The organism is Pseudomonas sp. MOIL14HWK12:I1, assembly GCF_000510705.1.
Classification (GTDB): Bacteria; Pseudomonadota; Gammaproteobacteria; order Pseudomonadales; family Pseudomonadaceae; genus Chryseomonas; species Chryseomonas oryzihabitans.
The window spans coordinates 1-111210 of sequence record NZ_KI783307.1 but is presented as its reverse complement, the minus strand read 5'-3'; the positions used below and the strand labels follow the sequence as shown (position 1 = coordinate 111210).

The following is a 111210-nucleotide window of genomic DNA, read 5'->3' as shown; positions in this document are numbered from 1 at the left end:
CCTCGACGCGCTCGGCGGCCGACAGGGCTTCCTTGGCGGCGCAGGCGCTCTGCAGCAGGCGGCGCTGGGTGCCCGGATCCAGATCGCTGGACAACCCGGCCTGCTGGACGATCCAGCCGGCGATGGCGTGATCGAAGTCGTCACCGCCCAGGGCACTGTCGCCACCGGTGGCCATGACTTCGAAGACGCCGCGAGTCAGGCGCAGGATGGAGATGTCGAAGGTGCCGCCCCCCAGGTCGTAGATGGCGACCACGCCCTCCTCGCCCCGGTCCAAGCCATAGGCCACGGCCGCCGCGGTGGGTTCGTTGAGCAGGCGCAGGACATTCAGGCCGGCGAAGCGGGCCGCGTCCTTGGTCGCCTGGCGCTGGGCATCGTCGAAGTAGGCCGGCACGGTGATGACGGCGCCGACCAGCTCGCCACCCAAGGTGGCTTCGGCGCGCTCGCGCAGCACCCGCAGGATGTCGGCGGAGACCTCTACCGGACTCTTGCGCCCGGCAGCGGTATCGATGAAGGGCATTTCCGATTCACCGGCGACGAAGCGATAGGGCAACTGCTCGCCCAGCTGCTTGACGTCGGCGATGCCACGCCCCATGAGGCGCTTGACGGAAAGAATGGTATTGAAGGGGTCCTGGGCGGCAGCGGCCTTGGCGCCCGCCCCCACCTCCACGCCAGCGGCGGCGTAGCGCACGGCGGACGGCAGGATCACCTCGCCCTGCAGATCGGGCAGGGTCTCGGCCACGCCACTGCGGACGGCGGCCACGAGGGAATTGGTGGTGCCCAGATCGATGCCCACCGCCAGCTTGCGCTGGTGCGGCTTGGGCGCCATTCCGGGTTCGGCTATCTGCAATAGAGCCATTGGCTAGTCGGCTTATGGTTGTCGGTGCCGGAGCGACACCTGTGATTAATCGTCCAGACGCTCTTCGAGCTGGCGGATCTCGCTGGCCAGCTTGTCGAGAAACTGCATGCGACGGACCAAGCGCTCGGCAGACTCGCGTTGGGCGGGATCCTGCCAGATCGCGGCGAAGGCCTGCTCGATGTCACGCTGCGCATCCTTGAGGCGCTGGCGGAAGGCGGGAATGCCCGCGCTGTCGCCGGCGTCCTGCAGGTCTTCCAACTCCTCGCGCCACTGCAATTGCTGCATGAGGAAGTCGGTGTCCTGGATGGTCGCCTCGAGCGGCATCTCGTGCCCTTCGAGCTCCAGCAGATAGCGCGCGCGGCGCGACGGAGCGCGCAGCACGTGATAGGCCTCGTTGAGCTCGGCCGACCGCTCCAGCGCCTGGCGTCTTTCGCGCTCCGGCGCATCGGCGAAGCGATCCGGATGGACCGTGCGGGCCAGATCGCGATAGCGCGAGGCCAGACCCGCCTGATCGATCTCGAAGGCGGGCCTGATCTCGAACAGGGCGAAGTGACAGGGCTTACCCATGGCGGGCCTCAGATGTTGAAGCTTTCGCCGCAGCCACACTCGCCACGCACGTTGGGATTGTTGAACTTGAAGCCCTCGTTGAGGCCTTCACGCACGAAATCCAGCTCGGTGCCGTCCAGGTAGACCAGGCTCTTGGGGTCGATGATGACCTTGACGCCATGGCTTTCGAACACCTGATCCTCGGCCGCGAATTCATCGACGAACTCGAGTACGTAGGCCAGTCCCGAGCAGCCCGTGGTACGAACGCCCAGGCGGATGCCCTCACCCTTGCCGCGTCCGTCGAGGGAACGCTGCACGTGGCGGGCGGCGGACTCGGTCATGCTGATCGCCATGGTTCCTCCTCAGAGCAGGCCTTTCTTCTGCTTGTAGTCGCTGACCGCCGCCTTGATGGCGTCTTCGGCGAGTACCGAGCAGTGGATCTTCACCGGCGGCAGGGCCAGTTCTTCGGCGATCATGCTGTTCTTGATCGACGCCGCTTCCTCGATGCTCTTGCCCTTCATCCACTCGGTGGCCAGGGAGCTGGAGGCGATGGCGGAGCCGCAGCCATAGGTCTTGAACTTGGCATCTTCGATGATGCCCTGCTCGTTGACCTTGATCTGCAGGCGCATCACGTCGCCGCACGCGGGAGCGCCGACCATGCCGGTGCCGACATCCGGATCGGCCGCGTCGAACTTGCCGACGTTGCGCGGATTTTCGTAGTGGTCGATGACCTTTTCACTGTATGCCATGGTTCAATCCTCACTCATCAGGGGGTGGGTCAGTGGGCTTGCCACTCGACCTGACTCAGGTCTACGCCTTCTTTGAACATGTCCCACAGCGGAGACAATTCACGCAACTTGTTGACGGCTTCGGTGACCTTGCTCGCGGCATAGTCGACGTCTTCTTCGGTGGTGAAGCGACCGAAGGTGAAGCGGATGGAGCTGTGCGCCAGCTCGTCGTTGCGGCCCAGGGCGCGCAGGACGTAGGACGGCTCCAGGGAGGCCGAGGTACAGGCCGAACCGGACGAAACCGCCAGGTCCTTGAGCGCCATGATCAGCGACTCGCCTTCGACGTAGTTGAAGCTCAGGTTCAGGTTGTGCGGCACACGGTGGATCAGGCTGCCATTCAGGTAGACCTCTTCCAGGCCTTCGAACTGCCGGTAGAAGCGATCGCTCAGGGCCTTGATGCGGGCATTTTCCTGGACCATCTCTTCCTTCGCGATGCGGAAGGCTTCGCCCATGCCGACGATCTGGTGGGTCGCCAGGGTACCCGAACGCATGCCACGCTCATGACCGCCACCATGGGTCTGGGCCTCGATACGCACGCGCGGCTTGCGGCGGACGTAGAGAGCGCCGATGCCCTTGGGACCGTAGGTCTTGTGCGCCGAGAAGGACATCATGTCGACCTTGAGCTTTTCCAGATCGATCTCGACCTTGCCGGTGGACTGGGCGGCATCGACGTGGAAGAGCACGCCACGGGAGCGGGTCAGCTCGCCGATGGCGGCGATGTCGTTGACGGTACCGATCTCGTTGTTGACGTGCATGATGGACACCAGGGTGGTGTCGTCACGCAGGGCCGCCTCGACCATCTCGGGGGTGATCAGGCCGTCTTCGCCCGGCTCGAGGTAGGTGACCTCGAAGCCTTCGCGCTCGAGCTGGCGGGTGGTGTCCAGCACCGCCTTGTGCTCGATCTTGGAGGTGATCAGGTGCTTGCCCTTGTTCTGGTAGAAGTGCGCGGCGCCCTTGATGGCCAGGTTGTCGGACTCGGTGGCACCGGAGGTCCAGACGATCTCGCGCGGGTCGGCGTTGACCAGTTCGGCCACCTGACGACGGGCGTTTTCCACGGCTTCCTCGGCCTTCCAGCCGAACAGGTGGGAGCGCGATGCGGGGTTGCCAAAGTTGCCGTCCACCAGCAGGCACTCGCTCATCTTCTGAGCGACGCGCGGATCGACGGGCGTGGTGGCGGAATAGTCTAGGTAGATCGGCAATTTCATCGGTTACTCCTAATCAGACGGGCGTCTCTGCTCAGTCGATGGTGGACGCTTCGATTTTTTCGACCGCTAAAGGCGATTGCTTGCTGGCACAGACCTTGGTGTCCTGACGCTTGGCAACCTGCTGGATCTCGTTGCGGGCGACCAGGTCGGCCAGGGTGATGCCACTGAGGAAGGTGTGGATCTGATCGCTCAGGTCGCACCAGAGGTGGTGGGTCAGGCAGGTATCACCCTGGTGACACCCCCCGCTGCCCTGGCAGCGGGTGGCATCCACGGATTCGTTGACGGCATCGATCACCTGGGCGACATGGATACCGCCCATGTCGCGCGCCAGCTGATAGCCGCCGCCGGGACCGCGTACGCTGTTGACCAGCGAGCCGCGGCGCAGCCGGGCAAACAGCTGCTCCAGATAGGACAGCGAAATGCCCTGCCGCTCGGAAATGTCGGCCAGCGACACCGGGCCCCGCTGGGCATGCAGCGCCAGGTCGAGCATGGCGGTTACGGCATAGCGGCCTTTGGTGGTCAGTCTCATGACGAACTCGAGCGGGTTGCATCGGATGACCCCGATTATCGGATTCCCGACAAAAAAGGTCAACTTTAAAACCGACCAAATCACTCAGGCATTATCTATCGGGGGGATAGTCCGCGGATGAGATTCGCCCCGGGCGGCCTTCTGGGTTTCGGTGAGGATGCCGCGCAGGATGTTCATCTCCAGCTTGCTGATGCCGGCCCGGCCATAGAGGCGGCGGAGGCGACTCATCAGGTGACGCGGCTTGGCCGGATCGAGGAAGCCGATCTCCACCAGGGTCTGCTCCAGGTGCTCGTAATAGAGCTCCAGCTCCTCCACCGTCACCGGCTGGGTGTTGAGCATGGCGGTGGCCTCGACCTTGTTCATCTTGGTCGGCTGGTTCTGCGCCGCGAGCCAGGCCATGCGCACCTCGTACACCAGCACCTGGACCGCTGCGGCGAGGTTGAGCGAGCCGAAGGCCGGGTCCGAGGGGATGTGCACATGGTAGTGGCAGCGCTGCAGCTCCTCGTTGGTGAGGCCGGCGTATTCGCGACCGAACACCAGGGCCACCTCGCCGCCCTGCTCCACCTGGGCCAGGGAGGTGGTGGCGCATTCGCGCGGATCCAGCAGCGGCCAGGGGATGCGGCGATCGCGGGCGCTGGTGCCCAGCACCAGACTGCAGCCGGCCAGGGCCTCTTCCAGGGTGTCGACGACGAGGGCGGCGTCGAGCACGTCGTTGGCCCCGGAGGCGCGGGCATTGGCCTCGCCACTGGGAAAATCCTCGGGATCGACCAGATAGAGGCGCGACAGGCCCATGTTCTTCATTGCCCGGGCGGCACCGCCGATGTTGCCGGGATGGCTGGTATTGACCAGAACGACGCGGATGTTGTTCAGCACGTGGCTATCCTCGAGCGGACGCGGGAAATCGGCGCCGTATACTACGCCCACACGCGCCCGCTTGCCACGAATACCCCTTCCAGCGCCGCGAAGTCTGCTATCATTGCCGGCTTTCCTTATACAACCCAGGTGATTTATCCATGCAGCCCATGCTGAACATCGCACTGCGCGCGGCCCGCAGCGCCGGTGAACTGATTTTCCGTTCGATTGAGCGCCTGGACGTGATCGCCGTCGACGAAAAAGGCGCCAACGACTTCGTCTCCGAAGTCGACCGGGCCGCCGAGCAGACCATCCTCGCCACCCTGCGCAAGGCCTACCCCACCCACGGTTTCTACGGTGAGGAATCCGGCTACCTGGCGGGCGAAGGCGAAGGCGCCGACTACGTCTGGATCGTCGACCCGCTGGACGGCACCACCAACTTCCTCCGTGGCGTCCCGCACTTCTCGGTGAGCATCGCCTGCAAGTACAAGGGCCGCCTGGAGCACGCCGTGGTCCTGGATCCGGTGCGTCAGGAAGAATTCACCGCCAGCCGTGGCCGTGGTGCCGCCCTGAACGGTCGCCGCATCCGCGTCACCAACCGGCGCAGCCTGGAAGGCGCGCTGCTGGGTACCGGCTTCCCCTTCCGTGCCAATGACGTCGATCACCTGGACAACTACCTGGGCATGTTCCGCAGCCTGATCGGCCAGACCGCCGGCATCCGCCGCGCCGGCTCCGCCGCCCTGGACCTGGCCTATGTCGCCGCCGGTCGTTTCGACGCTTTCTGGGAAATGGGGCTGTCGGAATGGGACATGGCCGCAGGCGCCCTGCTGGTGCAGGAAGCCGGTGGCCTGATCGGTGACTTCAACGGTGGCCACGACTTCCTCGAGAAGGGCCACATCGTCGCCGGCAACCCCAAGTGCTTCCGCGGCCTGCTGACCCAGATCCAGCCGCACCTGCCGGCCTCGCTCAAGCGCTGAGTTCGCCTGGCTTACGAAAAAGCCCCTGCCGGCCATGCCGACAGGGGCTTTTTCTTGCCTGCCGCAAAGAGACTTCGCGGCAGGCCGGCAGGATCACTTGACCACTTTCAGACTCGGCCGCGCCGGTGCCGGCTTGGGCGCCTCGGGCTTGCTGCCGCCAGTGTCGGGGCCCTGGTCATCCGGCGGGCTGGGCTCGCTGTCGAAGACCATGCCCTGGCCGTTCTCCCGGGCATAGATGGCCAGGATGGCGCCGATCGGGACGTAGAGGTTGTAGGCCACGCCGCCGAAGCGGCCATTGAAGCTCACCGCCTCGTTGTCCATGTGCAGGTCGCGCACGGCACTGGGCGAGGCGTTCAGCACGATCTGGCCGTCGTTGGCATAGCCCGGCGGCACGCGCACCTCGGCGTAGTCGGCATTGACCAGCAGATGGGGCGTGCAGTCGTTGTCCACGATCCACTCGTAGAGCGCGCGGACCAGGTAGGGGCGACTGGAATTCATGGGGTTCTCCTCTAGCGCATCTCACGCTCGGTGACCGAAAGACTGGATCGGAAACTGTCGCGCGCGAACATGCGATCCATGTAGTCCTGTAGCGGCTTGGCGGCCCGGGGCAATTCGACGCCCAGGCGCGGCAGGCGCCACAGGAGGGGGAGCAGGCAACAGTCCACCAGGGAAAAGTCGTCGCTCAGGAAAAAGGGTTTTTCCGCGAAGATCGGCGCCACGCCGGTCAGGCTCTCCCGCAATTCCTTGCGCGCGGTGGCGAGGTCGGCGCCCGGCGCGGCCTGCAGGATGGCGTCCACCAGGCTGCACCAGTCACGGCCGATGCGGTGCATCAGCAGTCGCGACTGGCCACGGGTGACCGGATAGGCCGGCAGCAGCGGCGGATGCGGATAGCGTTCCTCGAGGTACTCCATGAGCACCTCGGTGCCATAGAGCACCAGGTCGCGATCCATCAGCGTCGGCACGGTGCCATAGGGATTGTGCTCGGCCAGCTGCCGTGGACACTCGCCCCGACGCACGGCGATCAGCTCGCACTCGACGTTCTTTTCCGCCAGGATCAGACGGATCCGGTGGCTGTAGTGATCCTCGGGATCATGGAAACATGTCAGGCGGGTTATGGCGCCCATGGGTCCCTCCCCCGTTGGGGGCGAAGCTGCAAAGAAGGGATTATCTCGCACCTTGCCGCCCGCCACCTAGTCTCATCGCTCACTGTCGGGCAATCGCCGCCAGAATTCGCGCTTGAGCCAGAAGGCCAGGACGGCGAACAGCAGCAGATAGCCCAGCACCCAGGGCGCGAGGCGCCAGGCCAGGCTGCGCTCGGGCGCGGCGGAATAAGCGAGGTAGGCGACCAGATCGTCGACGGTGCGCGCGAACTGCTCGGGCGTCTGGGTGCCGCTGCCGGGTTCCAGGCGCAGCACGCAACGTCCCGCGCTGCAGTCGCGCACCTGGCGGCCGCGCAGGGCGGCCAGGACGTCGGGCATGCGCGTGCCGGGTGCCCTGAGGTTGTCGACCCCGAGCGGCCGCCCGGGCGCCACATAGAATTCCTGCAGGAAGGCGCGCAGCCAGGCCTCGCCGCGCACCGCGGCGATCAGGGTGAGATCCGGCGGCACGCTGCCAAAGGCACGCTGGGCGTCCTCGGGCTTGAGCAGCCCGAGCATGGGCGCGCTGGGGGTGCGTCCGGGCGCCCAGCTGGCGAGGTCGAGGTGAAGATCTGCGGCGACCCGGTCGAAGCGCTGGTACTCCTGGCCATGGCAGGCCAGGCAATAGCGGCCGAAGCTGATGGCACCGGCCCGGGGATCGCCTTCGGTGCCCATGGCCAGACCACTGCACAGCAGCAGGACCAGCAGCAGAACGCGACTCATGACCGGGACTCCGCTGGCGTACGCGGACGACCCAGCCTGCTGTACCAGGGCATGCCCAGCAGGCCGATGAAATAGACACCCGCCGCCAGACGCGCCAGCAGCAGGCGCCCATCGGTCAGGGCGACCACGCCCAGCACGCCCAGGGCGACAAAGGCCAGGCAGGCCAGGTACAGCCCCAGTCGCGCCGGCCAGGCCTTGCGGCGGACCGAGCGGACCGGACTGCGATCCAGCCAGGGCAAGACGAACAGCAGGGCGATGGCCAGGGCCGCCAGGCCGAGACCGCCGGCCTTGCTCGGCACCGCGCGCAGCAGCGCATAGAAGGGGGCCAGGTACCAGGGCGGCGCGATGTGCGCGGGGGTCACCAGCGGATCGGCCGGTTGCTGGTTGGCCGGTTCCAGCACCAGTCCGCCCAGGTCCGGCGCCAGCAGCACCACGGCGAGAAAGACCAGCAGGAAGACCGCCAGGCCGCAGAGGTCCTTGAGCGTCAGATAGGGATGGAAAGGCACCCCGGCGGCACCGCTTACCTCGCGCTCGTCACCCTCGGGATTGTTCGAGCCGGTCTGGCGCAGGGCGACGACGTGCGGGCTCACCAGTGCAAGGATCAGCAGTGGCAGCCCGACCACATGCAGGGCCTGGAAGCGGCGCAGGCTGGCATCGGACAGCACTATCCCGCCGCGCAGCAGGTCGGCCAGGGTCGGGCCGATCAGGGGCACGGCCTCGACGGCACTGAGGGACACCTGGGCGCCCCAGTAGGAAAGTTGTCCCCAGGGCAGCAGATAGCCGAAGAAGGCCTGGGCCAGCAGGAGCAGATAGAGCAGCACGCCAAAGCTCCAGACCAGCTCTCGTGGCGCGCGATAGGAGCCATAGAGCAGGCCGCGCAGCATGTGCAGATAGAGGCAGACGAACAGCGCCGAGGCGCCCACCGCATGCAGATAGCGGATCAGCCAGCCGAAGGGCACCTCGCGCATGAACAGCTGGACCGAGGCGAAGGCACCCTTCACGGTGGGCTCATAGCCGAACAGCAGCCAGAGTCCGGTCAGCACCTGCAGCGCCAGGATGAAGAGCAGCAGCGAGCCGAACAGATAGAAGACGTTGAGATTGCGCGGCACCCGGTAGTCGCCGAGGTGCCGGCGCCAGAAGGCGCCGATCGGCAGCCGTCGCTCCAGCCAGCCGGGCTCCCTGTCCCTCATACCGCGCCCTCCCCGTCGCTGCCGATCACCAGCAGGCTCTCGCCTTTGAAGTGATAGGGAGGCACGGCCAGATTCAGGGGTGCCGGCTGGTCGCGATAGACCCGCCCAGCGAGATCGAAATGGGAGCCATGGCAGGGACAGAGATAGCCCTTGTTCGTCGCGGCCGCCGTGTCCAGGGACGGAATGCAGCCGAGGTGGGTGCAGATAGCGGTGACCACGAAGATGTCCGGCCGCCGTGATCTCAGCCGTGGATCCACATAGGGTGGCTGGCTGGATTCCCGGGAATCCGGGTCGGCGAGGCCGGCCTGGTCGGCCAACAGCCGGGCCTGGTCGGCCGCGCTGCGGCGCAGCACGCAGACCGGCTGGCCGCGCCACTGCACCGTGAGTTGCTCGCCTTCGCGCAGCGTTTTGAGATCCACCTCGACCGGCGCCGCCGCCACCTCCGCCGAACGACTGGGCCGCAGGGCGCAGACGAAGGGCACGCTACCCGCCACCAGCCCCAGGCCGCCGACGGCGGAGGTGGTGGCGATCAACAGGCGGCGGCGTTGGGCATCGGGGGCGTCGTCGGTCACGTCAGGCTTCCCGGCTCCATCTCCAGCGTCACGCCGAAGCGCTCGCGCACCGAGGCGCGGATGCGCTCGGCCAGGGCCAGGACGTCGCGACTGCGGGCGCCGCCGAAGTTGACCAGCACCAGCGCCTGGGCGGCATGCACCCCCACGGCGCCATCGCGATGACCGCGCCAGCCGGCCTGGTCGATCAGCCAGCCGGCGGCCAGCTTGACGCTGCCATCGGCCTGCGGATAGGTCGGCAGACCTGGATAGCGGCCCTGCAGCGCGGCGGCTTCGGCAGCGGTCACCACCGGATTCTTGAAGAAGCTGCCGGCATTGCCCAGCACCGCCGGGTCGGGCAGTTTGCTCTGGCGGATGCTGCAGATGGCCGCGCTGACGGCCTCGGGGGTCGGCTGCGTGACGCCCGCCTCGGTCAGGGCCTGGCGCACCGGACCGTAGTCCAGCACCAGCTGCGGGCGCCGACTGAGATGGAAGCGCACCCGCAGCACGATCCAGCGTCCGGCCTCGGCCTTGAAGCGACTCTCGCGGTAGGCGAAGGCGCAATCGGCCAGACTGAGGTCATGGAGTTCGCCGCTGTGGCGATCGAGCGCCGTGACGCCCGCACATCTGTCCTTCAATTCGACGCCATAGGCGCCGATGTTCTGGATCGGCGAGGCGCCCACGGTGCCCGGGATCAGGCTGAGATTTTCCAGGCCGTACCAGCCGTTGGCCAGGGTGGCCATGACGAAGGGGTGCCAGGGCTCGCCGGCTTCGGCTTCCACCAGCAGGGCATCGCCCTCCTCCGCCAGCAGACGGATACCGCGCGAGGTCAGCCGCAGCACCAGGCCCTCGACCCGTTCGGGCAGGACCAGGTTGCTGCCACCGCCCAGCACCCGCAGGGGCACGCCCAGCTGTCGGGCCAGCGCCAGGGCTGCGCGGACCTCGACGTCACTGGCGGCTTCCAGATAGCGGTCGGCTTCTGCCACCAGGCCAAAGGTATTGAGGCCCTGCAGCGGGACCTGCTGTTGCAGCTCAGCGACCATGACGGGCAGCCACCTCGGCGACCAGGCCATCGCAGGCGCTTTCCAGCAGGTCGAGGACCCGCTCGAAGCCGGCTGCGCCGCCGTAATAGGGATCGGGCACCTCGTCCACCGCCAGGCCCTGGCGCGCCAGGAAGAGTTCGGGCACGGCGCCCTCGTCCGGACGCAACTGTTCCAGCCAGGCGAGGTTGTCCTGGTCCATGGCCAGGATCAGGTCGAAGCGCTGGAAATCGTCCTCAGCGACCTGGCGCGCGCGCAGGTCGCCGATGTCATAGCCGCGACCGGCCGCGGCCTGGATGGCGCGGGGATCCGGTGCCTTGCCGACATGCCAGTCGCCGGTGCCGGCCGAGTCCAGCTCCACCGCCTCGGCAAGGCCGGCGGTGTCCAGCTTGGCCCTGAGGATGCCTTCGGCGGTGGGCGAGCGGCAGATGTTGCCCATGCAGACGAACAGGATGCGCAGGGTCATCTAGGCTCCCAGCAGGCGACGGACGCGCTCGAGGTCTTCCAGGGTATCCACGCCGGCCTGGGGCGCTTCCAGGGCATCGGCGACATGGATGCGCACGCCGTGCCAGAGGGCGCGCAATTGCTCCAGGGCTTCGGTCTCTTCCAGGGCGCAGGGACCCCAGCTGACGAAATCGGCGAGGAAGCCGGCGCGGTAGGCGTAGATGCCGATGTGGCGACGATAGGGAAAGCCCAGGGGCAGCTGCGCGCGATCGCTGGCGAAGGCGTTGCGCGCCCAAGGCAGCGGTGCCCGGCTGAAGGTCAGTGCCAGGCCGTTCACGTCGGTGCTCACCTTGACCACATTGGGATTGAACAGGCTATCGACGTCACTGATCGGCTCGGCCAGGGTGGCTACCCCGGCTTCGGGATGGGCGGCGAGGTTGGCCGCCACCTGGTCGATCACCGCCGGCGGAATCAGCGGCTCGTCGCCCTGGACGTTGACCACCAGGGCGTCGCTGGCCAGGCCGAGCAGCTCGGCCACCTCGGCCAGGCGATCGGTGCCCGAGGCATGGTCGGCGCGGGTCAGCAGGACCCGGGCGCCAAAGCCTTCGCAGGCACGCTGGATGTCGTCGTGGTCGGTCGCCACCACCACCTGCGCGGCGCCGCTGCGGCGGGCCTGCTCCCAGACGTGCTGGATCATCGGCTTGCCGGCGATGTCGAGCAGCGGCTTGTTGGGCAGCCGGGTGCTGGCCAGTCGCGCCGGAATGACGACGGTGAAGGCGGTGCTCATTTATCCAGACGCTCGTCCGTGGTGATGATGCGCGCCTCGCTTTCCAGCATCACCGGGATGCCGTCGCGAATCGGGAAGGCCAGGCCGGCGGCCTTGCTGATGAGCTCGGTCTTGTCGTCGCTCAAGATCAGCGGGCTCTTGGTCAGGGGGCAGGCGAGGATGTCCAGCAGCTTGAGATCCATGGGCAGAGGTTCCGTCAGTGAGAGTGTTCGGGCAGGAGTCGGTCGAGACGCCCGTCCAGCCAGGCGACGAAGGCGGCCGAGGGCTGGGCGTCCACCGCCAGGTACCACCAGTCGGCGGCGGCGAAGGACCGGCACTTGACCGCGTCCTTCTCGGTCATCACCAGCGGCAGCGCGGGGGTGAAGGTCAGGTCCGCGGCGCTGTAGGTGGCGTGATCGGCGAAGGCATGGGGCAACGGCTGCCAGTGTAGTCCTTCGAGGGTGGCGAAGAAACGCCCGGGGTTGCCGATGCCGGCCAGGGCGTGCAGGCGCTGCCCCGGCGGAAAGAAATCCAGCGGTCGCGTCTCGCCGCTGCGCAGATTGACCAGGGCACTGGGCTGCAGGGTCAGGCCGAAGCCGTCGGCCGGATCGACCGCGGCGCCGTTGTGGATCACGGCGTCCACCTCGGCCAGGCGTTCCAGGGGTTCGCGCAGGGGGCCTGCCGGCAGGCAGCGACCGTTGCCGAAGCCGCGCGCCGCATCGACCATCACCAGCTCCAGGTCGCGGGCCAGGCGATAGTGCTGCAGGCCGTCGTCGCTGAGGATGACGTCGAGCGACTCTTCGGCGAGCAGGCGTTCGACGGCGCGACCGCGGTCGGGATCCGTCACCAGCGCCACCCCGGTGCGCTGCACGATCAGCAGCGGCTCGTCGCCGGCGACGGCGGCGGTGTCGCTGGCCCGGACCCGCCAGGGCAGACTCGGCGGCGTGGCGCCATAGCCGCGGCTGACCACCCCGACCTTGAGCCCACGGGCGCGCAGATGGCCGATCAGCCAGAGGATCATGGGCGTCTTGCCGGTACCGCCCACGGTGAGATTGCCCACCACGATGACCGGCACCGGCGCGCGATGGATGCTGCCCTGCCCCGCCAGGAAACGCTGGCGCTTGCGCCGGGCGACCCGGCGATAGAGGGCTTCGAGCGGCGCCAGCAGGCCCAGGGCCGGATACCCCTGGTACCAGGCGCGGACCAGGCGCTCGCCCAGGCTCACGGCCGTTTCGCCTGGGCCTCGAGGGTGGTGATGCGCAACTGGCTGAAACCCAGCTTGCCGGCGGCGTCCATGGCCATGACCACCGCCTGGTGGGTGGCGCGGCCATCGGCGGTGATCACCAGCGGCAGGCTGTTGTCGCCGCCGGATTCCCGCTGCAGCGCGGTGGTCAGGCCGGTCAGGTCGTTGCGCGCCAGGGTCTGGCCGTTGAGCGCCATCTGGCCTTCGGCGGTGATGCTGATTTCCAGGATCCTGCCCTGGTTGGCGGCCGCGGCGGCGCTATCGGCCTCGGGCAATTCGATCTTCAGCTGGCTGGGCTTGCTGAAGGTGGCGGTCACCACGAAGAACAGCAGCAGGACGAAGATGACGTCGATGAAGGACGCCAGGTTGATATAGACCTCTTCGCGAGCGGCGCCCCCGGCGCGGCGACGGAATTTCACGCCGGGGCTCCTTCGCGGACGTCCACCTCGCGATCGCCGTGAAGGATGTCCACCAGCTTGACCGCTTCCTGCTCCATGCCCACCACCAGCTCATCGACCCGGCGCAGCAGGTAGCGATGGAAGAACACCGCGGGAATCGCCACCAGCAGGCCGGTGGCGGTGGTGACCAGGGCCTTGGAGATACCGCCGGCGAGGATGGGCGCATTGGCCATGCCGTCGTTCATGAAGGCGCTGAAGATGTCGATCATGCCGAACACCGTACCCAGCAGACCCATCAGGGGCGCCAGGGCGGCGATGCTGCCGAGGGTGTTGAGGTAGCGCTCGAGGTCGTGCACCACGCGGCTGCCGGCTTCCTCGATGGCTTCCTTCATGATGTCGCGGCCGTGGCGGGAATTGGCCAGGCCCGCGGCGAGGATGTCGCCCAAAGGCGATCCGGCGCGCAATTCGCGCAGCCGCTCGGCATTGAGCTGCTTGTCCTGGATCCAGCGCCAGACCTGGGCGAGCAGCGTCGGCGGTGCGACCCGGCTGCGCCTGAGGGTCCACAGCCGCTCGGCGATGATGGCCGTGGCCAGGATGGAACTGAGAATGATCGGCAGCATCATCCAGCCGCCCGCTTTGACCATTTCGAACACGAGACCGTTACCCCTGCCGCAAAATGCGGCCACTCTAGCACGAACGCCTCAGGGTGTCGGCGGGCTGATCCGCCACCAGTGACGCGCCTGGCGCTGCCCCTGCGGTGCCTCCCAGCGGCCGAGGGTCCAGGTCAGGGCGCCGAGCGCCGCGGTGTCATAGGGCAGCACGCCGTATTCGCGATAGCGCGCCAGCACCTGGGGATGGGGATGGCCATAGCGATTGTTCAGCCCCCGGGAGATGAGCACGCCGCGCGGCTGGACGGCGTCGATGAAGGCGGCGCTGGAGCCGCTGCGACTGCCGTGGTGCGGCGCGACCAGCCATTCCGCCGCCACGGGCACACCGCTGGCCAGCAGTTCGGCTTCACGGCGGGCGTCGATGTCGCCGGTCAGCAGCAGGCGTTCGCCCCTGGCCACGACGCTGAGCACGCAGGAGGACGCGTTGGAATCCGCCGCGGGATGCCACCAGGTGGTGAAGGCGACCTCGTTCCAGCGCCACTCGGCCCCATCCGTGCAGTCCCGGGCGTGCAGTTCCGGCGTGAGGCGTCCCGCCTCGCCACTGAGCACCTGTCCTGGCGGCAGTCCCCTGGCCACGGCCGGCGCACCACCGGCGTGGTCGGCATCGGCATGACTGAGCAGCATGACGTCCAGGCTGCCGATGCCGAAGGCCTTCAGGTTGGGCAGGACGACCCGGGCGCCGCTGTCGTAGCTGTCCTGGCGCGGACCGGCATCATAGAGCAGCGCATGGTCACGGGTGCGCACCAGCACCGCCAGGCCCTGCCCCACGTCCAGCACGGTGATCCGTGCCAGGCCCTCCGCGGGTAGCGGTGGCGGGGGAAACAGCCCCGGCAGCATCAGCAGCGCGCCGAAGACTCGCAGCGGCACCCCCGCGGGCAGCAGGGCCAGCAGCGCGCCCAGCCCCGCCAGCCATAGCGCCCAGGTCGGTGCCAATACCGGTTGCCAGGCCGCCCCCAGGTGCGCCAAGCCGCCCAGCAGCCAAAGCAGTCCCTGCAGCAGGCCACCCGCCAGCAGCAAGGCCGGAGTTCCCAGCGGCGACCAGAGCAGGGACAGCAGCGTCCCCACCAGGGCCAGGGGCACGACGGCCAGGTCCATCAGCGGCACGGCCAGGGCATTGGCCAGCGGGCCGCTCAGACTCAGGGGCAGGCCCAGCGCCAGCAGCAGCGGCGCCAGGCCCACGGCCATGCACCACTGGGCGCGTCCGAGGGTGAGCCACCAGGGCAGGCGGCCCAGGCGGCCAGCAAAGCTCCACAGCAGCAACAGTACGGCGCCAAAGGACAGCCAGAATCCAGGCAGCAGACTGACCAGCGGATTGGCGGCCAGCACCAGCACCAAGGCCAGCAGCACGGCATCCGCCAGCCGCACCTGCTGGCGCCCGAGTTGCCAGACCAGGCCCAGGGTGACCATGACGCAGGCCCGCTGCACCGGCACCTCGAAGCCGGCCAGCAGTCCGTAGCCCAGCGCGGTGGCGATGGTCAGCACCGCCGCGGACAGGCGCCAGGGCAGCCGGCGCGGCCAGCAGCCATGCCGCGCCAGGAGGACCACTCCGGCGTAGACGCCCAGGGCGATCAGGCCGATGTGCTGCCCGGAGATGACCATCAGGTGCACGGTGCCGGTGTCCTGGAACAGCTGCCACTGGGCATCGGTGATGCCCGAGCCGTCGCCCACCACCAGGGCGGCGAGCAGCCCGCCCTGCCCGGCCGGATCGCGCCTCTGCAGGTATTGCCGGATGCCGTCGCGCCAGGTCGCCAGGCCACTGGCGGCGGCCAGGCGCTGGCCATCCTTGACGCTGCCGGTGGCGCCTATGCCCTGGGCCAGCAGCCAGGCTTCGCGATCCTGGCCGAGGGGGTTGACCAGACCGGCGGGGCCGCGCAATTCCGCAGCCAGGCGCCAGCGTTCGCCGGCCAGCGGGCGCGGCCCGCCGTGCCAGCTCAGGCGGATCCGCGCCGGCAGCTCAAGCGCGCGGCGGCTGGTCGCCCCGGCGAGCACGAAACTCACCGAATCGGCGTCCACCGTGGGCAGCCCGCTGATCTGGCCGTCGATCCACAGCACCCGCTGTTCCAGCGCCGGATCCAGGCGATCGTCCAGCGCCCAGTGGCCATTGAGCAGCGCCCAGGCCAGACCCAGCCCAAGGGCACCGAGCGCCAGGAAGCGGGTGAACAGCAGCACCAGGGCCACGGCCGCGAGGGCCGCCAGCAGCGGTAGCGACGGCAGCGTGGCGAAGGCGCGCAGGAGCAGCACGCCCAGGGCAAAGGACAGCAGAGCGGCGCGCATCAGGACTCCATCCATGGAGAGCCGAAAGGGCTTCAGAAGCGCGGATTAGAGAAGTTTGGACGCCACAGGACCAGGGGCATGGCGCCCCCTGGCCCGGCAGGAGATCAGTCGTAGCGCAGGGCTTCGGCCGGTGAGGTGCGCGAGGCGCGCCAGGCGGGATAGAGGGTCGCCAGGAAACTCATGCTCAGGGCGGCCACGGCGATGAGCACCACGTCTTCCAGCTCCAGCCGCGACGGCAGGTTGCTGATGAAGTACATGTCGCCGCCAAACAGCTTGTGGCCGACCAGGCGCTCCAGGGCGGCGATCCAGCTGCTGACGTTGAGCGCCGCGATGACGCCCAGCACGCCGCCGATCAGGGTACCGACCAGGCCGATCACCGTGCCCTGCACCATGAACACCGCCATGATCTGCCCGGGCGTGGCGCCCAGGGTGCGCAGGATGGCGATGTCGGCCTTCTTGTCGGCCACCACCATGATCAGGGTGGCGATGATGTTGAAGGCGGCCACGGCGACGATCAGCAAGAGCAGCAGGCCGATCATGGTCTTTTCCATCTGCATGGCCTGGAACAGGCTGCCCTGGGAGATCGTCCAGTCGCGCGCCTGGTAGCCGTCGCCGAGGGCCTTGGCCACGTCGCGGGAAATGCGCGGCGCCTGGAACAGATCGTCCAGCGCCAGGCGGATGCTTTCCACCTGGCCCGGCTGCCAGCCCTTGAGCGGCGCGGCATCGGCGACGTTGATCAGCGCCAGGGAGGCATCCAGTTCGGCGCCGACCTTGAAGGTGCCGACCACGGTGAAGCGCCGCAGCCGCGGGGTGATGCTGCCGGTGGCGCCGACCTCGGGGATGATCACCGTGACCTGGCTGCCCAGCTCCAGCTGGAAGCGCCGCGCGGCGATCTCGCCCAGCACGATGCCGAATTCGCCAGGCTTGAGGGCGTCGAGACTGCCCTGGGTCATGCGCTCGCCGACGATGGACACGCGTTTTTCCTGGGCGGGATCGATGCCGTCCACCAGCAGCGGCTGCATGCGCCCCCGTACCGAGAGCATGCCCTGCAACTGGGTATAGGGCACCGCCGCCAGCACATGGGGCTGCTGCTCGGCCTTGGTTGCCAGCGGGCGCCAGTCGTCCAGCGGCTGGGCCGCGCTGATGAAGGCATGGGGCACCATGCCGAGGATGCGGCCACGCATTTCCTCCTGGAAGCCGTTCATCACCGACAGCACCAGGATCATGGCCAGCACGCCCAGCGCCAGGCCGAACATGGAGACCAGCGAGAAGAAGGAGATGAACGACTTGCGCCGCTTGGCGCGGGTGTATCTCAGGCCGATGAACAGCGAAAGCGGTCTGAACATGGCGACCTCAGACCTGCCGGGCCGGCGTGGCGTCGACCAGATGGCCTTCGTCCAGGCGCAGCATCCGGTCCATCTGGCCGGCCAGCACCTGGTCGTGGGTCACCACCAGGAAGGCGGTGCGCAGCGAGGTGGACAGCTCCAGCATCAGATCCTGGATGCCGTGGGCGGTGTGCTGGTCGAGGTTGCCGGTGGGTTCGTCGAGCAGCACCAGCTTGGGCTGGTTGACAAGCGCCCGGGCGATGGCCACGCGCTGGCGCTCGCCACCGGACAGCTCGGCCGGCTTGTGGCCCAGGCGATGGCCGAGACCGACCCGCTCCAGCAGCTTGGCGGCGCGCTCGCGGGCCTCGCCGATGGAGGCCTTGCCGATCAGCAGAGGCATGCAGACGTTTTCCAGGGCGCTGAATTCGGGCAGCAGGTGGTGGAACTGGTAGACGAAGCCCATGGCGCGATTGCGCAGGAGGCCGCGGGCCTTCTCGTTGAGCGCCGACAGCTCCTCGCCGTCGAGCCAGACACTGCCGCTGCTGGGGGTATCCAGGCCGCCGAGCAGGTTCAGCAGGGTGGTCTTGCCCGACCCCGAACTGCCGACGATGGACACCCGCTCGCCCGGTTGCAGGGTCAGCTGGACGTTGCTCAGCACCTCGACGGTCTGGGGGCCTTCCTCGTAGCGCTTGCCCAGGTCCTGGCAACGCAAAACGGCTCGATCATTCATAACGCAGGGCCTCGGCGGGTTGGGTACGGGCGGCGCTCCAGGAGGGATAGAGCGTGGCCAGGAAGCTCAGGGCAAAGGACGCGCCGCAGACCAGCAGGACGTCGTGCAGCTGCAGCTGCGCCGGCAGGTAGTCGATGAAGTACACCTCGGCGTTGAGGAACTGGTGCCCGGTGACCCGCTGCACCCAGGCCAGGGCGGTGCTGACGTTGAGCGCGGCGAGCACGCCCAGCAGGCAGCCGATGGCGGTGCCGATAACGCCGATGAAGGTCCCCTGGACCATGAACACCGCCATGATCTGCCGGGGCGTGGCGCCCAGGGTGCGCAGGATGGCGATGTCGGATTTCTTGTCGGTCACCACCATCACCAGGGTGGAGACGATGTTGAAGGCGGCCACGGCGACGATCAGCAGCAGGAGCAGGCCGATCATGGTCTTTTCCATGCCGATGGCCTGGTAGAGATTGCCGTGGGTGCGGGTCCAGTCGCGGGCGTACCAGTCGTTGCCCGGCAGCTGGCGAGCGATGTTCCAGGACACGTCCGGCGCCTGGAACAGGTCGTGCAGCTTGAGGCGCACGCCCTGCACCGCGTTCGCCGGCCAGCGCTGCAGCCGCGCGGCGTCCTCGATGTCGATCAGGCCCACCGAGCCGTCCAGCTCGCCGGCGCCGACGCTGAAGATGCCCACCACGGTGAATCTCTTCATGCGCGGAAACATGCCGGCCGGGGTCACGGCCACTTCCGGGGCGATATAGGTGAGCTTGTCGCCGACCTTGACGCCCAGTTTCTCGGCGGCCAGAGAGCCGATGATGATGCCGAATTCGCCCGGCTTGAGGTCGTCGAGCCGGCCCTCGCGCATGAAGCTGGGGATGATCGAGACCTTGGGCTCCTCGGCCGGATCGATGGCGTTGAGCAATACCGTCTGCACCGCCTTGTCGTGGGCCAGCATGCCCTGCAACTGGGTGAAGGGCGCCACCGCGGCCACCTGGCTGTTCTGCAGCGCCAATTCGCGCACGCTGCGCCAGTCGTTGACCGGCTGGTAGGACTCCACCGTCGCATGGGGAATCATGCCGAGGACGCGATCGCGCATCTCGCGGTCGAAGCCGTTCATGACCGACAGCACCACGATCATCACGACCACGCCGAGGGCCAGGCCGATCATGGAGGTGAGCGAGATGAAGGAGACGAAATGGTTGCGGCGCTTGGCGCGGACGTAACGCAGGCCAAGGTAGATCGGCAGGGGTCTGAACATAGGCTCGCTTGCACGGCGGAAAGACGTAGGCGCCCTGCGGGTTGGACGGCGACACCGTGCCGGCTCGCCGGCTACACTCGGGGCCATCACCCACGGAGCGGCCCGACATGACCACCCCAGACGCGCGTGAACGGCGGGAATACTATCGCATCACCGACCGTATCGCACTGCAAATCAGCCCTGCCGACGGGGTCCCCGGCGAGACCGCGCCGCTGTTCGCACTCCTGAGCGAACTGCATCAGCTGGAATTCGAATCCCGTCACCTGCTGCGCAATCTGGACGAGCGCGACCGCGCCGTCACCGCCTGCCTGCGCCTGGTGCACAAGCGCCTGGACCTGCTCGGCCAGGCCTTTACCTGGAATCTCCTGCACGACAGCGGCGCCACCCGCGACGTGGTGCTGTCCGAAGGCGGCCTGGCCTTCGTCGATGCCGAGCCCTATGCCCTGGGCACCCGCCTCGACCTGCGCATGGCACTGCCGCCCCAGGGCCTGGGCCTGCAGGTGCTGGCCGAGGTGACCGGTTGCCAGGCCGTCAAGGGCGGGTACGAGATCGGCACCAGTTTCATCGACCTGGAAGATGCCCAGCGCCAGCTGCTGGCGCGCCACGTCCTGCGCCAGCAGGCCCGGGTGCGCCGCGCCGACCGCGGAGACGAGGCGTGAAACGCCCCTGGCTGGCGCTCCTGCTGCTCGGCGCCGCCCTGCCCGGCTGGGCCGAGACCCTGCAGATCCCGCTGGGCCAGCAGGGCGATGGCAGTATCCCGCTACCACTGCGCGGCGACAGCCGCAGCCAGGTCCTGGAACGCTTCGGCCTGCCCGATCAGGAGCACCCGCCGGTCGGTCGGCCGCCCATCCGCCGCTGGGACTACAGAGATTTCAGCGTCTATTTCGAAAACGACCGGGTGCTGGACGCGGTACGCGAACCGCGGCGCCCGGTCCCCTCACCCTAGCGCCAAGGAGCCCTCATGACCCTTATTTACGGACACCGCGGCGCCCGCGGCGAAGCCCCAGAAAACACCCTGGCTGGTTTCGAGCTGTGCCTGGAACTGGGCGTCACGCGCTGCGAGCTGGACCTGCACCTCTCCCGGGACGGCGAGCTGGTGGTGATCCACGACCCGACCCTGAAACGCACCACCGGGCGTGGCGGCAAGGTCAGCGAAAAGGCGGTCGCCGATCTGGTCGCCCTGGATGCCCGCCAGGGCGGACCGGTGTGGCCGCGCCCCTGCCCCATCCCGACCCTGCGCGAGCTGTTCGAGAAGTGTTCCTTCGAACACTGGCAGCTGGAGGTGAAGAGCGCCTCGCGAGTGCGGGCGGCGCAGACCGTGAGAGCCATCGCCCAGCTGGTCGAGGAATTCGGCCTGCAGGACAAGGTGACCGTCACCAGTTCCTCGCGCGAGGTCCTGCGCGCCCTGCAGCGCGACACCCCACAGCTGGCGCGTGGACTGGTGGCGGAATACGCCTGGCTGGATCCGCTCAAGGTGGCCGCTCACTACGACTGCCACCTGCTGGCGCTGAACTGGACGCTGTGCACCCCGGAACGGCTGCTCAAGGCTCAGCGCCAGGGCCTGCACGTCTCGGTCTGGACGGTGAACGACGCCAGCCTGATGCGCCGCCTGGCCGACTTCGGCGCGGACAGTCTGATCACCGATTTTCCGAGCCTGGCGCGGCGAACGCTGGGGTAGGCTCCTGCCTGCCCCAGCAGTCGCGGCCATGGGGTCCGTCGCTGCGGCCGCCTCTGCGGGACTCTGATGCTTCACTGATCGCGGCCATGGGCCGCTCCTACAGGCTCGATGTAACCGTAGGAGCGGCCCATGGCCGCGATAAAGACCGCGCTCCTACCTATAGGCAAACACCCGTAGGAGCGGCCGCAGCGGTGGACCGCCATGGCCGTGATACGAGCCGACTCCGTAGCGTGAAAAACGGCGCAGCCTTTTCCACTGGAGACTGCTACGGGGAGCACCCTCACCCCAGCCCTCTCCCGAGGGGAGAGGGGGGCTAGCCGAGCGGACATTCGCCTCCGCCCAGTCAACCTAGGCCGCCTCAGAACAACCGATTCAAGCCATCGAAAGCCGCTACCCGGTAGGCCTCGGCCATGGTCGGGTAGTTGAAGGTGGTGTTGACGAAATAGCGGATGCTGTTCGCCTCGCCTTCCTGGTTCATGATCGCCTGGCCGATGTGCAGGATCTCCGAGGCCTGGTCGCCGAAGCAGTGCACGCCCAGCACCTGCAGGGTCTCGCGGTGGAAGAGGATCTTCAGCATGCCCACCGGTTCGCCGGAGATCTGCGCCCGCGCCATGCTCTTGAAGAACGCCTTGCCGACCTCGTAGGGCACCCGCTCCTGGGTCAGCTCGCGCTCGGTCTTGCCCAGCGAACTGATCTCGGGAATGGTGTAGATGCCGGTGGGGATGTCGTTGACCACCCGCCCGTTGTTGTCGTGCAGGATATTGTCCGAGGCCGAACGCCCCTGGTCGTAGGCGGCACTGGCCAGACTCGGCCAGCCGATGACGTCGCCCGCCGCGTAGATGTTGGCGACCGAGGTCCGGTAGTTCTCGTCGACGGTGACCTGGCCCCGGCTGTTGACCGAGATGCCCACGTTCTGCAGGCCCAGCTGATCGGTGTTGCCGGTCCGGCCGTTACACCACAGCAGGGCATCGGCGCGCAGCTTCTTGCCGGACTTCAGGTGCAGGACGACGCCGTTTTCCTGGCCTTCGATGCGCTCGTATTCCTCGTTGTGACGAATGAGCACATTGTTGTTCTGCAGGTGATAGCTCAGGGCGTCCGAGATCTCGTCGTCAAGGAAGCTGAGCAGCTGGTCGCGGTTGTCGATAAGGTCCACCAGCACGCCGAGGCCGCTGAAGATGGAGGCGTACTCGCTGCCGATCACCCCGGCGCCATAGATGATCAGCCGGCGCGGGGTATGGGTCAGCGACAGGATGGTGTCGCTGTCGTAGATGCGCGGATGGCTGAAGTCCACGTCCACCGGGCGATAGGGTCGCGAGCCGGTGGCGATGACGACCTGCTTGGCCACCAGGCGCTCCAGGTCGCCACGCAGGTTGACGATCTCGATGGTGTTCTCGTCGGCGAAGCTGGCGGTACCGAAGAACAGGTCGACGCGATTGCGCGCGTAGTAGCTGGTGCGGGACGACACCTGGCGGGCGATCACCCGCTCGGCGCTGCGCAGCACGTCGGGAAAGGAGAACCAGCGCGGCTCGCCGATGGAGCGGAACATCTCGTTGGTGTTGAACTGGATGATCTGCTTGACCGAATGGCGCAGCGCCTTGGAGGGAATGGTGCCCAGGTGGGTGCAGTTGCCGCCGACCACCTGGCGATTGTCCACCACCGCCACGCGACGGCCATTCTTGGCGGCGTTCATCGCCGCGCCCTCGCCTGCCGGTCCCGAACCCAGTACCACCACGTCGTAGCTATAGACCGCCATGCTTTCTCCTCAGAAGGTTAGCCGTCCGCAGGCGACGGCTGGAGCCGGACCGCCTCGCGAGAGGCCGGATCCGGCGCGAGATCGCCCCAGGGGGCTGCGACCTCTTGTCACGGGTCGCTATTGTGGCGCAAAACCCGGTCAAAACGAAAACGGGAGCCACGCGGGCTCCCGTTTTTTCTTGCAAGTCAGCCTTGCCTAGGACGCAAGACTCAGGCCGGGAAGGCCGGCGGATTGACACCCGCCATCTCTTCCAGCACCCGCACGACCTGGCAGCTGTAGCCGAACTCGTTGTCGTACCAGACATAGAGGACGACACGGTTATCGCTGACGATGGTGGCACCGGCATCGACCACACCCGCATGGCGGGAGCCGACGAAGTCGCTGGACACCACTTCCGGCGAGTTCACGAAGTCGATCTGCTTGTGCAGCGGCGAGTGCAGCGCCATCTCGCGCAGGTACTCGTTGATCTCGTCCTTGCTGGTGGCGTTTTCCAGGTTCAGGTTGAGGATCGCCATGGAGACGTTGGGCGTCGGCACGCGGATGGCGTTGCCGGTCAGCTTGCCAGCCAGTTCCGGCAGTGCCTTGGCCACGGCCTTGGCGGCGCCGGTCTCGGTGATGACCATGTTCAGTGCGGCGCTGCGGCCACGGCGATCGCCCTTGTGGAAGTTGTCGATCAGGTTCTGGTCGTTGGTGTACGAATGCACGGTCTCGACGTGACCGTTGACGATGCCGTACTTGTCGTTGACCGCCTTCAGGATCGGCACGATGGCGTTGGTGGTGCAGGAGGCCGCGGTGACGATGGTGTCTTCGGCGGTAATGGTGTCATGGTTGATGCCATGCACGATGTTCTTCAGGCTGCCCTTGCCGGGTGCGGTCAGCACCACGCGGGAGACGCCCTTGCACTTGAGGTGCTGGCCCAGGCCTTCGGCATCGCGCCACTTGCCGGTGTTGTCGACCACGATGGCATCCTGGATGCCGTACTGGGTGTAGTCGACGGTGGTGGGATCGTTAGAGTAGATCACCTTGATCAGGGTGCCGTTGGCACACAGGGTGCTGTTGGCTTCGTCGACGGTGATGGTGCCGTCGAAGGAACCGTGCACGGAGTCGCGACGCAGCAGGCTGGCACGCTTGACCAGATCGTTGTCGGCGCCCTTGCGCACGACGATGGCGCGCAGGCGCAGACCGTCGCCGCTACCCTGGTGCTCGATGAGGATGCGCGCCAGCAGACGACCGATGCGACCGAAGCCGTAGAGGACCACGTCCTTGCCCTTGCGCTGCTCGACGCCCTGCTTGCCGACCACGGCGGACAGCTCGCTGCGCAGGAAGTCCTTGAGGTCGCGACCGGCGCCTTCGGCCTTGAATTTCAGGCTCAGACGGGCGAGGTCGATGGAGGCGGCGCCCAGTTCCAGCTCGCTCAGGGCCTTGACCAGCGGGTAGGTGTCCTGCACGGACAGCTCGACGTTGTCGATCTGGCGAGCGAACCGGTGGGCCTTGAGAATGGAGATCACCGAACGGTTGACCAAACCGCGACCGTAAATGGAGGTCACAACATTGTTGTTACGGTACAGCTGACCAATCAGGGGAATCATGGCCTCGGCGAGCGCTTCGCGATCGATCCATTCTTCAAGGCACTGCTCAGGCTTCTGACTCACGACAAATCCTTCCCTATGTAGGAGCTGAAAAAAGGAACTACATTATGACCGCGCTGCCTGTCCCAGGCAATCTACGCGCGTCGCTGCACTGACAGCGTGAAAGCCCGGTCGTTACAATCCCAACCCTCCCGAAATCCACCGGAGTTCCGCCCGCGTGTCAGTTTTGCGTACCCCGTCAATTCCTGAAACCGCCGGCCGCCAGCAGTGGGGCAATCTGCCCGGCGCCGCGCTAGCCCTCGCCATCGCTGAAGCCGCCAAGGCCGCGACCCGCCGCTTCACCCTGCTGATCACCCAGGACAGCCAGACCGCTGATCGCCTGGAGCAGGAACTGCGCTTCTTCGCCCCTGAACTTCCGGTACTGAATTTTCCCGATTGGGAGACGCTGCCCTACGATGTCTTCTCGCCCCACCAGGACATCATCTCCCAGCGTGTCGCCACCCTTTATCGGCTGCCGGAGCTGTCCCACGGCATTTTGGTAGTCCCTCTGGCGACTGCCCTACACCGCCTGGCGCCCACGCGCTTCCTGCTCGGCAGCAGCCTGGTGCTGGACGTCGGCCAGCGGCTGGACGTGGAAGCCACCCGCGCGCGCCTGGAAGCGGCCGGCTATAGATATGTGGATACGGTGTACGAACACGGCGAATTCGCCGTGCGCGGGGCCCTGATCGACCTCTTTCCCATGGGCAGCAACCTGCCCTACCGGATCGACCTGTTCGACGACGAGATCGAGACGCTGCGCACCTTCGATCCGGAGACGCAGAGATCCATCGACAAGGTCGACAGCATCCGCCTCCTGCCGGCGCGGGAATTCCCGCTGCATAAGGAGGCGGTGACCGGTTTTCGTGCGCGGTTCCGCGAAAGATTCGACGTGGACTATCGCCGCTGCCCCATCTATCAGGATCTGGCCAGCGGCATCACCCCGGCAGGCATCGAGTATTACCTGCCGCTGTTCTTCGACGAGACCTCGACCCTCTTCGACTATCTGCCGGCCAACACCCAGGTGTTTTCCCTGCCGGGTATCGAACAGGCCGCCGAGCAATTCTGGATCGATGTCCGTAATCGCTACGAAGACCGCCGGGTCGATCCGGAGCGGCCGCTGCTGCCGCCGGCCGATGTCTTCCTGCCGGTGGAAGACTGCTTCGCCCGGCTGAAGGCCTGGCCGCGGGTGGTCATCGGCGCGGACGACCTGGAAGCCGGCGTGGGCCGCGAGCGCTTCGCCGCACGCGCCCTGCCGGACCTGGCCATCGACGCCAAGGCCAGCCAGCCGCTGGCGGCCCTAGAGCACTTCATCACCGATTTCCCCGGTCGCGTGCTGTTCACCGCGGAAAGCGCCGGTCGCCGCGAGGTGCTGCTGGAGCTGCTCGCCCGACTGAACCTGCGCCCTGGCCAGGTCGACGGCTGGGCGGCCTTCCAGGCCAGCGCCGAGCGCATCGCCATCGCCCTGGCGCCGCTGGACGAAGGCCTGGTGCTGGATGACGCCGGGGTCGCCCTGATTCCGGAGAATCCGCTGTTCGGCCAGCGCATCATGCAGCGCCGCCGGCGCGAGAAAGGCCGTGACGCCGGCGAGAACGTCATCAAGAACCTCACCGAGCTGCGCGAAGGCGCGCCGGTGGTGCACATCGACCATGGCGTCGGCCGCTACATGGGCCTGATCACCCTGGAGCTGGACGACCAGCCCCAGGAATTCCTGCTGCTCGAATACGCCGACGACGCCAAGCTCTATGTGCCGGTGGCCAACCTGCACCTGATCGCCCGCTACTCGGGCACCGACGACGCCCTGGCGCCGCTGCACAAGCTGGGTTCCGAGACCTGGCAGAAGGCCAAGCGCAAGGCCGCCGAACAGGTCCGCGACGTGGCTGCCGAGCTGCTCGACATCTATGCCCGGCGTGCCGCGCGCAAGGGCTATGCCTTCAAGGACCCGGCGGCGGACTACGCCACCTTCTCCGCCGGCTTCCCCTTCGAGGAGACGCCGGACCAGCAGGCCGCCATCGAGGCGGTGCACAAGGACATGCTGGCGGGCACGCCCATGGATCGCCTGGTCTGCGGCGACGTGGGCTTCGGCAAGACCGAGGTGGCCATGCGCGCGGCCTTCATCGCCGTGCACGGTGGCCGCCAGGTGGCGGTGCTGGTACCCACTACCCTCCTCGCCCAGCAGCACTACAACAGCTTCCGCGATCGCTTCGCCGACTGGCCGGTACGTGTCGAGGTGATGAGCCGCTTCAAGTCGGCCCAGGAAGTCGCCGCCGCCGCACGCGAGCTGGCCGAGGGCAAGATCGACATCATCATCGGCACCCACAAGCTGTTGCAGGGCGACGTGAAGTTCAAGGACCTGGGCCTGGCCATCATCGACGAAGAGCACCGCTTCGGGGTGCGCCAGAAGGAGCAGCTCAAGTCGCTGCGCAGCGAGGTGGACATCCTCACCCTCACCGCCACGCCGATCCCGCGCACCCTGAACATGGCCGTGGCCGGCATGCGTGACCTGTCCATCATCGCCACCCCGCCCGCGCGGCGCCTCTCGGTGCGCACCTTCGTCATGGAGGAGCAGAACGCGGTGATCAAGGAAGCCCTGCTGCGCGAACTGCTGCGCGGCGGCCAGGTGTACTTCCTACACAACGAGGTCAAGACCATCGAGAAGCGGGCCCGCGAACTGGCCGAACTGGTGCCGGAGGCCCGCGTCGGCATCGGCCACGGACAGATGCGCGAACGCGATCTCGAACAGGTGATGAGCGATTTCTACCACAAGAGATTCAACGTGCTGGTGGCCTCGACCATCATCGAGACCGGCATCGACGTGCCCAATGCCAACACCATCATCATCGAGCGCGCCGACAAGTTCGGCCTGGCCCAGCTGCACCAGCTGCGCGGCCGGGTCGGCCGTAGTCACCACCAGGCCTATGCCTATCTGCTCACCCCGCCGCGCAAGGGCATGACGCCGGACGCCGAGAAGCGCCTGGAAGCCATCGCCGGTGCCCAGGACCTGGGGGCCGGCTTCATCCTGGCGACCCACGACCTGGAGATCCGCGGCGCCGGCGAACTGCTCGGCGAAGGCCAGAGCGGCCAGATCCAGGCGGTCGGCTTCACCCTCTACATGGAAATGCTGGAGCGCGCGGTCAAGGCCATCCGCAAGGGCGAGCAGCCCAACCTGGAGCAACCCCTGGGCGGCGGTCCGGACATCAACATGCGCGTGCCCGCGCTGATCCCGGAAGACTACCTGCCCGACGTCCATGCGCGGCTGATCCTCTACAAGCGCATCGCCTCGGCGGCGGACGAAGACGCCCTCAAGGAATTGCAGGTGGAGATGATCGACCGCTTCGGGCTCCTGCCGGAACCGACCAAGAACCTCGTGCGCCTGACGCTGCTCAAGCTGCGTGCGGAAGGCCTGGGCATCGTCAAGGTGGATGCCGGGCCCCAGGGCGGACGGCTGGAATTCGCCGCCGACACCCAGGTGGATCCGCTGGTGCTGGTGAAGATGATCCAGGCGCAGCCGAAGAAGTACCGGCTGGAAGGCGCGACCCTGTTCAAGTTCCAGGTACCCATGGAGCGGGCGGAAGAGCGCTTCAACGTCCTGGAAGCCCTGTTCGACCGCCTGACGCCCGCCGCCAGCTGATCGAAGAGCCGCTCCCGGTCGATCCCGGGAGCGGCTTGAGCGCTATCAGTCCGCCAGCACCTCGGCCAGCACCTGCCGCACCTCGTCGATGCCGCTGGCCAGGACGGCTTCGATCTCGGCCATGGTGATTTCCCGCTGCACCTTGCCGGCCGCCGGATTCACCACCAGCGCCAGGCAGGCGTAGGGCAGGCCCAATTCGCGGGCCAGGGCCGCCTCCGGCATCCCGGTCATGCCGACGATGTCGCAGCCGTCGCGCTCCAGCCGGACGATCTCCCCCGCCGTCTCCAGGCGCGGCCCCTGAGTCGCGGCATAGACGCCATGGTCGCTGTGCGGCAGCTGCAGCCTGCGCAGTGCGCCGAGCAGACGCTGCCGCAGGGGCTCATCGTAGGGAAAGCTGAAGTCGATGTGGGTGACGTGCTCGAGGTCCGCGCCTTCGAAGAAGGTATGGCCGCGCCCCCAGGTGTAGTCCACCAGTTGATGGGGCACGCACAGATGACCGCTGCCCATGGCGGCATGGATACCGCCCACGGCGTTCACAGCGACGATGGCCTCGGCACCGGCCTCCTTGAGCGCCCAGAGATTGGCGCGGTAGTTGACCTGATGCGGCGGAATGCGATGGGGATGGCCATGGCGCGCCAGGAACAGCACCGGGCGCCCGGCATAGTGGCCGCGCTGCACGGGCGCCGAGGGCGCGCCCCAGGGCGTCTCGAAGGTCTGAGCCTGGTCCAGCTCCAGACCCGCGAGCGCGGTGAGGCCGGTACCGCCGATGATGGCGTAGGTAGTCATGGGAATGTCCTTTAGATGAGGTCAGCCTGGCGCAACCGCCGCATGGCAAAACTCCACTGCGATTGCTGCCGGTAATCGAGATCGACGTGACGGCGGGCCCTCATGCTGGCCAGCCGCGGCGCGGGCGAGACGCCCAGTTGCTGCACCCGCGTCAGGGCCAGCTCGGCCGCTGCGCGGTCATTGCACACCAGCCCCATGTCGCAGCCGGCGCTGAGCGCGGCCTCGACGCGCTGGCCGGCATCGCCCGCCACGTGGGCGCCCGCCATCGACAGGTCGTCGCTGAAGATCACGCCCTGGTAATCCAGTTCGCCGCGCAGGATGTCCTGCAGCCAGCGCCGGGAAAAGCCGGCCGGCTGGGGATCCACCGCGGGATAGATGACATGAGCGGGCATCACCGCACCCAGGGTCGGCAACAGGGCATGGAAAGGGCGCAGGTCGGTGCGCAGCAGGGTGTCCAGATCGCGCTCGTCGGTGGGAATGGCATAGTGGGAATCGGCTTCGGCCCAGCCGTGGCCGGGGAAATGCTTCCCGGTCGCGGCCATACCGGCGTCGCCCATGCCGGCGATGAAGGCACCACCCAGTTCGATCACCTGCTCGGCCTTGCCGAAGGAGCGTGCGCCTATGACCTGACTGCGTCCATGGTCGACGTCCAGCACCGGGGCGAAGCTGAAGTCCAGCCCCACCGCCAGGATCTCGGTCGCCATCAGCCAGCCGCAGAGGCGGGCCAGTTCCGTGCTGTCCGCGCGACCGCCCAGTTGCCCCATGGCCGGCAGCCGCACCACGTCACGACGCAGACGCTGTACGCGGCCCCCTTCCTGGTCCACGGCCAGCAGCAGTTCCGGCCGCAGGGCGCGGATGGCACGGCACAGCTCGCGAACCTGGCCCGGGGTTTCGATGTTGCGGGCGAACAGGATCAGTCCGCCCACCTCCGGCTGACGCAGCAGCTGGCGATCCTCGGCGGTGAGCCAGGTGCCAGCGATATCGACCATCAGGGAGCCTTGCATGGGTACCTCGTCCGAATGCTCCGGCGCACGGCGCCGTGAAAGGGACGCAAGCTTACCCCAGCCACCCTCGGCACCGCAGCCTAGTAGGTCTCGGCCGTCTCCACGGCGACCGGCCGCCGCGGCCGATACTGGGCCTGGGCCAGTTCCGGTGCGTGCATCGCCGTGGGCGCCCGCATGCCGGTGGCAAGAAAGGGCACCATCAGCCGTAGCACCTGGTCGGTGTGGGTATCGACGCCGAAGTCATTCTCGCCGATCGCCCGCAGCGCCTTGATGCCGGACATGCTGAACACCGCAGCCCCCAGCATGAAGTGGGCGCGCCAGAACAGCTCCAGGGGCGGAATCTCGGGAACAGCCCGATTCACCAGCAGCAGGAAGCGACGGAAGGCGCGGCCATAGGTCTGCTCCAGGTATTTGCGCAGGTGGCCCTGGCTCTGGCTGAACGCCAGTCCCAGCAGCCGCATGAACACCGAGAGGTCATTGCCATGCCGCGGCTTGATGGCCAGGGAGTGATCCACCAGCAGATTCAGCAGCGCCTCCAGGCTCACCTCCTCGCCATTCCTGGGCTGCCACTGATCCAGATCCCGCTCCAGGTTGAAGCAGAAGGGATCGAGAAAGCGCGAGAACACCGCCTGGATCAGGGCCTTCTTGGAACCGAAGTGATAGTTGACCGCCGCCAGGTTGACCCCGGCTCTGGTGGTGATGAGTCGCAGCGAGGTCTCGGCAAAGCCGCGCTCGGCGAACAGTTGCTCGGCCGCATCCAGAATGCGCTCCACGGTATCCGACTGCGCCATGACCTTCCCCGGTAGATGAATTCCGTTTGAAACATATGTTTCAAACGCTATCGAAGTCAATCGCGGTTCGGCCGGCGAGCGGCCAGCTGATGGCCTGGAAGCCGCGTCTTTCCACCCTCTGCGGGCTTTTGGTCACGATCGCGGCCTGTCGTCCGAAGTCGAGGTCGGCGGCCTTGCCTACCACCCGGACTTACTGTATATAATCACAGCATCATTAGACGACGCGACGTGCATCATGCTGAAACTGACACCGCGACAAGCCGAGATCCTGGCCTTCATCAAGCGTTGCCTCGAAGCCAATGGCTTTCCGCCTACCCGCGCGGAGATCGCGCAGGAGCTTGGTTTCAAATCGCCGAATGCGGCCGAGGAGCACCTCAAGGCGCTGGCCCGCAAGGGTGCCATCGAGATGACGCCGGGCGCCTCCCGGGGCATCCGCATCCCGGGTCTGGATACCTCACGCAAGGCCGACGAGAGCCTGCCGGTCATCGGTCGGGTCGCTGCGGGCGCTCCCATCCTGGCCGAGCAGAACGTCGAGGAAAATTGCGCCATCAACCCGGCCTTCTTCCAGCCGCGTGCCGACTACCTGCTCAAGGTCAAGGGCATGAGCATGAGAGACGTCGGCATCCTCGATGGCGACCTGCTGGCCGTCCATGTGACCCGCGAAGTGCACAACGGCCAGATCGTCGTGGCCCGGGTGGGCGACGAAGTCACCGTGAAGAGATTCAAGCGCTCGGGCAACCAGGTCACCCTGCTGGCGGAAAATCCCGAGTTCTCCCCTATCGAAGTCGATCTTTCCACCCAGGAATTCGCCATCGAAGGGTTAAGCGTTGGCGTCATCCGCCGCTAACGTCTAAGGCTGGCCTTCGGGCCAGCCGTTATCACGCCTTTATGCCTTACGCCGAAGTCTTGATCGGGGGTATCTATTCGCGCTCCGGAAAGCGCTCAAGACCAGGCTGAGCACAGTGACGTCATGTATCCGTGGTACATGATCTCGAGTGGATTTGATCGAGTCGCCTCCAGGAGGTCGCCATGCAATTTCCCCTGATGTTCGATGCGCCGCGCTCGTCGGTTCAAGAGCTGGATCTGGCACCGGAGTTCCTGCTGCAGGAGCTGACCGCCTTTCTGCCCAAGCCCGGCAAGCAGGCCCGGGAACTGCCCGCCGCTCCACTGCCGGACACCTTCAGCGAGATGTCCCTGCACGGCAGCCAGGAACAGTGCCTGCAGTTGCTGGCGCCCATCCTGCGCCAGCTGAGCGACAAGGACGATGCCCGCTGGCTGACCCTGGTCACGCCGCCGTCGCTGCTCAGCAACGCCTGGTTGCGCAGCACCCATCTGAATCCGGAGCGTGTGCTTCTGCTGCAGACGCCGAGCGCTGCCAAGACGCTGCAATTGGCCTGCGAGGTGCTGCGCAAGGGGCAGAGCCATACTGTGATCAGCTGGTTGCACGACCTGAGCGATGCGGGCAAGCAGCAGCTGGCACGTGCCGCGGCCCAGGGCAACAGCCAGAGTCTGAACGTCAGATTCGCGTAGGAAGCAGGCGGCGGGACGGGGTGTAGCGGCGGCATTCCAGGACGGAATGCCGGATCTGGAAAAGAATCAGTGCAGGACGCGCGGTTGATCGTCGCGCTGTAGGCTATCGCCTTCGGCCAGGCGCCCGGCCATCTGCACACCCAGGTTGAACATGGCCTTGGCCACCTCTATCTGCTGTCCATGCAGGAAATCCTTGGCATCGCTGGAAAACTCCAGGGTAACGAGGGCTTCCTCGTCGTCCGCACGGCGCAACACGATGCGACCATCGGAGAGTTCAACGATTTCCAGGTAGGCAGTAGTCATTCAGTATCTCCACAGCTAAGCGGACAGTGTAACAGCGTGGGGTCTGAGAGGCTGACTTGCCTGAGCCTTTTTCGACGGTCTGCAAGGCCATCATCCTGACGGCCTCTACGGCATTGTAGCGAGAACTACCCTACCACTCGGTCATGGCGCCGCGGAATCTGAGCGCCGTCTGCTTGAGGCTTTCACGCCAGGCTTCCACCTCTTCGAGACCCAGCTCCGGCTCGGCCGGCTCCAGGCTGACCGCCTCGATCAAGGGCAGCGTCGGATCCTGCTTGGGTCGCCGGGGTGCCTGGGGCGGCTGCAGCAGCCGCTGGTACTCGGCGATCAGTCGCGCCAGCCAGGTCTCCGGATTGCCGGCCAGTTCGACGAGCTCGCCCATCTCCGGGCTGGGTGCCTCATCCAGGGCGGCGGGCGCGAGCAGCACCGCCAGCGAGGTGGCCTCCATGGTGGGGTGCCGGTAAAAACCCGCCACCTCCTGGCAGAGACCGAGCAGCGCGCCGTGCAGGTGGAACAGGCAGGCTTCGCGCTCGGCCATGATGCGCCCCTGGCTTTGCGCGGCGGGCGCAGCCTGGGCCAGGCGCCAGCTTTCCAGGGCCAGACCGGCGAAGTACAGCTTCTGGTTGGTGCGGGTATAACGCTCGTTGGCCATGCCCTTCTCCTGGAGCCGGCTCACGCCGGCCTCCTGTCTGCCATTGGCGCCAGGACTCCTAGCGCTTTTCTTCCACCTGCCACTTCTTGCCGTCGTAGAAGGCCTTCCAGCCGGTGGGCTTGCCCTCGACCTCGGTCTGCACGTACTGCTCCTTGGTCTTGCGGCTGAAGCGGATCACCGCCGGACGGCCTTCAGAGTCCTTCACCGGGGCACTGAGCAGATAATGGTACTTGGGATCGATCTCGTCGCGATGGGGCAGCAATTCGCTGACCAACGGCGCGCGGGTCTCGCGATTCTTCGGGAAGCCACTGGCAGCCAGGAACAGCCCCGAGGCGCCATCGCGCAGCACATAGGTGTCGTCGACCTTTTCGCAGCGCAGCTCCGGCATGGGCACGGCGTCCATCTTCGGCGGGGCCGGCTCGCCGTTCTTGAGCAGCTTGCGGGTGTTCTTGCAGGCCGGATTGGTGCAGCCGAAGAACTTGCCGAAGCGCCCGGTCTTGAGCTGCATCTCGCTGCCGCACTTGTCGCATTCCAGCGAAGGGCCTTCATAGCCCTTGATGCGATAGCTGCCCTCTTCGATCTCGTAGCCCGGGCAGTCCGGGTTGTTGCCGCAGACGTGCAGCTTGCGGTGCTCGTCGATCAGGTAGGCATCCATGGCCGTACTGCAGATGGGGCAACGGTGCTTGCCGCGCAGGACCAGGGACTCGGATTCGCCCTCGTCGTCTTCGGCAATCTCGTCGCCCGGCACCAGGTTGATGGTGGCTTTGCAGCGTTCCTTGGGCGGCAGGGCATAGCCCGAGCAGCCTAGGAACACCCCGGTGGACGCGGTGCGGATCATCATCGGCCGGCCGCAGACCTGGCAGGGAATGTCGGTCAGGGTGGGCTGGTTGGCCCTCATGCCCTTCTCGCCGGCCTCGGCGGTCTCCAGCTTCTGCTTGAAGTCGCCATAGAATTCGTCGAGCAGGTTCTTCCAGTCCCGCTCGCCCTGGGCAACGTTGTCCAGGTTGCCTTCCATGTTGGCGGTGAAACTGAAGTCCATCAGGTTGGCAAAGCTTTCGTTGAGGCGATCGGTGACGATGTCGCCCATCTTCTCGGCATAGAAGCGGCGGTTGTGCACCGTCACGTAGCCACGATCCTGGATGGTGGAAATGATGGCCGCGTAGGTGGAGGGTCGGCCGATGCCGCGCTTCTCCAGTTCCTTGACCAGGCTGGCTTCCGAGAAGCGAGCCGGCGGCTTGGTGAAATGCTGGCTCGGGTCGAGCTTGACCAGGCCGAGGTCCTCGCCCTGCTTCATCTCGGGCAGGACGTCGTCGTCGCCCGGCTTGCTCTGCTGCGGCAGGACGCGGGTGTAGCCGTCGAACTTGAGAATGCGGCCGCGGGCACGCAGCTCGAAGTCACCCGCCGCAGCGGTCACCGTGGTAGACAGGTACTCGGCCGGCGGCATCTGGCAGGCCAGGAACTGGCGCCAGATCAGTTCGTACAGGCGCTCGGCGTCACGTTCCATGCCCGACAGGCTGTTGGGCTTGACGTTGACGTCGGACGGGCGGATGGCCTCGTGCGCCTCCTGGGCGCCTTCGCGGCTGCCGTAGACATTGGCCTTTTCCGGCAGGTACTGCTTGCCGAATTCGCTCTCGATATAGCCGCGGGCCATGGCGATGGCATCGCCCGACAGGTTGGTCGAGTCGGTACGCATGTAGGTGATGTAGCCGGCCTCGTAGAGACGCTGGGCCATCATCATGGTCTTCTTCACCCCGAAGCCCAGGCGATTGCTCGCCGCCTGCTGCAGGGTGGAGGTGATGAAGGGTGCCGAGGGCCGGCTACTGGTCGGCTTGTCTTCGCGCTTGGCGATGCGATAGGCGGCCTTTTCCAGCTTGGCCAGGGCGGTCTTGGCCTGGGCTTCGTTCAGCGGTTTGAAGGCTTCGCCCTTCTCGCGCACCACTTCGAAGCGCACCTGGGCCTTTTTCGGCGTGGCCAGGTCGGCATGGATCTCCCAGTATTCCTCGGGGACGAAGGCGCGGATCTCGCGTTCGCGCTCCACCACCAGCTTGACCGCGACGGACTGCACCCGACCGGCGGACAGGCCGCGGGCGATCTTCGACCACAGCAGCGGCGAGACCATGTAGCCGACCACGCGGTCGAGGAAGCGCCGCGCCTGCTGGGCGTTGACGCGATTGATGTCCAGCTCGCCGGGCTGGGAGAAGGCTTCCTGAATGGCCTTCTTGGTGATCTCGTTGAAGACCACGCGCTTATAGCGCGAGTCGTCGCCACCGATGGCTTCCCGCAGGTGCCAGGCGATGGCCTCCCCTTCGCGGTCCAAGTCGGTTGCGAGATAGACGGTGTCGGCGTCCTTGGCCAGGCGGCGCAGCTCCTCGATCACCTTTTCCTTGCCGGGCAGGATCTCGTAGTGGGCCTTCCAGCCGTGCTCGGGATCGACGCCCATGCGGGCGAACAGCTGGCGCCGGGCCTTTTCCTTGGGTGACAGCGCGGGCGCCTCGGCGGCGGTCTTGCGCGTCTTGGCGGCGGGCTCCTTGGCGGTGCCGGCGCCGCTGGTGGGAAGGTCGCGGATGTGGCCGATGCTCGACTTCACCACGTACTGGTTGCCCAGGTACTTGTTGATGGTCTTGGCCTTGGCCGGGGATTCCACGATGACCAGCGATTTACCCATGGGAGAGTCAGATTCCTGCTTGAAAGCGATGAGCGAGCGAAAGGCGAGCGCCGGAACGGCGAATGGAGGACCAGAACGTCTTCAGTCTGGTGCGCCGGGGGCGGTCGGCCAACGCGGCACCGCTATATATAGTGGCGATGTCGGCAAGGTCAAGGCTGCGGCGTGGCATCCAGACCCAAGGGATCGGCTTCGACGCTGATCAGCGCGAAGCGCGGCACCTGCTCGCCATCGACCTGGACGCTCTCGCGAAACATGCTCAGAGGCCGGGCCCAGAGCCCGTATTCGCCGTACAGCGCCTGATAGATGACCAGCTCTTCCTCGGTCTCCGAATGCCGGGCCACGCCCAGTACCCGATACTGCTGCCCCTTGTAGTGCCGGTAGAGTCCCGTCTGTAATGCCATGTTCCACCTCGAAAAAAGAAAACCGGGGCAGCCCTGGGGGCGCCCCGGTCGGATGACGCACGCTGCGCCGGATCAGCGCAGGCGTTCGAACACCGTGGTGATGCCCTGGCCGAGACCCACGCACATGGTGGCCAGGCCGAAGGTGCCGTCATTCTGTTTCATGACATTTAACAGCGTGCCTGAAATTCTGGCGCCAGAGCAACCGAAGGGGTGACCCAGGGCGATGGCACCACCGTGCAGATTGACCTTTTCCTCCATCTTGTCGAGCACCTTGAGGTCCTTGAGCACCGGCAGGGCCTGGGCCGCGAAGGCTTCGTTGAGTTCGATGAAATCGATGTCGGCGATGGTCAGACCGGCGCGCTTGAGCGCCTTCTGCGAAGCCGGGACCGGACCGTAGCCCATGATCGCCGGATCGACACCGGCCACGGCCATGGCGCGGATCCTGGCCAGCGGCTGCAGGCCGAGGTCCTGGGCGCGCTGGGCCGACATGACCAGCATGCAGGAGGCGCCGTCGGTGATCTGCGAAGAGGTACCGGCGGTCACGGTACCGCCCTTGGGATTGAAGGCTGGCTTCAGCGCCGCCAGGCCTTCGAGGGTGGTTTCCGGACGGATGGTCTCGTCATGGCTGAAGACCTTGAGGAAGCCGTTCTCGTCGTGACCTTCCAGGGGAATGATCTCGTCCTTGAACTTGCCTTCCTGGGTGGCCTTCCACGCCAGCTGGTGCGAGCGATAGCCGAACTGGTCCTGGGCCTCGCGGGTGATGCCGTGCATCTTGCCCAGCATCTCGGCGGTCAGGCCCATCATGCCGGAGGCCTTGGCGGCATGCAGCGACAGCTGGGGATTCGGGTCGACGCCGTGCATCATGCCGACATGACCCATGTGCTCCACCCCGCCGACGACGAAGACGTCGCCGTTGCCGGTCTGGATCGCCTGGGCGGCGGTGTGCAGGGCGCTCATGGAGGAACCGCACAGGCGGCTCACCGTCTGGGCGCCGCTGGTGTGCGGGATGCGGGTCAGCAGCGACGCCATGCGGGCGATGTTCCAGCCCTGCTCCAGGGTCTGGTTGACGCAGCCCCAGATCACGTCTTCCACCTCGGCCGGATTGACCTGGGGATTGCGGTCGAGGACCGCGTCGATCAGCCGCGCGGACAGGGTCTCGGCGCGGGTGTTGCGGTGCATGCCGCCCTTGGAACGACCCATGGGCGTGCGGGCGAAGTCGACGATGACGACGTCTCTCGGATTCAGACTCATTTCTTTACTCCAGGCTCAACCGAAGAAGCGTTGGCCAGCGGCGGCCATTTCGCGGAGTTTGGGGGTCGGGTGGTACAGCGGCCCGAGGTCGGCGTACTTGTCGGCCATGGCGACGAATTCGGCCACGCCCAGGCTGTCGATGTAGCGCAGCGCACCGCCGCGGAAGGGCGGGAAGCCGATGCCGTAGATCAGGCCCATGTCGGCCTCGGCGGCGCTCTCGACGATGCCGTCCTCCAGGCAGCGAACGGCTTCCAGGCACAGCGGCACCATCATCCGCTCGACGATCTCCTCGTCGGTGAATTCACGCTGCTCGTAGGTGACCGGTGCCAGCACCTCGGCCACGGCCGGGTCGGCGACCTTCTTCGGCTTGCCCTTCTTGTCGGTCTCGTAGACATAGAAGCCCTTGCCGTTCTTCTGGCCGAAGCGCTGGGCTTCGTAGAGGGCGTCCACCGCGGTCTTGCGGCTTTCCTTCATGCGCTCGGGGAAGCCTTCGGCCATGACGTCGCGGGCGTGGTGGGCGGTGTCCATGCCGACCACGTCCATCAGGTAGGCCGGGCCCATGGGCCAGCCGAACTTCTCCATCAGCCGGTCGACGCGCTGGAAATCGGCCCCCTGGGCCAGCAGCGCGGCGAAGCCGCCGAAGTACGGGAAGAGGATGCGGTTGACCAGGAAGCCGGGGCAGTCGTTGACCACGATGGGGTTCTTGCCCATCTGGCGGGCGTAGGCCACGGTGGTGGCGATGGCCTTCTCGCTGGTCTTCTCGCCGCGGATCACCTCGACCAGGGGCATCATGTGCACCGGATTGAAGAAGTGCATGCCGCAGAAGTTTTCCGGACGCTTGAGCGCCTGGGCCAGCAGGCTGATGGAAATGGTGGAGGTGTTGGAGGTGAGGATGGCGTCCTCGCGCACCTGGCCTTCCACCTCGGCCAGCACGGCCTGCTTGACCTTGGGATTCTCGACCACGGCCTCGACCACCAGGTCGACGCTCTTGAAGTCGCCATAGGACAGCGTCGGGCGGATGCGATTGAGCGCCTCGGCCATCTTCGCCGGCTCCAGGCGGCCCTTCTCGACGCGCTTGTTGAGCAGCTTGCTGGCTTCGCTCAGCCCCAATTCCAGGGCTTCGTCGCGAATGTCCTTCATCAGGATCGGGGTGCCCTTGAGCGCGGACTGATAGGCGATGCCGCCACCCATGATGCCGGCGCCCAGCACGCTGGTCAGCTTGACCGGCGCGGCCTGCTTTTCCAGCACCTTGGCCTTGCGCTTGAGCGCCTGGTCATTGAGGAAGAGGCCGACCAGGCTGGCGGAGACCGAGGTCTGGGCCATCTTGGCGAAACCGGCGCCTTCGACTTCCAGCGCCTTGTCGCGGCCGTAGTTGGCGGACTTCTGGATGGCCTTGATGGCTTCCAGCGGTGCCGGATAGTGCGGACCGGCTTGGCTGGCGACGAAGCCCTTGGCCGATTCGAAGGCCATCATGGCTTCGATGGCATTGAGCTGCAGCTTTTCCAGCTTGGGCTTGCGCTTGGCGCGGTAGTCCAGCTCGCCGGCGGCGGCGCGGCGGACCAGGTCCAGGGCGGCGTCGAACAGGTGCTCGGGGGCGACCACGGCATCGGCCACGCCGACCTTGAGGGCGGTGGCGGCGTCGTTTTCCTTGCCGGACGCGATCCACTCGATGGCGTTGTCGCTGCCGATCAGGCGCGGCAGGCGGACGGTGCCGCCCCAGCCCGGATAGATGCCCAGCTTGACTTCCGGCAGGCCGATGCGCGCCGCGGTGCTCAGCACCCGGTAGTCGGCGGCCAGGGTCATCTCGCAACCGCCACCCAGGGCGATGCCGCCCACGGCGGCCACGGTGGGCACCGGCAGGTCTTCGAAATCGTTGAAGATGCGGTTGATCTCGGCGATGCCGGCCTGCAGCTCTTCGGTCGGCCGACCGAACATCTCGACGAATTCGGTGATGTCGGCGCCGACGATGAAGACGTCCTTGCCGCTGGTGACGATGACGCCGCGCAGGCCGGCGTGGGCTTTCAGGGCATCCACGGCCTGGCGGAATTCGCGCAGGGTGATGGCGCTGAACTTGTTGACCGATTCGCCTTGGAGGTCGAAGCGAAGTTCGGCGATGCCGTCCTCCACGTCGCGCACCGAAAGGGCTTTGCCTTCGAACATCATCAGCGGGTCTCCCTTGAGTCCTGGTCGCGAAGCGGGCGGCGGCTTGGGTGGAAGCCGAGAATCGCCAGCCCCGATATTGTTCTGTGGAGGGCACCGGCCGGGCCGGGGCGAAAATTCATACAACCGTTTGAACGGCTCGCACAACCTTCTGGCAAAAGCGGGCGCTTGTCAATTGGGACGCACGGGGAAAGCGCGAGCGGGGGTTCGCGTGGCGGGCGCTTGAGCTTGGCGCGCTTCTGTGCAAGATAGCCGTGGAGCTATCCCCGACTCCTGGAGTCGAAACTACAAGTGGGCTAGAGCCTGCGAATCGAGCGCCAGCCACGGTACGGTCTGGCGCCCCATCATGAAGGAGAGATGTGTATGGCCTACCAACACATATTGGTTGCCGTCGACCTGACCGAAGATTGCCAGCCGGTGATCCGCCGTGCGGTTGCCCTGGGTCAGTGCTGTGGCAGCAAGGTGTCGCTGGTGCACGTGGTCGAGCCCATGGCCATGGCCTTTGGCGGCGACGTGCCCATGGACCTGTCGTCGCTGCAGCAGCAGCAGATCGAGCAGGCCCGCGAGCGACTGGATGGCTTCACTACCCAGTACGCCGAGCTGGCCGGCAATTGCGTGCTGGCCTACGGCCAACCGCGCCAGGAAATCCACCGCATGGCCAAGGAACAGGGCTGCGACCTGATCGTGGTCGGCAGCCACGGTCGTCACGGCCTGGCGCTGCTGCTGGGCTCGACGTCCAACGACCTGCTGCACGGCGCGCCCTGCGATACCCTGGCGGTAGCCTTGAAGAAAGACAAGGCCTGATCTCGCGGCCGGGCTGGATTATTCCAGTTCGGCCCAGCGTTCGATGAGGCGATCCAGTTCGGCCTGCAGCGCATCCATTCGGGCGAGCTTGGCCTGGGTGACCTCGTTCGGCAGCTGGTAGAAGCCCGGATCGGCAATCGCGGTCTGCAGGGCCTCCAATTCGATCTCCGCGGTTTCGATGGCGCCCGGCAGGGCGTCCAGCTCACGCTGCTCCTTGTAGCTGAGCTTGCGCTTGGCCGGTGCGGCGGCAGCGGCCACGGGTGCCGCAGCGGACGCGGGTTCGGCCTTGGCCGGCGCCGGCTTGCTGTCCTCCCGGGTCTGCACGCCGAGCAGACGCGGCGAGCCGCCCTGGCGCAGCCAGTCCTGGTAGCCACCGACGTATTCGCGGACCCGCCCTTCCCCCTCGAACACCAGGGTGCTGGTCACCACGTTGTCGAGGAAGGCCCGGTCGTGGCTGACCATCAGCACGGTGCCCTCGAAACTCAGCAGCACCTCTTCCAGCAGCTCCAGGGTCTCGACGTCGAGGTCGTTGGTGGGTTCGTCCAGCACCAGCAGGTTGGCCGGCTTGCTGAACAGCTTGGCCAGCAGCAGGCGCGCGCGTTCGCCACCGGACAGCGCCTTGACCGGCGTGCGGGCACGCTGGGGGCTGAACAGGAAGTCGCCCAGGTAGCTCAGCACATGGCGATCCTGGCCGTTGATGGTGATGAATTCGCGACCCTCGGCGAGGTTGTCGATCACCGTCTTTTCCGGTTCCAGTTGCAGGCGCAGCTGGTCGAAATAGGCGATCTCCAGCTTGGTGCCGTACTGGATCTTGCCGGCGGTGGGCTGGAGGTCACCCAGCAGCAGCTTGAGCAGGGTGGTCTTGCCCGAGCCGTTGGGACCGAGCAGGCCGATGCGATCGCCGCGCTGGATCAGCAGGGTCAGGTCGCGGATCAGGGGTTCGCCGCCGGGATGGGCATAGCTCATGTGCTCGGCGAGGATGACCTGCTTGCCGGACTTGTCGGCGGTTTCCAGCAGCAGATTGGCCTTACCCTGACGCTCACGGCGCTCGCTGCGTTCGTTGCGCATGGCCTTGAGCGCACGGACCCGACCTTCGTTGCGGGTACGCCGGGCCTTGATGCCCTGGCGGATCCAGACTTCTTCCTGGGCCAGGCGCTTGTCGAACAGGGCGTTGGCGGTCTCTTCGGCCGCCAGCTGCTGCTCCTTGTGCACCAGGAAGCTGGCGTAGTCGCCCTGCCAGTCGATCAGGTTGCCGCGATCCAGTTCGAGGATGCGGGTGGCCAGGGCCTGGAGGAAGGCGCGGTCGTGGGTAATGAACAGCACGGCGCCCGGATAGCCGCGCAGGGCGTCTTCCAGCCAGGCGATGGCGCCGATGTCCAAGTGGTTGGTGGGTTCGTCGAGCAGCAGCAGATCCGGCTCGGCCACCAGCGCCTGGGCCAGCAGCACGCGCCGCCGCCAGCCGCCGGAAAGTTCGGCGAGGGTCTTTTCCGCCGGCAGCTGCAGCCGGCTCAGGGTGCTTTCCACCAGTTGCTGCAGGCGCCAGCCATCGCGGGCCTCCAGCTCCTGCTGGACGTGCATGAGCCGCTCCATATCCAGTTCGCCGCTGGTGTCCTGGGTCAGGTGATGGTACTCGGCGAGCAATTCGCCGACGCCGGCCAGGCCCGCGGCCACCACGTCGAACACCGAGCGGTCGTCGGCGCGCGGCAATTCCTGCGGCAGTTCGCCGATCTTCAGCGCCGGGGCGCGCCAGACCTCGCCGTCATCGGCCTGCTGCTCGCCCTTGACGATGCGCAGGAGGCTGGATTTGCCGGTGCCGTTGCGGCCGATGATGCATACCCGCTCGCCCCGCTCGATCTGCCAGGACACCCCGTCCAGCAAGGGGGTGACGCCAAAGGCCAGGGATACGTTGGTGAACTTGAGCAGCGCCATGGGTTTCTCCGCGAAAAAGGCCAGCCAGTCTAGCAGAGACGCCCACCCCGGCGCCGGTCGACACGAGCCGGCGAAACGCCCGGACCGCCCGACGGCAGGCCATGGCCGACGCTTTCGCCGCCTGGCGCCGGCACGTAAGCTAGACTGCCCCGTGACGGTCGGCCGCTTGCCTTGCGCAGTGCGCGCCGCCCCCTCCGCATCCAGCTTTTACGGAATTCCCATGCGCGGTCGCCTGTTCGTCATCCTGCCCCTGCTCCTCGCTCCCCTGATCGGCTCCACCACCTCGCAAGCCGCTCCCCTGGAGCAGCAGCGGCAACTCTACGACCAGGCCAAGGCGGCGCTGGACCGCGGCGATGCCAGTGTCTACCTGGCCAATCGCGGTGAATTGCGCACCTATCCGCTGGAGCCTTACCTGGCCTATGACGAGCTGATCAAGCGCGTTCCCGGGGCCAGCGATGCCGAGATCGAGACCTTTCTCGCCGAGCACGGCGATCTGCCGCAGTCCAACTGGCTGCGCCTGCGCTGGCTGCGCAGCCTGGCCGATCGCGGCGACTGGAATCGCTTCGAGAAATACTATTCGCCGGACTTCAACTTCACCGAGCTGGACTGCCTGCACGGCCAGTACCTGATCGCCCAGGGCAATGCCAGCGAGGGCTTCAAACTGGCGGAGAAATACTGGCTGGTGGGCAAGGCCCAGCCGACCACCTGCGACGGCCTGTTCCAGGCCTGGGCGGCGCGCGGGCAACTCACCGAGGAGCGCGTCTGGGAGCGTGCCAAGCTGGCCGCCGACAAGGGCGAGTACGGCCTAGTGCGCACCCTGTCCGCCCAGTTGCCGACGCTGTCCGGCCAGGCCCAGCGGCTGATCGACGTGGCCCAGAAGCCGCAGCAGATCGCCAATGTCCAGGCCTTCGCCCCGGCCAGCGAGAGTCTCGCCGACGTGGTCGGCCTGGGCCTGCGCAAGCTGGCGCGCCAGGACCCGGAACAGGCCATGAGCCTGCTCGAGGTCTACAGCCAGCGCATGCCCTTCACCCGCGATGAAAAGGTCGCCATCGCCCGCCAGATCGGCCTGACCCTGGCAAAGAATTTCGACCCCCGCGCCCTGCCGCTGATGGAGCGCTATGATCCCGAGTTGCGGGACGACGACGTCAGCGAATGGCGCGCCCGCCTGCTGCTGCGCCTGGGTCGCTGGAGCGATGCCCATGCGCTGATCGAGCGCTTTCCGCCGAGCCTGGCCAAGGCCAATCGCTGGGAATACTGGCGCGCCCGGACCCTGGAGCTGATGCAGCCGCAGAGTCCGGCGGTGCTGCGGGAATACGCCGAGGTCAGTCGCGAGCGCGACTACTATGGCTTCCTTGCCGCGGACCGCAGCAAGGCGCCCTATCAGCTCAACAACAAGCCGCTGATGCTCAGCGACGCCCTCAAGCGCAAGGTGCGCAACACCCCCGGCGTGCAGCGGGCCCTGGAATTCATCGCCCGTGGCGAGCCGATCAACGCCCGTCGCGAATGGTTCTATGTCAGCCGTCACTTCAACCGTGACGAACTGGTGGCCCAGGCACGCATGGCCTACGACATGCAGTGGTACTTCCCGGCGATCCGCACCATTAGCCTGGCCAAGTACTGGGACGACCTGGACATCCGCTTCCCCATCGCCTATCGCGAAAGCTTCGTGCGCGAGGCCCAGACCCGCGGTCTGCACAGCAGCTGGGTGTTCGCCATCACCCGCCAGGAGAGCGGCTTCATGGCCGATGCGCGCTCCGGGGTGGGCGCCATGGGGCTGATGCAGCTGATGCCGGCCACCGCCAGCCATACCGCCAGCAAGTTCGCCATTCCCCTGGCCTCGCCGCAACAGGCGCTGACCCCGGAGAAGAACATCCAGCTGGGCACCGCCTATCTGTCCATGGTCCATGCCCAGTTCAACGGCAACCGGGTGCTGGCCTCGGCGGCCTACAACGCCGGTCCCGGCCGGGTGAAGCGCTGGCTGACGGGCGCCCGCCACCTGGCCTTCGATGTCTGGGTGGAGACCATTCCCTTCGACGAGACGCGCCAGTACGTGCAGAACGTGCTGGCCTATGCGGTGATCTACGGGCAGAAGCTCAATTCGCCGCAACCCCTGGTGGACTGGAACGAGCGTTTCTTCGACGAGACCTGAGTGCTCGCCGACCCGTCCTGACACCACCGCAGCGGACTCGCATGCCGGGTCGCGTCCGCTGCCTAACCCCTTCCCAGAGCCGTCGCGCCACGCCGCAGCTGCATCCTGCCAGGCCCGCGGCCTCGTGGCGGCTGCGCAAAACAGCGCCACCCCCTATACTGCAGCCCCTTTTTTTCCGCTATTGAACCGGAGAAACCCATGCTCAAGCGTTCGCTGGCCCTGGCAGCAGGCCTGGCCCTGTCCCTGACTTCCCTGCTCTCCCACGCCGCCGACGAACTGCGCGTCTCGGCCATTCCCGACGAGGCGCCCACCGAGCTGATCCGCAAGTTCAAGCCGCTGGGTGAATACTTGGAGCAGCGTCTGGGCATGCCGGTGAAATTCGTCCCGGTGTCCGACTATGCCGGCGTGGTGGAAGCCATGGCCTCGGATCGCCTGGACCTGGCCTGGTTCGGCGGCTTCACCTTCGTCCAGGCGCAGCGCAAGGCGCCGATGACCCCCCTGGTGCAGCGCGCAGAAGATCAGCAGTTCACCAGCAAGTTCATCACCGCCGACCCGGCCGTGAAGACCCTGCAGGATCTCAAGGGCAAGACCTTCGCCTTCGGTTCGGTCTCTTCCACCTCGGGCAGCCTGATGCCGCGCTACTTCATGCAGCAGGACGGCATCGTTCCCGAGCAGTTCTTCTCGCGGGTGGCCTATTCCGGCGCCCATGACGCCACCGTCGCCTGGGTCGCCGCGGGCAAGGCCGATGCCGGCGTGCTCAACGCCTCGGTGTGGAAGAAGCTGGTCGACGCCGGCAAGGTCGACACCAGCAAGGTCCGGGTCATCTCCACCACCCCGGCCTACTACGACTACAACTGGACGGTGCGCGGCAATCTGGATCCGCAACTGGCGGCCAAGATCAAGCAGGCCTTCCTCGACCTGGATCCGGCCAAGCCAGCCGACAAGGCGATCCTCGACCTGCAGGCGGCCAGCCGCTTCGTGCCGACCTCGCCGGAAAACTACAAGAGCATCGAGGCTTCCGCCCTGGCGGCCGGCCTGCTCAAGTGAGTCTCGCCCTCAGGGGCGTGACGCTGGTACACGCCGACGGCTCGCCCGCCCTGGCCGATCTCGACCTCAACCTGCAACAGGGTGAGCAGGTCGCGCTGATCGGTCCGTCCGGGGCGGGCAAGACCAGCCTGCTGCGCCTGCTGGCCACCGGGATGCGGCCGCTCGCGGGTGAGCTGGAGCTGCTCGGCCAGCAGCCCTGGAGCCTGGGCAACCGGGCGCGGCGTCAGTTGCGCGCCCGTATCGGCCTGATCCACCAGGCGCCGCCCTTGCCGGCGCGCCAGCGCGTCATCACTGCGGTGCTGGCCGGCCGTCTCGGCCAGTGGTCGTTGGCGCGCAGCCTGGTCAGCCTGGTGCATCCGCTGGATCGCGCCGGCGCCGCGGCGGCCCTGACGCCGCTGGATCTCGCCGATCGGCTCTACTCCTCCTGTGATCAGCTGTCCGGGGGCCAGTTGCAGCGCATCGGCATCGCCCGGGCGCTCTACCAGCAGCCGCAGCTGCTGCTCGCCGACGAACCCGTGTCGGCCATGGACCCGGTGCTGGCCGCCCATACCCTGGAGGTGCTGAGCGACGCCGCGGCGCGCCAGGGCACCACCCTGGTCACCAGCCTGCACAACGTCGAACTGGCGTTGCAGCGCTTTCCGCGCATCCTCGGTCTGCGCGCCGGTCGGCTGCTGTGGGACAAGCCCGCCAGCGCGGTCACCCCGGCCGATCTCGCCGCGCTCTATGCCAACGAGGGCTTGAGCACCACCCTCAAGCCTGCCGCTCCGGCCCCAGCCGAGACACCGCTCGACCTGCCGCGATGCTGACCTCGCCCCGCCAGGACCCGGCCGCCCGGTCCCGACTGCTGCTCACCCTGTTGGCCCTGCTGCTGGCCTGGCCGACGCTGCGCCTGGCGGAATTCGATCTGCTGGGTCTCTTCACCGGCGACAACGCCCGCACCATGGGCAACTTTCTCGCCGGCTTCTGGCCGCCCGCCCATGACGCCGACTTTCTCGCCGTGCTCGGGCGCGCCACCCTGGAAACCCTGGCCATCGCCACCCTGGGCATGGCCCTGGCGGCGCTGATCGCCCTGCCCGCCGCCCTGCTCGCCACCCGTGTCCTGTCGATCTCCGCCCTGCCCCGCGGCGGACGTCCAGGCCGCCTGCCGCGCCTGCTCCGCGGACTGGTGCGCGGGGTGCTGATCGTCCTGCGCAGCGTGCCGGAGATCGTCTGGGCGCTGCTGTTCGTCCGCGCCGTAGGCCTGGGTCCCACCGCCGGGGTGCTGGCCATCGCCATCACCTACGGCGGCATGCTGGGCAAGGTCTATGCGGAAATCTTCGAATCGGTTGATCCCCGCCCGGCGCGGGCCCTGCTGCTACAGGGCGCCAGTCGCCTGCAGGCCTTCGTCTATGGCGTGCTGCCCAACGCCGCGGGCGAGATGATTTCCTACAGCGTCTATCGCTGGGAGTGCGCCATTCGCGCCTCGGTGGTGATGGGCTTCGTCGGCGCCGGCGGGCTCGGCCAGCAGGTCGATCTGTCGCTGCGCATGTTCGCCGGTGGCGAGGTGGCCAGCCTGCTGCTGACCTTCCTGGTGCTGGTGCTCCTGGCCGATGTGCTCAGTCGCTTGCTGCGTCAGGTGGAGCGCGGTCAGGGCCGGGGCCGGGGCACTCTGACGGTGCTGGCCATGGGCACCGCCCTGGTGGCGTCCGCCAGCTACCTGGGCACCGCCTTCGGCGAATTGCTGAGCGCTCGCGCCCTGGCGCAGATGGGCAGCTTCCTGGCCGACTTTCTCCAGCCGGACTTCTCCCTCGCCCAGCTGTCGGCCGTGGCCCACGGCGCGGTGGAAACCCTGGCCATGTCGGCCCTGGGTACCCTGCTCGCCGGGCTGCTCGGCATCCTGCTGGCGCTGCCGGCGGCCGGGCGCCTAGGCCTGGTCGCCCTGGCGCTGGCGCGGCTGTTGCTCAACGCCCTGCGCGCCGTGCCCGAGCTGGTCTGGGCAGCGCTAATGGTGCTGGCCGCCGGGCTGGGACCCAACGCCGGTACCCTGGCCCTGGCCTTGCACACCGCCGGGGTGCTCGGTCGGCTGTTCGCCGAAGCCCTGGAAAACACCCCCAAGGCGCCGGCCGAAGCCATTCGCCTGGCCGGCGGTGGCGCGCTGGCGGCCTTTCTCTACGGCACCCTGCCGGCGGTCTGGCCGCAGTTGCTGGCCTATCTGCTCTATCGCTGGGAAAACAATATCCGCATGGCCAGCATCCTCGGCTTCGTCGGCGCTGGTGGCCTGGGGCAGCAGCTGTACTTCAGCCTGAGCCTGTTCCAGCAGGCCCAGGCCGCCACCGTGATCCTCGGCATGCTGGTGCTGGTGCTGGGCGTGGATCTGCTGAGCAATTGGGCCCGGCAGCGCTGGGTCGTCCGTTAACGAATCTCCGGCAGCAGCAGCGCTGGCAATTGCGCGAGAAAGGCGGCTTCATCGTCGAGCTGGCGCAGATCCAGCCAGAGCGCATCGGCGTCGATGCGCCCCACCACCGGGATGGGTAGCTGGCGCAGGCCTTCTTCCAGTTGCCGCAAGGCGCGCCCACGCAGGCGCTTGCTGACCTGGGGGCGACAGCACAGCGCCGCCCCGGGCAGGCGGGCCACCGGCTGGGCGCCACTGCCGATCATGCCCAGCGCCGGCTCCACGCTGACCGCATAGGTCGTGCCCAGCACGGCGGCGAAGGCCGGCAGCAGCCGCTCGGCCTGGGTGGTGATGGCCTCGGCCGGGCGCGACAGCAGGCGCAGGCTGGGCAACCGCTCGGCCAGTCGATCCGGATCGCGATAGAGCGCCAGGGTCGCCTCCAGGGCGGCCAGGGTCAGCTTGTCGACCCGCAACGCCCGCTTGAGTGGATTCTTCTTGATGCGCTCGATGAGGTCGCGGCGACCGACGATGAGGCCGCACTGGGGGCCGCCGAGCAGCTTGTCGCCACTGAAGGTCACCAGGTCGGCGCCGTCGCGCAGGGCCTGCTGCACCGTGGGTTCGGCGGGCAGTCCCCAGCGGGTCAGGTCCACCAGGGTGCCGCTGCCCAGGTCTTCCAGCAGCGGCACGTTATGGGCGCGGGCGATGGCGGCCAGCTCCGCCGTGGCCACGCTGGCGGTAAAGCCCTGGACGCTGTAGTTGCTGGTGTGCACCCGCATCAGCAGCGCGGTGCGCGGGCCGATGGCGGCTTCGTAGTCGCGGGCATGGGTACGGTTGGTGGTGCCCACCTCCACCAGCTTGACCCCGGCGCGGGCCATGATGTCGGGGATGCGGAAGGCGCCACCGATCTCGATCAGCTCGCCGCGGGACAGCACCCCTTCCTTGCGTGCGCCTATGGCATGCAGGGCCAGCAGGACCGCCGCGGCGTTGTTGTTGACCACCGTCACCGCCTCGGCGCCGGTGAGTTCGCGCACCAGGTCGGCGACCAGGTCGTCACGATCGCCGCGCTTGCCGGTAGCCAGGTCGAATTCCAGATTCATCGGCTGACGCGCGGCCTCGACTACCGCGGCGATGGCCTCTTCCGCCAGCAGCGCCCGCCCCAGGTTGGTGTGCAGCACCGTGCCGGTGAGGTTGAACACCCGCCGCACCCGCGGCTGGCTGTGCAACGCCAGGCGCTCGCCCAGACGGCCGGCCAGCACGCCCTCCTCCACCTCCACCGCGGTCAGGGTGCCGGCCCTCAGGGCCTCGCGCAGATCGTCCAGCAGCGAGCGATAGCCGCCAAGGACCTGCTCGCGACCGTGGCGCTCCTCCAGCGGACGCGAAGCGGGATGGCGCAGCAGGCGGTCGATGGACGGCAGGCGGATGGCGGTCATAGGAGCCTCTTGGGTCGAGTCGACCCCCAGTGTAGCCCGAACCTGCGGCGGGTCGACCAGGGGCGCCGGACTGCCGCAGGCTCGTCCCGCCCTGGGAGAGAGCGGCCCGAACCCGGACCCGGGGCGTCCGGAAATGACCCCCGGGTTCCCGGTTTGCCGCGTGCCAGAGCCCGTCCTAGGATGGTTTCGCGGGCTCTTCCCAGCCACCTGCCGCGGTCTTGGTGTGGAGGGCCCTGGCCACCACGTCCACCTCACGACAATAACAAAGGTGCCGTCATGTCCAAGAAATCCTCCCTCTGGGCCAGCGATGGCCTGCTCGACAGCAGCGACATCGTCAGCCTCGGCAACTTCACCTACCTGCACACGCTGAAGAGCGCCGCGGCCACGCCACTGGCGCAGACCCACACAGCCAGCACCCCTACCGTCAGCGAATTCCTCAACGGCGCCATCAGCGAGTACGTGCTGGGTGGCACGCCCGACGGCATGCGGCCGTTCCTGGTCGATGGCCATCAGCTGACGCTGCACAACTCGCTCAACGGCGCCACGGCCCATACCTGGATCACCGCCGAGAACCAGGTGCTCATCACCTATGCCGGCACCACTAGAGGCGAGAATCTGCTGATCGATCCCCTCTCCACCGCCGGTGGCCTGCTGAGCGATCTGCAGATCCTCGGCCAGCAGGTCTCCAGCGCCCAGCGGCAGTCGCTGGACTTCGCCCACCAAGTCATCGAGGCGGCGGCCAAGCAGGGTTATGGCACCCAGGACATCTTCGTCACCGGCCACTCCCTGGGTGGCATCTCGGCGGCCTACGTCGCCCAGCAGACCGGTCTCGGCGGCATCAGCTTCGAGGCCTCGGGCATTCCCCGCGATGCTCAGGCCGTGGGCCATGGGGGCAATTTCGTCAATGTGGTCACCCTGGGCGATCCGGTAGCCAACTACAGCTCCGACATCCGCGGCGAACAGCCCTTCGCGCCGAGCTTCGTCAGCCAGGCCGAGGGTGGCGGCAGCCTGCCCCACTATGGCTCGCTGTTCCTGATCGGTGCCCAGGCCGACCAGCACGACCTGACCCAGGCGGCGGCCAAGGTCGGCCACCTGTTCAACGGCGACAACGGTGGCCAGGTCAATCCGCTAGGGGCGGCCCTGCATCCGCTCAGCGTGGCCGCCGGAATCGCCGAAGCGGCGCGCCTGATCGCCGAATTCCATCTGCCGGCCGCCGAATACACCAACCTCGGGGTGACCCCTACCGGTGGTTTTCTGGACACCCTGCCGGCGCAGATCGGCACGGCCCATGGCCCGGTGCTGATGGTCGGCAACTACAGCGTGGCGGAATTGCAGGCCTATGCCGAGACCCACGCCACCTTCGGCTGAGAGCCGCTTATAAAACTACTGCGCGTCCGCCATACAGGCACGTGCGGCGGCCTTGTTTCGCCGCCGCGAGAGAACTCCCTCCTGCCGTTCGGGTCTGCCCTCCTATCGTCCGGGACCCCGAGGGTCCCGCCCGCCTTTAGCCCAGGAGAACCCCATGACCGCAGACGGTCCCCAGCGCATGACCGATGAAGAAGCCCAGGAATTCGCCACCGAGGTGTTCAACCTCGCGCGCACCGGCAATGCCGAGGTGCTGGCCCTGGTGCTGGAAAAGGGGCTGACGCCCAATCTGCGCAATCACAAGGGCGACAGCCTGCTGATGCTGGCCAGCTACCACGGTCACCTGGAGGCCAGTCGTGTCCTGCTGGAGCACCGGGCCGATCCGAACCTCGCCAACGACATGGGCCAGTCGCCCCTGGCCGGGGCGGCCTTCAAGAACAACCTGCCGATGGCCGAACTGCTGCTGGAGCACGGCGCCGCCGTGGAGGGCGCCATGCCCGACGGCAAGACCGCACTGATGATGGCGGCCATGTTCAATCACGTGCAGATGGTGGAATTGCTGGTCGCCCGCGGCGCCGACCCCAAGGCCCGGGACGCCGCCGGCAACACGGCGCTGAGCGTGGCCCGCGCCATGGGCGCCCAGGACACCCCCGCCGTGCTGGAGCGACTGGGCGGCGTCTGATCAGCGCTTCTGGTAGCGATAGAACAGATTGGGTTCGCTGACCACATAGAGGTTGCCGGCGGTATCCAGGGTGACGCCTTCGGGCTGGCGGATCCGCCGTGACAGGCCGCCGAAGGGCGCCACCAGGGAACGGGTATCCAGGGTATGGCCCTGGTCGTCGAGTTCGATCAGCACCCGCGACTCGTCGCTGAGCAGCAGCAGGTGGCCGGTGCGGCGATCGACATGGACCGCGGACAGGTCGCCGGTGCTGGGCGCCTGGTCCAGCCAGGCCTGGCGATCGATGATGCGCAGGGCGAAGTCGCCGTCGAAGCTCCTGAGCAGGCCACGGATTTCATAGAGCTTGCGCGGCGAGTGCTCCTTGACCACGAACAGGCGATCGCGGGCGGCGTCATAGTCCAGGCCTTCGAAGCCCTGGTTGGCGCGGGGGAAGAGATCCAGGGTCAGGCTGCGATAGTCCTTGCGCCGGAGCACGTCGTCGCCCTCGGGGATGCCTACCAGGGTCAGGGCGTTGGCGCCCTCTTCCGCCAGCAGCAGGCGGTCGTTGCCCAGATAGGTCACGCCTTCGACGTCGTCGAAGCCTTCCAGGCGATGGCGTTGCAGCAGCTCGCCGTCCCGGCTCAGGGCCAGCAACTCCGGCGGATTGTTGACCACCGCCCAGAGCCGATCCCGTTCCGGGTCGTAGCTGAGGTCGGACAGATTCTCGGTGACCCCGGCCACCGGCTTGGCTTCCACCGCCACCCGGTAGCGACCCAGTTCCAGGGAGGTTCGGGGTTCGCTCTGCCACTGCTGGCCGAGCCAGAACAGCAACTGGCTGTCCAGATGGCTGCTGCGCAGGCCCTGGGTCACCCCCAGTGCCAGCAGCAGGGCCAGGCCCAGCAGCCAGCCGGTCCGTCCGATCCTGATCCGTCGTACCCACGCCGTCATCGCCTTGCCCCGTCATCGTTGTACGGGACGGAGTATCCAGGGCTGTCTTTATGGTTGTGTGACAGTGCTAGCGCCGGGGCTGAACGGGGTTACCCTCCCAGCGCGAGCGACCCGGCAGGGTTTCGCCCTTCATCACCAGCGACAGCGGACCCAGTTCCACGTCGTCGCCGACGCGGGCGCCATAGAGCACCACGCTGCGCGGCCCCAGATTGACCCCGGCCCCCAGCTCCACCTCGCCGACCTTCATCACCCGGTCTTCGAACAGATGGGTCTGGGGCCCGGCCAGGGCGTTGAGTTCGCCGTGGTCACCGAGGCGCACGCAGTCGAATTCGGTGAGGTCGGTGGTATCCAGGTAGGTGCCGCGGCCCAGGCGGGCGCCGAGCAGGCGCAGCGCCAGCGGCAGCCAGGGCGTGCCGCGCAGGGTGCCGAGCAGATTGGGCACCGCCAGGGTTTCGTAGAGGCTGGTGATGGCCTCGCTGCGCCAGACGAAAAAGGTCCACATGGGCGCCGAACGCGGGCGATAACGGCCCACCACCAGCCACTTGAGCCCCAGCACGACCAGGAAGCTGGCCAGGGCGAAGGCGCTGCCGGCCAGCAGGGTCTCGCCGAGCAGTTGCAGCCATGCGCCCTGCTGCCACAGCGGCACCAGGGCCTCGGCGATGGCGCAGCCGGCCGCCACGGTGAAGCCGGTGGGCAGCACGATGCGCAGGGCCTCGATCAGGCCACGCGCCACCCGGCGCCAGGGGGCCGGGCGGAAGGTCAGGCTTTCCGGGTAGCCGGTGAGGGTTTCCCGCGCCGGCAGCCGGACCGCCGGCGAGCCGAGCCAGGTTTCGCCCTGGCGCAGGGGCACACCCTCGTCGAGTCGACCCAGGACACCGATCAGGGCGTCTTCGGGGATGTGGCAGCCGTCGGCGACATAGGCGCCGTTGCCGACGAAACTGCGCCGGGCGATGGAGGTGCGTCTGAGGGTCATCCAGCCCTGGGCGACCTGTTCGTCACCGAGCATCACGGCATCGGCGATAAAGGTCTCGGCGCCCAGTTCCAGCAGCGAGGAGACCGGACCCTGGGCGGTGGATATCTCGGCATCGCGACCGACCCGGGCACCCAGCAGGCGATACCAGAGCGCCGAATAGACGGTGGCATAGAGGCCCTGCAAGCTTTGCAGCGCCGACTCCTGGATCAGGTTGGCCAGCCACTTGCGCCAGTAGAAGAGGCTGTCGATCGACCACTGGCCTTCTTCCAGGCGTGGCAGGATCAGCCGCCGCGCCAGGGCGCAGCCGAGCAGGGTCAGGGCGACGCTGACCACGCCCAGCGGCAGGGCCAGTACGCCGTACTGCAGGGCATCGAGCAGCAGCGAAGAGGTGTGCCACCAGGGTAGTCCACCAAAGCTTTCCAGTTCGTCGATCAGCAGCGCCAGGGGAAACAGCGGCATGAAGAACAGCACCGAGACCACCAGGCCGCTGAGGGCATAGAGGCCCTTGAGCAGGGTACGCTGGGCACGGGACACCGGGGCCGGCGGCAGCACGCGGGCACCGGCGGCACCCTGATCGCGGGCCGGCGCGCCGCCCCAGTGGCGGCCGGCCGGGATGCGCTGACCGCTGCGCAGGGCGGATTGGGCCTGCAGCCGCGCACCGTCACCGAGGGCGGTGTCGCCTTCGAGGATGGCATAGGAGCCGACCTGGGCTTCGCGCCCCAGGGTCACGGCGCCGAGCAGCAATTCGCCGCGCAGCACCCGGGCGTTTTCGAAATTGACGCCGTTGCCCAGGCTGGCGCCCTGCCCCAGGGTCAGCAACTCGGGGACGCGCAGGGTCAGGGTGCCGACGAAGGCTTCGGCGCCGACGCGTGCGCCCAGCAGGCGCAGCCAGCCCCGCGCCAGGGGCGAGCCGCTGAGCAGGTAGGCCGGCGCCAGAGCGAGGAAACGCTCACCCAGCCACCAGCGGTAGTAGGTCAGTCCCCAGAGCGGATAGCGACCGGGCTGCAGGCGGCCGGTGAGGCGCTTGCCCACCACGGCCACGGCGAATTCCAGGCCGATGGCCAGGACGAACAGGCTGAGGGCGGTCAGCATCGCCAGGGGCAGCGCGGTGCCGGAATGGATCAGCAGCGGGAAGGCCAGGAAGGGCGCCAGCCAGCGGCCCAGGCGCAGGGTCAGCAGCGGCGGCAGGGCTACCGCCTGGGCCAGGCCACAGCGCCAGCGCCGCCAGCGGCTGGGTGGCGCCCAGGCCTCGGTGGCCGTCGTTGCGCCCGCTTCGGCGGCGTCGGCCTCCAGGGCCTCGGCGATGGCGCCCAGGGTGCGGCCGGCATAGACCGCCTTGACCGTGGCACTGGCATAGCGCGGATCCTGGCGCAGGCGCGAGACCAGCCGGGCGGCGAACAGCGAGTGCCCGCCCAGGTCGTCGAAGAAATCCATCTCGGCGTGCAGCGGCTGACCGGGGAAGAGTTCGGCGGTGGCCGCCAGCAGCGCACCCAAGGCGCCGCTGGCCGGAGCGACCGGCGCCACCGCAGCGATGGCCAGGGGGCGGGCCCGCAGTTGCTTGCGATCGATCTTGCCGGAATTCAGCCGTGGCATCTCGCCGAGCCATTCGAAGCGGCTGGGCACCATGTACAGCGGCAGGCAGCCGGCCAGTTCGGTGCGCAGCAGGTCGCTGCGTGGCAGCGGGCCGCCATCGCCGACCAGGAAGGCCACCAGTTGCTCCACGCCGCCCTCTTCGCGCAGCACCACGGCCACGGTCCCGACCCCGGGTTGGCGGGCCAGGGTGGCTTCGATCTCGCCCAGCTCGACGCGATAGCCGCGGATCTTCACCTGGTCATCGACCCGGCCCAGGCAGTGCACCTGCCCGTGTTCGTCGACCCGCGCCAGGTCACCGGTGCGATAGAGCTTGAGATCGTGACTGCCGGTGCTCCAGGGATTGGGCAGGAATTTCTCGGCGGTCAGCTCCGGGCGGCCCAGGTAGCCATCGGCCACGCCGGGACCGGTGATGCAGAGTTCGCCTACCTGGTCGCGCGGCAGCAGCGCCAGCGGCTGGCTGGCATCGGCAGGCACCACCAGCAGGCTGTAGTTGGGCAGCGGCCGGCCGATGGTCACCGGCTCGCCCGGTTGCAGCGGCGCCAGACTCGCCGAGACGGTGGCCTCGCTGGGGCCATAGGTGTTGAACAGCCGCCGTTGCGGCCGGCTCCAGCGCGCCACCAGGGGCTCGGGGCACATCTCGCCGCCCAGGTTGATCAGGCGCAGGCTGGGGACGTCTTCCGGCAGCAGCGCCAGCAGGGTCGGCACCACGTGCAGCACGCTGATGCGATTGGCGCTCAGGGCGCGGGCCAGGGCCTCGGGATCGGCGGTGATCTCGCGCGGGGCCAGCCAGAGGGTGGCGCCCACCAGGTAGCTGATCCAGATTTCTTCGAAGGACATGTCGAAGGCCACCGAGAAACCCTGGTAGACCCGATCGCCGGCTTCGATGCCGAGCAGCGAATTCTCGCTGCGCAGGAAGTGGCAGATGCTGTCCTGGCGGATGCCGATGCCCTTGGGCTTGCCGGTGGAGCCGGAGGTGTAGATCAGATAGGCCAGATTGTCCGGAGAGACCAGGCCGCGCCGGCGCAGGGTTTCGCCGCTGCCCTGGGCGACGCTCAGCGCGTCGGGGGTCCAGCAGTGCAACCCGGGGCGCGCCAGCAGATCGGCGAAGGGCGCCCCGGTGATCACGCCTACCGCCTGGGCGTCTTCCAGGCACAGGGCCACGCGGTCGGCCGGGGTTTCGGCATCGCAGGGCAGCCAGGCGGCGCCGGTCTTGGCGATGGCCAGCTGCATCACCAGCAGCTCGATGCCGCGCGGCAGCCAGAGGCCGACCACGCGGCCAGGCCCGGCGCCGGCGGCCAGCAGCCGCGAGGCGGCGCGGTCGGCCCAGGCGTTCAGTTCGCCGTAGCTCAGGCTGCGCTCGCCTTCGAGCAGGGCGGGTCGCTCCGGCGCCCGCGCCGCGGTGGCCTCGAACAGATCGGCGAGGACTTCATCGCGGCACAGATCGGGGCGGATGGGGCCTTCGACCAGACTGAGGGAGAGTTCGGCAAGCGCTTCCATGGGGGACAGCCTCTGGGTGTTTAGCGCAGTTTGTATCTCCCGGGTTACGCGCTCCTTAAGGGGCGCTTAGGGTTTGCTTAAGGCTGGCGGACCCTCGCGCCGGGGGCGCCGGAATAGCTCCAGGCTGTGGCCTCCGCGAGACTCGCCACTGATCGGGGATGAACGGCGGGTCGCTGGCGAGGCCAAAAAAAAACGCCTCCCGAAGGAGGCGTTTTCCGTCACCGCATGGCGATCAGCGCAGATCGAAACGATCCAGCTCCATCACCTTGGTCCAGACCTTGACGAAGTCCTTGACGAACTTCTCCTGGGCGTCGGCACTGCCGTAGACCTCGCTCAGGGCGCGCAGCTGGGCGTGGGAGCCGAACACCAGATCGACCCGGGTACCGGTCCACTTCACGGCACCGGTCTTGCGATCGCGACCTTCGAAGGTGGCCTTGTCCGGACCGGTGGCCTTCCATTCGGTGGCCATGTCCAGCAGGTTGACGAAGAAGTCGTTGGTCAGGGTCTGCGGCCGCTGCGTGAAGACGCCGTGCTTGGCGCCGCCGACGTTGATGTCCAGCACGCGCAGGCCGCCCAGCAGCACCGTCAGTTCCGGCGCGGTCAGATTCAGCAGATGCGCCTTGTCCACCAGCAGGAATTCCGGCTTGACCTTGAACTCCCCGCCCACGTAGTTGCGGAAGCCATCGGCCCAGGGCTCCAGGTGCCCGAAGGATTGCACATCGGTCTGTTCCTGGGAGGCATCCACGCGGCCCGGGGTGAAGGGCACGCTGATCGAATGGCCCGCCGCCTGGGCGGCCTTTTCCACCCCGACGCTACCGGCCAGCACGATCAGGTCGGCGATGGACACCTGCTTGCCCTGCCTTTGGAAGTCACGCTGGATGCCTTCCAGCACGCCCAGCACCTTGGCCAGTTGCGCCGGCTGGTTGACGGCCCAGTCCTTTTGCGGCGCCAGGCGCAGCCGGCCGCCGTTGGCCCCGCCGCGCTTGTCGGAACCGCGGAAGGTGGAAGCCGCCGCCCAGGCGGTGCCGACCAGTTCGGACACGCTCAGGCCGGACGCGGCCAGCTTGTCCTTGAGCGCCTTGACCTCGGCCTCGCCCAGGGGCGCGCCTTCAGCCTTGGGCAGCGGGTCCTGCCAGAGCAGCTCCTCGGCCGGGGTTTCCGGGCCCAGGTAACGGGCCAGCGGCCCCATGTCCCTGTGGGTCAGCTTGAACCAGGCACGGGCGAAGGCATCGGCCAGCTGGTCCGGATTTTCCAGGAAGCGGCGGGAGATCTTCTCGTAGGCCGGATCGAAGCGCAGCGCCAGGTCCGAGGTCAGCATGGTCGGCTGGTGACGCTTGCTGGGATCGTGGGCATCGGGCACGGCATTGGCACCGGCGCCGTCCTTGGGCCGCCACTGGTGGGCACCGGCCGGGCTCTTGAACAGCTCCCACTCGAACTTGAACATGTTCTCGAAGTATTCGTTGCTCCAGCGGGTCGGCGTGGAGGTCCAGGTCACTTCGAGGCCGCTGGTGATGGTGTCGGCGCCCTTGCCGGTGCCATAGCTGTTCTGCCAGCCGAAGCCCTGCTGTTCCAGGTCGGCCGCTTCCGGCTCGGCACCGACGCTGGTGGCCGGGCCCGCACCGTGGGTCTTGCCGAAGGCGTGGCCGCCGGCGATCAAGGCGACGGTTTCCTCGTCGTTCATGGCCATGCGGCCAAAGGTTTCGCGAATGTCGTGGGCCGAGGCCACCGGATCGGGATTGCCGTTGGGACCTTCGGGGTTCACGTAGATCAGGCCCATCTGCACGGCAGCCAGCGGGTTCTCCAGCATGCGGCTGGAACCCAGGTTGCGGCTCTGCTCGACCGGATGCTGCTCGGGCTGTGCGGTCAGCACGCCGTCACCGGGCTGCTCCATCTGCTTGTGCTCGCCGTAGCGGACATCGCCCCCCAGCCAGACGGTCTCCGAGCCCCAGAACACCGCGTCGTCCGGTTCCCAGACGTCCTGGCGACCGCCGGAAAAGCCGAAGGTCTTGAAGCCCATGGATTCCAGGGCAACGTTGCCGGTGAGCACGATGAGATCGGCCCAGGAGATCTTGCGGCCATACTTCTGCTTGACCGGCCAGATCAGCCGGCGCGCCTTGTCCAGGCTGACGTTGTCCGGCCAGCTGTTGAGCGGCGCGAAGCGCTGCTGACCCTGACCGGCGCCGCCACGGCCGTCACCGACGCGATAGGTGCCGGCGCTGTGCCAGGCCATCCGCACGAACAGCGGGCCATAGTGACCGAAGTCAGCCGGCCACCAGTCCTGGGAATCGGTCATCACGGCGCGCAGGTCGGCCTTTACCGCTTCCAGGTCGAGGCTCTTGAATTCGGTGGCGTAGTCGAACTCTTCGCCCATGGGATCGGAGAGCGAGGAATGCTGGTGCAGGAAGTTGAGATTGAGCTGGTTCGGCCACCAATCCTTGTTGGTGGTACCGCCGCCGGCGGCGTGATTGAACGGGCACTTGGATTCGGTCGACATCTTCTTGGCTACCTCAGGGTCTTGTTCATCCGGTTGTCAGCCGCGACAGCAGCACGGCCTGCAGAAGGCGTGGTTCCGGTCGCGTCGGCCTAGGGGCTCGACAGACACCGATGCCGGCGTCGAGCCGGCTCCGGAGAGAGCCCCACCATGGGCGAAGCGGACGTTGCGGTCATTGTTATCCCCTCATCAGATGGGCACACCGACGAAGCGGCGCAATCTCCATACTAGACGGCTTCGCCGCCCGGCGTGATAGAAGGTTTTGTGCCCCTCGATAGACTGGCTCTGCAAGATGACCCGGAGGTGACAGGGCATCCTCGAGCGACTCTTGGCGCGATAAGCAACGTTGGCGACCGCTTCGCCGAGGTTCGCGCGGCTTGGCTTCACGAAGCGCAACCGGAGAGCGTGTGCCTACAGAGGCCCGGGCGGAGCAGCGCGCCATATGCGGAAACAGAAGGAACGGCGACCGCCCTGCCCCGGGCGGTCGCCATGCCCGGTCTAGCCCGGGGCGAACAGCAGGTTGGGCGCGTGGCGCTCGTAGCCCTCTTCCGCCAGGCGCACGTCCAGCGCCAGGCTGGCGAGGTCGGCGGACAGGGGTTCGCTGCGGGCGTCGTGGTCGCGATAGAGGTGCTTGAGGTAGGTCTTGCAGTAGGCACAGGTCTCGGCGCGCAGCGGGGCCTTCTGGGCGTTGGCGTCGTCGGTGGTCAGGGAGTAGTAGCCCAGGCCCTTGCCGGTCTCGCAGTGGCTGCACTTGACCCGCACGAAGTGCCATTCGCAGGCGCACAGCGAACAGGTGAGGTACCTCAGGCCATTGGCCTTGCCCAGGTGATGGATGACGCCGGCCATGGGCGGCGCGCCGCAGCAGGGGCAGGCCGTCTGGCTGCCCTGTTCGCGCAGGGCGCTGAAGTCGCTGCGCTGCAGCCAGTGGGTCCAGGCCACCTGCAGGGCGGCGCCGAGAAAGGGCACCACGCCGGCCGGCACCAGCTCGTAGCTGCCCGCCAGCAGGGCGATGGCCCAGGCCTTGCGCTGGCCCGCGTCGGCCTGGCGCAATTCGTCCAGGGCGGCCTGCACCGGCGCCTGAGAGAGCGTGAGGGTCTCCAGCAGGGCATCCAGCGCGGGCAGCCAGTCGCCTTCGCGGACCAGGGTGTCGTAGCCCAGGGCTGGCAGGCCGTGCTGCAGACTCCGGGCGCTGCGCGCCTCGTCCAACGGCAGGGGCGCGAGGCGGTCGAAGACGCCTTGCTGGGCCTCGCACACCTCGGCCATCAGCAACAGGTAGTCGCCCAGGGCATTGCCGGTGGCCAGCAGGCGCAGGCGGTCGGCGCGATAGCCGAACAGCTCGCCACCGGGCAGCAGGATGAAATCGGGATTGACGGCCGCGGCTTCGATTTCGCCGGGCTCGAGGATCTGGCCCGCCATGGCAGGGCTCCTTAGCAGAACGGTGGAAGAGAGGATTCAGGATAGCGGGCGGGTTGGGGTGCGGGCTTCGCTGCCCTCACCCCAACCCTCTCCCGGAGGGAGAGGGGGCAAAATGCCGCGCACCTCATCCGGTAGGTGGGGTTGAGCGCAGCGAAGCCCAACAGCAAAGGGCTCACTTCTTCTCGCGGGTGACCTTCTCGTACCACAGCGAGTGGTGCTTCTTCGCCCAGGCCCGGCTCACCCAGCCGGTCATCATCGCGGTCACCGAACCCTTGATCCAGATCCCGGCATAGATGTGCACGATGATCGACAGTACCAGCACGAAGGCGGCGACGGCATGGGCCAGGGCGCCCAGGCGGATCACCGGGATGGGGAACAGGTGGGCGAAGTACTGCCGCCAGATGACCACGCCGCTGACCAGCAGCACCAGCATGCAGGCCAGCAGCACCCAGAACAGGATCTTCTGCCCGGGGTTGTACTTGTCGATCGGCGGCAGCTTTTCCTCGCGGTTGTTCAGGACGTCGTTGATCTGCTTGAGCCACTGGGCGTCCTCGCGACCGATCTTGTTGTGCCGCCAGAAGCGGATCACCAGAAAGGCGAAGAACACGAACATCGCCACACCCATGAAGGGGTGCAGGATGCGCGTCCAGGTGCCGCCGCCGAACAGGTTCGAAAGCCAGAACAGCGCGGGATGGAACAGCGCCAGTCCCGACAGCCCGGCCATGAAGAACAGGATCGCCACGATCCAGTGGTTGGTCCGCTCGTTGGCGTTGTAACGCTGGATTTCAGGTTTCATCTCGATCTCCCAGGACGCCCCCGGCCAAGCCGGGGGCGTACCCCTGCTAGGGCTGCTTGTCGTGCGGATCGAAGATCTGCACGGACGGACTCAGCTGCTTGACCTCGCCCCTGGGCGCATCGCCCTCGGGACGGGGCGGCGCCTCGACCACCTCGTCGTCGTCGTCGGTCCGGTTGGGGCCGACACGCACGTAGTGGAAGAAGCCGGCCAGCACCGCCGCGCCCATGGCGAACAGCGCCAGGGGCTTGGTGAAGCCCTTCCACAGGCCCACCGTGGGGCTGATGGTCGGGTCCTTGGGCAGGTGGTTGTACAGCTGCGGCTGGTCGGCATGGTGCAGCACGTACATGACGTGGGTGCCCCCTACCCCAGCCGGGTCGTACAGACCGGCGTTCTCGTAGCCGCGGCTCTTGAGATCGACGATGCGCTCGGCGGCGTGCTCCTTCATGGCGTCCTTGGTGCCGAAGGTGATGGCGCCGGTCGGGCAGGTCTTCACGCAGGCCGGTTCCAGGCCGACCCCGACCCGGTCCGAACACAGCGAGCACTTGTAGGCCTTGTTGTCCTTCTTCGAGATCCGCGGGATATCGAAGGGACAACCGGCGATGCAGTAGCCGCAACCGATGCAGTGGTCCTGGTTGAAGTCGACGATGCCGTTGGCGTACTTGACGATGGCCCCCGGACTCGGACAGGCCTTGAGGCAACCCGGCTCGGCGCAGTGCATGCAGCCGTCCTTGCGGATCAGCCACTCCAGCTTGCCGGCCTCGTCCTCGTGCTCGGTGAAGCGCATCAGCGTCCAGGAGTCCGCGGTGAGGTCCGCCGGGTTGTCGTAGGTGCCGTGGGTGTGGCCCACCTCGTCGCGCAACTCGTTCCATTCCGAGCAGGCGACCTGGCAGGCCTTGCAGCCGATGCACTTGGACACGTCGATCAGCTTGGCCACTTCCGCCTGGGTGCGCACCGAGGTGTAGGCCGTGGTGGTCGCGGAGCGGGCATAGATATCCTGACTGGCCATCACGCTTTCTCCACGTTGACGAGGAACGACTTGAACTCGGGTGTCTGGGTGTTCCCGTCACCCACGAAGGGGGTCAGGGTGTTGGCCAGATAACCCATCCGCGCCACACCGGAGAAGCCCCAGTGGATGGGGATGCCGACGTGGTGCACCGTCTCGCCGTTGACCTGCAGCGGACGGATCCGCTTGGTCACCACCGCCTTGCAGACGATGTGGCCGCGCTTGGAGGTGACGCGCACCAGATCGCCGGCGGCGATGCCCTTCTGCTTGGCCAGCACCTCGCCGATCTCGACGAATTGCTCCGGCTGGATGATGGCGTTGAGGCGGCAGTGCTTGCTCCAGTAGTGGAAGTGCTCGGTCAGGCGGTAGGTGGTGGCCGCATAGGGGAAATCCTTGCGATCACCGAAGTCCGCCCAGTCGTCCTTGAGCACCCGCGCCGCCGGGCTGTTGAGGGCCTTGCGGTTGTTGGGGTGCAGCGGGTTGACGCCGATGGGGGTCTCGAACGGCTCGTAGTGCTCCGGGAAGGGCCCTTCAGCCATCTTGTCCAGGGCGAAGAAGCGCGCCACCCCTTCGGGGTTCATGATGAAGGGACTCATGCCATCGGCCGGCTTGGCGTCGATCTTGTAGTCGGGCACGTCGGTACCGCCCCACTTCTGCGCCTTGTCGTTCCACCACACCAGCTTCTTGCTCGCGTCCCAGGGCTTGCCCTGGAGATCCGAAGAAGCCCGGTTGTAGAGGATGCGTCTGTTGTTCGGCCACGACCAGGCCCAGCCCAGGGTCTGCCCCATGTGGAAGGGATCGCTGTTGTCGCGCCGCGCCATCTGGTTGCCCTGCTCGGTCCAGGACCCGCAGAAGATCCAGCAACCCGAGGCCGTGCTGCCATCGTCCATCAACTGGCCGAAACCGGCGAGTTGCTGGCCGGCCTTGGCCGAGACCGCGCCCTTGGCATCCAGCACATCGGTGACGGCGTAGCCGTTGAACTCCTTGGCGAGTTCTTCCGGTGCCGGCTCCTCGGGCTTGGCGTAGGGCCAGGACAGCCCCAGGATGGGATCGGGGAAGGCCCCGCCCTCCCTGGCATAGGCCTCGCGCAGCTTGAGGAACAGCTCGGACATGATGGCGATGTCGCTGCGCCCTTCGCCGGGTGCCTCGGCACCCTTGTAGTGCCACTGCAGCCAGCGGCTGGAGTTGACCAGGGAGCCGTCTTCCTCGGCGAAGCAGGTGGTGGGCAGGCGGAACACCTCGGTCTGGATCTCGGCGGTGTTCACATCGTTGTGATCGCCGTGGTTGCGCCAGAACTCGGAGGTCTCGGTGGCCAGGGGATCCATGATCACCAGCCACTTGAGCTTGGACAGCCCGCGCATCACCTTGGCCTTGTTGGGGAAGGCGGCGATGGGGTTGAAGCCCTGGCAGACATAGCCGTTGACCTGGCCCTTGCCCATCATGTCGAAGTAGCGCAGGACGTCGTAGCCGGCACCGGTGACATCGACCTTGGGCAACCAGTGGTAGCACCAGTCGTTGTCCTTGGTGGCCTTGTCGCCGTACCAGGCCTTCATCAGGCTGACGTGAAACTTGCCGTAGTTCTGCCAGTAGCTCAGCTGCCCCGGGCGCAGCGGCTTGCTGGCGCGCTTGGTGATGAAGGCGTTGTAGTCCTGCTCGCCGTCGCCGCCGATGGTCAGGTAGCCGGGCAGTTGGATCGACAACAGGCCCAGGTCGGTGAGGCCCTGGATATTGGAGTGACCGCGCAGGGCGTTCATGCCGCCACCGGGCATGCCGATGTTGCCCAGCAGCAGTTGCACCATGGCACCGCAGCGGATGATCTGCGCGCCGATGGAGTGCTGGGTCCAGCCCAGGGCATAGAGGATGGTCATGACGCGACCGGGCGCCGAGGTCTCGGCGATTTCCGCCCAGACTTTCTGGATCGCCTCGGGCGGCGTGCCGCAGGTCTGGCTGGCCACCTCCAGGGTGTAGCGGCTGTAGTGCTGCTTCATCAGCTGGAAGACGCAGCGCGGATCCTGCAGGGTCGGATCGATCTTGACGAAGCCGTCGTCGCCGATCTGATAGCCCCAGTTCACCTTGTCGGTGTAGGTGCGCTTCTCCGCATCGTAGCCGTTGTACAGACCGTCCTCGAAGGTGAAGCCTTCCTTCACCAGGAAGCCGGCGTCGGTGTAGTTGCGGACGTACTCCTGCTGGATCTTGTCGTTCGTGATCAGGTAATTGATCAGCCCGCCCAGGAAAGCGATGTCGCTGCCGGTACGGATCGGCGCGTAGTAATCCGCCACCGAGGCGGAACGGGTGAAACGCGGATCGACCACGATCAGCCGGGCGTTGTTGTGCGCCTTGGCTTCGGTGACCCATTTGAAGCCGCACGGATGGGCTTCAGCGGCATTGCCGCCCATGATGAGGACGAGATTGGCGTTCTTGATGTCGCTCCAATGATTCGTCATCGCACCACGGCCAAACGTCGGGGCAAGACCTGCCACCGTCGGGCCGTGTCAGACGCGCGCCTGGTTGTCGAAGGCCAGCAGGCCCAGACTCCGTGCGATCTTGTGCGTCAGATAACCGGTTTCATTGGAGGACGCCGAGGCGGCCAGGAAGCCCGTGGTCAGCCAGCGATTGACCGTCTGGCCCTTGTCGTTGGTGGCGATGAAGTTGGCATCGCGGTCTTCCTTCATCAGGGTGGCGATGCGCCCGAGCGCCTCGTCCCAGCTGATGCGGGTCCACTCGTTGCTGCCGGGCTTGCGGACTTCGGGGTACTTGAGGCGATTGGGGCTGTGGATGAAATCCAGCAGGCCAGCGCCCTTCGGGCAGAGGGTGCCGCGATTGACCGGGTGGTCGGCGTCGCCCTCGATGTGAATGATGTTCTGGGCCACGTTCTTGGCCCGGTCGCCCATGCTGTACATGATCAGGCCGCAGCCGACCGAGCAGTAGGGACAGGTGTTACGGGTTTCCACGGTGTGCGCCAGTTTGAAATGGCGCACCTGGTCGGCAAAGGCGGCTGTGGGAGCCATGCCTAACGCCGCCAGGCTGGATCCCGCAAGGCCGACTCCAGCGACCTTGAAGAATTGCCGACGGTTCATATCCACGGTTCTTATCCTCGTTCAGGCTGGGTCCGGTGCGTAGCCGGCCCCTGCACAGAGAGTAACTCAACCGTTTGGCTTATCGAGCGCTTCGCTGTTGTCGCCGATCAATGGAAGTCGGCCTTTCGTCTCCTGATCCGCCGCGGTCTGACGAACGGGGTAGCGAGTGGGCAGCGGATCGCGACTGCTTATCCAGCGGATGTGCAAGGTCAGGGCCTGGCGAAAGGCGTCCGGTAGAGCGGTCCGCCGATCCCGTCGATTCGGCAGCGCCGGAAAGTCATGCTAAGCTCGCTAACTTTACTCGCGATGCCTCGGACCCCTTCACCATGTCCAAGCGCCTGCCGACGCCGCCATAGCACCACCCCTCCCCCGGTAACCGCCCCTGCGGCGGCTGCCCGTGTCTTGCTGCCCTGTCGTCTCTCCGCGATCGCGCCCCGCCGCGCCATCGCCCGTTCTGGATACGCCATGAAAAGTGTCTCTCCCCGCGCCGACATCCTGGCCGGTCTCACCACGTCCTTCGCCCTGGTGCCCGAGTGCATCGCCTTCGCCCTGGTCGCCCATCTCAACCCGCTGATGGGGCTCTATGGCGCCTTTTTCATCTGTACCCTCACCGCCCTCTTCGGTGGCCGCCCCGGCATGGTCTCCGGCGCCGCCGGCTCCATGGCGGTGGTCATCATCGCCCTGGTGGTGCAGCACGGCGTGCAGTACCTGCTGGCCACGGTGGTGCTCGGCGGCCTGCTGATGATCGGCTTCGGTCTTCTGCGCCTGGGCAAGCTGATCCGCATGGTGCCGCACCCGGTGATGCTGGGGTTCGTCAACGGCCTGGCCATCGTCATCGCCCTGGCCCAGCTGGAGCACTTCAAGCAGGGCGAGACCTGGCTCAGCGGTACCCCGCTGTATCTGATGATCGGCCTGACCGCAGCGACCATGGCCATCATCTGGCTCCTGCCGCGCCTGACCCGCGCCGTGCCGCCGGCCCTGGCCGCCATCCTCGGCGTCGGCCTGGCGGTGCACTTCCTCGACCTGCCGACCCGTACCCTGGGCGACATGGCCCATATCGCCGGCGGCCTGCCGCGGCTGGCGCTGCCCGACATCCCCTGGAGTCTGGAAACCCTGCAGATCATCCTGCCCTATGCGGTGCTGATGGCCCTGGTCGGCCTGCTGGAGACCCTGCTGACGCTGAATCTCACCGACGAAATCACTGAGAGCCGCGGCCGCCCCAATCGCGAGTGCGTGGCGCTCGGCGCGGCCAACCTGGCCTCGGGGCTGTTCGGCGGCATGGGCGGTTGCGCCATGATCGGCCAGACCATGATCAACCTGAGTTCCGGTGGCCGTGGCCGGCTGTCGGGGGTGGTCGCCGGCGTGCTGATGCTGCTCTTCGTGCTGTTTCTCTCGCCGCTGATCGAGCGCATTCCCCTGGCGGCGCTGGTCGGCACCATGTTCGTGGTCGCCCAGCAGACCTTTGCCTGGGCCTCGCTGCGGGTGCTGCACCGGGTACCGCGCAGCGACATGCTGATGATCGTCGCCGTCACCGTGATCACCGTCTTCGCCGATCTCGCCACCGCGGTGCTCTGCGGCATCGTCCTGGCCGCGCTCAACTTCGCCTGGCAGCACGCCCGCCGGCTCTATGCCGACAGCCACCTGGAGGCCGATGGCAGCAAGAGGTACCAGGTGCACGGCACCCTGTTCTTCGCCTCCACCGCCACCTTTCTCAACCAGTTCGATCCGGCCGGCGATCCCGCGAAGGTCGTGGTGGACTGCCGCCACCTGAGTTTCGTCGACTACTCCGCGGTGGCGGCGCTGCGCACCCTGCACGAACGCTATGCCAAGGCCGGCAAGCGGGTGCGGGTGCTGCACCTGTCGCAACGCTGCAAGCAGCTGCTGCGTCGCGGCGGGGTGACGGACGACCTCGCCCTCGGCGATTGAACCCCGGACGGCGCCGCCGGGTCTTTCCCAGCAATGTCCTGCTCCCGGAGATCCGCGGCCATGTCCAAGATCCTTGCCTGCCTCGACGGCTCGGCCGTCAGCGCCGCCGTCTGCGACTTCGCCGCCTGGGCGGGCCTCGCCCTGGATGCCCCGCTCACCCTGCTGCATGTACTGGATCAGCGCCGCTTCCCGCGGCCGGGCCAGGCCACGCCGCCGCTGCTGGTCAACCGCGAACACCTGCTCACCGAGCTGGCCGCCCTGGACGCCCAGCGCGGCAATCTCGCCGAAGACCAGGGTCGGCTGCTGCTCGATGCCGCCCAGTTGCGGGTAGAGGAGCAGCAGGCCCGCTGCGCCGGCGCCGTGCTGCAGCACGGTGACCTGATAGGTTCGCTGGAGAGTCTGCAGGAGGATTTCGATCTCATCGTGCTGGGCCGCCAGGGCGAGGACAGCCCGCCCAAGCGGCTGATCGGTCGCCATTTGGAGAGCGCCATCCGCCTCCTGCATCGCCCGCTGTTGGTGGCCGGCCACCTGTTCGTCAAACCCGACGGCGTGCTGCTGGCCTATGACGACAGCAGCAGCGCCCGCAAGGCGGTGACCTGGGTGGCCAACTGCCGACTGTTCGACGGCCTGGCCTGCCACCTGGTGACGGTTGGCCGCGACCGCGAAGAACGCCGCGTCGCCCTCGCCCGCGCCGCCGACGAACTCAGAGCCCGGGGCCGCACGGTCACCACCGCCATCACCGACGGCGACGTGGAGCTGGGCCTGGAGCGTTATCGCAAGCAGCACGGTCTCGAGCTGGTGGTGATGGGCGCCTTCGGCCACTCCCGCCTGCGCCACTTCTTCATGGGCAGCAACACCCGCAACATGCTGGAAGCCGCCGGCAGTGCGCTGATCGTGGTGCGCTAGCTCAGGCTCGCGCGCACCCTAGAAATCCACCCGTCCGCGACTGGCCTTGAGGCCGCTGCGACGCGACTTGCCCTCCAGTCGGCGCTGCTTGGAGCCGTAGGTGGGCTTGGTGGGTCGCCGTGGCTTTTCCTGGACGTTGGCGGCGGCGATCAGCGCGGCCAGGCGCTCCAGGGCATCGGCGCGATTCTGCTCCTGGGTGCGGTATTGCTGCGCCTTGATCACCACCACGCCGTCGCGGCTGATGCGCTGGTCGCGCAAGGCCAGCAGGCGCGCCTTGAGCGCTTCCGGCAGCGACGAGGCCTGGATGTCGAATCTCAGGTGAACGGCGCTGGAGACCTTGTTGACGTTCTGGCCACCCGCGCCCTGGGCGCGCACCGCGGTGAGCTGGATTTCCTGCTCCGGCAGCGTCAGACGCTCGTCGATGACCAGGGTCACGCCGGCTGCGCGCCGCGGCTGAGCCAGGCGTCCAGCAGCGGCTCCAGTTCGTCCAGCGGCTGGTAGCCGTTGGTGATCAGCGCCAGCTGGCCGTCCCGCTCGGCCAGCAGCGTGGGGAAACCGGCGATGCCCAGATTGAGTGCCCAGTCGAAGTCGGCCTGGGTGGCCTGGTGCGCCGCCTCACCGTCGAACAGCGGGGCGAATTCGATGCGCGGCAGGCCACAGGCCTCGGCCAGTTCCACCAGCAGCGCCGGCTGGGTGACGTCGCGCGCTTCGACATAGAAGGCCTGCTGGATGCGCTTGGCCAGCGGCCAGACGGCCTCTTCGTCGAGCTGGCGGGCGGCGACCAGGGCGCGGCAGGCCGGCTCGGTGTCGTACACCAGGCCCTCCGGCGGGCCCTGGTCGAGGGCGAAGGGCTGGCCGGTGGTCTCCTGTACCGCCTGCCAGTAGGCCAGGGTGCGCACCCGGCTGGCGGTGTCCTGGGCCACCCGCTCGCGGCGCAGGCCGCCGACCACCAGCTGCAGGGGGATGTTCTGGGCAGCCGCCCGCTCGGCCAGGCGCTCGACCACCGGGGCGAAGCCCCAGCACCAGGAGCACATGGGGTCCATCACATAGAGCAGGCGACCGGTCATCCTAGACCTCCTCGAGGCTGGGCGTGGCGTTGAGCCGCGGATCGCGGCCGATGGGGTGGGGTTCGTTGCGCAGACGCGCCAGTTCGATCTGCTTCTGCCGCTCGCGAGCGCCGGCGCGGGTCTTTTCCGACAGCGAATCCCAGCAGTGCGGGCAGCTGATGCCGGGGCTGTAGTGCGGCGACTGCATGTCTTCCGGCGAGACCGGCGTGCGGCAGGCATGGCACTGGTCGTAGACCCCTTCGGCGAGGTCATGGGTCACGGTCACCCGGTTGTCGAAGACGAAGCACTCGCCCTCCCAGCGCGACTCGGCCGCGGGCACCTCTTCGAGGTACTTGAGGATGCCGCCCTTGAGGTGGAAGACCTCGGGAAAGCCCTCCTGCAGCATGAAGCTCGACGCCTTCTCGCAGCGGATGCCGCCGGTGCAGAACATGGCGACCTTCCGGTGCCGGGCCGGATCGAAGTGCTCGCGGATATAGGCCGGGAAATCGCGGAAGCTCTTGGTCTTGGGATCGATGGCGCCCTTGAAACTGCCGATGCCCACCTCGTAGTCGTTGCGGGTGTCGATCACCAGCACCTCGGGATCGTCGACCAGGGCATTCCAGTTCCGGGGTTCGACATAGGTCCCCACGCGCTGGTTGGGATCGACGCCGGGCACGCCTAGGGTGACGATCTCCTTCTTCAGCTTGACCTTGGTGCGATAGAAGGGCTGCTCGGCGCAGTAGGATTCCTTGTGGTCGATGTCGACCAGGCGCGGATCGGCGCGCAGCCAGGCGAGCACGGCATCGATGCCTTCGCGGCTGCCGGAGACGGTGCCATTGATGCCTTCCTCGGCCAGCAGCAGGGTGCCCTTGACGTCGCTCGCCAGGAGGGTCTGCAACAGGGGTTCACGCAATTGGACGTAGTCGTCCAGGGTGACGAACTTGTACAAGGCCGCCACGACAATCTTGTCGGTCATCTTCGGGTTCCCAGGGGTCGCCCTCGCAAAGGGCGGACCGGTTAGAACCTGTTCATGACCTGCTGCGCGTCGGCCAAACTGCGTTGAAAAGGTCTTTGGAATCCTCATTTACCACTCGTAAACTCCGCTTCCTCAGCCCTTTTCGCCTTGTTTGTCTCTAGCTCGCGAGGTCATGAAACAGGTTCTTTGACGAAAACGCCGGCAAGGATGCCGGCGCCGATCAAATTTTAACCAATACAGGCTGTCGCTGAACAGGGCTGGCGGGATTCAACCCGCCAGGTCGTGCTTGCTGCCGCCGCGGCAGGTGGGCGAATCCGGTGCCTGCCCCTGGGCCGCCCACTCTTCCGGGGTGTAGGTGTGCAGCGCCAGGGCATGGAACTGGCCCATGAGTTCGCCCAGGGTGCCGTAGACCTTCTGGTGGCGCTTCACCGCGTTGAGACCGGCGAAGTGCGGGCTGACCACCACCGCCTTGTAGTGGGTCTCCTGGCCGCGACTGTGCATGTGGCTTTCGTCCAGCACCTCCAGGTGCTCGGGTTGCAACAGGCCCAGGCTGGACTGGATACGTTCGCGCATGCTCATGGGGATACCTCGACTGTAAGAACCCGCATTCTAACGGGCTGGCGGCCCGCCCGGAATCGCTCCGGTCGGCCCTCAGACGACAAAGCCCGGAACAGGTCCGGGCTTCGTGGCAACGGCGGGAATCAGCGCTTGGCGGGCGGCGGCGCGTTCTCGGCACCGGCCGGCGGCTTCACGCCCAGCTCCTTGTCCATCTCGGCGAGGATGCCGTTGACCTTGGGTACCGCCTGCTCCAGCTTGGCCTGGGTCAGCTGGGCGGACTGCGCCGACAGGCGCGGCAGGGTGGCGATCATCTTCTTGCCCAGATCGGACTGGTAGAACTTGATCAGGCCTTCCAGCTCGTCTTCGGTGAAGTTGTCGGTGTACAGCTTGACCATCTCGGGCTTGATCTTTTCCCAGCCGATGGTGCTGTCCAGCGCCTGGTTGGCGCGGGCGGTGTAGCTTTCCAGCACGGCCTTCTTGGCCGGCGCCTTGGCCTGCTCGAAGTGCTGGGCGAAGAGTTGCTGGACCTGGGCATAGACCGGCGTGGTCAGCTTGTCGGCGTTGGCCAGCTTGAGAAAGCGCTCCGCGTCGGCCGCGTGGCTCTTGGCATCGGCCAGGGCGAAGCTGCTGGCGCTGGCGAGCACAACGACGGCGCCAAGCGTACGGAGGGTCTTCTTCATGGGCATCCTTCAGGAGGCTGAAAATGGACCGCGAGTGTGCCACAGAGCGGCTGAACCTGGCCTGAACTTGACGAGGATCCGCAGCCATTTGAGAACTCTTCCCATTTGGGAACCCTGGCGCTAACCTGCTGCCCAAGCTAGCTGGACCCTACCTCATCAACGGAGACCGCCATGAGCCGCACCGAAACCGATAGCATCGGCCCCATCGAAGTAGCCGACGACGTCTACTGGGGTGCCCAGACCCAGAGGTCGCTGGAAAACTTCGCCATCGGCAACCAGCAGATGCCACTGGCGGTGGTGCATGCCCTGGCGACGGTGAAGAAGGCGGCCGCGCGGGTCAATCTGCGCCTCGGCGAGTTGCCGGAAGACGTCGCCACCCTGATCGAGAAGGCCAGCAGCGAGATCCTCGACGGTTTCCATGACGACCAGTTTCCCCTGGTGGTCTGGCAGACCGGCAGCGGCACCCAGAGCAACATGAACGTCAACGAGGTCATCGCCGGGCGCAGCAACGAGCTGGCCGGCAACGGCATGGGCGGCAAGAAGCCGGTCCATCCCAATGACCACGTCAATCGCGGTCAGAGCTCCAACGACTGCTTCCCCACCGCCATGCACATCGCCACCGCCCTGGCGGTGCAGAACGACCTGCTGCCGGCCATCGCCGAGCTGTCCGGCGGCCTGGCGCTGCAATCGGCACGCTACCAGAACCTGGTCAAGACCGGCCGCACCCACATGATGGACGCCACCCCGGTGACCTTCGGCCAGGAGCTGTCGGCCTTCGTCGCCCAGCTGGATCTGGCCGAACGGGCCATCCGCAACGCCCTGCCGGCGGTCCTGGAACTGGCCCAGGGCGGCACCGCCGTGGGCACTGGCCTCAACGCGCCCAAGGGCTTCGACGAGGCCATCGCCAAGGAAATCGCCGAACTCACCGGTCTGCCCTTCGTCACCGCACCGAACAAGTTCGCCGCCCTCGCCGGCCATGAGCCGCTGGTGGCCCTGCACGGCGGCCTCAAGACCCTGGCCGTGGCCCTGATGAAGATCGCCAACGACCTGCGCCTGCTGGGTTCCGGTCCGCGCGCCGGTTTCGCCGAGGTCAAACTGCCGGCCAACGAACCGGGCAGCTCCATCATGCCGGGCAAGGTCAATCCCACCCAGTGCGAGGCCCTGTCGATGCTGGCCTGCCAGGTGATCGGCAACGACGTCACCGTGGGTTTCGCCGCGAGCCAAGGCCATCTGCAGCTCAACGTCTACAAGCCGGTGATCGCCCACAACGTGCTGGAATCCATTCGCCTGCTGGCCGATGGCTGCCGCAACTTCAACACCCATTGCGTCACCGGCATGGAGCCGGACGAGCACAAGATGGCCGAGCACCTGGAGCAGGGGCTGATGCTGGTGACCGCGCTCAATCCGCACATCGGCTACGACAAGGCCGCCGAGATCGCCAAGAAGGCCTATGCCGAGAACAAGACCCTGCGCGCCGCCGCGCTGGAGCTCGGCTACCTGACCGATGCGCAGTTCGACGAGTGGGTACGTCCGGAAACCATGCTGGAAGCCGGTGGCCGTGGCTGAGGCGCGCGGCGCCACGCCGCTGGAAGGGGATGGCCGGCGCCTGCTGGTCATCCAGGGCAATCCCAAGCGCACCAGCTTCTGCCAGTCGCTGGCCGATGCTTATGTCCAGGGCGCCCAGGCCAGTGGCCAGGTGGTGCGCCAGCTCAAGCTGGCCGACGCCCAGTTCGATCCGGTGCTGCGCGAGGGCTATGACCTCTCGCAGACGCTGGAGCCGGATCTGCTGGAAGCCCAGCGGCAGATCCACTGGGCCGAGCACCTGGTGTTCATCTACCCGGTGTGGTGGAACGGCCTGCCGGCGGTGCTGGCGGGTTTTCTCGAGCGTGTGCTGCAACCGGGCTTCGCCTTTGCCCAGCGCGACCAGACCTGGGGCGGCGAGCCGCTGCTGACCGGCCGCAGCGCCGAGCTGCTGGTCACCTCCGACACCCCGCCCTCCCCCTGGCAGCGCCTGCGCAACCAGGCGCCCCATCGCCAGGGCATCCAGGAAGGCCTCGAAGCCTGCGGCATCCAGGTGCTGCAGGTGCACGAGTATTCGCCGGTGCGGGCGGCGGACGAGGAGCAGCGGCTGCGCTGGCTGCAGGAAGTGGAGCGGTTGGGGCGGAACGAGTAGTTGGGTTTTTTGATCGCGGCCATGGCGGTCCGCCGACGCGGCCGCTCCTACACGAGACGGATATTTCCGTAGGAGCGGTCGCATCGGCGAACCGCCACGATCGCGATTCCGCCACTGCATACCAAGGCGTAAGGCATAACCAAAGCGCCTTTTATTCTTTCTCCTGCGGATCAACCGTCGGCACTATCGATGCTCCCCTTCCCCCGCGGAGCACCGCCATGACCCGCTATCTCATCCTTCCCGGTTGGCAAGGCTCCGGTCCCGAGCATTGGCAGACCCACTGGCAACACCGCCTGCCGGATGCCCGTCGGGTCGAACAGGACGACTGGCAGCGTCCCGATCCGCAGCGCTGGGTCGCCGCCCTCGACGCGGCCATTGCCCAGGCCAATGCGCCGGTGGTGCTGATCGCCCATAGCCTGGGGTGCGTGACCGTCGCCCGCTGGGCGGCCAGCGCCCCGGTGGCCCGCCGGCAGCGGGTGCTGGCGGCCTTGCTGGTGGCGCCGGCCGATGTCGAACGTCCGGGTTGCCCCGTGGAGCTGGTAGGTTTCGCCCCCTTGCCACGCCAGCCGTTACCCTTCCCCTCGCGGGTGGTGACCTCGGACAACGACCATGCCATCAGCCTGCCGCGGGCCGAAGCCCTGGCCCAGGCCTGGGGCAGCGAACTGGATATCCTGCCCGGTGCCGGCCATATCAACACCCGCTCCGGGCATCGGCAGTGGGAGGAAGGCTTGCTCCACCTGGCGAAGCTGGGGTCGAGCCAGGGCCTGCGCGTTGCCTGATCCCTGCTCTTCCAGATTCAGAAGCGCCCCATCACCTGGCTCTGCCCGGGCCTGAGCCAGCCGATGCTCTGCAGCACCGACGCCATGTCGCTGCCGGGCTGCGCCGTGCCCTGCACCTGCCCGCGCCAGTTGGCCAGGCTCAGGCGCAGTTCCAGGCGATGCTGGCCGGTGCGCTCGAAGACCCCCTGCAGCCAGGGCGCCGTCTGGCAATCCACCTGCAACCGGGACTCGCCCAGGGCGAGACGCCGGGGCGCCAGGAGCTGCAGGCCATCGCCCTGCCATCCGCCACCGGCCGCCTGGCAACGTCGCCAGCTGCCTGCCAGGCGTACCTCGCCCACCAGCCGACCGGCGAGCAGCGCGCTGCCCGGCGCCTGCAGCCAGCGCAGGTCACCTCCGGCGAGATCGGCCTGCCACCGCCAGGGCCAGCCGCTGAGGACCATGCCCCAGGGCGCAGCCTCGGGCTCGCCGATCCTGACCTGCAACCGGCCCGGCCAGCGCAGCTGCCATTGCCAGGGGCCGGCACCGCCGCCCGGCCAGTCGAGGCGCTGCATGCCGCCGCCCAGCAGGGAACCCTGCAACCCCACCGGGGTGACCTGGGGCGGTAGCAGCCGCGGCAGCCAGTCCGCCGCTGGCCAATAGAGCAGGCAGCCCAGGGCGAAGATCAGCAGGGCGAACAGGGTAACGACCAGGCGCGCGAGCCAGCGGATCATGGCGTCCGCCCCACCAGCACCGCCAGGACGTCCAGTTCGAAGGCCACGCCCCCTGACTGGCTGCGAATCCTGAGGGTCTGCGGCAACCAGCCGCGTGCCCGCGCCCAGGCCTGCAGCCGTTCCACCGCAGCGATATCCGCCGCTTCGCCACGCAGGTGCCAGACCGGCTCGGCCAGGGTCAGGGTGCTGAAGGTCACCCCGCCTTCCGCAGCGCGCCAGTCCGCCTCCTGCAGCGGCTGGGCGACCGGCAGTGCCCGGGCCTCTGCGGCGAGGCGGACCCAGTCCGTCGAGGCCGGTCGGCTACCAGGTGTGGAGCGCAGCCAGAGGATGGCGGCCAGCAGCAGAATGACCAGGCCGCCGAGGGCAAGTCGCTGTCGTTCGGCAGGCAACCGCTGCCAGCGCTGCAAGAGGGTGCTCATGGTCGTTTCTCCGTCGGGACTGCCAGGCGCAGGGTCAGACGTCCGGCCTGCCGTTGCCACTGCAGGGTAGCGAATTCCTCGCCGAGTCGGCTGCGCAAGGTGTTGTCCAGACTGGCGGGGCCTTCCAGCACCAGCTGAATGCCCTGCTCATCGAGCGACCACTCCACCAGACGCAGCCCTGGTGCGCTGGTCAGGGCGGCGCCAAGGGGCGCCCTGAGGCGCTGCCAGAGGCGCCACTGGCCCTCCAGCTGCCGCCGGGTGCGGCTGGCCAACTGGAGTTCGCGTTCGGCGCGGCCGGCCTCGAGACGGTCGCTGGCCAGACCCAGCCGTTGGGCGACATAGGCCCGGTCGAGCTGGGCCAGTCGCCACTGCTGGACCTGTTGCAGGCCCAGGTGCAGGATCGCCAGCACCGCGGCCGCGGCCATGCCCAGCACCAGCGGACGCGGCAGGCCCAGCGCGGGTCGGCTGCGACGCTGGCCCTGGCGCGGCCAGAGATCCAGGGGCGCGAGTCCGGCGGCGGGCCGGGGCCAGAGCGGATCGCCGGAGGCCTCGGGCCCGGCTTCGAGCAGCGCCGCCAGGGCGGGCGACAGACTGGCTTCGAGGGCGTGCGGCCAGGTCAGCCAGACCTCGTGGCCCTCGACGCGGGTCTTGAATCTCAGGCCTTCGCCCAGGCGCAGGCCGATCCCGCTCTCGGCGGTGGGCTCGGGCAGCAGCTGGAAGTCGACCCAGCAGGCCGCCACCGTCCAGCCGCAGGCGGCGCAGTGCTCACGCCAGGCCTCCAGCAGCGCCCGATCCAGCGCCAGCAGGCGCAGCCGACCCGGGGTGCGCCCCAGGCAGACCAGGTGCTGGTCACTGGCGTCCGCCAGCAGCTGGTCCTCCAGCAGCAGGCCCCATTCGTGCGGACGCAGCCCCTTGGGCGCGGCGACATCGAACAGGCTGCAGTCTTCGCCATGCAGCAGCAGGGTCACCGGCTGGGCGGACGCGGGCAGCGCTGCCGCGGCTTGCAGCTGGCCGTCCTGAAGGCGCGCGGCCACCAGCGGATTGTCCGGACCCGGCGGACCGGGTCGCCGCGTACGCAGGAGCAGCCGCGTGGAGCTGTGGGCGGGGCTGAGGTCGCGGCGCAGTAGGGGCAGCAGGCGCCCGAGCGGGAGGGAGGCGAGCATGGGGTCAACCTGTCTGAGGCAGGGCGAAGGTACAGACATAGCCGGCACCCTGCAGGGTAAAGGTCAGCCGTACCCCGTTGGCGGGTTCGGCCGGGGGCGGATAGGCGAGCCAACGACCGCCGCCGTGGAATTCCAGTTGCAGGCGCTCGATGCCGGGCTGATCGAACACCGGTTGCCAGACCGGGGCCTCCACCGCATCCAGCTCGGCACTGCGCCAGAGTCGCAGCCGTTCCTGGGCGGCATCCCATTCCAGGCGCTGGCGGCGCAGGCGACCGGCGCCCTGCCCCGCGCTCAGCGGCAGGCTGTCCAGGGCGACCCAGTCCAGGCGGTGCTCGGCGGGGCGCCAGTCCAGCAGGGCGTTGTGCAGCGGCAACCGGTGCTCCTGCAGCGGGCGCAGGACCAGACCACCCAGGCGCCGCTCCAGCAGGCCGCAGAGGTCCAGCACCCGGGCGTTGGTCGATTCCCGCGCGGCCAGGCGACCGCGGGCGTCGAGCCAGAGATTGACCAGACTGCCGAGCAAGACGGCGAGCAGCGCCGTGAGGGCGATGGCCAGCAGCACCTCGATCAGGGTCATGCCCGCCTGGTTTCTCATGGCTGGACTCCGGCCTGGATCGGCCAGTCGCCCAGGCTTCGACTGAGCGCGGCATCGGCATAGAGCGTCAGCCGCCCGCCGAGGGGGCCGCTTGCGCCCTCCAGGCGCCAGTAGCAGCGTTCGCCACCCTGGTTCAACTCGCCCTGGCCGGTGGCCAGGCCCTCCACCTGCGCCCGGGCAGTGAGTTCACGTGCGCACAGCTGGGCCAGCTCGCGGGACTGGGCGACCCCGGCGATGTCCAGTCGCTGGCCGATCACCTGGCTGACGCCCACCGCCATGAAGGCGACGATGGCCAGGGCCACCAGCACCTCCAGCAGGGTGAAACCGGTCTGCTTCATGGCTGCTCCACCGAGGCGCGGCCGCGCCCGTCGACCACCAGCAGCCACTGCCGCTCGTCTTCGGCAAAGGCCAGGCGCTGGCCCTGGGTATCGCCATTCGGCCACCAGATCAGCCGCGGCTGGGCACTCACCGGCTCGGCCAGTTGCAGACCACTCGGCCAGCGCCCGTCCGGCAGATCGGCACTGGCCAGGGGTTGCCAGCGTGGCCCGCGGGTGTCGGCCACCAGTTGCAGATAGCGAAAGCCGGTGGCGTCGGCCTGCCAGCCGAGGATGCGGCCGCTGCGGCGGGCGGTGTCCCGCGCCAGCTGGAAGTCGCCCGCCAGACTTTCCAGGCGCCACTGCCCGGCCGGACTGCCGCCGCTCAGGCGCGCCACGCCTACCGCGGTGAGCAGGCCGACGATCAGCAGCACGACCATCAGCTCCAGCAGGGTGAAACCGCCCTGGCGCCTTGGCATGGTGACTCAGAGGGTCCAGTTGCCGATATCGGCGTCGCTGCCCTCGCCGCCTTCGCGGCCGTCGGCGCCGAGGCTGTAGAGATCCACCCGGCCATGTTCGCCAGGGATGCGATAGCGATAGGCGGCGCCCCAGGGGTCTTCCGGCAGGCGGCGGATATAGCCGTCGGCGCGGTAGTTGCGCGGCTCGGGGGCCTGGGTTGGCTTGCTCACCAGGGCGGCCAGGCCCTGCTCGGCGGTGGGATAGCGCAGGTTGTCCAGGCGGTACATGTCCAGCGCCTGCTCCAGGCTGGCGAGATCGGCGCGGGCCTTCTGCTGCATGGCCTTGTCCTGGTTGTCCAGCACATTGGGCGCGACGATGGCCACCAGCAGGCCGATGATGAAGATCACCACCATGATCTCGATGAGGGTGAAGCCGGCCTGGCGGGCGGGTACGGCATAAGAGCGCATCGCGAAAGTCTCCTTGGGGTGCATCAGAGGTTGAGCGCCTGGTTGAGCTGCATGATGGGCAGCAGGATGGCGAGGACGATGGCCAGCACCACGCCGCCGAGGATGAGGATCAGCACCGGTTCGAACAGCGCCAGGGCCAGGTCCACCTGCTGGTTGAAATCCCGCTCCTGAGCATCCGCAACCCGCTCCAGCATGGCGTCGAGGGTGCCGCTGGCCTCGCCGCTGGCGACCATGTTCACCAGCAGCGGCGGAAACACCGCGGTGCGATCCAGCGCCCGGCCGAGGCCGGTACCGGCGGTGACCTGCTCGATGGCGGCGTCCAGGGCGTCACCCAGGACCTGGTTGCTCAGGGTGGCACGACTGACCTGCAGGCCTTCGAGCACCGGGATGCCGCTGCCGACCAGGATCGCCAGGCTGCGGGTCAGGCGGGCGCTGTCGAGGGTGCGCAGCAACTCGCCCAGGCGCGGCAGGCGCAACAGCTGGCGATGCCAGCGTCGCCGCCACAGGACCTGGCGCAGCAGGCGCTGCAGACCGACACCGGCCAGCACCAGCAGACCCAGCAACCAGGGCCCAGAGACCAGCAGGCCATCGCTGACGGCCACCAGGGCGCGGGTGATCCAGGGCAATTGCAGGCCACTGTGGATGAATTGCTCGGTGAGCTTGGGCACCACGAAGGTCATCAGGCCGGCCACCACGGCGATGGAGACCAGGGCCAGCGCCAGGGGATAGATGAGCGCGGTACGCGCCTTGTGGCGCTGGCGCTGCACCCGTTCGAGATAGTCGGCCAGGCGTTCCAGCACCGGGCCCAGGCGCCCGGCCCGCTCGCCGGCGGCCACCAGGGTCAGGTACAGCGGATCGAAGGTGCCGGGATGGCGACCCAGGCTGTCGGCCAGGGTGTAGCCCTCGCGCACCTGGCCCAGCAGATCCAGCAGCAAGGCCTTGAGCGCCGCCTGGCGACTCTGGCGCTCGAGCATCTGCAGGGCCTCGGCCAGGGGAATGGCGGCGCCCACCAGGGTCGCCAGCTGGCGGGTGAAATCGGTGCGGCTGTTGGCGTCCAGCCGTGCGCCGCGACCGCGCGCGCCGCGCACCGGACCGCTCGCCTGCACCTCGCGGGGAAAGAGGCCGCGCTCGCGCAGCAGCTGGCGGGCGTGGCGCTCGCTTTCGGCCTGGATGACATCGCGCTGGCGACGCCCGTCGCCGTCCAGCGCCAGGTAACGATAGGCCGGCATCAGCGCAGCGCTCCGTCGAGGGCGTTACTGGTGCACCGCACGCAGCACCTCCGCCAGGCTGGTCTCGCCCGCCGCCAGGCGCGCCAGGGCGCCCTCGGCCAGGGTGGCGCGGCGGCCTTCCAGCAGTCGCGCCATCTCGCCTTCACCGGCGCCGCGATAGATGAGTTCGGCCAGTTCGGCGTCCAGGGCGACGAATTCATAGAGCCCCAGGCGACCGCGATAGCCACTGCCGTTGCACGCCGCGCAGCCCTGGGGTTCGCGCAGCCGTTCGAGGCCGGCCAACCCCGGCAGGAGCGCCTGCTCGGCCGGACGCAGCGGACGCCAGGCGGCGCAGCCACAGAGCCGCCGCACCAGCCGCTGGGCCAGCACCCCCTTGAGGCTGGAGGCCAGCAGGAAGGGCTCCACGCCCATGTCGCGCAGCCGGGTAATGGCGCCCAGGGCGCTGTTGGTATGCAGGGTGGAGAGCACCAGGTGACCGGTGAGACTGGCCTGCACGGCGATGCCGGCGGTCTCCACGTCGCGGATCTCGCCGATCATGATGACGTCCGGGTCCTGGCGCAGGATGGCCCTCAGGCCGCTGGCGAAGGTCAGGCCGGCACGGGGGTTGACCGGGGTCTGGCCGATGCCGGGCAAGGCATATTCCACCGGGTCTTCCACGGTGAGGATGCTGCGGCTGCCCTCGTTGAGCAGGCCCAGGCTGGCATAGAGGGTGGTGGTCTTGCCCGAGCCGGTCGGCCCGGTGACCAGCAGGATGCCGTTGGGCTGGGCCAGGGCACCACGCAGGCCAGTGTCTATGGCCGGCGGCAGGCCGAGGCGCGCCAGCTCCAGCAGGCTGGCCTGCTTGTCGAGGATGCGCATCACCACCCGCTCGCCGTGGACGCCGGGCAGGGTCGAGACGCGGATGTCGACGTCCCGGCCGCTGGCCCTCAGGGTGATGCGGCCGTCCTGGGGCTGGCGCTTCTCGGCGATGTCCAGCCGCGCCATGACCTTGATCCGCGATACCAGCATGGCCGACAGGGCCCGCGGCGGGCGCAGCAATTCGCGCAGCACCCCATCCACCCGCACCCGCACCACCAGTGCCTGCTCGAAGGTCTCCACGTGCAGGTCGGAGGCGTCCAGGCGCAGGGCCTCGGCGAACAGGGCGTTGATCAGGCGGATCACCGGTGCCTCGCCGGCGCTGTCGAGCAGGTCCTCGACCCGCGGCAACTCCTCCATCAGCCCGGCCAGGTCGACGGTCTCGCCCAGGCCTTCCACCAGGGCTTCGGTCGTGGCCTGGCCGGCTTCGTAGAGCGGCCCCAGGCGCTGCTCGAAGACCTCGCGGGGCAGCCAGTCACAGCCCAGGGGGGGACCATGGCGACGCTGTACTTCCTGCAGAAGGGCCAGGTCGGCATCCGTACGGCACAGCAGCCGATAGCCGTCGGGCGCGGCGGCCAGGGCGATACCGGCCTGGCGCGCCAGGCGATAAGGCAGCGTCGCTGTCATCAGAGGCCGTCCAGGCGCGCCCGCGCCGAGGGATAGAGACTCTGCAGGGTGGGCGCGCCGCGACTGCCCGGCGGGGTGGCCGGCAGGGCCGCGGCCGGAGCGGCGGCGCGCATGCCGCGATACTTGTCTTCGCTGATCTGCTGCACCAGCGCCGGATCACGCAGGATGCGCGGACGGATGAACACCACCAGATTCTGCTTGGTGCTGGAGCGGGTACGCGACTTGAACAGATTGCCCAGCACCGGCACGTCGCCCAGCAGCGGCACCCGCTGGTCGCTGTCGTTGCCTTCGTTGCTGATCAGGCCGCCGAGGACGATGAGGCCGTTGTCCTCGACCATCACCGTGGTCTTGATCTCGCGCTTGTTGGTAACCACGTCGCTGGCGCGCACGTTGTCGGCCAGCGACGAGACCTCCTGGACGATCTCCATGCGCACCGTGTCGCCTTCGTTGATCTGCGGCTTGAGGCGCAGCTTGACCCCCACCTCGCGGCGCTCGATGGTCTGGTAGGGGTTGGCGTTGTTGCTGGTGACCGAACCGGTGACGAAGGGCACCTCCTGGCCGACCATGATCGAGGCCTCGGCGTTGTCCAGAGTCAGCAGCGTCGGCGTCGACAGCAGGTTGAAACCACTCTCGCTGCGCATGGCCTGCAGCAGGGTAACGAAATTCAAGCCGCTGCCGCCGATGCGCCCGACCCCGGCGGAGATGCCCTGCATGCCCGACAGCAGACTGCCCAGGGCGGTAGTGTCCTGGTTGGCCGCGGCGGCGGCGATGCCGTTGATGGGCGTGCCGTTGGTGAAGTTGACGCTGCCCGCCGGCAGGTTGCCGTTGCGGTCGAGAAACAGCCACTGGACACCCAGCTGGTTGGCCTTGGTGTCGGTGATCTCGGCGATGATGGCCTCCACCACCACCTGGGCGCGGCGGATATCCAGCTGGCTGATGATGCGCTTGTAGCCGGCGAGCTCCCGTGGCGGACCGATCAGCACGATGGAGTTGGTCCCCAGGTCCGCTTCCAGACGAATACCGGGCGCCCCCGGCGCCAGCGTCCCGCCGCCCTTAGGCAGCGGGGCTTCCCCTTCCGCTCCACCTTCCGCAGGGGTGGTATTACCAGGGGCGGGCGCCGCGGGAATCTCCACCCGTGCTTCCTGGGTGACCTCCCCGCTCAGGCCGCGCAGCACCTTGACCACCTCGCCGGCCTTGGCGTGGTGCAGATAGACCACCTCGGTGTCGCTGGCGGCATCGCGGGAGACGTCCAGTTCGGCCACCAGCCGGCGCACCTGGCGGCGCACGACCTCGTCGCCGCGCACCATGAGGGCATTGCTGCGGGCGTCCGCCAGCACCTGGACACCACCACCGGCCTGGCCGCGACTGGCCAGCAGCCGCTCCACCAGCGGCGCGGTGTCGCGCGCCTGGGCATGGCGCAGGGTGATCATCTCCACCGGCTCGTCGCGACCGCGATCCAGCCGCGTCAGCAACTGGCCGATGCGACTGAGGTTGCTGCGCCAGTCGGTCACCACCAGCAGGTTGCTGGCCGGATAGGGCGTGGCCACCCCGACCCGAGCGTCCATCAGCGGACGGACGATGCCCAGCAGCTGTTCGAGATTGCCACCGCGCACGGCGAACACCCGGGTCGCCACGGTATCGCCGGCCCCAGCCTTGGCCGGGGCGCCGTCATCCAGCTCCACCGGCAGCGGTTCGGTGCGCGCCGCCTGATCGGGCAGGATCTTCACGCTGCCGTCGTCCAGCTCCACCGCGGCGTAGCCGTTGGCGCGCAACTGGGCCAGGGCCAGGGCATAGACATCGTCGGCGGCCAGGGGCTGGGCGCTGCGCACCGTCAGGGTGCCGCGCACCCGGGGGTCGATGACGAAGTTGGTGCCAGTGATGCGCCCGACGCTTTCGATGAACAGATCGATCTCGGTGTTCTCGAAGTTGACCTCAAAGCGTTGTTCGGCCTGGGCGCCGAGCAGCCAGAAGGCGAGGAGCAGGCCGCAATAGCTGCGTTTCTTCACAGGGACAGTCTCACGGGTAGGGCCAGGGCGCGGCCCTGACGTTCCAGTTCCAGGGTCAGGGCGCCGGTGGCGCGCCAGTGCGGCAGGCGTTGCAGGAGCGCCCGGGTATCGGCCACGGGGACGGCGTCCACCCGGCGCAGGACGTCGCCGGGCTCCAGGCCCAGGCCACTGAAGAAGGCCGGTTCGGCGCCGGGTTGCAGGCGGTAGCCGGTCAGCTCGCCATGCTCGCGCACCGGGGTGGCGCGAATGCGCCTGAGCAGAGTGGCCAGGTCACCCTCCTCCGCGCTCGGCAGGGGCGCGGCCTTGACCGGCGCCGGCTTGGCCGTACCGCTGGCGGCGAGCCCGACGAGTTCGCGCGGCGCCGGCCAGGGCAACCGCTCTTCGCGATCGCCGCGGGTAAAGACCAGGCCCTGGGCGTCGATGGCGGTCAGCACCAGACCGGGCGCCAGGCTGTCGCCCAGCACCAGGGACAGCTGGCGATCGCCGTGGCGCAGCACCACCACCGAGCCGTCGATGGGCACCGCCTTGATCGCCCCGACCCACTGGATCGGCAGGCTGCTGGGTGCGGCCTGGCTGGCGGCGCGCCAATGGCCGTCAAGCAGATCGGCCGCCGGTGCCGCCTCGACCTGGGCGCTGGGCGCGGGCGTCGGCAGCCACAGCAGGCGCAGGTCGCAGACCACCCGGGCCGCCAGCCAGGCGGCGATGCCCAGCCACAGCAGGGTCAGCAGCCGCAGCGCCAGGGGATGGATGAGCAGGCGCGCCATCAGGCCAGCGACTCCAGACGGCGGCGCAAGGCAGCCAGCGGATGCCAGCCCGGATGACCCTCGACGAACTCCAGGCGTGGCGGCGCCAGGGGTACCAGGCCCCAGTCGGCGGGCCGGGCGCGCAGATAGGCTTCGAGGCGCTGCCACAGCGCCTCGCCGGTGCCGAGTTCACGCCCCAGGGCAAAGGTGCGACAGGTAAAGGAAGCGCCCAGGGGTGCCTGCAGCGGTCCGATGCGCTGGCCGCGCGGCGCGCCGTAGCGGCAGGTCCACTGAACGCCCAGCAGCCGCGGCAGATCCTGGCTGTTGTCCAGCAGCAGGGGTTCGCCGAAGCGGTTGTCGGCGGCCTCTTCCAGAAGCGTGCGCAGGCCGTCCGCCGAGGTGGGCAGATCCAGCACCGTGGCCTCGTGGCCGCCACAGAGGGCGATCAGGTGCTCGCGGGTGATCCAGTCGCCCCGCCGCAGGGGCAGGTCATATCTCAGCCCGGGCAGCAGCACCGGCTGCGCATCGCCACCGCCCAGGGCCGCGGCGATCAGGGCGTCCCAGCTGCCGCCGAGCAGGTCGCGGCGCCAGAGGTCCACCGGCGCCCGTGCCAGGCGCTGGTCGAGCCAGCCGGCATGGGGCGCCCGGGCCTGCGCCAGTTGCCGCTGATAATGTTCCAGCAGGGCTCGATCGGGGACGCGCTCGGCCTGCACCGGATGGAAGACGGCGTCCAGGCGCCAGCCGTCGCGACCGCCCCGGCAGCGGATCTCGAAGATACCGACGCCGCGGCAACCCGGCAGGCACACCGGCAGCGGACGCCCGCTGCCGCGCATCACCGGGATCAGTTCCGGCCAGAGATCCTGGCCGCGGGCGCAGAGCAGCAGGTCCGCTTCCTCCAGCCGCTCGGCCAGCCAAAGGCCCGGCCCGCTGCCGACATCGGCCAGCACCACCAGCAGATCGGCCTTGCCCCGGGCTTCGGCCAGCACCGGACGCAGCCGGGCATACCAGTTGGCCAGCGGCGCCTGCTGGTCGCTGGCATAGGGATCGGTCACGCCGACCAGGGCGATGCGCACCCCGTCGCGCTCGATCAGGGTGAAGGGGGCGACGCCCAGGGTGGTGCGCTGTTCTTCGGTAAGGGTGGCGCCCAGCACCGGGCGACCATAACGGCGATAGAGGGCGGCGCTGCGCTCGGGCCAGAGCAGGCGTTCGTCGCTGCTGACGCGGACCTCGCTGCCCAGCAACTGGCTGCCCTCGACCCCGGCCTCGCCGCGGGTCAGCTGGGTCAGGCCGCTGCCGTTCCAGCACTGGCCGTTTTCCAGGGTCAGGCTACGGATCGCGCCCTGGCGGGTGCGCAACTGGGTCAGCTGGCAGGCCAGGGCGGCATAGCCACCATAGCGCTGGCCGTCGCCACGCCCGGCATCCAGCAGCGGTGCCAGCGCGGGAGCGAGACGAGCCGCGTCGGCGCCGGTACGCCAGGGCGCGGCGCCGATCCGCCCGGCCGGCCCGAGCCGCACCCGCGGCACCACCGGCCAGCCGGGTTCGCGGGCATCCAGGGTGTCGGCGACATAGAGCAGCTGCAGATCGGTGTCCGCCGGACTGGCGGAAAAACCCCGGGCACAGCCACCCAGCAGGGGTGCCGTGGCGCCCGCCGCGAGCCAACCCAAGACCTGGCGTCGTGCCCAGTTGCCCATCCGATGTCTGCCTTACGCGCTTAAATGAGGGCGGCATCCTAGGCGGCGAAAAGCTACAAATTCATGACAAAACAGCAGGTTACAAACTGTTACAGCGCGACTGCCGGGAAATGACCGGCTGTAACCTTTCAGTCACCAGACCATCACAGAGGCTTCCTAAAGTCGCCGGCTCCCGTGATCAACCAAGGAAGCTTTGCGCATGAGCACTTTCACGAGCGACGACCGTAACCGCAACGAAAGCGGCAACGAACCGCTGGATGCCGTCGTCGACCGTTATCTGTCGCGCCGCAGTGTCATGAAGGGCGGTCTGGGTGCCGCCATCGCCATGATCGCCGGCGGTGGCCTGACCGCCTGCTTCGACGGCGGTGGCGGCTCGCACGACGATCCGGCCCCCAGCCAGCCGGCCCCGGCGCCGCAGCTCAAGCTTGGCTTCGAATCCATCCGCGGCGCCCGACTCGACGCCATCGTCCTGGCCTCTGGCTACAGCGCCCGCACCCTGGCGCCCTGGGGCACCCCGCTGAACAACCTGGCCAACGCCTGGCGCAGCGACGGCAGCAACACCTCCACCGACCAGGCCAATGCCGCCGGCATGCACCACGACGGCATGCACTTCTTCCCGCTGAACAACTCCAGCAGCGACGGCCTGCTGGCCATCAACTACGAATACATCGACCAGAAGGTGCTGCACCCCAACGGCCCGACCACCACCAACGGCAAGCGTCCGGCCGAGGAAGTGCGCAAGGAGATCAATGCCCATGGCGCGGCGGTGATCCGCATCCGCAAGGTCAACGGCATCTGGCAGGTGGTCACCAACGACGCGCTGAATCGCCGCTTCACCAGCGCCACGCCCATGGAAATCGCCGGTCCGCTGCGCGGCAACGCCAATCTGGTCACCCCCTACTCCCCCGACGGCACCCGCACCCGCGGCACCAACAACAACTGCGGCAACGGCTTCACCCCCTGGGGCACCTACCTCACCTGCGAGGAGAACTGGCCGGGCATCTTCGTCAACAAGGGCACCCTGCCGGTCGACCAGAAGCGCATCGGCATCACCAACAAGAGCAACTACGGCTGGGAGACGCCGGCGGGTGACGCCAGCGAGGTGGACAACGAATTCCGCCGCTTCGACCTGACCCCCACCGGCGCCAGCGCGACCCAGGACTTCCGCAACGAAGCCAGCGGCTACGGCTACATTGTCGAGATCGACCCCTACAACAGCGCCGCGCCGGCCACCAAGCGCACCGCCATGGGTCGCTTCCGCCACGAGGGCTCGGCCTACGGCATCCCGGTCGCCGGCCAGCCGCTGGCGTTCTACATGGGCGACGACTCGCGCAACGAATACATCTACAAGTTCGTTTCCGCCGCCGCCTGGGATCCGGCCGACGCCAACTCGGCCAATCGCCTGGCCATCGGCGCCAAGTACCTGGACAACGGCACCCTCTACGTCGCCCGCTTCGATGACGGCGGCAACGGCAAGTGGCTGCCGCTGACGGTCAATGCGCCGACCAAGGATGGCCGTACCCTGGGCGCCCTCTACGGCGACCTGGCCGGCATCATCCTCAACACCCGCGGCGCCGCCGACGCCGTGGGCGCGACCCCGATGGACCGCCCGGAGTGGACCACGGTCAACCCCTTCACCGGCGAGGTCTACGTCACCCTCACCAACAACTCGGCACGCACCTCGGCCAATGCCGCCAACCCGCGGGTGCCCAACGTCAACGGCCACATCGTGCGCTGGAAGGACAACAGCAACCAGACCGACTTCACCTGGGACATCTTCGTCTTCGGCTCGGACGCCGGTGCGGCCCCCGACATCAACCGCTCGGGCCTGACCGAACTCAACCAGTTCGCCAGCCCCGACGGCCTGGCCTTCGACAGCCGCGGCATCCTCTGGATCGAGACCGACAACAGCGACAACGCCGTAGCCGAGTACACCAACGACCAGTTGCTGGCGGTCATCCCGGCCCAGGTGGTGGATGGCAGCGGCAAGCAGGTCGCCATTTCCGCCACCAACCAGACCGCGCTGCGCCGCTTCCTGGTCGGACCCAATGGCTGCGAGATCACCGGCATCACCTGGACCCCGGACCTGACGACCATGTTCATCAACGTCCAGCACCCGGACAACTGGCCGTTCAGCGAAGTCGCCACCGACGCCACCCCGGCCGGCACCAAGGTGCGTCCCCGCGCCTCCACAGTGGTGATCCAGAAGCTCGACGGCGGCCCCATCGGCGTCTGATCGCGTCGGCGAGAGCCAGGCTCCCCCGGTTGGCGACGACCGCGGGAGCCTTTTGCCTTCCGGCGGCTTTGAGATCCTTCCCGTCGAGCAGGGAGCCGCGCAGCGTTTTCTACGCTACGGCTCTGGCGTTGATGGAGCGGATCACCTGCTCCGACAGCCCCCTCTCCCCCTGGGAGAGGGTTGGGGTGAGGGCATGCCCCGCGCATCGGAGCCACCTGTGGAAAAGGCTGCGCCGTTTTCCACGCTACGGCTCTGGCTTTGATGGAGCGGATCACCTGCTCTGACAACCCCCTCTCCCCCTGGGAGAGGGTTGGGCTGAGGGCATGCCCCGCGCATCGGAGCCACCTGTGGAAAAGGCTGCTCCGTTTTCCACGCTACGGCTCTGGCTTTGATGGAGCGGATCACCTGCTCTGACAACCCCCTCTCCCTCTGGGAGAGGGCTGGGGTGAGGGCATCCCCGCGCGACGGATTCACCTGTGGAAAAGGCTGCGCCGTTTTCCACGCTACGGTTCAAGCGTTGATGGAGCGGATCACCTGCTCCGACAACCCCCTCTCCCCCTGGGAGAGGGTTGGGGTGAGGGCATGCTCCGCGCTACGAAGTCACCTGTGGAAAAGGCTGCGCCGTTTTCCACGCTACGGCCCGGACCGCAAGGCTACTGCAACACCTCCGCCCCACCCGGGCCTGGTACCCACAGCGTGGTGTCCCGTGTCGCCAGCCAGCGCACCCGTTGCGCCGGCACCGCGGCATGCCAGCGACTCACGCCCTGGGCCGCCAGCTGCCGCACCTGACGAAAGACCTGGCTGTCGCGACTCACCTCGACCCCGAGCAGGAAGTCGCCGCTGTTGAGGATCAGCCGCTGGGTCAGCAGGCTGAAGGTCTCCTCCCCCACCCCCGGCAGCGCTTCGCGCAGGCTCTCGACCGTGGCATAGCCCTGGGCGGGCCGCGCGGTGATCAGCAGTTGCAGCGTCTCGCGCGGCACCTCATCGAGAAACAGCGCCTCCAGCAGCGCCAGCTGACCCAGCCCCAGGGCATTGGCATTGAGGCGCCAGCCGGAGGTTTCCGGCAGGGCACAGAGTTCACGCAGGTGCAGATGCCGACCAGGGCGCGCCGGCTCCAGCCGATCCAGTTCGCCGATCTCGGCCAGCGGCAGATTGGGCACCAGCAGCGGCGGCGCCAGCCGCAGGGCCTCGGCACTCTCCAGACCGAATTCACGGGTCTCGCCGTCGGCATCGACCCAGTCGGCGAGGCGCTCGGCAAAGGCCGCAGCCGTCAGTCCGGGCTCGCCCAGGCCGCCCGGACGGTGCGCCAGCAGCTGCTTCAGCTGCCGCAACGCCAGGTCCCGCTCCGGGCCGGCCAGGGCGTTGACGTTGAAGCAGCCGTGCAGATCGCGCAGCTGGACACGGACCTGGGCCCCCTCCACCTCATAGGCCAGCACCTCCCCCCTCAGGCTCTGCCAGAACTCGGGACGCTGGCGGGCCCCGGCCTGTATCAGGCCCTGGGTGACTACCTGCTCGGCGCCCGCCGCCAGCGCCCGCGCCAGGGTCTCGTGCTCCAGCAACCGCGCCCGCTGCAGTTCGGCCCGCCCTTCGGCCAGCAGCACCGGCAACAAGGCCGCCACCAGGGCCAGCGCCCAGAGCGCCATCAGCAGGGCCACGCCCCTTTGTCGCCGCACCCGCATTCCTCCAGGCAAAAGCGGCATTGGAACCGACCCAGGTTGCAGAATCGTGGCAGTGACGCGGATGCACAACACCAGGCCCCAACAAAAAACCCGCCACCAGGGCGGGTTTCCTCACCAGCAGGGCCGCCTCACAGCTTGGCGATGGACACCTCGGTGGATTTGACGAAGGCGATCACCTCGCTGCCCACCTGGAGTTCCAGCTCCTTGACCGAGCGGGTGGTGATGACGGAGGTGACGATGCCGGCGGCGGTCTGGACGTCGATCTCGGAAAGCACCGAGCCCTCGATGATTTCCTTGATGGTGCCCTTGAACTGGTTACGAACGTTGATGGCCTTGATGGTCATGGCAGAACTCCTCGGGTGATCAATCAGTAGGCCCAGCGCAGTTGCGTGGGCAGGGGTTGCACGATCTCGGGTAGATCGGGGTTGAGCGGCTGCTGCAGCACCCGGGCCAGTACCTCGGCTTCCAGGCGGGCCAGTTGGGCATCGCCGGCGGCCCGGGGGCGCGCCAGGTTGACGTCGAGATCCAGGCCGACGTGGCCGTCTTCGATGAGCACCACGCGATCGGCCAGGGCCACCGCCTCGCCCACGTCGTGGGTCACCAGCAGCACGGTGAAGCCGTGGCGCTGCCAGAGGCCCTCGATGAGTTGCTGCATCTCGATGCGGGTCAGGGCATCCAAGGCGCCCAGCGGCTCGTCGAGCAGCAGCAGGCGCGGCTGGTGGATCAGGGCGCGGGCCAGGGCCACGCGCTGCTTCTGGCCGCCGGACAGCGCCGAGGGCCATTCCTGGGCGCGATCGGCCAGGCCGACCGCCTCCAGGGCTTCCAGCGCCTTGGGCTTCCAGTCGCCCTTGAGGCCCAGGCCGACGTTGTCGATGATGCGTTTCCAGGGCAGCAGGCGCGCGTCCTGGAACATCAGCCGGGTGTCTTCGCGGTGCGCCGCCAGGGGTTCGTCCTGCCCCAGCAGGGTGCCGCCACTGGCGCGGTCGAGTCCGGCCACCAGGCGCAGCAGGGTGCTCTTGCCGCAGCCACTGCGGCCCACCACGGCGACGAACTGACCGGCCGGGATCCCCAGATCGATCCCATGGAGCACGGTGCGCTCGCCAAAGGTCTTGACCACCTGTTGCAGCTTCAGGGCGATGCCCCGTGCCAGCGGCGGAACGGCTTGCAGACTGGTCATGCGTGGGCTCCCTTCTGATAGGCCGGGTGCCAGCGCAGCCAGGCGCGTTCCAGGCCGCGGGCGGCGAGATCCGCCAGCTTGCCGAGGACGGCATAGAGCAGGATGGCCAGCACCACGATGTCGGTTTGCAGGAATTCCCGGGCGTTCATCGCCAGGTAGCCGATGCCGGAGCTGGCGGAAATGGTCTCGGCGACGATCAGCGTCAGCCACATCAGGCCGAGGGCGAAACGCACCCCCACCAGGATGGCCGGCAAGGCGCCCGGCAGTACCACGTGCCAGAACAGCCGCGCCCCGGAGAGGCCGTAGCTGCGGGCCATCTCCACCAGCGCCGGATCGACGTTGCGGATGCCGTGGTAGGTGTTGAGGTAGATCGGGAAGAACACCCCCAGGGCCACCAGGAACAACTTGGCCGACTCGTCGATGCCGAACCAGAGGATCACCAGCGGGATCAGCGCCAGGTGCGGCACGTTGCGCACCATCTGCAGGGTGCTGTCGAGCAGGCGCTCGCCCCATTTCGACAGCCCGGTGATGAAGCCCAGCGCCAGGCCGATGCTGCCACCGATGGCGAAGCCGATACCGGCACGCCAGCCGCTGATGGCCAGGTGTTGCCAGAGCTCACCGCTCTTGACCAGGCTCCAGCCCGCTTCCAGCACCGCCGCCGGTGACGGCAGGATGCGGCTGGACAGCAGGCCGCTGCTCACCGACAGCTGCCAGGCGACGATCAGGGCCACCGGTACCACCCAGGGCGCCAGGCGCTGGAGTTGACGTTCGGTCGTACTGCTCATGCCCGCCCCCTCAGCTCTGCGCCGCTTTCTGCGGCAGGATGTCGTTGGCCACCATCTCGCCGAAGGGACTCACGTAGTTGGCGCCCTCCACCTGGGTCGGCCGCTTGACCGGCAGGTGCGGGAACAGCAGTTCGGCCACCCGGTAGGACTCTTCCAGGTGCGGATAGCCGGAGAAGATGAAGGTATCGATGCCCAGGGCGGCGTATTCCTTGACCCGCGCGGCCACGGTGGGACCGTCGCCGACCAGCGCGGTCCCGGCGCCGCCCCGCACCAGGCCGACACCGGCCCAGAGGTTGGGGGCGATCTCCAGGTTGTCGCGGCGGCCCCCGTGCAGCGCGGCCATGCGCTGCTGGCCGACCGAGTCGAAGCGGGCGAAGGCGGCCTGGGCCTTTTCGATGGTGGCATCGTCCAGGTTGGCGATCAGGCGGTCGGCGGCCTTCCAGGCCTCTTCATTGGTCTCGCGGACGATCACGTGCAGGCGGATGCCGAAGCGCACCGTGCGGCCCTGGGCGGCGGCCTTGGCCCTGACCGCCTCGATCTTCTCGCGCACCGCGTCCAGGGGCTCGCCCCAGGTCAGGTACAGCTCCACCTGCTCGGCGGCCAGGTCCTGGGCGGCATCGGAGGAGCCGCCAAAGTACAGCGGCGGGCGCGGTTGCTGCAGCGGCGGATAGAGCAGCTTGGCGCCCTTCACCTGGATGTGCTTGCCGTCGTAGTCCACCGTCTCGCCTTCCAGCACGCGACGCCAGATGCGGGTGAATTCCACCGAGGCTTCGTATCTTTCGCTGTGGGACAGGTGCAGGCCGTCACCGGCCAGCTCGTCGGGATCGCCGCCGGTGACCAGGTTGAACAGCGCCCGGCCGCCGGACAGGCGATCCAGGGTGGCCGCCTGCCGCGCCGCCACGGTGGGCGAGATGATCCCCGGGCGCAGGGCCACCAGGAACTTGAGTTTCTGGGTGACCGGGATCAGCGAGGCGGCCACCAGCCAGGAATCCTCGCAACTGCGACCGGTGGGGATCAGCACCCCGCCGAAACCCAGGCGATCGGCGGCCTGGGCGACCTGGGTCAGGTAGCCGTGGTCGACGGCGCGGGCGCCTTCGGCGGTACCCAGGTAGTGGCCATCGCCGTGGGTCGGCAGGAACCAGAAGATATCGAGACTCATGGGGACTTTCTCCAGCAGGCGAATTCAGGGTTTGGCGGCAGCGGTCTGCAGACTGGCGGGCGGGGTCCACACCACGTCGCGGATGACCAGCGGCTTGGGAATCAACTTGAGGGCGGTGAAGGCGTCGGCGATCTTCTGCTGCTGCGCCGCCACCTCGGGACTGATGAAGCGGGCGCCATAGCCCTGGCGCTTGACCACCCGTTCGGCGGTGTCCAGCGGCAGGTTCAGCAGCGGCGCCACCTGGGCGGCGACCTGATCGGGGTGGGCCTTGGCCCACTCGCCCACCGAGCGCACCTCGTCGACGATGGCGCCAACCTGTTCGGGATGGGCCTTGGCGAAGCTGCGGGTGGCCAGATAGAACTGGTGGTTGTCGGCGAGGCCGGTGGCATCGGTCAGGGTGCGCGCCTGCAACTGGGTCTCGGCGGCGGCCTGATAGGGATCCCAGATCACCCAGGCATCCACCGCGCCGCGCTCGAAGGCGGCGCGGGCATCGGCGGGCGGCAGGTAGACCGGCTGGATGTCCTGGTAGGGGATACCGGCCTTGGCCAGTGCCTGCACCAGCAGGTAGTGGACGTTGGAGCCCTTGTTCAGGGCGATCTTCTTGCCCCTGAGATCGGCCAGCGACTGGATGGCCGAATCCTTGGGCACCAGGATGGCTTCGCTGGTGGGCGCTGGCGGTTCGTGGGCCACATAGACCAGATCGGCGCCGGCGGCCTGGGCGAACACCGGCGGCGTCTCCCCGGTCACGCCGAAGTCGATGCTGCCGACGTTGAGGCCTTCCAGCAGCTGCGGGCCGCCGGGAAATTCGGTCCACTGCACCTTGACGCCGTCCTTGGCCAGGCGCTGCTCCAGGGTGCCGCGGGCCTTCAAGGTGATCAGGGTGCCGTACTTCTGATAGCCGATGCGCACCGTCTCTTCCGCCTGGGCCAGGCCGGCGGCCAGGGTCAGCAGGGAAACGGCGAGCAGCGAACGGGTGAAGGAGAACTGCATGACTAACGCTCCTGGTCAGATGCCCCAGCGCGCCTGACCGATGCGATCGGCCAGCAGCTCGGGGGTCAGGGGTTGGGGACGCCGCACCAGGGCCGCGTGGAATTGTTCGAGGGATTCGTGCAGGCGCTGCTCCAGCGCCGGGGTCAGGGCGACGCCGGTCTCGGTGTAGCTGACCTGGCTGTCATCGGCGAAGACGCCATTGAGGATTTCCTGGGCCTTGAGCGCCGAGAGCACCGGCTTCAGCGCGTAGTCGATGGCCAGCAGATGACCGCTGGAACCGGCGGTGGCCAGGGGCAGCACCACCTTATGGGTCAGGGCGCGTTCGGGCAGCAGGTCCAGCAGGGTCTTGAGGGCGCCGGCCAGGGAGGCCTTGTACACCGGGGTGGCGATCACCAGGCCATCGGCGGCCTGCAACTGGGCGATCAGTTCCACCACCGGCGGACTGTCGAAACGAGCGCCGATGAGGTCGGCGGCGGGAAAGTCCTGGATACGCCAGCGCGACAGTTCCACGCCACGCGCCTGCAGCCAGTTCGCTGCCAGATCCAGCACGCCGGTGGAGCGCGACCGCGCTCCCGGACTGCCCGCCAAAGTCACCACCTGCATCGCCGCCTCCAGGATAAAAAGGAGCGGTGTCGCGCCGCTCGAAAAGGAATGAGCGGACCTTAGCAAGGGGTGCTTATTCCCTAAAAATATCCTTTAGGCACTTGGTTATAACCAGAAAACAAAAACCCCGGCCGGAGCCGGGGTTTTCTTGTCACCGCAGGTGTCAGCGATTGGGCTGCGGGGTCAGGCGCAGATAGGGCTTCACCGCGGTGTAGCCCTTGGGGAAACGGCGCTTGAGTTCTTCTTCGTCCTTGAGCGACGGCACGATGACCACGTCATCGCCATCCTTCCAGTTGCCCGGGGTCGCCACCTTGTGATTGTCGGTGAGCTGCAGGGAATCAATCACCCGCAGGATCTCGTCGAAATTGCGTCCGGTGCTGGCCGGATAGGTGATCGACAGCCGCACCTTCTTTTGCGGATCGATGACGAACAGCGAGCGCACCGTGAGGGTGTCGTTGGCATTGGGGTGGATCATGTCGTAGAGGGTCGAGACACTGCGATCGGCGTCGGCCAGGATCGGAAAGCCCACGGCGGTCGCCTGGGTTTCCTCGATGTCCTTGATCCAGCCCTGGTGCGATTCCAGGCCGTCCACCGAGAGGGCGATCACCTTGACGTCGCGCTTGGCGAATTCGTCCTTGAGCTTGGCGGTGAGGCCCAGTTCGGTGGTGCAGACCGGGGTGAAGTCGGCCGGATGGGAGAAGAGCACGCCCCAGCTGTCGCCCAGCCACTCGTGGAAGCGGATGCGACCCAGGCTGGAATCCTGTTCGAAATCGGGGGCGATGTCGCCCAGACGGATGGTCATTGGCAGTTCTCCTGATGCAGGTAGGGATAGCGGCACTATGCCGCCCACCAGAGCGGGCGGGAAAGATCGGATCACGCTGTGGTTATAACGCGAAAGACGACCCGTCCAGGGCCATCGTCCGGCGGCTACGCCCTGTGCTGCGTGATGCCCCTCACAATTTCGTCGCGCTTTTTCCACCCAGGCGCAGCGGCCGCTAGGGTGCTACACCTAAGGAAGATCGACGGACCGCCATTTGGCCGAGCGGGGCAACCCGCAGCGCTCGCCATGGTCTGTTGGCAAGACGAGGAGGAGATTCTCATGTTAGGCAAACGTAATGACGACCCCGGTGCCAGCACCCATTTCCGTAGCGAGCGCGTCAGCGTAGTCAACGGTCAGTTTTTCTTCACCACCCGCGAGGGCACCCTGGAAGGCCCCTTCTTCAGCCGCGAAGAAGCCCTCAACCAGATCGATCGCTACGTCGAGCGGCTGCAGACCTCTCAGGGCCTGATGCGCCAATCCGTCAGCAACGTCTGACCGCCTGCGCTCGATCCTTTAGACTGCGCGCCCTGAATCCCAGGCCGCGCCGCTCATGACCGATTTCCAGCACGCCCAGCTCGACTGGGATGCCTCCGGGCAACCCCTCTCCCGCACCTATGGCGACATCTATTTTTCCCGCGCCAGCGGTCTGGAAGAGACGCGCTATGTCTTCCTGCAGCAGAATCGCCTGGCCGAACGCTTCGCCGCGCTGGCGCCGGGAGAGGTCTTCACCATCGGCGAGACGGGTTTCGGCACCGGCCTCAACTTCCTCTGCGCCTGGCAACTCTTCGACGCCCTGGCACCACAGGAAGCGCGCCTGCATTTCGTCAGCGTCGAACGCTTTCCGCTGACCGCCGCCGATCTCGCCCAGGCGCTGAGTCTCTGGCCGGAACTGGCCCCCTATAGCGCGGCGCTGCAGCGGCAGTACCAGGCGATCCATCCAGGCTTCCAGCGGCTGATCCTGGGCGACGGGCGCATCACCCTGACCCTGCTGGTCGGCGATGTGCTGGAGCGCCTGCCCGAACTGGATGCCCGTTGCGATGCCTGGTTCCTGGACGGCTTCGCCCCGGCCAAGAACCCCGAGATGTGGACGCCCGCGCTGTTCGCCGAACTGGCGCGGCTGTCCCATGCCGGCACCACCCTGGCGACCTTTACCTGCGCCGGCTTCGTCCGCCGCGGCCTGAACGAGGCCGGCTTCGCCATGGCCAAGGTGCCTGGCTTCGGCCACAAGCGGGAAATGCTGGCCGGCAAGCTGGAACGCCCCGTCGCCCCTGCCTTCGTGCCCTGGTATGCCCGCCCACCGCGCCCCCAGGGCCCGCGCACGGCCTTGGTCATAGGCGCCGGCCTGGCCGGTTGCGCCACCGCCGCCAGCCTGGCCCGCCGCGGCTGGCAGGTCCGGGTCGTCGAGCGCCATGGGGCGCCCGCCCAGGAGGCCTCCGGCAATCCCCAGGGCGTGCTCTATCTCAAGCTGTCGGCCCATGACACCCCGCTCAGTCGGCTGATCCTCGATGGCTTCGGCCTGACCCTGCGCCAATTGCAGGCCCTGCCGACGGGCGCGACCTGGTCACCCTGCGGGGTGCTGCAACTGGCGCTGACGGACAAGGACGCCCAGCGGCAGGCGCAACTGGCCGCGCACTTCCCCGCCGATCTGCTGCAGCCCCTGGACAGCGACGCCGCCAGCGACAGGGCCGGAATCGGTCTCACGGCGGGGGGCCTGTTCTTTCCGGAAGGAGGCTGGGTGCATCCGCCGGCGCTGTGCGCGCACTGGCTGGCCCATCCGAATATCGAGCTGGTCACCCATACCGAGGTGACCGCCCTCCAGCAGACCGAGCACGGCTGGCAGGCCAGCACCCAGGGCGAGCCGCTGACGGCGGCGGTGGTCGTGGTGGCCAGCGCCGCCCAGGCCCGAACGCTGCTGCCCGGCCTGCCGCTGAAGGCGATCCGCGGACAGCTGTCCGCGCTGCCGGAAACCCCGGATAGCCAGGCGCTGGCCACCGTGGTCTGCGGCGAAGGCTATCTCGCCCCGGCGCGGGAAGGTCGGCACTGCCTGGGCGCCAGCTTCGTGTTCGACCGGAGCGACACCGAACCCAGCCAGGTGGAACACCAGAGCAACCTGCACCTGCTCGCCGAATTGTCACCCGCGTTAGCGGCAGGCTATGCAGCCGAGAAACTGGAAGGTCGCGTGGCTTTCCGCTGTACCTCGCCGGATTACCTGCCCCTGGTCGGCCCGGTGGTGGACGAAGACCTCTTCGCCCAGCGCTACCAGGCACTGGCCTACGACGCCCGCCAGGTACCCGAGCAGCCTGCGCCCTGGCGCGAGGGACTCTATGTCAATCTGGCGCACGGCTCCCGTGGCCTGGTCACCACCCCGCTGGCCGCCGAACTGCTGGCGGCGTGGCTGGAAGACGAGCCCCTGCCGGTGGCGCGGCAGGTGGCCGAGGCCTGCCACCCCAGTCGTTTCCCCCTGCGCCGGTTGATTCGCGGCGGCTAGATGATCGCCAGCGGACTCTTGGCTTGCGGCGGCGGAAAGGCGCCGTCGAGCAGGGCGAAGTCCTCTTCGCTCAGGCGCAGATCCAGGGCCCGCGCATTCTCTTCCAGATGTCCGGCATCGCCGGCCTTGGGAATGGCGATCACACCCGGCTGACGCAGCACCCAGGCCAGGGCGATCTGCGCCGGGGTGGCCTGATGCCGTTCGGCCAGGGTAGCCAGGGCCGGGTGGCGCAGCAGATCCCCGCCCTGCCCCAGCGGACAATAGGCCATCAGGGGCATCTGCTGACGCTGGCACCAGGGCAGCAGGTCATGCTCGATACCGCGCTGTTCCAGGTTGTAGAGGACCTGATTGGCGCTGCAGCGATCATCGTTCAATTCGAGCATGTCGCTGGTGTCGAGGTTGGAAACGCCCCAGTGGCGGATCTTGCCTTCGTCGCGCAGCTTCTCCAGCGCCATGACCGTCTCGATCAGTGGCACCTGGCCGCGCCAGTGCAGCAGATAGAGGTCGATGACATCGGTACCCAGGCGCTTCAGGCTGCGCTCGCAGGCGAGGGGTACGCCGGCTTCGGTGGCGTTCTTCGGATAGAACTTGCTCACCAGGAAGACCTCGTCCCGCCGCCCGGCCATGGCCTCGCCCACCAGTTCCTCGGCGCGGCCTTCGCCATACATCTCGGCGGTGTCGATCAGGGTGAGTCCCAGGTCCAGCCCCTGGCGCAGGGCACTGACCTCCTGGCGATGCAGATCCGCGTTCTCGCCCATGCGCCAGGTACCCTGGCCCAGCGCCGGAACGGTAGTGCCATCGGGCAAACGAACGGTTTGAGCGGTATTCATGGGCGCTTCCTTCTCTTGGATGTGGTCGTTAGAACGCCAGCGCGACGCCGATTCTCCCGGTCATCCGCCAAACGGCAGCCAACGCCTTCCCACAGGCCCTGCGACCTGACGTCGCACTGGTAAAGTACGCCTACAAGGATTCCAAGAAAAATCACCAGGACCTGCCATGAAGTCGTCGATCCTGGGCCTTTGCGCCCTGCTCTCCGCCGCCCTGCCCATGACATCCAGCTACGCTGACGTCATTACTCTGAGGTTTTCCCATGTGGTAGCGCCGGAGACCCCCAAGGGCAAGGGTGCTCAGCTGTTCCAGCAGCTGGTGGCGCAGCGTCTCGCCGGGCAGGTCCAGGTGGAGGTGCTGCCCAGCGGCACGGCCTTTACCGATGCCAACGAACTCCAGGCGCTGCAGGACGGCAAGGTCGACATCCTGGCGCCGGCGATCAGCAAACTCACCGAACTCAGTCCCAAGCTCAAGCTGTTCGACCTGCCCTTCCTGTTCGAGAGTCGTGCGGCCCTCGATCACTTCCAGGCCCGGCCCAGCGGTCGCCAGCTGCTGCAGAGCCTGGAGCCAGCCGGGGTCATCGGCCTGGCCTACTGGCCCAACGGCCTCAAGCAGCTGTCGGCGCGCAAGCCCCTGCGCGAACCCGGCGATGCCAAGGGACTGGTGTTCCGCATCCAGAACTCCGACGTCCTGCAGAGCCAGTTCGAGGCCCTGGGCGCCACGGCGGTCAGGCTGCCCTTCAACCAGACCTTGCAGGCGCTCACCACGGTCACCGTCAATGCCACCGAGAACACCTGGTCCAATTACTGGAGCCAGCGTCTCGACCAGCAGCAGCGCTATTTCACCGAGAGCAACCATGGCGCCCTCGACTACATGCTGATCGTCAAGGCGGATCGCTGGCGCACCCTGCCCTTCGCCGTACGCAGTACCCTGGAGGAGATCATCGACCAGGTGACCTTCGAGGTGAAAAAGCAATCCGAGGCGGAAAACCAGCGTGATCGGGCGCGCATCGCCGCCGCGGGTGGCAGCGAGATCATCACCCTCACTCCCGAACAACGGGCGCGCTGGCGGGACGCCATGCGCCCTGTGTGGCAGCGTTACGAAGGCGAGCTCGGCGCCTCGCTGCTCAAGGCGGCGGAAACCTCGAACTAGCGGGACTGTTGCGGCGGCGCGGCCCAGCGGCGCAGGGGCAGACTGCCCGCCTCGCGACACTGCAGATCGCGAAAGGGCCCCGCGATCCGGACCCAACCCGGCCCCGGCGGCGTCTGGGTACAGAAGTCCTGACCATCGGTGTTGCTGCGCCAGCGCCAGTAGGCCGCCGGCTCGGCGACGGCCTGGCTACCCAGCAATCCCAGCAGGCCGATCGCCAGGTACCTGCCAGCGGTCCGCCGGAACCTCTCGCGCGATAAGCATGTCGGTTTGCAGGTAGGCCCTCTGAATTCGCACAGGATTTCCGCCATGCCGCTATCCGTCTTGCGTAGCAAACCCACCCTCCTCGCCCTCGCTCTGGTTGGCGCCGGTCTGGCCCTGACCGGCTGCGCCCGCGATCCGGAAAAACGTTCTCTGGGTGCCGAGGCGATCAGCAATGCCAAGAGCATGGCGCGCACCGATGCCGACATGCAGAAGGTGCTGAACAAATACGCCAGCTTCGATCCCAAGGCCGTGGAAAAACTCACCGCTCAGCAGGCCCGCCAACAGCCTACCATCGCCGATGCGGTCAAGGGTGTCTTGCAGGACGAGGGTCGTCCCACCCAGCCTGAGGCCCTGGTACCCGGCGTGACCAGCGTCGACCGTGCTGTGGATGGCGCCGCCGGCGTGCTGCCCGCCCGCATCTACACCCCCGAGGGCCAGGGTCCCTTCCCGGTCATCCTCTACTTCCACGGCGGCGGCTGGGTGTTCGCCGATCGCAACGTTTACGACGGTGGCGCCCGCGGTCTGGCCAAGCAGGCCAATGCCATCGTGGTCTCGGTGGACTATCGCCAGGCGCCCGAATACAAGTTTCCCGCTGCCCATGATGACGCCCTGGCGGCCTATCGCTGGGTGACCACCCACGCCGGCTCGCTCAACGGCGATTCTCAGCGGCTGGCCCTGGCCGGTGAAAGCGCCGGGGGCAACCTGGCGGTGGCGACCGCCGTGGCCGCCCGCAAGGCCGGTCTCACCGCACCCAAGCACGTGCTGTCGGTCTATCCGGTAGCCCAGACCAACACCCATACCCCGTCCTACGAGCAGTATGCGGACGCCAAGCCGCTCAATCGGCCGATGATGCTGTGGTTCGTCGAACAGGTGACCCGTACACCCGCCGATCTCAAGGATCCGCGCCTGGACCTGACTCGCGCCGACCTCGCCGGCCTGCCGCCGGTGACCATCGTCAATGCCGAGATCGATCCCCTGCGTGACGACGGTGGCTTCCTGGAGACCGCCCTGCGCCAGGCCGGCGTCCAGGTGGAGCGCAAGGTCTATCCGGGCGTCACCCACGAGTTCTTCGGCGCCGCTGCGGTGGTGCAGAAGGCCAAGGACGCCCAGGCCTATGCCGGCAGCCGTCTCAAGGCGGACCTGGGCAAATAACAGTCTTCCGTCCGTCGTGAACACCGCCGGCCCCATGCCGGCGGTGTGCATTCAGTCGGGAAACAGCAAGGGCCCGGCCTCGCGCATGAAGATCTCGCAGGTCTTGGGGCCCACCCCCTTCAGGGTCTGCAGGCGGCGCTCGAAATCCGCACGATCGGCGCTGGCGTTACGTAGCTTGAGAAAGCTGCCGCCATAGTCTTCCTGCAGATGACGACAGACCTCCAGCAGGCGCGTGGCGGTGCTCTCGTCATAACGCCGGTAGTGGCCTTCGCCGAGATAGTTGACCAGTTGCTGCCAGCTCAGATTGAGCAGCTTGCGCGGCGTGTCGCGGCCGTATTTGCGATAGAGCACCGTCCAGGCCTGGGCGGCGATGCTCTGGGAGATGCGCTTGCCGAACAGGTAGCTGGCCAGGAACCAGCCGAACAGCGCCGGCTCGTCGTCCAGCGCCAGGGTCAGACCGAGATCGGCCGCAGAAGTCGTCTTGCTCAAGCATCATCCCTCTCGTAGGCATCTTGCCTAGGGAGGATCTGGCGCGGACGAGGTTCGAAACCAGCGACAGCCGGCAGGCTACTGGCGGATCACCTCGCCGCGTTGCGGCGCCAGCCGCGCCAGCAGGGCATTCTGCGCCCGCTCCGGGATGCCCTCGCGCCGCATGGCCAGTTGCAGGTCTTCCACCAGGGCATTGAAGTCGGCGGGTTGCAGATTCAGACCGCGATGACTTTCCGCCATGCTCGCCCCTTCATAACGACAGGGACCGCCCGCATCGGCACAGAATTTCTGGATGAGCAGCTTGCGCAGCCGCGCGATGTCGACATTGGCGAAGTAGTGCCGGATCCGCCCGTCGCGCGCCACGTTGAGCAGCATCCCCTCGACGATTCGGGTGATGCCGGGCTGGCCACCCAGCTCCTGATAGAGCCGATCGCCCGCCGGCGGCTGGGGCGTGCAACCCAGCATCAGCAGCAGCGCCGCCAGCACCAGAGGCTTCGCCTGCATCAGTAGCTCCCCTGCAGCGACAGGTAGAGGCCCTGCTGATCGTCCAGGGTGGCGATCTCGCCCAGCCAGGCATAGGCCAGCACCAGCGACAGATGCTTGTTGGGGAAATAGCCGACGAAGGTATCCACCCAGTCACTCTCCCGGGTAAAGGACAGATTCTGCGGCTTCTCGCGATATTCCATGCCCACCGCCCACTGGGGATTGAAGAACACCGCCGCCGAGCCCTCCTTGAGCCACTGACGGCTGTCGTTGCGATCGCCACCGAAGCCCAGCAGCCCCATCTCGTTGGCGCGGCTGTACCTGAGACCGACGTTGAGCAGCAGGTTGTAGCCGAAGGCGCCGCCCAGAAACAGCCGGCTGGCACCCAGGTAGCCCTCGACATCGCTGTCGCGCCGCGCCCCCACAGCTGCAGGAATGCCAAAGTCGCGCTGATGCTTGTACTGCACGCCCAGGGCGATCTGCGGCAGTCGGTCGTAGATCAGGTCACCTGCCAGGCGCACCTTGGCGCCGACGATGTCCTGGCTGAGGCTGTCTTCCTCGAGCTTCATCAACCGCCGCAGGGTCGGCATGTCCAGGCGCTGGCGGGCATAGGAGACCTCCACCCGATTGTCATAGGCCGCCGCCACGCCGGTGGCATCGAGCCGATAGTCACCGGTCCATACCCGGGTGGCAAAGGCGGTGGCGCCGGCCTGGCCGCTTTCGCCATAGCCGCCGATCACCGCCCAAGGCGTGATGCCCCCACCCGCCGCGCCTTCCAGACTGCTGGCGCCACCGGTGGCCAGCAGCTTGCCGCCGTCGGCCTGCACCCCGGTCGCCAGCAGCAACCCCGCTAGCAGCCAGCCACGACTCATGACAGCGCCTCCAGCACCGGCTGGCTCTGCCGTTCCATCCAGGCCTCGAATTCCACGGCCGGTACCGGGCGGCTGATGTAGTACCCCTGGATCACATCGCAGCCCCAGCTGCGCAATAGCGCCAGGGCCCGGGCTTCCTCGACCCCTTCGGCGACCACCTCCAGCCCCAGGTTGTGGCCCATCTCGATGGTCGAGCGGACGATGACGGCGTCATCGTTGCCCGGTGCCAGCTCCTTCACGAAGGACTGGTCGATCTTCAATTCGTCCACCGGCAGCCGCTTCAGGTGCGCCAGGGAAGCCTGGCCGGTGCCGTAGTCGTCCACCGACAACCGGATGCCCAGCACGGAGAGGCGGGTCAGCAGCGCGATGGCCGCCTCCGGATCGGCCATGATGGCGCTCTCGGTGATCTCGAAGGTCAGCTGCCGCGCCGAGACGCCGGCGTCATCCAGCCAGCCCATCACCCGCTCGGGCAGTCGGGCATCGGCCAGGTCGACCGCCGAGACGTTCAGCGACACCTTGACCTCTCGGCCCTGGGTCTGCCAGAGCGCCAACTGCCGGATCGCCGCCTGGATCACCCAGCGGGTGAGTCCGGCCATGCTGCCACTGCGCTCGGCCAGGGGAATGAATTCACCCGGCGAGACCATGCCCAGTTCGGCGTGGCGCCAGCGCAGCAGCACCTCGGCCTGGTGCGGCCCGCTGCCCTGCAGGGCCACCTTGGGTTGGAACACCAGCATCAATTCACCCCGCTCGCCCGCCAGCGGCAGATCGTGGACCAGTTGCAGACGCCGCTGCTGGGCCGCATCCCGTCCTTCATCATAGACCCGCAGGCGATCCGGCAACTGCCCGGCATCGAGCATGGCGCTGCGCGCGCGCTCGATCAGCTGGGTCGGATCGTCGCCATGGCGCGGATATTCGACGACACCGATGCGGCAACTGAGACGATACAGCTGACCTTCCCACTCGATCGGCTCGGCCAGCGACAGACGCAGCTGCTCGGCGAGCCCCACCGCACCTTCCAGGCCGACACGGCAGAACTGCACGAGAAATTCGTCCCCTACCGGTCGCGACACGCAGCCACGCCCGGCCAGCAGCACCTGAGCGCGCTCGGCCACCATCCTGAGGATGCGATCGCCGCCGGCGACCCCGGCGCTTTCATTGATTGCCTGGAAGCCATCCAGCCCCAGGTACAGCAGCGAAACCTGGGACTGGGTGGCGATAAAGACCCGCAGGCGTTCCTCGGCCAGGATGCGATTGGGCAATCCGGTCAGGGCGTCGTGCAAGGCATTGTGATTGAGCCGCTGCTCGCGCTCGGCGATGCCCTGGCGCATCTCTTCGAGCACCTGCGCCAAGCGGCCGAATTCGTCCCGGCGCTGGACCTCCACCTTGACCCCGTAGTCCCCCTGGCCGATCCGCCAGGACATCACCGACAGCTGCCGCAACGGCAGGGCCAGGTTGCGCGCCAGCCACAACGCGCCCAGCAGCGCCGCCAGCAGGGCACCGCCGGCGATCAGCGCCAGTTGCCTGAGCAGGGGTTCGAACTCGACCATGGCCAGATCGAGCGAACGCAGCAGATAGACCTGTACCGGATGGTCGGCGGTGCCGAGGGTCAGCCGCTTGACCTGATAGCGGCGATCACCCAGGGCCAGCTGCCAGCTATCGCTGCCCCGGGGCGCGTTCGCCAGCTCAGGCAGCAGCCGCCGTCCCTGCTCCTCAGGCAGGGTACTGGCCATCAGCGCGGCTTCGCCGAGAAACACCACGTCCAGGTTGATCAGCGAGCGAAATTCTTCGGCCATGGCCTGATCCATGGCGAAACTCATCACCACCTGGGCAATGGGTACAGGAGCCCGGACCGGCACCGTGACCCGCAATTGCGGCAGGCCGGTACCCGCCAGCACACAGCTGCCGTCATTGCCCGACGCCACCGCGACGGGCAGCCGCTCGCCTTGGCTGTGCGCCGCCACGGTGCTGGCGATCAGCCGGCCGTCCAGATCCAGCAGATAGGTATCGCCTGCGCCCACCCGGGCGCCATGGTTGGCCAGCGCCGACCTCAGGGTCGGCACATCGCCACTGGCGACGGCATCGCGAAAGCCGAAATCGGCGGCGAGCACCCGCACGGCATCGTTCAGCCGGCGGCAGCGCCCGTCCAGCACCTGGCGAAAGACCCGCGCCCCGGTGTCGAGCTGGTCATAGGACTGGCGCACCGCACTGGCCTCGGTGGCGGCCTTGACCGTCAGATAGACCAGGGTGATGACCACCAGCATCAGCAGGAAGAGACTGCCGGCGATGCGGGTCTGGAAACTATGGATGAGCTTCATCGTGCGTGGCCTTGTGGAAGGCATCCTCGAAAGCCGAGCTCGCCGGCTCCGCGGACTGCGGCTTCGGCTGAACCGCCAGCTGGAGTTTCAGGGTCACCGGCTTGCCCGCCACGTCCAGCGCAGGCTGGGCGACCTCCTGCTTGTCGCTGAGGTCGGGGTGCCACAGTGCCAGCTGATAATGACCGTCCGGCGCCTCCAGGCGGGCCTGGCCCTGACTGTCGGTCACCGCGGAGCGCCCGGCGGTGGTCACGTAGACGTATCCCACCATCCAGTCGTGGATATTGCAGCCCACCACCACCACGCCCGGTTGGTCGAACACCACCGGCGTGCTGGGAAGCCCGTGGTAGAGCGGCAGCTCGAAGCGCTTCGGGCTGGAAAAGGAATAGACCTGATGGCGGATGTCGTCGGTATTGGGAAAGCTCACCGCCGTCCCGGTGGCCACCGCCAGGACATGGGGGACGAAGCGCCGATTCTGCTGGTCGATGGCCGCGGGCCGCCGCTCGGGCACCAGTCCCGGCGCCGACAGCATCACCACCGCATCGGCCAGGGGTGCTCCCTGGCTGTCCACGACCTGCACGGCGACCGGCGCCGCCTGCGCGGTGCCGAGGCCCAAGACCAGCAATCCCGTTACTAGATGTCGCTTGTTCACCCGCTGTTCTCCACCGCGCGCCCTTGGAAACTCTCGCCGGCTTCGCGGCGTGACTTCAGCTTTAGCGGCAGTCTCGGGGGAATCTTTATCGTCGCGACGGCCAGTCGTTGCCCCGGTCGTCGCACTTCAAGCGGTGCCCGGCGGTCAAGAAGGACAGGTCTTGGCCTGCGTTGAAAAAGCAGCGCCCTCGCCCCATGTTGGCCCTACATCCAAGCCCAAGGTACGCCAATGAGCGATCAGGACAACCAAGCGGACATTCTCAGCGAAGAAGCCGGCCAGACCGGTCTGGTGCTACCCGGCCAGAATCTTCCCGACAAGCTGTACGTCATCCCCATTCACAACCGCCCCTTCTTCCCAGCGCAGGTACTGCCCGTCATCGTCAACGAAGAGCCCTGGGCGGAAACCCTGGAGCTGGTGGCCAAGACCGACCACCATTGCCTGGCGCTGTTCTACATGGAACAGCAACCCGGCGATGCCGACGGCTTCGATCCCGACCAGCTGCCGCAGCACGGCACCCTGGTGCGCATCCACCATGCCACTCGCCAGGACGGCAAGCTGCAGTTCGTGGCCCAGGGCCTGTCGCGGGTGCGCATCCGCGGCTGGCTGCGCCGGCAGCGTCCGCCCTATCTGGTGGAAGTCGAGCACCTGCGCCCCAGTCCCGATCCCAGCGACGAGGTGAAGGCCTACGGCATGGCGCTGATCAACGCGATCAAGGAGCTCTTGCCCCTCAACCCGCTGTACAGCGAAGAGCTGAAGAACTATCTCAATCGCTTCAGCCCCAACGACCCCTCGCCGCTCACCGACTTCGCCGCCGCCCTCACCACCGCGCCGGGCGATGAACTGCAGCAGGTGCTCGATACCGTGCCTATGCTGCAGCGCATGGAAAAGGTCCTGCCGCTGCTGCGCAAGGAGGTCGAGGTCGCCCGCCTGCAGAAGGAGCTGTCCGCCGAGGTCAATCGCAAGATCAACGAGCGCCAGCGCGAATTCTTCCTCAAGGAGCAGCTCAAGCTGATCCAGCAGGAGTTGGGCATCACCAAGGACGATCGCAGCAGCGACATCGAAGGTTTTCGCCAGCGCCTGGACGGCAAGATCCTGCCCGAAGCCGCGCAGAAGCGCATCGACGACGAGCTGAACAAGCTGTCCATCCTCGAGACCGGCTCGCCGGAATACGGCGTCACCCGCAACTACCTGGACTGGGCCACCGATCTGCCGTGGGGTATCCACGGCCAGGACAAGCTCGATCTCAAGCACGCGCGCAAGGTGCTCGACCGGCACCACGCCGGGCTCGACGACATCAAGAATCGCATCCTCGAATTCCTCGCGGTGGGCGCCTTCAAGGGTGAGGTGACCGGCTCCATCGTGCTGCTGGTGGGTCCGCCCGGGGTGGGCAAGACCAGCATCGGCAAGTCCATCGCCGAATCCCTCGGCCGCCCCTTCTATCGCTTCAGCGTCGGCGGCATGAGGGACGAAGCCGAGATCAAGGGCCACCGCCGTACCTACATCGGCGCCATGCCCGGCAAGCTCGTCCAGGCCCTGCGCGACGTCAAGGTGATGAATCCGGTCATCATGCTCGACGAGATCGACAAGATGGGCCAGAGCTACCAGGGCGATCCCGCCTCGGCACTGCTGGAGACCCTGGATCCGGAACAGAACGTCGATTTCCTCGACCACTATCTGGATCTGCGCCTGGACCTGTCCAAGGTGCTGTTCGTCTGTACCGCCAACACCCTGGACTCCATTCCGGGTCCGTTGCTGGACCGCATGGAGGTCATCCGCCTCTCCGGCTATATCGCCGAGGAAAAGCAGGCCATCGCCAAGCGCCACCTCTGGCCCAAGCAGCTGGACAAGGCCGGGGTGCCCAAGGATCGCCTGACGCTCACCGACAGTGCCCTCAAGGCCCTGGTGGAAGGCTATGCCCGCGAGGCCGGCGTACGCCAGCTGGAGAAGCAGCTGGGCAAGCTGGTGCGCAAGGCGGTGGTCAGGCTCATCGAGGACCCCAAGCTCAAGATCAAGATCGGCGCCTCGGATCTCGAGGACTATCTGGGCATGCCGCCCTTCCGCAAGGAACAGGTGCTGTCCGGGGTCGGCATCATCACCGGGCTGGCCTGGACCAGCATGGGCGGCGCCACCCTGCCGATCGAGGCGACGCGCATCCATACCCTGAATCGCGGCTTCAAGCTCACCGGCAAGCTGGGTGACGTCATGAAGGAATCCGCCGAGATCGCCTACAGCTACGTCACCGCGCATCTCAAGGACTTCAAGGGCGATCCGAACTTCTTCGACCAGGCCCTCGTCCACCTGCACGTACCCGAAGGCGCCACGCCCAAGGATGGTCCCAGTGCCGGCATCACCATGGCCTCCGCCCTGCTGTCGCTGGCGCGCAACCAGGCGCCCAAGAAGAACGTGGCCATGACCGGCGAGCTGACCCTGACCGGCCAGGTGCTGCCCATTGGCGGGGTACGGGAAAAGGTCATCGCGGCGCGGCGGCAGAAGATCAGTGAACTGATCCTGCCGGAGCCCAATCGCGGTGATTTCGAAGAGCTGCCCGCCTATCTCAAGGAGGGGCTGACCGTCCACTTCGCCAAGCGCTTCGCCGACGTCGCCAAGGTGCTCTTCTAGTCTGACCGTCCGACCTCTTGGGGTATGCTCTGCGTTTTGCCGTCATACCCCGGAGGTTTCCATGTCCAACCGTCTTCTGTTCTGCGGCTGTCTGCTCCTGGCCGGCTGCAGCAGCACCCAGCCGAGCGGCAACCTCATCCTGGGTGACGACAGCGACTGCACCCCGCTGGCCATGCACATCGGCCAGGAACTGACCCTGACCCTGCCCAGCGATCCCACCAGCGGCTATCGCTGGACCATCCTTCAGCGCAGCGACAACCTCAGGCAACTTGGCCCGGAAGTCTTTCGCGAACAGCGCCAGGACCAGGGCGGCATCGGCAGCGCCGGTCAGTCCCTCTGGCGCTTCCGCGCCCAGAGCGCCGGCAGCGCCCATCTCGAGCTCCAGGCTCGCCAGCCCTGGGATGCCGATGCCGAGCCCCAGGCCCGCTTCGACTGCCGTATCGAAATCCGCTGAGGCCACGTCCAGCGGTGCCTGCCGGGGGTACAATGCCCCCTTTCGATTTTCCAGGTACCGCCCATGAGCGAAGCCGACCGCCTGTTCGCGTCGCCGCAGCCTCCTGCCGACTTCACCTTCAACGAAGACGTGGTGCGCGTCTTTCCCGACATGATCAAGAGATCCGTGCCGGGCTATCCCACCATCGTCGAGAACCTCGGTGTCATCGCCGCACGGTTCGCCCAGCCCCATAGCCGCCTCTATGACCTCGGCTGCTCCCTGGGCGCCGTGACCCAGGCGCTGCGCCGTCATGTCCGCGCCGAGGGTGCTCGGATGGTGGCCATCGACAACTCCACCGCCATGGTCACCCGCTGCCGCGAATACCTCAGCGCCCAGGACTCCATGCATGAGGAGTTGCTTCCGGTAGAGGTGGTGGAAGCCGATATCCTCGAAGTCCCGCTCGAACCGGCTTCGGTGATCGCCCTCAACTTCACCCTGCAATTCATCGCCCCGGAACAGCGCCTGGGCCTGCTCAGCCGACTGCGCGCCAGCCTGCTGCCCGGCGGCGCCCTGCTGCTGTCGGAAAAGATCCGTTTTCCGGAGACCGAGACCCAGGCCCTGCTCAACGGCCTGCACCTGGACTTCAAGAGAGCCAATGGCTACAGCGAGCTGGAAATCGCCCAGAAACGCACCGCGCTGGAAAACGTCATGCTCACCGACACCCTGGACGAACACCGTGCGCGCCTGCAGGCCGCCGGCTTCAGCACCGTCGTGCCCTGGTTCCAATGCCTCAACTTCACCTCCCTGATCGCCCTGCCATGACCCAGCCTTCCTACCTCGCAGCCCTGCAGCGGGCGCTGGCGGATACCCCGCTGGCTACCTGGTCCCGGTCCCTCGAAGCCGTCCTGGCCGCCAAGTACGCCCGCGGCCACGGCGATCTGCAGCGCTGGCAAGCGGGTGTCGATGCGCTCCCCGAAATCGCTGTAACGGTTGTCGAACTGCGTGAGGCCGTGCGCCTCGTCGGCGTGCCCTCAGCGGAGCAGCATCAGGCCCTGCGCGAGGCACTGCTGCAATTGCGCCCGTGGCGCAAGGGGCCCTTCCAGCTGTTCGATCTCCATCTCGATACCGAATGGCGCTCCGACTGGAAATGGGACAGGGTCTCCCCTCACCTGGATCTGCAGGGCAAGCGCGTCCTGGATGTTGGTTGCGGCAATGGCTACTACCAGTGGCGCATGCTTGGCGCCGGAGCCAGCCTGGTCCTGGGTGTCGATCCCAACTGGCTCTTCCATTGCCAATTCCAGGTCCTGCGCCGCTATCTGCCCGACCTGCCCACCTGGCACCTGCCATTGACACTGGAAGAACTGCCCGTACTGGACGGCGGTTTCGATACCGTCTTTTCCATGGGCGTGCTCTACCATCGTCGTTCGCCCATCGACCACCTGCTGGATCTGAAGAACTGCCTCGACAGCGGCGGTGAGCTGGTCCTGGAAACCCTGGTGGTCGAAGGCGATGCCACCACCGTCCTGGTCCCCGAAGACCGCTACGCCCAGATGCGCAACGTCTGGTTCCTGCCCTCCGCGGCCGCCCTGCAACTCTGGCTGCAACGCGCCGGCTATCGTGACGTCCGCCTGGTGGACCTCACCCCCACGACGATAGACGAACAGCGCTCCACCGAATGGATGGGCTTCCAGTCACTGCCGGACTTCCTGAATCCGGAAGATCCAAGCCTGACCGTCGAAGGCCTCCCCGCTCCCCTGCGCGCCACCCTGATAGCCCGCAAACCCTGAACGCAAAAAGCCCGGCATCTGCCGGGCTTTTTCTTGCTAGCGTAACGCTGCGGTAGGTTGGGTTGAGCGCAGCGAAGCCCAACATCCGACCATCCGATCGCGGCCATGGGCCGCTCCTACGGCATGCCTCCTTGTAGGAGCGGCGGCATCGGCGGACCACCATGGCCACAACAGACCGGCGCAGCCGGGCTGTTGTGGCTCTTGTGCTCTTTGCGGAGTGTTAGCAGCACACATCTGGCAGGCCCTGCGCCAACCTCTCCGCCACTCCGCTCCTAGTCCCCTCTCCCTTTGGGAGAGGGCTAGGGTGGGGCCACCTCAGCTACGCAGCCCCAGGCCTTCGCTGGCCAATTCTCTGCCCCCAGCGCCTAGGCGCTCTAGCACTCGGCCAAACTTTTCCCGCCCCAAAGACAACACCCCCGCCAGAATGAACTGAGCGGGGGTGCTGGGTGTTAGGCGCTTGACGATGACCTACTCTCACATGGGGAAGCCCCACACTACCATCGGCGATGCATCGTTTCACTTCTGAGTTCGGGAAGGGATCAGGTGGTTCCAATGCTCTATGTTCGTCAAGCAATTCGGTTGGCTGGCCAGGTGATGGAGCTGCCTGGCTGGCCCAATTGGGTCTGTGATCGAAGTAGACGTATCGTCTTTGGGGTCTT

103 protein-coding genes, 1 rRNA gene and 1 pseudogene (1 of these 105 only partly in view) are annotated in these 111210 nt (G+C 67.5%); 29 read left to right on the top strand and 76 right to left on the bottom strand.

The features are described from left to right. From hscA to trmJ, 7 genes are all read right to left on the bottom strand, one after another. Window positions 1-856: the beginning of a Fe-S protein assembly chaperone HscA gene (gene hscA / locus PSEK12I1_RS0110455; RefSeq protein WP_027601479.1), read on the bottom strand. 1004 nt of this gene lie to the left of the window's left edge; 856 of the gene's 1860 nt are visible here — the first part of the coding sequence; the start codon lies at window positions 854-856; its stop codon lies off the left edge, out of view. Window positions 857-901: 45 nt separating this feature from the next. Then, window positions 902-1423 (bottom strand): co-chaperone HscB, encoded by a 522-nt coding sequence (gene hscB, locus PSEK12I1_RS0110450; RefSeq protein WP_027598344.1) that lies wholly within the window; start codon window positions 1421-1423, stop codon window positions 902-904. Window positions 1424-1431: 8 nt separating this feature from the next. After that, window positions 1432-1755, bottom strand: a complete 324-nt coding sequence (iscA, locus tag PSEK12I1_RS0110445; protein ID WP_007162420.1) for an iron-sulfur cluster assembly protein IscA — start codon at window positions 1753-1755, stop codon at window positions 1432-1434. Window positions 1756-1764: 9 nt separating this feature from the next. Continuing rightward, the gene (gene iscU / locus PSEK12I1_RS0110440; protein ID WP_007162419.1) at window positions 1765-2151 is read right to left on the bottom strand and encodes a Fe-S cluster assembly scaffold IscU; all 387 of its coding nucleotides are present in this window, start codon (window positions 2149-2151) and stop codon (window positions 1765-1767) included. Window positions 2152-2180: 29 nt separating this feature from the next. After that, entirely contained in the window at window positions 2181-3395 is a 1215-nt protein-coding gene (locus PSEK12I1_RS0110435) for an IscS subfamily cysteine desulfurase (RefSeq protein WP_007162418.1), read from the bottom strand. A gap of 31 nt (window positions 3396-3426) precedes the next feature. After that, window positions 3427-3924 carry a Fe-S cluster assembly transcriptional regulator IscR gene (iscR, locus tag PSEK12I1_RS0110430; RefSeq protein ID WP_027598345.1) on the bottom strand — a complete coding sequence of 166 codons (498 nt, stop codon included), beginning with the start codon at window positions 3922-3924 and terminating at the stop codon, window positions 3427-3429. A gap of 84 nt (window positions 3925-4008) precedes the next feature. Continuing rightward, on the bottom strand, window positions 4009-4797 hold the full coding sequence (gene trmJ / locus PSEK12I1_RS0110425) for a tRNA (cytosine(32)/uridine(32)-2'-O)-methyltransferase TrmJ (RefSeq protein ID WP_027601478.1): 789 nt from the start codon (window positions 4795-4797) through the stop codon (window positions 4009-4011). Between the two features lie 140 nt (window positions 4798-4937). Here trmJ and suhB point away from each other — a divergent pair, with 140 nt between their 5' ends. Then, window positions 4938-5753 (top strand): inositol-phosphate phosphatase, encoded by an 816-nt coding sequence (gene suhB, locus PSEK12I1_RS0110420; protein WP_027598347.1) that lies wholly within the window; start codon window positions 4938-4940, stop codon window positions 5751-5753. A 93-nt stretch (window positions 5754-5846) separates the two neighbouring features. Here the strand turns inward: suhB and PSEK12I1_RS0110415 are convergent, their stop codons facing one another. The 16 genes from PSEK12I1_RS0110415 to PSEK12I1_RS0110340 all read right to left on the bottom strand — a co-directional run bounded on the left by PSEK12I1_RS0110415 (window position 5847) and on the right by PSEK12I1_RS0110340 (window position 19481). Continuing rightward, window positions 5847-6251 carry a ClpXP protease specificity-enhancing factor gene (locus PSEK12I1_RS0110415; protein WP_007162414.1) on the bottom strand — a complete coding sequence of 135 codons (405 nt, stop codon included), beginning with the start codon at window positions 6249-6251 and terminating at the stop codon, window positions 5847-5849. 11 nt (window positions 6252-6262) lie between these two features. Further along, window positions 6263-6877 carry a glutathione S-transferase N-terminal domain-containing protein gene (locus PSEK12I1_RS0110410; protein WP_027598348.1) on the bottom strand — a complete coding sequence of 205 codons (615 nt, stop codon included), beginning with the start codon at window positions 6875-6877 and terminating at the stop codon, window positions 6263-6265. A gap of 72 nt (window positions 6878-6949) precedes the next feature. Next, window positions 6950-7612, bottom strand: coding sequence for a cytochrome c1 (locus PSEK12I1_RS0110405; protein WP_027601477.1), 663 nt, complete (start codon window positions 7610-7612; stop codon window positions 6950-6952). Further along, the gene (locus PSEK12I1_RS0110400; protein WP_027601476.1) at window positions 7609-8802 is read right to left on the bottom strand and encodes a cytochrome bc complex cytochrome b subunit; all 1194 of its coding nucleotides are present in this window, start codon (window positions 8800-8802) and stop codon (window positions 7609-7611) included. The genes PSEK12I1_RS0110405 and PSEK12I1_RS0110400 overlap by 4 nt, the downstream gene beginning before the upstream one ends. Next, window positions 8799-9374 carry a ubiquinol-cytochrome c reductase iron-sulfur subunit gene (gene petA, locus PSEK12I1_RS0110395; RefSeq protein WP_027601475.1) on the bottom strand — a complete coding sequence of 192 codons (576 nt, stop codon included), beginning with the start codon at window positions 9372-9374 and terminating at the stop codon, window positions 8799-8801. The genes PSEK12I1_RS0110400 and petA overlap by 4 nt, the downstream gene beginning before the upstream one ends. Beyond that, window positions 9371-10393: a UDP-N-acetylmuramate dehydrogenase gene (gene murB / locus PSEK12I1_RS0110390; RefSeq protein ID WP_027601474.1), complete on the bottom strand. Its 1023-nt coding sequence runs from the start codon at window positions 10391-10393 to the stop codon at window positions 9371-9373. The genes petA and murB overlap by 4 nt, the downstream gene beginning before the upstream one ends. Next, a complete protein-coding gene (locus tag PSEK12I1_RS0110385; RefSeq protein WP_027601473.1) occupies window positions 10383-10856 on the bottom strand; it encodes a low molecular weight protein-tyrosine-phosphatase in 474 nt (157 codons plus the stop codon). The genes murB and PSEK12I1_RS0110385 overlap by 11 nt, the downstream gene beginning before the upstream one ends. Continuing rightward, window positions 10857-11621: a 3-deoxy-manno-octulosonate cytidylyltransferase gene (gene kdsB / locus PSEK12I1_RS0110380; RefSeq protein WP_027601472.1), complete on the bottom strand. Its 765-nt coding sequence runs from the start codon at window positions 11619-11621 to the stop codon at window positions 10857-10859. Further along, window positions 11618-11803, bottom strand: coding sequence for a Trm112 family protein (locus PSEK12I1_RS0110375; protein WP_007162406.1), 186 nt, complete (start codon window positions 11801-11803; stop codon window positions 11618-11620). The genes kdsB and PSEK12I1_RS0110375 overlap by 4 nt, the downstream gene beginning before the upstream one ends. Window positions 11804-11817: 14 nt before the next feature. Next, window positions 11818-12825 carry a tetraacyldisaccharide 4'-kinase gene (gene lpxK / locus PSEK12I1_RS0110370; protein ID WP_027601471.1) on the bottom strand — a complete coding sequence of 336 codons (1008 nt, stop codon included), beginning with the start codon at window positions 12823-12825 and terminating at the stop codon, window positions 11818-11820. After that, window positions 12822-13262 carry a biopolymer transporter ExbD gene (locus PSEK12I1_RS0110365; RefSeq protein ID WP_027601470.1) on the bottom strand — a complete coding sequence of 147 codons (441 nt, stop codon included), beginning with the start codon at window positions 13260-13262 and terminating at the stop codon, window positions 12822-12824. Before PSEK12I1_RS0110365 ends, lpxK begins: the two co-directional genes overlap by 4 nt. After that, entirely contained in the window at window positions 13259-13894 is a 636-nt protein-coding gene (locus PSEK12I1_RS0110360; RefSeq protein WP_007162403.1) for a MotA/TolQ/ExbB proton channel family protein, read from the bottom strand. Before PSEK12I1_RS0110360 ends, PSEK12I1_RS0110365 begins: the two co-directional genes overlap by 4 nt. 48 nt (window positions 13895-13942) lie before the next feature. Next, complete coding sequence (locus tag PSEK12I1_RS0110355) at window positions 13943-16183, bottom strand: DNA internalization-related competence protein ComEC/Rec2 (RefSeq protein WP_037006912.1); 2241 nt, start codon at window positions 16181-16183, stop codon at window positions 13943-13945. A gap of 104 nt (window positions 16184-16287) precedes the next feature. After that, window positions 16288-17529 carry a lipoprotein-releasing ABC transporter permease subunit gene (locus PSEK12I1_RS0110350; RefSeq protein WP_027601468.1) on the bottom strand — a complete coding sequence of 414 codons (1242 nt, stop codon included), beginning with the start codon at window positions 17527-17529 and terminating at the stop codon, window positions 16288-16290. Between the two features lie 7 nt (window positions 17530-17536). Beyond that, the gene (lolD, locus tag PSEK12I1_RS0110345) at window positions 17537-18238 is read right to left on the bottom strand and encodes a lipoprotein-releasing ABC transporter ATP-binding protein LolD (RefSeq protein ID WP_026083696.1); all 702 of its coding nucleotides are present in this window, start codon (window positions 18236-18238) and stop codon (window positions 17537-17539) included. Next, entirely contained in the window at window positions 18231-19481 is a 1251-nt protein-coding gene (locus tag PSEK12I1_RS0110340; protein ID WP_027601467.1) for a lipoprotein-releasing ABC transporter permease subunit, read from the bottom strand. Before PSEK12I1_RS0110340 ends, lolD begins: the two co-directional genes overlap by 8 nt. A 107-nt stretch (window positions 19482-19588) precedes the next feature. Between PSEK12I1_RS0110340 and PSEK12I1_RS0110335 the strand changes: the two genes are divergently transcribed. The 3 genes from PSEK12I1_RS0110335 to PSEK12I1_RS0110325 are packed head-to-tail and all read left to right on the top strand — an operon-like array spanning window position 19589 to window position 21159. Beyond that, the gene (locus PSEK12I1_RS0110335) at window positions 19589-20140 is read left to right on the top strand and encodes a PilZ domain-containing protein (RefSeq protein ID WP_027598360.1); all 552 of its coding nucleotides are present in this window, start codon (window positions 19589-19591) and stop codon (window positions 20138-20140) included. Further along, on the top strand, window positions 20137-20427 hold the full coding sequence (locus PSEK12I1_RS0110330) for a phosphodiesterase (protein ID WP_027601466.1): 291 nt from the start codon (window positions 20137-20139) through the stop codon (window positions 20425-20427). The genes PSEK12I1_RS0110335 and PSEK12I1_RS0110330 overlap by 4 nt, the downstream gene beginning before the upstream one ends. A 15-nt stretch (window positions 20428-20442) precedes the next feature. Further along, window positions 20443-21159, top strand: coding sequence for a glycerophosphodiester phosphodiesterase (locus PSEK12I1_RS0110325; RefSeq protein ID WP_027601465.1), 717 nt, complete (start codon window positions 20443-20445; stop codon window positions 21157-21159). Between the two features lie 358 nt (window positions 21160-21517). Here PSEK12I1_RS0110325 and sthA read toward each other — a convergent pair whose 3' ends face one another. Then, the gene (gene sthA / locus PSEK12I1_RS0110320; RefSeq protein ID WP_027598363.1) at window positions 21518-22912 is read right to left on the bottom strand and encodes a Si-specific NAD(P)(+) transhydrogenase; all 1395 of its coding nucleotides are present in this window, start codon (window positions 22910-22912) and stop codon (window positions 21518-21520) included. Window positions 22913-23121: 209 nt separating this feature from the next. Then, entirely contained in the window at window positions 23122-24564 is a 1443-nt protein-coding gene (locus PSEK12I1_RS0110315; RefSeq protein WP_007162394.1) for a glyceraldehyde-3-phosphate dehydrogenase, read from the bottom strand. Window positions 24565-24718: 154 nt separating this feature from the next. Here PSEK12I1_RS0110315 and mfd point away from each other — a divergent pair, with 154 nt between their 5' ends. Beyond that, a complete protein-coding gene (mfd, locus tag PSEK12I1_RS0110310) occupies window positions 24719-28168 on the top strand; it encodes a transcription-repair coupling factor (protein WP_027601464.1) in 3450 nt (1149 codons plus the stop codon). A 45-nt stretch (window positions 28169-28213) separates the two neighbouring features. Here the strand turns inward: mfd and PSEK12I1_RS0110305 are convergent, their stop codons facing one another. The 3 genes from PSEK12I1_RS0110305 to PSEK12I1_RS0110295 form a co-directional block, all read right to left on the bottom strand. Then, window positions 28214-28954 carry an S-methyl-5'-thioinosine phosphorylase gene (locus tag PSEK12I1_RS0110305; RefSeq protein ID WP_027601463.1) on the bottom strand — a complete coding sequence of 247 codons (741 nt, stop codon included), beginning with the start codon at window positions 28952-28954 and terminating at the stop codon, window positions 28214-28216. A gap of 11 nt (window positions 28955-28965) precedes the next feature. Further along, on the bottom strand, window positions 28966-29958 hold the full coding sequence (gene nagZ, locus PSEK12I1_RS0110300) for a beta-N-acetylhexosaminidase (RefSeq protein ID WP_027601462.1): 993 nt from the start codon (window positions 29956-29958) through the stop codon (window positions 28966-28968). 80 nt (window positions 29959-30038) lie between these two features. Beyond that, a complete protein-coding gene (locus tag PSEK12I1_RS0110295) occupies window positions 30039-30749 on the bottom strand; it encodes a TetR/AcrR family transcriptional regulator (RefSeq protein WP_007162390.1) in 711 nt (236 codons plus the stop codon). 235 nt (window positions 30750-30984) lie between these two features. Between PSEK12I1_RS0110295 and lexA the strand changes: the two genes are divergently transcribed. Together lexA and sulA are read left to right on the top strand one after the other, a co-directional pair. Continuing rightward, complete coding sequence (gene lexA / locus PSEK12I1_RS0110285; protein ID WP_007162389.1) at window positions 30985-31596, top strand: transcriptional repressor LexA; 612 nt, start codon at window positions 30985-30987, stop codon at window positions 31594-31596. A 182-nt stretch (window positions 31597-31778) separates the two neighbouring features. Then, on the top strand, window positions 31779-32279 hold the full coding sequence (sulA, locus tag PSEK12I1_RS0110280) for an SOS-induced cell division inhibitor SulA (RefSeq protein WP_027598368.1): 501 nt from the start codon (window positions 31779-31781) through the stop codon (window positions 32277-32279). A 66-nt stretch (window positions 32280-32345) separates the two neighbouring features. Here sulA and PSEK12I1_RS0110275 read toward each other — a convergent pair whose 3' ends face one another. The 6 genes from PSEK12I1_RS0110275 to fadB form a co-directional block, all read right to left on the bottom strand. After that, window positions 32346-32582: a hypothetical protein gene (locus PSEK12I1_RS0110275; RefSeq protein ID WP_007162387.1), complete on the bottom strand. Its 237-nt coding sequence runs from the start codon at window positions 32580-32582 to the stop codon at window positions 32346-32348. A 130-nt stretch (window positions 32583-32712) separates the two neighbouring features. Continuing rightward, on the bottom strand, window positions 32713-33231 hold the full coding sequence (locus PSEK12I1_RS0110270) for a DUF6586 family protein (protein ID WP_027601460.1): 519 nt from the start codon (window positions 33229-33231) through the stop codon (window positions 32713-32715). A gap of 58 nt (window positions 33232-33289) precedes the next feature. Further along, window positions 33290-35896, bottom strand: a complete 2607-nt coding sequence (topA, locus tag PSEK12I1_RS0110265) for a type I DNA topoisomerase (RefSeq protein ID WP_027601459.1) — start codon at window positions 35894-35896, stop codon at window positions 33290-33292. Window positions 35897-36045: 149 nt separating this feature from the next. Beyond that, complete coding sequence (locus tag PSEK12I1_RS0110260) at window positions 36046-36297, bottom strand: DUF1653 domain-containing protein (protein ID WP_027598370.1); 252 nt, start codon at window positions 36295-36297, stop codon at window positions 36046-36048. Between the two features lie 72 nt (window positions 36298-36369). Then, window positions 36370-37548 carry an acetyl-CoA C-acyltransferase FadA gene (gene fadA, locus PSEK12I1_RS0110255; protein ID WP_007162383.1) on the bottom strand — a complete coding sequence of 393 codons (1179 nt, stop codon included), beginning with the start codon at window positions 37546-37548 and terminating at the stop codon, window positions 36370-36372. Between the two features lie 15 nt (window positions 37549-37563). Further along, a complete protein-coding gene (fadB, locus tag PSEK12I1_RS0110250) occupies window positions 37564-39711 on the bottom strand; it encodes a fatty acid oxidation complex subunit alpha FadB (RefSeq protein WP_027601458.1) in 2148 nt (715 codons plus the stop codon). A 360-nt stretch (window positions 39712-40071) separates the two neighbouring features. Here fadB and PSEK12I1_RS0110245 point away from each other — a divergent pair, with 360 nt between their 5' ends. Continuing rightward, window positions 40072-40512, top strand: a complete 441-nt coding sequence (locus tag PSEK12I1_RS0110245) for a universal stress protein (protein ID WP_007162381.1) — start codon at window positions 40072-40074, stop codon at window positions 40510-40512. 18 nt (window positions 40513-40530) lie between these two features. Here PSEK12I1_RS0110245 and PSEK12I1_RS0110240 read toward each other — a convergent pair whose 3' ends face one another. Next, window positions 40531-42441, bottom strand: coding sequence for an ATP-binding cassette domain-containing protein (locus PSEK12I1_RS0110240; RefSeq protein WP_027598373.1), 1911 nt, complete (start codon window positions 42439-42441; stop codon window positions 40531-40533). 220 nt (window positions 42442-42661) lie between these two features. Here PSEK12I1_RS0110240 and PSEK12I1_RS0110235 point away from each other — a divergent pair, with 220 nt between their 5' ends. The 5 genes and pseudogenes from PSEK12I1_RS0110235 (at window position 42662) to phnE (ending at window position 48032) form a co-directional block, all read left to right on the top strand. After that, window positions 42662-44590 (top strand): transglycosylase SLT domain-containing protein, encoded by a 1929-nt coding sequence (locus PSEK12I1_RS0110235; protein WP_007162379.1) that lies wholly within the window; start codon window positions 42662-42664, stop codon window positions 44588-44590. Between the two features lie 198 nt (window positions 44591-44788). Continuing rightward, window positions 44789-45637: a putative selenate ABC transporter substrate-binding protein gene (locus PSEK12I1_RS0110230; RefSeq protein ID WP_027601457.1), complete on the top strand. Its 849-nt coding sequence runs from the start codon at window positions 44789-44791 to the stop codon at window positions 45635-45637. Next, a complete protein-coding gene (locus PSEK12I1_RS0110225; RefSeq protein WP_027601456.1) occupies window positions 45634-46443 on the top strand; it encodes a phosphonate ABC transporter ATP-binding protein in 810 nt (269 codons plus the stop codon). Before PSEK12I1_RS0110230 ends, PSEK12I1_RS0110225 begins: the two co-directional genes overlap by 4 nt. Continuing rightward, a pseudogene (locus PSEK12I1_RS24945) lies at window positions 46437-47249 on the top strand (PhnE/PtxC family ABC transporter permease); the annotation flags it as partial. The gene PSEK12I1_RS0110225 and the pseudogene PSEK12I1_RS24945, both read left to right, overlap by 7 nt. Window positions 47250-47300: 51 nt before the next feature. Beyond that, window positions 47301-48032, top strand: coding sequence for a phosphonate ABC transporter, permease protein PhnE (gene phnE / locus PSEK12I1_RS24940; protein ID WP_231501020.1), 732 nt, complete (start codon window positions 47301-47303; stop codon window positions 48030-48032). Here the strand turns inward: phnE and selA are convergent. Then, entirely contained in the window at window positions 48029-49438 is a 1410-nt protein-coding gene (gene selA, locus PSEK12I1_RS0110215; protein WP_027601454.1) for an L-seryl-tRNA(Sec) selenium transferase, read from the bottom strand. The two genes, phnE and selA, sit on opposite strands and share 4 nt — an antisense overlap. Before the next feature lie 276 nt (window positions 49439-49714). Here selA and PSEK12I1_RS0110210 point away from each other — a divergent pair, with 276 nt between their 5' ends. Both PSEK12I1_RS0110210 and PSEK12I1_RS0110205 read left to right on the top strand, forming a co-directional pair. Continuing rightward, on the top strand, window positions 49715-50806 hold the full coding sequence (locus tag PSEK12I1_RS0110210) for a hypothetical protein (protein WP_027601453.1): 1092 nt from the start codon (window positions 49715-49717) through the stop codon (window positions 50804-50806). A 154-nt stretch (window positions 50807-50960) separates the two neighbouring features. Next, on the top strand, window positions 50961-51485 hold the full coding sequence (locus PSEK12I1_RS0110205; RefSeq protein WP_007162373.1) for an ankyrin repeat domain-containing protein: 525 nt from the start codon (window positions 50961-50963) through the stop codon (window positions 51483-51485). On the opposite strand, the gene PSEK12I1_RS0110200 is transcribed toward PSEK12I1_RS0110205, so the two are convergent. From PSEK12I1_RS0110200 to fdnG, 7 genes are all read right to left on the bottom strand, one after another. Next, window positions 51486-52409, bottom strand: a complete 924-nt coding sequence (locus tag PSEK12I1_RS0110200; protein ID WP_027601452.1) for an SdiA-regulated domain-containing protein — start codon at window positions 52407-52409, stop codon at window positions 51486-51488. It abuts the gene before it with no gap. Between the two features lie 67 nt (window positions 52410-52476). Next, complete coding sequence (locus PSEK12I1_RS0110195) at window positions 52477-56472, bottom strand: Pls/PosA family non-ribosomal peptide synthetase (protein WP_027601451.1); 3996 nt, start codon at window positions 56470-56472, stop codon at window positions 52477-52479. 232 nt (window positions 56473-56704) lie between these two features. After that, the gene (katG, locus tag PSEK12I1_RS0110190) at window positions 56705-58966 is read right to left on the bottom strand and encodes a catalase/peroxidase HPI (RefSeq protein WP_027601450.1); all 2262 of its coding nucleotides are present in this window, start codon (window positions 58964-58966) and stop codon (window positions 56705-56707) included. A gap of 495 nt (window positions 58967-59461) precedes the next feature. Continuing rightward, window positions 59462-60379: a formate dehydrogenase accessory protein FdhE gene (gene fdhE, locus PSEK12I1_RS0110185; RefSeq protein ID WP_027601449.1), complete on the bottom strand. Its 918-nt coding sequence runs from the start codon at window positions 60377-60379 to the stop codon at window positions 59462-59464. 172 nt (window positions 60380-60551) lie between these two features. Beyond that, window positions 60552-61175, bottom strand: a complete 624-nt coding sequence (locus PSEK12I1_RS0110180) for a formate dehydrogenase subunit gamma (protein ID WP_007162369.1) — start codon at window positions 61173-61175, stop codon at window positions 60552-60554. 46 nt (window positions 61176-61221) lie between these two features. Continuing rightward, entirely contained in the window at window positions 61222-62181 is a 960-nt protein-coding gene (fdxH, locus tag PSEK12I1_RS0110175; RefSeq protein ID WP_027601448.1) for a formate dehydrogenase subunit beta, read from the bottom strand. Continuing rightward, window positions 62181-65261 carry a formate dehydrogenase-N subunit alpha gene (gene fdnG, locus PSEK12I1_RS0110170; RefSeq protein ID WP_155951361.1) on the bottom strand — a complete coding sequence of 1027 codons (3081 nt, stop codon included), beginning with the start codon at window positions 65259-65261 and terminating at the stop codon, window positions 62181-62183. The genes fdxH and fdnG overlap by 1 nt, the downstream gene beginning before the upstream one ends. Window positions 65262-65720: 459 nt before the next feature. Between fdnG and PSEK12I1_RS0110160 the strand changes: the two genes are divergently transcribed. Beyond that, a complete protein-coding gene (locus PSEK12I1_RS0110160; protein WP_027601446.1) occupies window positions 65721-67181 on the top strand; it encodes a SulP family inorganic anion transporter in 1461 nt (486 codons plus the stop codon). A gap of 60 nt (window positions 67182-67241) precedes the next feature. Next, on the top strand, window positions 67242-68087 hold the full coding sequence (locus PSEK12I1_RS0110155) for a universal stress protein (protein ID WP_027598385.1): 846 nt from the start codon (window positions 67242-67244) through the stop codon (window positions 68085-68087). Between the two features lie 18 nt (window positions 68088-68105). Here the strand turns inward: PSEK12I1_RS0110155 and arfB are convergent, their stop codons facing one another. The 5 genes from arfB to PSEK12I1_RS0110130 all read right to left on the bottom strand — a co-directional run bounded on the left by arfB (window position 68106) and on the right by PSEK12I1_RS0110130 (window position 71347). Next, complete coding sequence (arfB, locus tag PSEK12I1_RS0110150; protein ID WP_037007065.1) at window positions 68106-68516, bottom strand: alternative ribosome rescue aminoacyl-tRNA hydrolase ArfB; 411 nt, start codon at window positions 68514-68516, stop codon at window positions 68106-68108. A 2-nt stretch (window positions 68517-68518) separates the two neighbouring features. Beyond that, window positions 68519-69154 carry a DsbA family protein gene (locus PSEK12I1_RS0110145; protein ID WP_027601444.1) on the bottom strand — a complete coding sequence of 212 codons (636 nt, stop codon included), beginning with the start codon at window positions 69152-69154 and terminating at the stop codon, window positions 68519-68521. 1 nt (window position 69155) lies between these two features. Continuing rightward, window positions 69156-70109 (bottom strand): rhodanese-related sulfurtransferase, encoded by a 954-nt coding sequence (locus PSEK12I1_RS0110140; protein WP_027601443.1) that lies wholly within the window; start codon window positions 70107-70109, stop codon window positions 69156-69158. A gap of 267 nt (window positions 70110-70376) precedes the next feature. Then, window positions 70377-70688 (bottom strand): BolA family transcriptional regulator, encoded by a 312-nt coding sequence (locus PSEK12I1_RS0110135; RefSeq protein ID WP_007162358.1) that lies wholly within the window; start codon window positions 70686-70688, stop codon window positions 70377-70379. A 122-nt stretch (window positions 70689-70810) separates the two neighbouring features. Continuing rightward, the gene (locus tag PSEK12I1_RS0110130; RefSeq protein ID WP_037006907.1) at window positions 70811-71347 is read right to left on the bottom strand and encodes a DUF2059 domain-containing protein; all 537 of its coding nucleotides are present in this window, start codon (window positions 71345-71347) and stop codon (window positions 70811-70813) included. 171 nt (window positions 71348-71518) lie between these two features. On the opposite strand from PSEK12I1_RS0110130, the gene PSEK12I1_RS0110125 reads away from it, so the two are divergent. From PSEK12I1_RS0110125 to PSEK12I1_RS0110115, 3 genes are all read left to right on the top strand, one after another. Further along, window positions 71519-72913, top strand: a complete 1395-nt coding sequence (locus PSEK12I1_RS0110125) for a class II fumarate hydratase (protein ID WP_007162356.1) — start codon at window positions 71519-71521, stop codon at window positions 72911-72913. Further along, window positions 72900-73520, top strand: a complete 621-nt coding sequence (locus PSEK12I1_RS0110120) for an NAD(P)H-dependent oxidoreductase (RefSeq protein WP_007162355.1) — start codon at window positions 72900-72902, stop codon at window positions 73518-73520. Before PSEK12I1_RS0110125 ends, PSEK12I1_RS0110120 begins: the two co-directional genes overlap by 14 nt. A gap of 218 nt (window positions 73521-73738) precedes the next feature. Further along, the gene (locus tag PSEK12I1_RS0110115) at window positions 73739-74299 is read left to right on the top strand and encodes an alpha/beta hydrolase (RefSeq protein WP_027601442.1); all 561 of its coding nucleotides are present in this window, start codon (window positions 73739-73741) and stop codon (window positions 74297-74299) included. Between the two features lie 17 nt (window positions 74300-74316). Here the strand turns inward: PSEK12I1_RS0110115 and PSEK12I1_RS0110110 are convergent, their stop codons facing one another. From PSEK12I1_RS0110110 to PSEK12I1_RS0110055, 12 genes are read right to left on the bottom strand one after another with little or no spacing between them, the layout of a single operon-like run. Further along, a complete protein-coding gene (locus tag PSEK12I1_RS0110110) occupies window positions 74317-75009 on the bottom strand; it encodes a hypothetical protein (RefSeq protein ID WP_027601441.1) in 693 nt (230 codons plus the stop codon). After that, on the bottom strand, window positions 75006-75428 hold the full coding sequence (locus PSEK12I1_RS0110105; protein WP_027601440.1) for a hypothetical protein: 423 nt from the start codon (window positions 75426-75428) through the stop codon (window positions 75006-75008). Before PSEK12I1_RS0110105 ends, PSEK12I1_RS0110110 begins: the two co-directional genes overlap by 4 nt. Continuing rightward, window positions 75425-76591, bottom strand: a complete 1167-nt coding sequence (gspL, locus tag PSEK12I1_RS0110100; protein ID WP_027601439.1) for a type II secretion system protein GspL — start codon at window positions 76589-76591, stop codon at window positions 75425-75427. The genes PSEK12I1_RS0110105 and gspL overlap by 4 nt, the downstream gene beginning before the upstream one ends. Window positions 76592-76595: 4 nt before the next feature. After that, window positions 76596-77183: a prepilin-type N-terminal cleavage/methylation domain-containing protein gene (locus PSEK12I1_RS0110095; protein WP_027601438.1), complete on the bottom strand. Its 588-nt coding sequence runs from the start codon at window positions 77181-77183 to the stop codon at window positions 76596-76598. Continuing rightward, complete coding sequence (locus tag PSEK12I1_RS0110090) at window positions 77180-77521, bottom strand: prepilin-type N-terminal cleavage/methylation domain-containing protein (RefSeq protein ID WP_007162349.1); 342 nt, start codon at window positions 77519-77521, stop codon at window positions 77180-77182. The genes PSEK12I1_RS0110095 and PSEK12I1_RS0110090 overlap by 4 nt, the downstream gene beginning before the upstream one ends. Further along, on the bottom strand, window positions 77518-77976 hold the full coding sequence (locus PSEK12I1_RS0110085; protein ID WP_027601437.1) for a GspH/FimT family pseudopilin: 459 nt from the start codon (window positions 77974-77976) through the stop codon (window positions 77518-77520). The genes PSEK12I1_RS0110090 and PSEK12I1_RS0110085 overlap by 4 nt, the downstream gene beginning before the upstream one ends. Before the next feature lie 6 nt (window positions 77977-77982). Continuing rightward, window positions 77983-78423 (bottom strand): type II secretion system major pseudopilin GspG, encoded by a 441-nt coding sequence (gene gspG, locus PSEK12I1_RS0110080; RefSeq protein ID WP_027601436.1) that lies wholly within the window; start codon window positions 78421-78423, stop codon window positions 77983-77985. A gap of 23 nt (window positions 78424-78446) precedes the next feature. Then, window positions 78447-79652: a type II secretion system inner membrane protein GspF gene (gene gspF / locus PSEK12I1_RS0110075; protein ID WP_027601435.1), complete on the bottom strand. Its 1206-nt coding sequence runs from the start codon at window positions 79650-79652 to the stop codon at window positions 78447-78449. A 24-nt stretch (window positions 79653-79676) separates the two neighbouring features. After that, window positions 79677-81134 carry a GspE/PulE family protein gene (locus PSEK12I1_RS0110070; RefSeq protein WP_027601434.1) on the bottom strand — a complete coding sequence of 486 codons (1458 nt, stop codon included), beginning with the start codon at window positions 81132-81134 and terminating at the stop codon, window positions 79677-79679. Beyond that, window positions 81134-83140, bottom strand: a complete 2007-nt coding sequence (gspD, locus tag PSEK12I1_RS0110065) for a type II secretion system secretin GspD (RefSeq protein ID WP_027601433.1) — start codon at window positions 83138-83140, stop codon at window positions 81134-81136. Before gspD ends, PSEK12I1_RS0110070 begins: the two co-directional genes overlap by 1 nt. Further along, window positions 83137-83904: a hypothetical protein gene (locus tag PSEK12I1_RS24770; protein WP_051399095.1), complete on the bottom strand. Its 768-nt coding sequence runs from the start codon at window positions 83902-83904 to the stop codon at window positions 83137-83139. The genes gspD and PSEK12I1_RS24770 overlap by 4 nt, the downstream gene beginning before the upstream one ends. Continuing rightward, window positions 83904-85574, bottom strand: a complete 1671-nt coding sequence (locus PSEK12I1_RS0110055; RefSeq protein WP_027601432.1) for a hypothetical protein — start codon at window positions 85572-85574, stop codon at window positions 83904-83906. The genes PSEK12I1_RS24770 and PSEK12I1_RS0110055 overlap by 1 nt, the downstream gene beginning before the upstream one ends. Window positions 85575-85773: 199 nt before the next feature. Here PSEK12I1_RS0110055 and PSEK12I1_RS0110050 point away from each other — a divergent pair, with 199 nt between their 5' ends. After that, on the top strand, window positions 85774-87810 hold the full coding sequence (locus tag PSEK12I1_RS0110050; protein WP_007162340.1) for a PhoX family phosphatase: 2037 nt from the start codon (window positions 85774-85776) through the stop codon (window positions 87808-87810). 653 nt (window positions 87811-88463) lie between these two features. Here the strand turns inward: PSEK12I1_RS0110050 and gspK are convergent. The 8 genes from gspK to PSEK12I1_RS0110010 all read right to left on the bottom strand — a co-directional run bounded on the left by gspK (window position 88464) and on the right by PSEK12I1_RS0110010 (window position 95005). Further along, a complete protein-coding gene (gene gspK / locus PSEK12I1_RS0110045; RefSeq protein WP_231500991.1) occupies window positions 88464-89483 on the bottom strand; it encodes a type II secretion system minor pseudopilin GspK in 1020 nt (339 codons plus the stop codon). 134 nt (window positions 89484-89617) lie between these two features. Beyond that, entirely contained in the window at window positions 89618-89833 is a 216-nt protein-coding gene (locus PSEK12I1_RS0110040) for a molybdopterin-binding protein (RefSeq protein WP_007163030.1), read from the bottom strand. Window positions 89834-89856: 23 nt separating this feature from the next. Further along, on the bottom strand, window positions 89857-90666 hold the full coding sequence (ssuB, locus tag PSEK12I1_RS0110035; RefSeq protein WP_027601430.1) for an aliphatic sulfonates ABC transporter ATP-binding protein: 810 nt from the start codon (window positions 90664-90666) through the stop codon (window positions 89857-89859). Continuing rightward, a complete protein-coding gene (gene ssuC / locus PSEK12I1_RS0110030; RefSeq protein WP_017639828.1) occupies window positions 90663-91451 on the bottom strand; it encodes an aliphatic sulfonate ABC transporter permease SsuC in 789 nt (262 codons plus the stop codon). Before ssuC ends, ssuB begins: the two co-directional genes overlap by 4 nt. Before the next feature lie 10 nt (window positions 91452-91461). Beyond that, complete coding sequence (gene ssuD, locus PSEK12I1_RS0110025; RefSeq protein ID WP_027598406.1) at window positions 91462-92610, bottom strand: FMNH2-dependent alkanesulfonate monooxygenase; 1149 nt, start codon at window positions 92608-92610, stop codon at window positions 91462-91464. A gap of 24 nt (window positions 92611-92634) precedes the next feature. Further along, window positions 92635-93600 carry a sulfonate ABC transporter substrate-binding protein gene (locus tag PSEK12I1_RS0110020; protein ID WP_027598407.1) on the bottom strand — a complete coding sequence of 322 codons (966 nt, stop codon included), beginning with the start codon at window positions 93598-93600 and terminating at the stop codon, window positions 92635-92637. Between the two features lie 15 nt (window positions 93601-93615). After that, complete coding sequence (ssuE, locus tag PSEK12I1_RS0110015; protein ID WP_027598408.1) at window positions 93616-94203, bottom strand: NADPH-dependent FMN reductase; 588 nt, start codon at window positions 94201-94203, stop codon at window positions 93616-93618. A gap of 163 nt (window positions 94204-94366) precedes the next feature. Then, the gene (locus PSEK12I1_RS0110010) at window positions 94367-95005 is read right to left on the bottom strand and encodes a peroxiredoxin (protein ID WP_027598409.1); all 639 of its coding nucleotides are present in this window, start codon (window positions 95003-95005) and stop codon (window positions 94367-94369) included. Between the two features lie 297 nt (window positions 95006-95302). Here PSEK12I1_RS0110010 and PSEK12I1_RS0110005 point away from each other — a divergent pair, with 297 nt between their 5' ends. Then, window positions 95303-95518 (top strand): DUF6316 family protein, encoded by a 216-nt coding sequence (locus PSEK12I1_RS0110005; protein WP_007163023.1) that lies wholly within the window; start codon window positions 95303-95305, stop codon window positions 95516-95518. A gap of 55 nt (window positions 95519-95573) precedes the next feature. Further along, window positions 95574-97511, top strand: coding sequence for a bifunctional tRNA (5-methylaminomethyl-2-thiouridine)(34)-methyltransferase MnmD/FAD-dependent 5-carboxymethylaminomethyl-2-thiouridine(34) oxidoreductase MnmC (gene mnmC, locus PSEK12I1_RS0110000; protein WP_027601429.1), 1938 nt, complete (start codon window positions 95574-95576; stop codon window positions 97509-97511). Here mnmC and PSEK12I1_RS0109995 read toward each other — a convergent pair. Further along, window positions 97508-98341 (bottom strand): aldo/keto reductase, encoded by an 834-nt coding sequence (locus PSEK12I1_RS0109995; protein WP_027601428.1) that lies wholly within the window; start codon window positions 98339-98341, stop codon window positions 97508-97510. The genes mnmC and PSEK12I1_RS0109995 overlap by 4 nt on opposite strands. A 166-nt stretch (window positions 98342-98507) precedes the next feature. Between PSEK12I1_RS0109995 and PSEK12I1_RS0109990 the strand changes: the two genes are divergently transcribed. Then, window positions 98508-99491 (top strand): DctP family TRAP transporter solute-binding subunit, encoded by a 984-nt coding sequence (locus PSEK12I1_RS0109990; protein ID WP_027601427.1) that lies wholly within the window; start codon window positions 98508-98510, stop codon window positions 99489-99491. Here PSEK12I1_RS0109990 and PSEK12I1_RS0109985 read toward each other — a convergent pair. Continuing rightward, window positions 99488-99688, bottom strand: a complete 201-nt coding sequence (locus PSEK12I1_RS0109985; protein ID WP_007163019.1) for a hypothetical protein — start codon at window positions 99686-99688, stop codon at window positions 99488-99490. The genes PSEK12I1_RS0109990 and PSEK12I1_RS0109985 overlap by 4 nt on opposite strands. A 109-nt stretch (window positions 99689-99797) precedes the next feature. On the opposite strand from PSEK12I1_RS0109985, the gene PSEK12I1_RS0109980 reads away from it, so the two are divergent. After that, the gene (locus PSEK12I1_RS0109980) at window positions 99798-100904 is read left to right on the top strand and encodes an alpha/beta hydrolase (protein WP_027601425.1); all 1107 of its coding nucleotides are present in this window, start codon (window positions 99798-99800) and stop codon (window positions 100902-100904) included. 51 nt (window positions 100905-100955) lie between these two features. On the opposite strand, the gene PSEK12I1_RS0109975 is transcribed toward PSEK12I1_RS0109980, so the two are convergent. The 5 genes from PSEK12I1_RS0109975 to PSEK12I1_RS0109955 form a co-directional block, all read right to left on the bottom strand. After that, window positions 100956-101393 carry a DNA methylase gene (locus PSEK12I1_RS0109975; RefSeq protein WP_027601424.1) on the bottom strand — a complete coding sequence of 146 codons (438 nt, stop codon included), beginning with the start codon at window positions 101391-101393 and terminating at the stop codon, window positions 100956-100958. Between the two features lie 78 nt (window positions 101394-101471). Next, complete coding sequence (locus PSEK12I1_RS0109970) at window positions 101472-101897, bottom strand: group 1 truncated hemoglobin (protein WP_007163016.1); 426 nt, start codon at window positions 101895-101897, stop codon at window positions 101472-101474. Beyond that, on the bottom strand, window positions 101897-102748 hold the full coding sequence (locus tag PSEK12I1_RS0109965) for a DUF3034 family protein (RefSeq protein ID WP_027601423.1): 852 nt from the start codon (window positions 102746-102748) through the stop codon (window positions 101897-101899). Before PSEK12I1_RS0109965 ends, PSEK12I1_RS0109970 begins: the two co-directional genes overlap by 1 nt. Beyond that, the gene (locus PSEK12I1_RS0109960) at window positions 102745-105063 is read right to left on the bottom strand and encodes a bifunctional diguanylate cyclase/phosphodiesterase (RefSeq protein WP_027601422.1); all 2319 of its coding nucleotides are present in this window, start codon (window positions 105061-105063) and stop codon (window positions 102745-102747) included. The genes PSEK12I1_RS0109965 and PSEK12I1_RS0109960 overlap by 4 nt, the downstream gene beginning before the upstream one ends. Next, the gene (locus PSEK12I1_RS0109955) at window positions 105047-105712 is read right to left on the bottom strand and encodes a methylamine utilization protein (protein ID WP_027601421.1); all 666 of its coding nucleotides are present in this window, start codon (window positions 105710-105712) and stop codon (window positions 105047-105049) included. The genes PSEK12I1_RS0109960 and PSEK12I1_RS0109955 overlap by 17 nt, the downstream gene beginning before the upstream one ends. A 228-nt stretch (window positions 105713-105940) precedes the next feature. On the opposite strand from PSEK12I1_RS0109955, the gene lon reads away from it, so the two are divergent. The 4 genes from lon (at window position 105941) to cmoB (ending at window position 110551) form a co-directional block, all read left to right on the top strand. Then, window positions 105941-108331 (top strand): endopeptidase La, encoded by a 2391-nt coding sequence (lon, locus tag PSEK12I1_RS0109950; RefSeq protein WP_027601420.1) that lies wholly within the window; start codon window positions 105941-105943, stop codon window positions 108329-108331. 61 nt (window positions 108332-108392) lie between these two features. Then, entirely contained in the window at window positions 108393-108785 is a 393-nt protein-coding gene (locus tag PSEK12I1_RS0109945; protein WP_007163011.1) for a protease inhibitor I42 family protein, read from the top strand. A gap of 63 nt (window positions 108786-108848) precedes the next feature. Beyond that, window positions 108849-109586, top strand: a complete 738-nt coding sequence (cmoA, locus tag PSEK12I1_RS0109940; protein ID WP_027601419.1) for a carboxy-S-adenosyl-L-methionine synthase CmoA — start codon at window positions 108849-108851, stop codon at window positions 109584-109586. Next, window positions 109583-110551: a tRNA 5-methoxyuridine(34)/uridine 5-oxyacetic acid(34) synthase CmoB gene (cmoB, locus tag PSEK12I1_RS0109935; RefSeq protein WP_027601418.1), complete on the top strand. Its 969-nt coding sequence runs from the start codon at window positions 109583-109585 to the stop codon at window positions 110549-110551. Before cmoA ends, cmoB begins: the two co-directional genes overlap by 4 nt. A gap of 455 nt (window positions 110552-111006) precedes the next feature. On the opposite strand, the gene rrf is transcribed toward cmoB, so the two are convergent. Then, window positions 111007-111122 (bottom strand): 5S ribosomal RNA (rrf, locus tag PSEK12I1_RS0109930). Between the last annotated feature and the right edge of the window lie 88 nt (window positions 111123-111210).

Coding starts and splice junctions, on each gene's coding strand:
- PSEK12I1_RS0110205 (WP_007162373.1), top strand. CDS start 50,961: ATGACCGCAGACGGTCCCCAGCGCATGACCGATGAAGAAGCCCAGGAA.
- PSEK12I1_RS0110095 (WP_027601438.1), bottom strand. CDS start 77,183: ATGAGAAACCAGGCGGGCATGACCCTGATCGAGGTGCTGCTGGCCATC.
- PSEK12I1_RS0110090 (WP_007162349.1), bottom strand. CDS start 77,521: ATGAAGCAGACCGGTTTCACCCTGCTGGAGGTGCTGGTGGCCCTGGCC.
- PSEK12I1_RS0110005 (WP_007163023.1), top strand. CDS start 95,303: ATGTTAGGCAAACGTAATGACGACCCCGGTGCCAGCACCCATTTCCGT.
- PSEK12I1_RS0109980 (WP_027601425.1), top strand. CDS start 99,798: ATGCCGCTATCCGTCTTGCGTAGCAAACCCACCCTCCTCGCCCTCGCT.
- PSEK12I1_RS0110160 (WP_027601446.1), top strand. CDS start 65,721: ATGAAAAGTGTCTCTCCCCGCGCCGACATCCTGGCCGGTCTCACCACG.
- topA (WP_027601459.1), bottom strand. CDS start 35,896: ATGGGTAAATCGCTGGTCATCGTGGAATCCCCGGCCAAGGCCAAGACC.
- PSEK12I1_RS0109965 (WP_027601423.1), bottom strand. CDS start 102,748: ATGAGTCGTGGCTGGCTGCTAGCGGGGTTGCTGCTGGCGACCGGGGTG.
- PSEK12I1_RS0109995 (WP_027601428.1), bottom strand. CDS start 98,341: ATGAATACCGCTCAAACCGTTCGTTTGCCCGATGGCACTACCGTTCCG.
- katG (WP_027601450.1), bottom strand. CDS start 58,966: ATGTCGACCGAATCCAAGTGCCCGTTCAATCACGCCGCCGGCGGCGGT.
- lexA (WP_007162389.1), top strand. CDS start 30,985: ATGCTGAAACTGACACCGCGACAAGCCGAGATCCTGGCCTTCATCAAG.
- PSEK12I1_RS0109945 (WP_007163011.1), top strand. CDS start 108,393: ATGTCCAACCGTCTTCTGTTCTGCGGCTGTCTGCTCCTGGCCGGCTGC.
- PSEK12I1_RS0110155 (WP_027598385.1), top strand. CDS start 67,242: ATGTCCAAGATCCTTGCCTGCCTCGACGGCTCGGCCGTCAGCGCCGCC.
- PSEK12I1_RS0110135 (WP_007162358.1), bottom strand. CDS start 70,688: ATGAGCATGCGCGAACGTATCCAGTCCAGCCTGGGCCTGTTGCAACCC.
- PSEK12I1_RS0109970 (WP_007163016.1), bottom strand. CDS start 101,897: ATGCAGGCGAAGCCTCTGGTGCTGGCGGCGCTGCTGCTGATGCTGGGT.
- fadA (WP_007162383.1), bottom strand. CDS start 37,548: ATGAGTCTGAATCCGAGAGACGTCGTCATCGTCGACTTCGCCCGCACG.
- PSEK12I1_RS0110405 (WP_027601477.1), bottom strand. CDS start 7,612: ATGAGTCGCGTTCTGCTGCTGGTCCTGCTGCTGTGCAGTGGTCTGGCC.
- PSEK12I1_RS0110235 (WP_007162379.1), top strand. CDS start 42,662: ATGCGCGGTCGCCTGTTCGTCATCCTGCCCCTGCTCCTCGCTCCCCTG.
- PSEK12I1_RS0109990 (WP_027601427.1), top strand. CDS start 98,508: ATGAAGTCGTCGATCCTGGGCCTTTGCGCCCTGCTCTCCGCCGCCCTG.
- fadB (WP_027601458.1), bottom strand. CDS start 39,711: ATGATGTTCGAAGGCAAAGCCCTTTCGGTGCGCGACGTGGAGGACGGC.
- phnE (WP_231501020.1), top strand. CDS start 47,301: ATGGGCACCGCCCTGGTGGCGTCCGCCAGCTACCTGGGCACCGCCTTC.
- iscA (WP_007162420.1), bottom strand. CDS start 1,755: ATGGCGATCAGCATGACCGAGTCCGCCGCCCGCCACGTGCAGCGTTCC.
- PSEK12I1_RS0110210 (WP_027601453.1), top strand. CDS start 49,715: ATGTCCAAGAAATCCTCCCTCTGGGCCAGCGATGGCCTGCTCGACAGC.
- hscB (WP_027598344.1), bottom strand. CDS start 1,423: ATGGGTAAGCCCTGTCACTTCGCCCTGTTCGAGATCAGGCCCGCCTTC.
- PSEK12I1_RS0110260 (WP_027598370.1), bottom strand. CDS start 36,297: ATGGCATTACAGACGGGACTCTACCGGCACTACAAGGGGCAGCAGTAT.
- sthA (WP_027598363.1), bottom strand. CDS start 22,912: ATGGCGGTCTATAGCTACGACGTGGTGGTACTGGGTTCGGGACCGGCA.
- PSEK12I1_RS0110415 (WP_007162414.1), bottom strand. CDS start 6,251: ATGAATTCCAGTCGCCCCTACCTGGTCCGCGCGCTCTACGAGTGGATC.
- PSEK12I1_RS0110375 (WP_007162406.1), bottom strand. CDS start 11,803: ATGGATCTCAAGCTGCTGGACATCCTCGCCTGCCCCCTGACCAAGAGC.
- fdhE (WP_027601449.1), bottom strand. CDS start 60,379: ATGGCGGGCCAGATCCTCGAGCCCGGCGAAATCGAAGCCGCGGCCGTC.
- PSEK12I1_RS0110230 (WP_027601457.1), top strand. CDS start 44,789: ATGCTCAAGCGTTCGCTGGCCCTGGCAGCAGGCCTGGCCCTGTCCCTG.
- PSEK12I1_RS0110105 (WP_027601440.1), bottom strand. CDS start 75,428: ATGAGCACCCTCTTGCAGCGCTGGCAGCGGTTGCCTGCCGAACGACAG.
- cmoB (WP_027601418.1), top strand. CDS start 109,583: ATGACCCAGCCTTCCTACCTCGCAGCCCTGCAGCGGGCGCTGGCGGAT.
- PSEK12I1_RS0110140 (WP_027601443.1), bottom strand. CDS start 70,109: ATGACCGACAAGATTGTCGTGGCGGCCTTGTACAAGTTCGTCACCCTG.
- PSEK12I1_RS0110200 (WP_027601452.1), bottom strand. CDS start 52,409: ATGACGGCGTGGGTACGACGGATCAGGATCGGACGGACCGGCTGGCTG.
- PSEK12I1_RS0110040 (WP_007163030.1), bottom strand. CDS start 89,833: ATGACCATCAAGGCCATCAACGTTCGTAACCAGTTCAAGGGCACCATC.
- PSEK12I1_RS0110305 (WP_027601463.1), bottom strand. CDS start 28,954: ATGACTACCTACGCCATCATCGGCGGTACCGGCCTCACCGCGCTCGCG.
- gspL (WP_027601439.1), bottom strand. CDS start 76,591: ATGCTCGCCTCCCTCCCGCTCGGGCGCCTGCTGCCCCTACTGCGCCGC.
- selA (WP_027601454.1), bottom strand. CDS start 49,438: ATGACCGCCATCCGCCTGCCGTCCATCGACCGCCTGCTGCGCCATCCC.
- PSEK12I1_RS0110435 (WP_007162418.1), bottom strand. CDS start 3,395: ATGAAATTGCCGATCTACCTAGACTATTCCGCCACCACGCCCGTCGAT.
- cmoA (WP_027601419.1), top strand. CDS start 108,849: ATGAGCGAAGCCGACCGCCTGTTCGCGTCGCCGCAGCCTCCTGCCGAC.
- PSEK12I1_RS0110275 (WP_007162387.1), bottom strand. CDS start 32,582: ATGACTACTGCCTACCTGGAAATCGTTGAACTCTCCGATGGTCGCATC.
- ssuC (WP_017639828.1), bottom strand. CDS start 91,451: ATGAGCAGTACGACCGAACGTCAACTCCAGCGCCTGGCGCCCTGGGTG.
- gspF (WP_027601435.1), bottom strand. CDS start 79,652: ATGCCGGCCTATCGTTACCTGGCGCTGGACGGCGACGGGCGTCGCCAG.
- PSEK12I1_RS0110240 (WP_027598373.1), bottom strand. CDS start 42,441: ATGGCGCTGCTCAAGTTCACCAACGTATCCCTGGCCTTTGGCGTCACC.
- PSEK12I1_RS0109960 (WP_027601422.1), bottom strand. CDS start 105,063: ATGAAGCTCATCCATAGTTTCCAGACCCGCATCGCCGGCAGTCTCTTC.
- PSEK12I1_RS0110335 (WP_027598360.1), top strand. CDS start 19,589: ATGACCACCCCAGACGCGCGTGAACGGCGGGAATACTATCGCATCACC.
- mnmC (WP_027601429.1), top strand. CDS start 95,574: ATGACCGATTTCCAGCACGCCCAGCTCGACTGGGATGCCTCCGGGCAA.
- PSEK12I1_RS0110070 (WP_027601434.1), bottom strand. CDS start 81,134: ATGACAGCGACGCTGCCTTATCGCCTGGCGCGCCAGGCCGGTATCGCC.
- PSEK12I1_RS0110340 (WP_027601467.1), bottom strand. CDS start 19,481: ATGTTCAGACCCCTGCCGATCTACCTTGGCCTGCGTTACGTCCGCGCC.
- ssuD (WP_027598406.1), bottom strand. CDS start 92,610: ATGAGTCTCGATATCTTCTGGTTCCTGCCGACCCACGGCGATGGCCAC.
- ssuE (WP_027598408.1), bottom strand. CDS start 94,203: ATGCAGGTGGTGACTTTGGCGGGCAGTCCGGGAGCGCGGTCGCGCTCC.
- suhB (WP_027598347.1), top strand. CDS start 4,938: ATGCAGCCCATGCTGAACATCGCACTGCGCGCGGCCCGCAGCGCCGGT.
- PSEK12I1_RS0110145 (WP_027601444.1), bottom strand. CDS start 69,154: ATGACCGGTCGCCTGCTCTATGTGATGGACCCCATGTGCTCCTGGTGC.
- PSEK12I1_RS0110325 (WP_027601465.1), top strand. CDS start 20,443: ATGACCCTTATTTACGGACACCGCGGCGCCCGCGGCGAAGCCCCAGAA.
- gspG (WP_027601436.1), bottom strand. CDS start 78,423: ATGCGCTCTTATGCCGTACCCGCCCGCCAGGCCGGCTTCACCCTCATC.
- PSEK12I1_RS0110180 (WP_007162369.1), bottom strand. CDS start 61,175: ATGAAACCTGAAATCCAGCGTTACAACGCCAACGAGCGGACCAACCAC.
- PSEK12I1_RS24770 (WP_051399095.1), bottom strand. CDS start 83,904: ATGGCGCGCCTGCTCATCCATCCCCTGGCGCTGCGGCTGCTGACCCTG.
- PSEK12I1_RS0110385 (WP_027601473.1), bottom strand. CDS start 10,856: ATGACCCTGCGCATCCTGTTCGTCTGCATGGGCAACATCTGCCGCTCG.
- PSEK12I1_RS0110270 (WP_027601460.1), bottom strand. CDS start 33,231: ATGGCCAACGAGCGTTATACCCGCACCAACCAGAAGCTGTACTTCGCC.
- kdsB (WP_027601472.1), bottom strand. CDS start 11,621: ATGAGCACCGCCTTCACCGTCGTCATTCCGGCGCGACTGGCCAGCACC.
- PSEK12I1_RS0110010 (WP_027598409.1), bottom strand. CDS start 95,005: ATGACCATCCGTCTGGGCGACATCGCCCCCGATTTCGAACAGGATTCC.
- PSEK12I1_RS0110115 (WP_027601442.1), top strand. CDS start 73,739: ATGACCCGCTATCTCATCCTTCCCGGTTGGCAAGGCTCCGGTCCCGAG.
- ssuB (WP_027601430.1), bottom strand. CDS start 90,666: ATGACCAGTCTGCAAGCCGTTCCGCCGCTGGCACGGGGCATCGCCCTG.
- nagZ (WP_027601462.1), bottom strand. CDS start 29,958: ATGCAAGGCTCCCTGATGGTCGATATCGCTGGCACCTGGCTCACCGCC.
- PSEK12I1_RS0110195 (WP_027601451.1), bottom strand. CDS start 56,472: ATGGAAGCGCTTGCCGAACTCTCCCTCAGTCTGGTCGAAGGCCCCATC.
- fdxH (WP_027601448.1), bottom strand. CDS start 62,181: ATGGCCAGTCAGGATATCTATGCCCGCTCCGCGACCACCACGGCCTAC.
- murB (WP_027601474.1), bottom strand. CDS start 10,393: ATGGTCGCTGAGCTGCAACAGCAGGTCCCGCTGCAGGGCCTCAATACC.
- lon (WP_027601420.1), top strand. CDS start 105,941: ATGAGCGATCAGGACAACCAAGCGGACATTCTCAGCGAAGAAGCCGGC.
- PSEK12I1_RS0110110 (WP_027601441.1), bottom strand. CDS start 75,009: ATGATCCGCTGGCTCGCGCGCCTGGTCGTTACCCTGTTCGCCCTGCTG.
- iscU (WP_007162419.1), bottom strand. CDS start 2,151: ATGGCATACAGTGAAAAGGTCATCGACCACTACGAAAATCCGCGCAAC.
- PSEK12I1_RS0110350 (WP_027601468.1), bottom strand. CDS start 17,529: ATGTTCAGACCGCTTTCGCTGTTCATCGGCCTGAGATACACCCGCGCC.
- PSEK12I1_RS0110020 (WP_027598407.1), bottom strand. CDS start 93,600: ATGCAGTTCTCCTTCACCCGTTCGCTGCTCGCCGTTTCCCTGCTGACC.
- iscR (WP_027598345.1), bottom strand. CDS start 3,924: ATGAGACTGACCACCAAAGGCCGCTATGCCGTAACCGCCATGCTCGAC.
- PSEK12I1_RS0110245 (WP_007162381.1), top strand. CDS start 40,072: ATGGCCTACCAACACATATTGGTTGCCGTCGACCTGACCGAAGATTGC.
- PSEK12I1_RS0110085 (WP_027601437.1), bottom strand. CDS start 77,976: ATGCCAAGGCGCCAGGGCGGTTTCACCCTGCTGGAGCTGATGGTCGTG.
- PSEK12I1_RS0110130 (WP_037006907.1), bottom strand. CDS start 71,347: ATGAAGAAGACCCTCCGTACGCTTGGCGCCGTCGTTGTGCTCGCCAGC.
- PSEK12I1_RS0110295 (WP_007162390.1), bottom strand. CDS start 30,749: ATGGCGCAGTCGGATACCGTGGAGCGCATTCTGGATGCGGCCGAGCAA.
- PSEK12I1_RS0110125 (WP_007162356.1), top strand. CDS start 71,519: ATGAGCCGCACCGAAACCGATAGCATCGGCCCCATCGAAGTAGCCGAC.
- PSEK12I1_RS0110410 (WP_027598348.1), bottom strand. CDS start 6,877: ATGGGCGCCATAACCCGCCTGACATGTTTCCATGATCCCGAGGATCAC.
- PSEK12I1_RS0110055 (WP_027601432.1), bottom strand. CDS start 85,574: ATGGGCAACTGGGCACGACGCCAGGTCTTGGGTTGGCTCGCGGCGGGC.
- PSEK12I1_RS0110400 (WP_027601476.1), bottom strand. CDS start 8,802: ATGAGGGACAGGGAGCCCGGCTGGCTGGAGCGACGGCTGCCGATCGGC.
- PSEK12I1_RS0110050 (WP_007162340.1), top strand. CDS start 85,774: ATGAGCACTTTCACGAGCGACGACCGTAACCGCAACGAAAGCGGCAAC.
- sulA (WP_027598368.1), top strand. CDS start 31,779: ATGCAATTTCCCCTGATGTTCGATGCGCCGCGCTCGTCGGTTCAAGAG.
- PSEK12I1_RS0110355 (WP_037006912.1), bottom strand. CDS start 16,183: ATGCGCGCCGCTCTGCTGTCCTTTGCCCTGGGCGTGCTGCTCCTGCGC.
- lolD (WP_026083696.1), bottom strand. CDS start 18,238: ATGAATGATCGAGCCGTTTTGCGTTGCCAGGACCTGGGCAAGCGCTAC.